This window comes from Geodermatophilus sp. SYSU D00079 (genome assembly GCF_054050635.1).
This window is the reverse complement of record NZ_JBJGZS010000008.1, coordinates 1-111,155: the sequence shown is the minus strand read 5'-3', so window position 1 is coordinate 111,155 and position 111,155 is coordinate 1. Positions and strand designations below refer to the sequence as shown.

116 protein-coding genes (1 of these 116 running past the window's edge) are annotated in these 111,155 nt (G+C 75.9%); 52 read left to right on the top strand and 64 right to left on the bottom strand.

Features of this window, described 5'->3' with window-relative positions; all coding sequences use genetic code 11:
- Window positions 1-374 carry the 5' portion of an FAD-binding oxidoreductase gene (locus ACI79E_RS09505; RefSeq protein ID WP_456932282.1) on the bottom strand. The gene continues 997 nt to the left of window position 1, outside the view, so only the first 374 of its 1,371 coding nucleotides appear in the window; it begins with the start codon at window positions 372-374; its stop codon lies off the left edge, out of view.
- Between the two features lie 153 nt (window positions 375-527).
- Here ACI79E_RS09505 and ACI79E_RS09500 point away from each other — a divergent pair, with 153 nt between their 5' ends.
- On the top strand, window positions 528-3,410 hold the full coding sequence (locus ACI79E_RS09500) for a helix-turn-helix transcriptional regulator (RefSeq protein WP_456932281.1): 2,883 nt from the start codon (window positions 528-530) through the stop codon (window positions 3,408-3,410).
- Here the strand turns inward: ACI79E_RS09500 and ACI79E_RS09495 are convergent.
- The 3 genes from ACI79E_RS09495 to hemQ all read right to left on the bottom strand — a co-directional run bounded on the left by ACI79E_RS09495 (window position 3,393) and on the right by hemQ (window position 6,301).
- Window positions 3,393-3,662, bottom strand: a complete 270-nt coding sequence (locus ACI79E_RS09495; protein WP_456932280.1) for a DUF4242 domain-containing protein — start codon at window positions 3,660-3,662, stop codon at window positions 3,393-3,395. The two genes, ACI79E_RS09500 and ACI79E_RS09495, sit on opposite strands and share 18 nt — an antisense overlap.
- Before the next feature lie 76 nt (window positions 3,663-3,738).
- The gene (locus ACI79E_RS09490; RefSeq protein ID WP_456932279.1) at window positions 3,739-5,235 is read right to left on the bottom strand and encodes a class I adenylate-forming enzyme family protein; all 1,497 of its coding nucleotides are present in this window, start codon (window positions 5,233-5,235) and stop codon (window positions 3,739-3,741) included.
- A 349-nt stretch (window positions 5,236-5,584) separates the two neighbouring features.
- The gene (gene hemQ, locus ACI79E_RS09485; RefSeq protein WP_456932278.1) at window positions 5,585-6,301 is read right to left on the bottom strand and encodes a hydrogen peroxide-dependent heme synthase; all 717 of its coding nucleotides are present in this window, start codon (window positions 6,299-6,301) and stop codon (window positions 5,585-5,587) included.
- Between the two features lie 57 nt (window positions 6,302-6,358).
- Between hemQ and ACI79E_RS09480 the strand changes: the two genes are divergently transcribed.
- Window positions 6,359-6,751 (top strand): hypothetical protein, encoded by a 393-nt coding sequence (locus ACI79E_RS09480; protein WP_456932277.1) that lies wholly within the window; start codon window positions 6,359-6,361, stop codon window positions 6,749-6,751.
- A gap of 252 nt (window positions 6,752-7,003) precedes the next feature.
- On the opposite strand, the gene hemG is transcribed toward ACI79E_RS09480, so the two are convergent.
- Window positions 7,004-8,398, bottom strand: coding sequence for a protoporphyrinogen oxidase (hemG, locus tag ACI79E_RS09475; RefSeq protein WP_456932276.1), 1,395 nt, complete (start codon window positions 8,396-8,398; stop codon window positions 7,004-7,006).
- Window positions 8,395-9,450, bottom strand: coding sequence for a uroporphyrinogen decarboxylase (gene hemE, locus ACI79E_RS09470; protein ID WP_456932275.1), 1,056 nt, complete (start codon window positions 9,448-9,450; stop codon window positions 8,395-8,397). The genes hemG and hemE overlap by 4 nt, the downstream gene beginning before the upstream one ends.
- A gap of 71 nt (window positions 9,451-9,521) precedes the next feature.
- Between hemE and ACI79E_RS09465 the strand changes: the two genes are divergently transcribed.
- The 4 genes from ACI79E_RS09465 (at window position 9,522) to ACI79E_RS09450 (ending at window position 15,113) form a co-directional block, all read left to right on the top strand.
- Window positions 9,522-10,151, top strand: a complete 630-nt coding sequence (locus tag ACI79E_RS09465) for a DUF3000 domain-containing protein (RefSeq protein WP_456932274.1) — start codon at window positions 9,522-9,524, stop codon at window positions 10,149-10,151.
- A gap of 135 nt (window positions 10,152-10,286) precedes the next feature.
- Window positions 10,287-11,528: an HRDC domain-containing protein gene (locus ACI79E_RS09460; RefSeq protein ID WP_456932313.1), complete on the top strand. Its 1,242-nt coding sequence runs from the start codon at window positions 10,287-10,289 to the stop codon at window positions 11,526-11,528.
- A gap of 280 nt (window positions 11,529-11,808) precedes the next feature.
- Complete coding sequence (locus ACI79E_RS09455) at window positions 11,809-13,032, top strand: thiolase family protein (protein WP_456932273.1); 1,224 nt, start codon at window positions 11,809-11,811, stop codon at window positions 13,030-13,032.
- Window positions 13,029-15,113, top strand: a complete 2,085-nt coding sequence (locus tag ACI79E_RS09450; RefSeq protein WP_456932272.1) for a 3-hydroxyacyl-CoA dehydrogenase NAD-binding domain-containing protein — start codon at window positions 13,029-13,031, stop codon at window positions 15,111-15,113. The genes ACI79E_RS09455 and ACI79E_RS09450 overlap by 4 nt, the downstream gene beginning before the upstream one ends.
- 55 nt (window positions 15,114-15,168) lie before the next feature.
- Here the strand turns inward: ACI79E_RS09450 and ACI79E_RS09445 are convergent, their stop codons facing one another.
- From ACI79E_RS09445 to ACI79E_RS09430, 4 genes are all read right to left on the bottom strand, one after another.
- Window positions 15,169-15,453, bottom strand: a complete 285-nt coding sequence (locus ACI79E_RS09445) for a thiamine-binding protein (protein ID WP_456932271.1) — start codon at window positions 15,451-15,453, stop codon at window positions 15,169-15,171.
- On the bottom strand, window positions 15,450-17,363 hold the full coding sequence (dxs, locus tag ACI79E_RS09440) for a 1-deoxy-D-xylulose-5-phosphate synthase (RefSeq protein ID WP_456932270.1): 1,914 nt from the start codon (window positions 17,361-17,363) through the stop codon (window positions 15,450-15,452). The genes ACI79E_RS09445 and dxs overlap by 4 nt, the downstream gene beginning before the upstream one ends.
- A 169-nt stretch (window positions 17,364-17,532) precedes the next feature.
- Window positions 17,533-17,901: a hypothetical protein gene (locus tag ACI79E_RS09435; RefSeq protein WP_456932269.1), complete on the bottom strand. Its 369-nt coding sequence runs from the start codon at window positions 17,899-17,901 to the stop codon at window positions 17,533-17,535.
- Between the two features lie 58 nt (window positions 17,902-17,959).
- Window positions 17,960-18,190, bottom strand: a complete 231-nt coding sequence (locus ACI79E_RS09430) for a DUF4177 domain-containing protein (RefSeq protein ID WP_456850979.1) — start codon at window positions 18,188-18,190, stop codon at window positions 17,960-17,962.
- A 207-nt stretch (window positions 18,191-18,397) separates the two neighbouring features.
- Between ACI79E_RS09430 and ACI79E_RS09425 the strand changes: the two genes are divergently transcribed.
- Window positions 18,398-19,363, top strand: a complete 966-nt coding sequence (locus tag ACI79E_RS09425; protein ID WP_456932268.1) for a hypothetical protein — start codon at window positions 18,398-18,400, stop codon at window positions 19,361-19,363.
- A gap of 389 nt (window positions 19,364-19,752) precedes the next feature.
- Here the strand turns inward: ACI79E_RS09425 and ACI79E_RS09420 are convergent, their stop codons facing one another.
- Window positions 19,753-21,051, bottom strand: a complete 1,299-nt coding sequence (locus tag ACI79E_RS09420; protein WP_456932267.1) for a class I SAM-dependent RNA methyltransferase — start codon at window positions 21,049-21,051, stop codon at window positions 19,753-19,755.
- Window positions 21,044-23,086, bottom strand: a complete 2,043-nt coding sequence (locus tag ACI79E_RS09415; protein WP_456932266.1) for an APC family permease — start codon at window positions 23,084-23,086, stop codon at window positions 21,044-21,046. The genes ACI79E_RS09420 and ACI79E_RS09415 overlap by 8 nt, the downstream gene beginning before the upstream one ends.
- Before the next feature lie 161 nt (window positions 23,087-23,247).
- Between ACI79E_RS09415 and ACI79E_RS09410 the strand changes: the two genes are divergently transcribed.
- Window positions 23,248-23,916, top strand: a complete 669-nt coding sequence (locus ACI79E_RS09410; protein ID WP_456932265.1) for a potassium channel family protein — start codon at window positions 23,248-23,250, stop codon at window positions 23,914-23,916.
- Window positions 23,916-24,584, top strand: coding sequence for a potassium channel family protein (locus tag ACI79E_RS09405; RefSeq protein WP_456932264.1), 669 nt, complete (start codon window positions 23,916-23,918; stop codon window positions 24,582-24,584). The genes ACI79E_RS09410 and ACI79E_RS09405 overlap by 1 nt, the downstream gene beginning before the upstream one ends.
- 9 nt (window positions 24,585-24,593) lie before the next feature.
- On the opposite strand, the gene ACI79E_RS09400 is transcribed toward ACI79E_RS09405, so the two are convergent.
- From ACI79E_RS09400 to ACI79E_RS09370, 7 genes are all read right to left on the bottom strand, one after another.
- Window positions 24,594-25,454 (bottom strand): DUF3159 domain-containing protein, encoded by an 861-nt coding sequence (locus tag ACI79E_RS09400; protein WP_456932263.1) that lies wholly within the window; start codon window positions 25,452-25,454, stop codon window positions 24,594-24,596.
- On the bottom strand, window positions 25,451-25,828 hold the full coding sequence (locus ACI79E_RS09395; RefSeq protein WP_456932262.1) for an OB-fold nucleic acid binding domain-containing protein: 378 nt from the start codon (window positions 25,826-25,828) through the stop codon (window positions 25,451-25,453). Before ACI79E_RS09395 ends, ACI79E_RS09400 begins: the two co-directional genes overlap by 4 nt.
- Entirely contained in the window at window positions 25,825-26,637 is an 813-nt protein-coding gene (locus tag ACI79E_RS09390) for an alpha/beta hydrolase family protein (RefSeq protein ID WP_456932261.1), read from the bottom strand. Before ACI79E_RS09390 ends, ACI79E_RS09395 begins: the two co-directional genes overlap by 4 nt.
- A complete protein-coding gene (locus ACI79E_RS09385) occupies window positions 26,634-27,296 on the bottom strand; it encodes a DUF3710 domain-containing protein (RefSeq protein ID WP_456932260.1) in 663 nt (220 codons plus the stop codon). The genes ACI79E_RS09390 and ACI79E_RS09385 overlap by 4 nt, the downstream gene beginning before the upstream one ends.
- A 55-nt stretch (window positions 27,297-27,351) precedes the next feature.
- Window positions 27,352-27,852 carry a dUTP diphosphatase gene (dut, locus tag ACI79E_RS09380; RefSeq protein ID WP_456932259.1) on the bottom strand — a complete coding sequence of 167 codons (501 nt, stop codon included), beginning with the start codon at window positions 27,850-27,852 and terminating at the stop codon, window positions 27,352-27,354.
- A 126-nt stretch (window positions 27,853-27,978) separates the two neighbouring features.
- Window positions 27,979-28,884 (bottom strand): hypothetical protein, encoded by a 906-nt coding sequence (locus tag ACI79E_RS09375; protein ID WP_456932258.1) that lies wholly within the window; start codon window positions 28,882-28,884, stop codon window positions 27,979-27,981.
- Window positions 28,885-28,963: 79 nt separating this feature from the next.
- Window positions 28,964-29,266: a DUF4193 domain-containing protein gene (locus tag ACI79E_RS09370; protein ID WP_097206154.1), complete on the bottom strand. Its 303-nt coding sequence runs from the start codon at window positions 29,264-29,266 to the stop codon at window positions 28,964-28,966.
- 304 nt (window positions 29,267-29,570) lie between these two features.
- Between ACI79E_RS09370 and ACI79E_RS09365 the strand changes: the two genes are divergently transcribed.
- On the top strand, window positions 29,571-30,617 hold the full coding sequence (locus ACI79E_RS09365) for a phosphotransferase family protein (protein WP_456932257.1): 1,047 nt from the start codon (window positions 29,571-29,573) through the stop codon (window positions 30,615-30,617).
- A gap of 61 nt (window positions 30,618-30,678) precedes the next feature.
- Window positions 30,679-31,227 carry a LytR C-terminal domain-containing protein gene (locus ACI79E_RS09360; protein WP_456932256.1) on the top strand — a complete coding sequence of 183 codons (549 nt, stop codon included), beginning with the start codon at window positions 30,679-30,681 and terminating at the stop codon, window positions 31,225-31,227.
- Between the two features lie 12 nt (window positions 31,228-31,239).
- On the opposite strand, the gene ACI79E_RS09355 is transcribed toward ACI79E_RS09360, so the two are convergent.
- A complete protein-coding gene (locus ACI79E_RS09355; protein ID WP_456932255.1) occupies window positions 31,240-32,052 on the bottom strand; it encodes an inositol monophosphatase family protein in 813 nt (270 codons plus the stop codon).
- A gap of 109 nt (window positions 32,053-32,161) precedes the next feature.
- Here ACI79E_RS09355 and ppgK point away from each other — a divergent pair, with 109 nt between their 5' ends.
- The 5 genes from ppgK (at window position 32,162) to ACI79E_RS09330 (ending at window position 38,836) form a co-directional block, all read left to right on the top strand.
- Window positions 32,162-32,905 (top strand): polyphosphate--glucose phosphotransferase, encoded by a 744-nt coding sequence (gene ppgK, locus ACI79E_RS09350; RefSeq protein ID WP_456932254.1) that lies wholly within the window; start codon window positions 32,162-32,164, stop codon window positions 32,903-32,905.
- 305 nt (window positions 32,906-33,210) lie between these two features.
- Window positions 33,211-34,575, top strand: a complete 1,365-nt coding sequence (locus ACI79E_RS09345) for an RNA polymerase sigma factor (RefSeq protein ID WP_456932253.1) — start codon at window positions 33,211-33,213, stop codon at window positions 34,573-34,575.
- 562 nt (window positions 34,576-35,137) lie between these two features.
- On the top strand, window positions 35,138-35,362 hold the full coding sequence (locus ACI79E_RS09340; RefSeq protein WP_097206314.1) for a DUF7455 domain-containing protein: 225 nt from the start codon (window positions 35,138-35,140) through the stop codon (window positions 35,360-35,362).
- A 143-nt stretch (window positions 35,363-35,505) separates the two neighbouring features.
- Window positions 35,506-37,686: a VanW family protein gene (locus ACI79E_RS09335; protein WP_456932252.1), complete on the top strand. Its 2,181-nt coding sequence runs from the start codon at window positions 35,506-35,508 to the stop codon at window positions 37,684-37,686.
- 82 nt (window positions 37,687-37,768) lie between these two features.
- Window positions 37,769-38,836, top strand: coding sequence for a YihY/virulence factor BrkB family protein (locus ACI79E_RS09330; RefSeq protein ID WP_456932251.1), 1,068 nt, complete (start codon window positions 37,769-37,771; stop codon window positions 38,834-38,836).
- Window position 38,837: 1 nt separating this feature from the next.
- Here the strand turns inward: ACI79E_RS09330 and ACI79E_RS09325 are convergent, their stop codons facing one another.
- Entirely contained in the window at window positions 38,838-39,068 is a 231-nt protein-coding gene (locus ACI79E_RS09325) for a DUF3039 domain-containing protein (protein WP_456932250.1), read from the bottom strand.
- A 96-nt stretch (window positions 39,069-39,164) separates the two neighbouring features.
- On the opposite strand from ACI79E_RS09325, the gene ACI79E_RS09320 reads away from it, so the two are divergent.
- Together ACI79E_RS09320 and ACI79E_RS09315 are read left to right on the top strand one after the other, a co-directional pair.
- Window positions 39,165-40,103 carry a pseudouridine-5'-phosphate glycosidase gene (locus tag ACI79E_RS09320; protein WP_456932249.1) on the top strand — a complete coding sequence of 313 codons (939 nt, stop codon included), beginning with the start codon at window positions 39,165-39,167 and terminating at the stop codon, window positions 40,101-40,103.
- Between the two features lie 8 nt (window positions 40,104-40,111).
- Entirely contained in the window at window positions 40,112-40,987 is an 876-nt protein-coding gene (locus ACI79E_RS09315; RefSeq protein WP_456932248.1) for a carbohydrate kinase family protein, read from the top strand.
- Between the two features lie 2 nt (window positions 40,988-40,989).
- Here ACI79E_RS09315 and ACI79E_RS09310 read toward each other — a convergent pair whose 3' ends face one another.
- From ACI79E_RS09310 to ACI79E_RS09300, 3 genes are all read right to left on the bottom strand, one after another.
- Window positions 40,990-41,331, bottom strand: a complete 342-nt coding sequence (locus tag ACI79E_RS09310; RefSeq protein WP_456932247.1) for a DUF3099 domain-containing protein — start codon at window positions 41,329-41,331, stop codon at window positions 40,990-40,992.
- A 165-nt stretch (window positions 41,332-41,496) separates the two neighbouring features.
- Complete coding sequence (locus ACI79E_RS09305; protein ID WP_456932246.1) at window positions 41,497-42,081, bottom strand: HhH-GPD-type base excision DNA repair protein; 585 nt, start codon at window positions 42,079-42,081, stop codon at window positions 41,497-41,499.
- Between the two features lie 137 nt (window positions 42,082-42,218).
- Window positions 42,219-42,827 (bottom strand): TetR/AcrR family transcriptional regulator, encoded by a 609-nt coding sequence (locus tag ACI79E_RS09300; protein ID WP_456932245.1) that lies wholly within the window; start codon window positions 42,825-42,827, stop codon window positions 42,219-42,221.
- Window positions 42,828-42,929: 102 nt separating this feature from the next.
- Between ACI79E_RS09300 and ACI79E_RS09295 the strand changes: the two genes are divergently transcribed.
- Window positions 42,930-43,436 (top strand): DUF4188 domain-containing protein, encoded by a 507-nt coding sequence (locus tag ACI79E_RS09295; protein ID WP_456932244.1) that lies wholly within the window; start codon window positions 42,930-42,932, stop codon window positions 43,434-43,436.
- On the opposite strand, the gene ACI79E_RS09290 is transcribed toward ACI79E_RS09295, so the two are convergent.
- The 3 genes from ACI79E_RS09290 to ACI79E_RS09280 all read right to left on the bottom strand — a co-directional run bounded on the left by ACI79E_RS09290 (window position 43,430) and on the right by ACI79E_RS09280 (window position 45,594).
- Entirely contained in the window at window positions 43,430-44,053 is a 624-nt protein-coding gene (locus ACI79E_RS09290) for an MFS transporter (RefSeq protein WP_456932243.1), read from the bottom strand. The two genes, ACI79E_RS09295 and ACI79E_RS09290, sit on opposite strands and share 7 nt — an antisense overlap.
- 72 nt (window positions 44,054-44,125) lie before the next feature.
- Complete coding sequence (locus ACI79E_RS09285) at window positions 44,126-44,536, bottom strand: (R)-mandelonitrile lyase (RefSeq protein ID WP_456932242.1); 411 nt, start codon at window positions 44,534-44,536, stop codon at window positions 44,126-44,128.
- A 35-nt stretch (window positions 44,537-44,571) separates the two neighbouring features.
- Window positions 44,572-45,594, bottom strand: coding sequence for a zinc-dependent alcohol dehydrogenase family protein (locus tag ACI79E_RS09280; RefSeq protein ID WP_456932241.1), 1,023 nt, complete (start codon window positions 45,592-45,594; stop codon window positions 44,572-44,574).
- Window positions 45,595-45,726: 132 nt separating this feature from the next.
- Here ACI79E_RS09280 and ACI79E_RS09275 point away from each other — a divergent pair, with 132 nt between their 5' ends.
- From ACI79E_RS09275 to ACI79E_RS09260, 4 genes are all read left to right on the top strand, one after another.
- Window positions 45,727-46,620, top strand: a complete 894-nt coding sequence (locus tag ACI79E_RS09275; RefSeq protein ID WP_456932240.1) for a helix-turn-helix transcriptional regulator — start codon at window positions 45,727-45,729, stop codon at window positions 46,618-46,620.
- 206 nt (window positions 46,621-46,826) lie between these two features.
- Window positions 46,827-47,258, top strand: coding sequence for a D-aminoacyl-tRNA deacylase (dtd, locus tag ACI79E_RS09270; RefSeq protein WP_456932239.1), 432 nt, complete (start codon window positions 46,827-46,829; stop codon window positions 47,256-47,258).
- A 253-nt stretch (window positions 47,259-47,511) separates the two neighbouring features.
- Complete coding sequence (sigB, locus tag ACI79E_RS09265; protein WP_456932238.1) at window positions 47,512-48,504, top strand: RNA polymerase sigma factor SigB; 993 nt, start codon at window positions 47,512-47,514, stop codon at window positions 48,502-48,504.
- A 174-nt stretch (window positions 48,505-48,678) separates the two neighbouring features.
- A complete protein-coding gene (locus tag ACI79E_RS09260) occupies window positions 48,679-49,497 on the top strand; it encodes a methyltransferase domain-containing protein (protein ID WP_456932237.1) in 819 nt (272 codons plus the stop codon).
- 4 nt (window positions 49,498-49,501) lie between these two features.
- Here ACI79E_RS09260 and ACI79E_RS09255 read toward each other — a convergent pair whose 3' ends face one another.
- Both ACI79E_RS09255 and ACI79E_RS09250 read right to left on the bottom strand, forming a co-directional pair.
- Window positions 49,502-52,222: a bifunctional acetate--CoA ligase family protein/GNAT family N-acetyltransferase gene (locus ACI79E_RS09255; RefSeq protein WP_456932236.1), complete on the bottom strand. Its 2,721-nt coding sequence runs from the start codon at window positions 52,220-52,222 to the stop codon at window positions 49,502-49,504.
- Window positions 52,215-53,396 carry an acetoin utilization protein AcuC gene (locus ACI79E_RS09250; protein ID WP_456932235.1) on the bottom strand — a complete coding sequence of 394 codons (1,182 nt, stop codon included), beginning with the start codon at window positions 53,394-53,396 and terminating at the stop codon, window positions 52,215-52,217. Before ACI79E_RS09250 ends, ACI79E_RS09255 begins: the two co-directional genes overlap by 8 nt.
- Window positions 53,397-53,557: 161 nt before the next feature.
- Between ACI79E_RS09250 and ACI79E_RS09245 the strand changes: the two genes are divergently transcribed.
- Together ACI79E_RS09245 and ACI79E_RS09240 are read left to right on the top strand one after the other, a co-directional pair.
- Window positions 53,558-54,265 (top strand): metal-dependent transcriptional regulator, encoded by a 708-nt coding sequence (locus ACI79E_RS09245; protein ID WP_456932234.1) that lies wholly within the window; start codon window positions 53,558-53,560, stop codon window positions 54,263-54,265.
- Window positions 54,266-54,364: 99 nt separating this feature from the next.
- The gene (locus tag ACI79E_RS09240; RefSeq protein WP_456932233.1) at window positions 54,365-56,464 is read left to right on the top strand and encodes a S9 family peptidase; all 2,100 of its coding nucleotides are present in this window, start codon (window positions 54,365-54,367) and stop codon (window positions 56,462-56,464) included.
- Window positions 56,465-56,497: 33 nt separating this feature from the next.
- Here ACI79E_RS09240 and ACI79E_RS09235 read toward each other — a convergent pair whose 3' ends face one another.
- From ACI79E_RS09235 to ACI79E_RS09225, 3 genes are all read right to left on the bottom strand, one after another.
- Complete coding sequence (locus tag ACI79E_RS09235; protein ID WP_456932232.1) at window positions 56,498-57,586, bottom strand: DUF4192 domain-containing protein; 1,089 nt, start codon at window positions 57,584-57,586, stop codon at window positions 56,498-56,500.
- A gap of 94 nt (window positions 57,587-57,680) precedes the next feature.
- Entirely contained in the window at window positions 57,681-58,433 is a 753-nt protein-coding gene (locus ACI79E_RS09230) for a hypothetical protein (protein ID WP_456932231.1), read from the bottom strand.
- A 39-nt stretch (window positions 58,434-58,472) separates the two neighbouring features.
- A complete protein-coding gene (locus ACI79E_RS09225) occupies window positions 58,473-58,766 on the bottom strand; it encodes a Dabb family protein (RefSeq protein WP_456932230.1) in 294 nt (97 codons plus the stop codon).
- An 87-nt stretch (window positions 58,767-58,853) separates the two neighbouring features.
- Here ACI79E_RS09225 and ACI79E_RS09220 point away from each other — a divergent pair, with 87 nt between their 5' ends.
- The 5 genes from ACI79E_RS09220 to ACI79E_RS09200 are packed head-to-tail and all read left to right on the top strand — an operon-like array spanning window position 58,854 to window position 63,777.
- Window positions 58,854-60,113 (top strand): glycosyltransferase family 4 protein, encoded by a 1,260-nt coding sequence (locus ACI79E_RS09220; protein ID WP_456932229.1) that lies wholly within the window; start codon window positions 58,854-58,856, stop codon window positions 60,111-60,113.
- Window positions 60,107-60,886 carry a class I SAM-dependent methyltransferase gene (locus ACI79E_RS09215; protein ID WP_456932228.1) on the top strand — a complete coding sequence of 260 codons (780 nt, stop codon included), beginning with the start codon at window positions 60,107-60,109 and terminating at the stop codon, window positions 60,884-60,886. Before ACI79E_RS09220 ends, ACI79E_RS09215 begins: the two co-directional genes overlap by 7 nt.
- Window positions 60,887-60,926: 40 nt before the next feature.
- On the top strand, window positions 60,927-61,973 hold the full coding sequence (locus tag ACI79E_RS09210; protein WP_456932227.1) for a prenyltransferase: 1,047 nt from the start codon (window positions 60,927-60,929) through the stop codon (window positions 61,971-61,973).
- On the top strand, window positions 61,970-62,842 hold the full coding sequence (locus ACI79E_RS09205) for a glycosyltransferase family 2 protein (protein ID WP_456932226.1): 873 nt from the start codon (window positions 61,970-61,972) through the stop codon (window positions 62,840-62,842). The genes ACI79E_RS09210 and ACI79E_RS09205 overlap by 4 nt, the downstream gene beginning before the upstream one ends.
- Window positions 62,839-63,777 carry a glycosyltransferase family 2 protein gene (locus tag ACI79E_RS09200; protein ID WP_456932225.1) on the top strand — a complete coding sequence of 313 codons (939 nt, stop codon included), beginning with the start codon at window positions 62,839-62,841 and terminating at the stop codon, window positions 63,775-63,777. Before ACI79E_RS09205 ends, ACI79E_RS09200 begins: the two co-directional genes overlap by 4 nt.
- A gap of 93 nt (window positions 63,778-63,870) precedes the next feature.
- Here the strand turns inward: ACI79E_RS09200 and ACI79E_RS09195 are convergent, their stop codons facing one another.
- Genes ACI79E_RS09195 through ACI79E_RS09180 form a run of 4 tightly spaced genes read right to left on the bottom strand, consistent with a single transcriptional unit; the run spans window position 63,871 to window position 66,519 of the window.
- A complete protein-coding gene (locus ACI79E_RS09195) occupies window positions 63,871-64,215 on the bottom strand; it encodes a TraR/DksA family transcriptional regulator (protein ID WP_456932224.1) in 345 nt (114 codons plus the stop codon).
- Complete coding sequence (locus ACI79E_RS09190; protein WP_456932223.1) at window positions 64,205-64,840, bottom strand: class I SAM-dependent methyltransferase; 636 nt, start codon at window positions 64,838-64,840, stop codon at window positions 64,205-64,207. The genes ACI79E_RS09195 and ACI79E_RS09190 overlap by 11 nt, the downstream gene beginning before the upstream one ends.
- The gene (locus tag ACI79E_RS09185; RefSeq protein WP_456932222.1) at window positions 64,837-66,123 is read right to left on the bottom strand and encodes a YibE/F family protein; all 1,287 of its coding nucleotides are present in this window, start codon (window positions 66,121-66,123) and stop codon (window positions 64,837-64,839) included. The genes ACI79E_RS09190 and ACI79E_RS09185 overlap by 4 nt, the downstream gene beginning before the upstream one ends.
- A gap of 30 nt (window positions 66,124-66,153) precedes the next feature.
- Entirely contained in the window at window positions 66,154-66,519 is a 366-nt protein-coding gene (locus tag ACI79E_RS09180; RefSeq protein ID WP_456932221.1) for an STAS domain-containing protein, read from the bottom strand.
- A gap of 197 nt (window positions 66,520-66,716) precedes the next feature.
- On the opposite strand from ACI79E_RS09180, the gene ACI79E_RS09175 reads away from it, so the two are divergent.
- From ACI79E_RS09175 to ACI79E_RS09150, 6 genes are all read left to right on the top strand, one after another.
- Window positions 66,717-67,214 (top strand): Hsp20/alpha crystallin family protein, encoded by a 498-nt coding sequence (locus tag ACI79E_RS09175; protein ID WP_456932220.1) that lies wholly within the window; start codon window positions 66,717-66,719, stop codon window positions 67,212-67,214.
- 91 nt (window positions 67,215-67,305) lie between these two features.
- Window positions 67,306-67,740: a MerR family transcriptional regulator gene (locus tag ACI79E_RS09170; RefSeq protein WP_456932219.1), complete on the top strand. Its 435-nt coding sequence runs from the start codon at window positions 67,306-67,308 to the stop codon at window positions 67,738-67,740.
- A gap of 76 nt (window positions 67,741-67,816) precedes the next feature.
- On the top strand, window positions 67,817-68,110 hold the full coding sequence (locus ACI79E_RS09165; RefSeq protein ID WP_456932218.1) for a metal-sensitive transcriptional regulator: 294 nt from the start codon (window positions 67,817-67,819) through the stop codon (window positions 68,108-68,110).
- A gap of 24 nt (window positions 68,111-68,134) precedes the next feature.
- On the top strand, window positions 68,135-68,344 hold the full coding sequence (locus tag ACI79E_RS09160) for a heavy-metal-associated domain-containing protein (protein WP_456932217.1): 210 nt from the start codon (window positions 68,135-68,137) through the stop codon (window positions 68,342-68,344).
- A 25-nt stretch (window positions 68,345-68,369) separates the two neighbouring features.
- Window positions 68,370-69,278 (top strand): hypothetical protein, encoded by a 909-nt coding sequence (locus ACI79E_RS09155; protein WP_456932216.1) that lies wholly within the window; start codon window positions 68,370-68,372, stop codon window positions 69,276-69,278.
- 11 nt (window positions 69,279-69,289) lie between these two features.
- A complete protein-coding gene (locus ACI79E_RS09150; RefSeq protein WP_456932215.1) occupies window positions 69,290-71,581 on the top strand; it encodes a heavy metal translocating P-type ATPase in 2,292 nt (763 codons plus the stop codon).
- Between the two features lie 50 nt (window positions 71,582-71,631).
- Here the strand turns inward: ACI79E_RS09150 and ACI79E_RS09145 are convergent, their stop codons facing one another.
- Both ACI79E_RS09145 and ACI79E_RS09140 read right to left on the bottom strand, forming a co-directional pair.
- Complete coding sequence (locus ACI79E_RS09145) at window positions 71,632-72,561, bottom strand: M48 family metalloprotease (RefSeq protein WP_456932214.1); 930 nt, start codon at window positions 72,559-72,561, stop codon at window positions 71,632-71,634.
- Window positions 72,562-72,572: 11 nt separating this feature from the next.
- Entirely contained in the window at window positions 72,573-72,935 is a 363-nt protein-coding gene (locus ACI79E_RS09140) for a BlaI/MecI/CopY family transcriptional regulator (RefSeq protein ID WP_456932213.1), read from the bottom strand.
- 106 nt (window positions 72,936-73,041) lie between these two features.
- Between ACI79E_RS09140 and ACI79E_RS09135 the strand changes: the two genes are divergently transcribed.
- The 3 genes from ACI79E_RS09135 to cydC are packed head-to-tail and all read left to right on the top strand — an operon-like array spanning window position 73,042 to window position 79,031.
- The gene (locus ACI79E_RS09135; protein ID WP_456932212.1) at window positions 73,042-74,598 is read left to right on the top strand and encodes a cytochrome ubiquinol oxidase subunit I; all 1,557 of its coding nucleotides are present in this window, start codon (window positions 73,042-73,044) and stop codon (window positions 74,596-74,598) included.
- Window positions 74,599-74,610: 12 nt separating this feature from the next.
- Window positions 74,611-75,624: a cytochrome d ubiquinol oxidase subunit II gene (gene cydB, locus ACI79E_RS09130; RefSeq protein WP_456932211.1), complete on the top strand. Its 1,014-nt coding sequence runs from the start codon at window positions 74,611-74,613 to the stop codon at window positions 75,622-75,624.
- Window positions 75,621-79,031: a thiol reductant ABC exporter subunit CydC gene (cydC, locus tag ACI79E_RS09125; RefSeq protein ID WP_456932210.1), complete on the top strand. Its 3,411-nt coding sequence runs from the start codon at window positions 75,621-75,623 to the stop codon at window positions 79,029-79,031. Before cydB ends, cydC begins: the two co-directional genes overlap by 4 nt.
- 16 nt (window positions 79,032-79,047) lie before the next feature.
- Here cydC and ACI79E_RS09120 read toward each other — a convergent pair whose 3' ends face one another.
- On the bottom strand, window positions 79,048-79,419 hold the full coding sequence (locus ACI79E_RS09120) for a hypothetical protein (RefSeq protein WP_456932209.1): 372 nt from the start codon (window positions 79,417-79,419) through the stop codon (window positions 79,048-79,050).
- A gap of 143 nt (window positions 79,420-79,562) precedes the next feature.
- Between ACI79E_RS09120 and ACI79E_RS09115 the strand changes: the two genes are divergently transcribed.
- Window positions 79,563-80,123, top strand: a complete 561-nt coding sequence (locus tag ACI79E_RS09115; RefSeq protein ID WP_456932208.1) for a dihydrofolate reductase family protein — start codon at window positions 79,563-79,565, stop codon at window positions 80,121-80,123.
- Between the two features lie 10 nt (window positions 80,124-80,133).
- On the opposite strand, the gene ACI79E_RS09110 is transcribed toward ACI79E_RS09115, so the two are convergent.
- Window positions 80,134-80,772, bottom strand: a complete 639-nt coding sequence (locus tag ACI79E_RS09110; protein ID WP_456932207.1) for a hypothetical protein — start codon at window positions 80,770-80,772, stop codon at window positions 80,134-80,136.
- Between the two features lie 19 nt (window positions 80,773-80,791).
- Between ACI79E_RS09110 and ACI79E_RS09105 the strand changes: the two genes are divergently transcribed.
- Window positions 80,792-81,016 (top strand): hypothetical protein, encoded by a 225-nt coding sequence (locus ACI79E_RS09105; RefSeq protein ID WP_456932206.1) that lies wholly within the window; start codon window positions 80,792-80,794, stop codon window positions 81,014-81,016.
- A 169-nt stretch (window positions 81,017-81,185) separates the two neighbouring features.
- Window positions 81,186-81,578, top strand: a complete 393-nt coding sequence (locus ACI79E_RS09100; protein WP_456932205.1) for a nuclear transport factor 2 family protein — start codon at window positions 81,186-81,188, stop codon at window positions 81,576-81,578.
- 18 nt (window positions 81,579-81,596) lie between these two features.
- On the opposite strand, the gene eutC is transcribed toward ACI79E_RS09100, so the two are convergent.
- From eutC to eat, 3 genes are read right to left on the bottom strand one after another with little or no spacing between them, the layout of a single operon-like run.
- Window positions 81,597-82,340 (bottom strand): ethanolamine ammonia-lyase subunit EutC, encoded by a 744-nt coding sequence (gene eutC, locus ACI79E_RS09095; RefSeq protein ID WP_456932204.1) that lies wholly within the window; start codon window positions 82,338-82,340, stop codon window positions 81,597-81,599.
- 26 nt (window positions 82,341-82,366) lie between these two features.
- Complete coding sequence (locus ACI79E_RS09090) at window positions 82,367-83,779, bottom strand: ethanolamine ammonia-lyase subunit EutB (protein WP_456932203.1); 1,413 nt, start codon at window positions 83,777-83,779, stop codon at window positions 82,367-82,369.
- Window positions 83,776-85,245: an ethanolamine permease gene (eat, locus tag ACI79E_RS09085; protein WP_456932202.1), complete on the bottom strand. Its 1,470-nt coding sequence runs from the start codon at window positions 85,243-85,245 to the stop codon at window positions 83,776-83,778. The genes ACI79E_RS09090 and eat overlap by 4 nt, the downstream gene beginning before the upstream one ends.
- 242 nt (window positions 85,246-85,487) lie before the next feature.
- Here eat and ACI79E_RS09080 point away from each other — a divergent pair, with 242 nt between their 5' ends.
- A complete protein-coding gene (locus ACI79E_RS09080; protein WP_456932201.1) occupies window positions 85,488-86,216 on the top strand; it encodes a GAF and ANTAR domain-containing protein in 729 nt (242 codons plus the stop codon).
- A gap of 7 nt (window positions 86,217-86,223) precedes the next feature.
- Here the strand turns inward: ACI79E_RS09080 and ACI79E_RS09075 are convergent, their stop codons facing one another.
- Both ACI79E_RS09075 and ACI79E_RS09070 read right to left on the bottom strand, forming a co-directional pair.
- Window positions 86,224-87,108 carry an SDR family NAD(P)-dependent oxidoreductase gene (locus ACI79E_RS09075; RefSeq protein ID WP_456932200.1) on the bottom strand — a complete coding sequence of 295 codons (885 nt, stop codon included), beginning with the start codon at window positions 87,106-87,108 and terminating at the stop codon, window positions 86,224-86,226.
- 89 nt (window positions 87,109-87,197) lie between these two features.
- Entirely contained in the window at window positions 87,198-87,599 is a 402-nt protein-coding gene (locus ACI79E_RS09070; RefSeq protein WP_456932199.1) for a hypothetical protein, read from the bottom strand.
- 155 nt (window positions 87,600-87,754) lie between these two features.
- On the opposite strand from ACI79E_RS09070, the gene ACI79E_RS09065 reads away from it, so the two are divergent.
- From ACI79E_RS09065 to ACI79E_RS09055, 3 genes are all read left to right on the top strand, one after another.
- Window positions 87,755-88,375 carry a hypothetical protein gene (locus ACI79E_RS09065; protein ID WP_456932198.1) on the top strand — a complete coding sequence of 207 codons (621 nt, stop codon included), beginning with the start codon at window positions 87,755-87,757 and terminating at the stop codon, window positions 88,373-88,375.
- A gap of 51 nt (window positions 88,376-88,426) precedes the next feature.
- Window positions 88,427-88,696, top strand: coding sequence for a DUF2277 domain-containing protein (locus ACI79E_RS09060; protein WP_456932197.1), 270 nt, complete (start codon window positions 88,427-88,429; stop codon window positions 88,694-88,696).
- 97 nt (window positions 88,697-88,793) lie between these two features.
- On the top strand, window positions 88,794-89,342 hold the full coding sequence (locus tag ACI79E_RS09055) for a hypothetical protein (RefSeq protein WP_456932196.1): 549 nt from the start codon (window positions 88,794-88,796) through the stop codon (window positions 89,340-89,342).
- A 156-nt stretch (window positions 89,343-89,498) separates the two neighbouring features.
- On the opposite strand, the gene ACI79E_RS09050 is transcribed toward ACI79E_RS09055, so the two are convergent.
- The gene (locus ACI79E_RS09050; protein ID WP_456932195.1) at window positions 89,499-89,735 is read right to left on the bottom strand and encodes a hypothetical protein; all 237 of its coding nucleotides are present in this window, start codon (window positions 89,733-89,735) and stop codon (window positions 89,499-89,501) included.
- 117 nt (window positions 89,736-89,852) lie between these two features.
- Here ACI79E_RS09050 and ACI79E_RS09045 point away from each other — a divergent pair, with 117 nt between their 5' ends.
- Window positions 89,853-90,374, top strand: a complete 522-nt coding sequence (locus tag ACI79E_RS09045) for a DUF6328 family protein (RefSeq protein ID WP_456932194.1) — start codon at window positions 89,853-89,855, stop codon at window positions 90,372-90,374.
- 11 nt (window positions 90,375-90,385) lie between these two features.
- On the opposite strand, the gene ACI79E_RS09040 is transcribed toward ACI79E_RS09045, so the two are convergent.
- Window positions 90,386-90,853: a very short patch repair endonuclease gene (locus tag ACI79E_RS09040; RefSeq protein WP_456932193.1), complete on the bottom strand. Its 468-nt coding sequence runs from the start codon at window positions 90,851-90,853 to the stop codon at window positions 90,386-90,388.
- A gap of 103 nt (window positions 90,854-90,956) precedes the next feature.
- Between ACI79E_RS09040 and ACI79E_RS09035 the strand changes: the two genes are divergently transcribed.
- Window positions 90,957-92,393 (top strand): hypothetical protein, encoded by a 1,437-nt coding sequence (locus ACI79E_RS09035; RefSeq protein WP_456932192.1) that lies wholly within the window; start codon window positions 90,957-90,959, stop codon window positions 92,391-92,393.
- Between the two features lie 144 nt (window positions 92,394-92,537).
- Here ACI79E_RS09035 and ACI79E_RS09030 read toward each other — a convergent pair whose 3' ends face one another.
- The 8 genes from ACI79E_RS09030 to ACI79E_RS08995 all read right to left on the bottom strand — a co-directional run bounded on the left by ACI79E_RS09030 (window position 92,538) and on the right by ACI79E_RS08995 (window position 99,841).
- A complete protein-coding gene (locus ACI79E_RS09030; RefSeq protein WP_456932191.1) occupies window positions 92,538-92,882 on the bottom strand; it encodes a TfoX/Sxy family protein in 345 nt (114 codons plus the stop codon).
- A gap of 107 nt (window positions 92,883-92,989) precedes the next feature.
- Complete coding sequence (locus tag ACI79E_RS09025; protein ID WP_456932190.1) at window positions 92,990-93,616, bottom strand: maleylpyruvate isomerase family mycothiol-dependent enzyme; 627 nt, start codon at window positions 93,614-93,616, stop codon at window positions 92,990-92,992.
- Between the two features lie 188 nt (window positions 93,617-93,804).
- Window positions 93,805-94,497: a glycosyltransferase gene (locus tag ACI79E_RS09020; protein WP_456932189.1), complete on the bottom strand. Its 693-nt coding sequence runs from the start codon at window positions 94,495-94,497 to the stop codon at window positions 93,805-93,807.
- Window positions 94,494-95,348: an NAD-dependent epimerase/dehydratase family protein gene (locus tag ACI79E_RS09015; RefSeq protein ID WP_456932188.1), complete on the bottom strand. Its 855-nt coding sequence runs from the start codon at window positions 95,346-95,348 to the stop codon at window positions 94,494-94,496. Before ACI79E_RS09015 ends, ACI79E_RS09020 begins: the two co-directional genes overlap by 4 nt.
- The gene (locus ACI79E_RS09010; RefSeq protein ID WP_456932187.1) at window positions 95,345-96,133 is read right to left on the bottom strand and encodes an aldolase/citrate lyase family protein; all 789 of its coding nucleotides are present in this window, start codon (window positions 96,131-96,133) and stop codon (window positions 95,345-95,347) included. Before ACI79E_RS09010 ends, ACI79E_RS09015 begins: the two co-directional genes overlap by 4 nt.
- Before the next feature lie 20 nt (window positions 96,134-96,153).
- The gene (locus ACI79E_RS09005) at window positions 96,154-97,233 is read right to left on the bottom strand and encodes an ABC transporter ATP-binding protein (protein WP_456932186.1); all 1,080 of its coding nucleotides are present in this window, start codon (window positions 97,231-97,233) and stop codon (window positions 96,154-96,156) included.
- Window positions 97,230-98,747, bottom strand: a complete 1,518-nt coding sequence (locus tag ACI79E_RS09000) for an ABC transporter permease (protein WP_456932185.1) — start codon at window positions 98,745-98,747, stop codon at window positions 97,230-97,232. Before ACI79E_RS09000 ends, ACI79E_RS09005 begins: the two co-directional genes overlap by 4 nt.
- An 80-nt stretch (window positions 98,748-98,827) precedes the next feature.
- On the bottom strand, window positions 98,828-99,841 hold the full coding sequence (locus tag ACI79E_RS08995; protein ID WP_456932184.1) for an iron ABC transporter substrate-binding protein: 1,014 nt from the start codon (window positions 99,839-99,841) through the stop codon (window positions 98,828-98,830).
- A gap of 86 nt (window positions 99,842-99,927) precedes the next feature.
- On the opposite strand from ACI79E_RS08995, the gene ACI79E_RS08990 reads away from it, so the two are divergent.
- The gene (locus tag ACI79E_RS08990) at window positions 99,928-100,377 is read left to right on the top strand and encodes a GNAT family N-acetyltransferase (RefSeq protein WP_456932183.1); all 450 of its coding nucleotides are present in this window, start codon (window positions 99,928-99,930) and stop codon (window positions 100,375-100,377) included.
- Here the strand turns inward: ACI79E_RS08990 and ACI79E_RS08985 are convergent.
- Together ACI79E_RS08985 and ACI79E_RS08980 are read right to left on the bottom strand one after the other, a co-directional pair.
- Entirely contained in the window at window positions 100,326-101,294 is a 969-nt protein-coding gene (locus ACI79E_RS08985; RefSeq protein WP_456932182.1) for a beta-carotene 15,15'-dioxygenase, Brp/Blh family, read from the bottom strand. The two genes, ACI79E_RS08990 and ACI79E_RS08985, sit on opposite strands and share 52 nt — an antisense overlap.
- 6 nt (window positions 101,295-101,300) lie before the next feature.
- Window positions 101,301-102,254 carry a bacteriorhodopsin gene (locus ACI79E_RS08980; protein WP_456932181.1) on the bottom strand — a complete coding sequence of 318 codons (954 nt, stop codon included), beginning with the start codon at window positions 102,252-102,254 and terminating at the stop codon, window positions 101,301-101,303.
- Window positions 102,255-102,342: 88 nt separating this feature from the next.
- Here ACI79E_RS08980 and ACI79E_RS08975 point away from each other — a divergent pair, with 88 nt between their 5' ends.
- Window positions 102,343-102,648, top strand: a complete 306-nt coding sequence (locus tag ACI79E_RS08975; protein WP_456932180.1) for a hypothetical protein — start codon at window positions 102,343-102,345, stop codon at window positions 102,646-102,648.
- A 163-nt stretch (window positions 102,649-102,811) separates the two neighbouring features.
- Here the strand turns inward: ACI79E_RS08975 and ACI79E_RS08970 are convergent, their stop codons facing one another.
- The 7 genes from ACI79E_RS08970 to ACI79E_RS08940 all read right to left on the bottom strand — a co-directional run bounded on the left by ACI79E_RS08970 (window position 102,812) and on the right by ACI79E_RS08940 (window position 109,888).
- Complete coding sequence (locus ACI79E_RS08970; RefSeq protein WP_456932179.1) at window positions 102,812-103,663, bottom strand: alpha/beta hydrolase; 852 nt, start codon at window positions 103,661-103,663, stop codon at window positions 102,812-102,814.
- An 80-nt stretch (window positions 103,664-103,743) separates the two neighbouring features.
- The gene (locus ACI79E_RS08965; RefSeq protein WP_456932178.1) at window positions 103,744-104,751 is read right to left on the bottom strand and encodes an ABC transporter substrate-binding protein; all 1,008 of its coding nucleotides are present in this window, start codon (window positions 104,749-104,751) and stop codon (window positions 103,744-103,746) included.
- A 118-nt stretch (window positions 104,752-104,869) separates the two neighbouring features.
- On the bottom strand, window positions 104,870-106,039 hold the full coding sequence (locus ACI79E_RS08960) for an acyl-CoA dehydrogenase family protein (RefSeq protein ID WP_456932177.1): 1,170 nt from the start codon (window positions 106,037-106,039) through the stop codon (window positions 104,870-104,872).
- A gap of 190 nt (window positions 106,040-106,229) precedes the next feature.
- Entirely contained in the window at window positions 106,230-107,132 is a 903-nt protein-coding gene (locus ACI79E_RS08955) for a LysR family transcriptional regulator (RefSeq protein WP_456932176.1), read from the bottom strand.
- 26 nt (window positions 107,133-107,158) lie between these two features.
- Window positions 107,159-107,848, bottom strand: coding sequence for a maleylpyruvate isomerase family mycothiol-dependent enzyme (locus tag ACI79E_RS08950; RefSeq protein ID WP_456932175.1), 690 nt, complete (start codon window positions 107,846-107,848; stop codon window positions 107,159-107,161).
- Window positions 107,849-107,891: 43 nt separating this feature from the next.
- On the bottom strand, window positions 107,892-108,764 hold the full coding sequence (locus tag ACI79E_RS08945; protein ID WP_456932174.1) for a fumarylacetoacetate hydrolase family protein: 873 nt from the start codon (window positions 108,762-108,764) through the stop codon (window positions 107,892-107,894).
- A 29-nt stretch (window positions 108,765-108,793) separates the two neighbouring features.
- Window positions 108,794-109,888 (bottom strand): cupin domain-containing protein, encoded by a 1,095-nt coding sequence (locus ACI79E_RS08940; protein WP_456932173.1) that lies wholly within the window; start codon window positions 109,886-109,888, stop codon window positions 108,794-108,796.
- A 79-nt stretch (window positions 109,889-109,967) separates the two neighbouring features.
- On the opposite strand from ACI79E_RS08940, the gene ACI79E_RS08935 reads away from it, so the two are divergent.
- Window positions 109,968-110,756, top strand: a complete 789-nt coding sequence (locus ACI79E_RS08935) for an IclR family transcriptional regulator (RefSeq protein ID WP_456932172.1) — start codon at window positions 109,968-109,970, stop codon at window positions 110,754-110,756.
- Window positions 110,757-110,788: 32 nt separating this feature from the next.
- The coding region (locus tag ACI79E_RS08930) for a PaaI family thioesterase (RefSeq protein ID WP_456932171.1) at window positions 110,789-111,155 on the top strand (367 nt) is incomplete at its 3' end.

The following is a 111,155-nucleotide window of genomic DNA, read 5'->3' as shown; positions in this document are numbered from 1 at the left end:
GCCAGCCCCGAGGCCGCGGTCGCGTCGTTGAACCGGCCCCACGTCGTCCCCCCGCCGGCCGACGCCGTCCGCGCGCCGGGGTCGACGTCCACCGCCTGCAGCAGCGACAGGTCGGCGACCACGGCGCCGTCGGCGGTGCCGAAGCCGGGCACGCTGTGCCCGCCGCCGCGCACGGCGAGGTCCCGGCCGTCCTCCGCCGCGTACCGCACCACGGCCGCGACGTCGTCGGTCCCGAGGCACCGGACGACGAGGTCGGGGTGCGCGTCGATCATGCCGTTGTAGACCCGGCGGGCCTCCTCGTAGCCGTCGTCCCCCGGACGGATCACCTGGCCCCGCACGCGGTCGGCGAGCGTCCCGGGCAGTTGTGTCGTCATGGCCCCTCCTCGGTGCCGCGGTCGATCGACGACGACGACGCTAGGGAGGGCACCGGGGTCGGCACATGACCAGATGTGCGCGAATCGCCGTCCCGGTCGCCGTGGTCACTTCTGACCATCGACAGCCCCGGGGGGCGGGGCTAGCGTCCGGGCGTGTCCGGCTGGACGCCGCCACCCCTCCCGTCGCGCTGGACCCGGGCCGCGGCCCCGCGGTTCGTCGGCCGCCGGAGCGAGCTCGCCTGCCTCGAGGCGCTCTGGACGGCGGCCAGCGGCGGTGCGCGCCAGGTGGTCTTCCTCGGCGGGGAGCCGGGTGCGGGGAAGTCCCGCCTGCTGGCCGAGTTCTCGGCGCACCTGCACGAGCGGGGTGCCACGGTGCTGCTGGGCACGTGCGCCGCCGAGCTCGGCCCGCCCTACCAGCCCTTCGTCGAGCCGATCGAGGCCCTGCTGCCGGCCACCGAGCCCGGCCCGGCACGGGAGGCGCTGGCCCGGCTCGTGGGCCGGGCCGCGGAGGACGACAGCCCCGAGCCCGACACCCGGCGGGAGCTCTACGACGCCGCCGTCGACGCCGTCCGCGCGCTGACCCGCGGCGGCCCGGCGGTCCTGGCGCTGGAGGACGTGCACTGGTCCGGACGCGCGGGGCTGCAGCTGCTCGGCCACCTCGTGGAGCGGACGGCGGAGCTGCCGCTGCTGGTGCTGGCCACCCACCGGACGACGGCCCCGGAGCGTTCCGCCGCGCTGACCGGCACCATCGCCTCGCTGTACCGGCTCGACGGCGTCCGGCGGATGGACCTCGCCGGGCTGGACACCGAGGAGGTCGCCGAGTACCTGGCGCACGAGGCCGAGCTGCCGGCGCACCGGGCCCGCGTCGCGGCCGTGCAGCTGCGCGACCGCACCGGCGGCAACCCGTTCCTCCTCCGCGAGCTGCTGCGCGACGCCCTCGGTGCGCGGCCGGACCCGGCCGGCTCCGCGCCGCTGTCGGTCCGCGACATGCTCGCCGCCCGGCTGGCGCGGCTCACCGTGCCCGAGCGCCAGACCCTCGAGCTGGCCGCGGTCGTCGGGGAGGAGCCGGACCTCGCCACGCTGCTGGCCGTCGCCGCGTGGAGCACCGACAGCACCCTCGCGGCGCTGGACACCGCGGTCGAGTTCGGCCTGCTGGAGCCGGCCGGTGCGGCCTTCCGGTTCCCGCACAGCCTCGCCCGGCAGGCGGTGCTCGACCTCATGCCGGCCACCCGCCGCGCCCGCGAGCACCTCCGCGTCGCCGCCGTGCTGGAGGCCTCCGGGACGCCGTCGGACAGGCGCACCCAGCGGCTGGCCCACCACTACGCCCAGGGCGCGGCCCTCGGCGCCGCCGACCGGGCCGTCCGCTACCTGACCGAGGCCGCGGAGGCCGCCACCCGCAGCCTGGCCCACGAGGACGCCGCCCGGTGGTTCGAGCAGGCGGCCGCGCTGTCGGAGGACCCGGCGCAGCGCCACCGGCTGCTGCTGGCCGCCGCGCGCGGGCACCTGCTCGGCGGGGACTTCGCCCGCGCCCGCGCCCGGTGCGAGGAGGTCGCCGCCACCGCCGCCCCTGCCGACCGGCTGGCGGCGGCGATCGGCTTCGAGGCGGCGTCCTGGCGTCCCGGGCTGCCCGGCCAGCGGGCGGTGGAGCTGCTCACCGACGCCCTGCGCGGAGTGCCGCACGACCCGGCCGACCCCCTCTACGTCCGCGGGCTGGCCGGCCTGGGCCGCGCGCTGGCGTTCACCGGGGCGGTCGAGCCGTCCGGTGAGCTCGGCCGCCGGTCGGTCGAGATGGCCCGCGCGCTGGGGGACGACGCGCTGCTCGCGGCGACGCTGGAGGCCAGCCTCTGGAACGGGCTGCGCCCCGCGGACGCCCCCGCCAAGCTGGCCCGCGCCACCGAGCTCACCGCCCTCGCGCAGCGGATGGGGGACCTCGGCCCGCTCGGCCCGGCCGGCTACTGGCGGGCAGCGATCTCCTACCAGCGGGGCGACCCGGAGGGCGTGGCCGAGGCCCACCGGGACGTGCTGCGCATGGTGCGGGCGACCGGCGAGCCGTACTTCGAGTACGTGGCCGGGTGCATCGACTACGCCCGGCAGTTCGTCGTGGGGGACTTCGCCGGCGCGGAGCGGACCTGCGCGCGGCTGCTCGAACTGGGGGAGTCCTTCGGCACCGACGACACCGAGGGCTCCTCGGCGGTGCAGACGTTCATGCTGCGGCGGGAGACCGGTGCCCTCGAGGCGGTGCGCCCGCTGATGACCGGCGACGAGGCCCCGGAGGAGCACTGGGCGCCGGGCCTGCTCGCCCTCTACACCGAGCTCGGCCTGGACGACGCCGCGCACCGGCTGGTGCGCTGGCTGCTCGACGGGCGGCTGGAGCGCTACGAGGACTCCGCGCAGTGCCCCTGCGTCCTGGCCTTCCTGGTCGAGGCGGCGCTGCGGCTGGACGATCCCGAGGCGCTGCGCACGCTGCGGCCGCGGGTGGCGGAGTACACCGGCACCAACCTGGTGGCCGGCCAGTTCGTCGCCGTCTTCGGCAGCGCCGACCGGTACCTCGGCACGATCGACTCCGCGCTGCGGGCGGGCTCGGCCGGACCGCTGCTGGAGGCGGCCCTGGAGATGGACACCCGCACGGGGGCGACGGTGCACCGGGCGCAGAGCCTGGTCGCGCTCGGCACGCACCTGCGCCGGTCCGGTCACCCCGGCCGGCGGGCCGACGAGCTGCTCGACGAGGGCCGCCGGCTGGCCACCGACCTGGGCCTGGGCCGGCTGCTGCGCACCTTCGGCCCCAGCCCCGCGCGCCGCGCGGCGTCCCGGCCGGCCCGTCCCGCAGGGCTGACCTCACGCGAGGCCGAGGTGCTCAAGCTGCTGGGGGAGGGCCTGCTCAACCGGGAGATCTCCGCGCGGCTGGTGATCAGCGAGAACACCGTCGCCAACCACGTCCGCAGCATCCTGGCCAAGACCGGCGCCGGGAACCGCACGCAGGCGGCGATGTACGCCGCCGCGCACGGTCTGCTGGAGGGCTCAGACGGGCTGCAGTGACCCGTCCGGGTGCACCGTGGCCCCCACCTCGACCACCACGTCGGCGGGCAGCCCGGCGCGCCGGGCCGCCCGGTGGATGGCGTCGACCGACGGCGCCTCGTACAGGCAGTAGGTCTTGCGCTTGTCCACCGAGAGGAAGGAGTACAGCCAGCGCACGCCCTCGTCGGCGTTGATCCGGTTGACCCCCTCGGCCTGGTCGGCGGTGAGCTCGAGGACGTCGGCGAACCGGCGCTCGATCATGAACACGGGCATCGCGGGTCCTCACCGAGGGGGCAGGGCGGCCGCGCCGACGATAACTCCGGGCCCGTGCGCCGACCAGGCCCGGAGGTCACACCGGCCGCCACTCCGACTGCTGGCGCAGCGGCGGCTTGAGCACCTTGCCCCCCGGGTTCCGCGGGAGCGGGTCGGCCCGCAGGCACAGGAACTGCGGGATCTTGAAGTCGGCCAGCCGCGTCCGCGCGAAGACCAGCAGGTCCGCGGCCGACAGCTCCGCGCCCGGCCGGGGGACGACGACCGCGCCGACCTTCTCGCCCATCACCGGGTCGGGCACGCCGACGACAGCCACCTCGCCGACGGCGGGGTGCGCGGCCAGGGCGTTCTCCACCTCGACGGAGTACACGTTCTCCCCGCCGCGGTTGATGACGTCCTTCGCGCGGTCCACGACGTAGGTGAGGCCGAGCTCGTCGATGCGGGCGAGGTCGCCGGTGTGCAGCCAGCCGTCGACGAACGTCGCGCCGGTCTGCTCCGGCTTGCGCCAGTAGCCGCTGACCACGTTGGGACCGCGGACGAGCAGCTCGCCGACGCCGGTGCGCGGATCGACGTCGGCCAGGTCGAGCTCCACCACCGGCGCGGGGAACCCGACGGAGTCGGCGTGCTCGGCGGCGTACTCGTGCGGCAGGAAGGTCGCCACCGACGAGGTCTCGGTGAGCCCGAAGCCGTTGCCCACGCGGGCGGTGGGGAAGGCCTGCTGGATGCGGTGCACGAGGTCCGGCGCGATGGGCGCACCGCCGTAGGTGACCGAGCGCACCGCGGACGTGTCGACGTCGGCGAAGCCGGGCTGCTGCAGCGCCAGCCAGTAGATCGCGGGCACGGCGACCACGTGCGTGACCCGCTCCTCCTCGATGGCCCGCAGGAACGCGGTCACCTCGAACGCGGGCATGACCACCGTCGTCCCGGCGACCGCGGCGGCCACCAGCAGCTGTGAGTTGCAGCCGGTGACGTGGAACAGCGGCACCGAGACCAGGGTCGTCAACGGCTCCTCGCGGTCGATCGCCATGCACCGCAGACAGGTCTCCACGTTGGACAGGAAGTTCCCGTGGGAGGTCATCGCGCCCTTGGGGAAGCCCGTCGTCCCGCTCGTGTAGAAGATCGCGGCGAGGGTGTCGTGGGACGCGGCCGGCACCGCGAGCGGGTCGCCGTCCGGCAGCGGGGTGCCCGGCTCGAGCACGTACCTCGCGCCGGAGTCCTCGACGACGTAGCGCACCTCGGGCTCGGCGAACCGGGTGTTCACCGGGACGGCGACGGCGCCGGCCAGGAGCGTCCCCCAGAACGCCAGCACCCAGTCCAGCCCGTTGGGCAGCCGGTTGGCCACCCGGTCACCGGGCGCGACCCCGGCGGCCCGCAGCCCGCCGGCCACGCGGCACGCTGCGTCCCACAGTTGCCGGTGGGTGAGCCGGTCGCCGCCGAGCTCGCCGACCGCGACGGTGTCGGGGCGGCGCTCGGCCGCGAGGCGCAGCAGGCTGGGGACGTCGGGCGGCAGGCCGGTGTAGCGACGGACGCCGTCGGGGCCGGTCTCGATGCCGCTGGTGTCGAACGGGTGGGTCACCGTGACCTCCGCTGTCGTCCGGAGGCCGCAGTGTCCCGGTCGCGCCGTGGCGGTGTCCACGGAGCGGGCGGCGCCGTCAGTGCTGGGGCAGCGCGACCGTCAGTGCTGGAGCAGCGCGAACGTCGCCACCGCGTGGGCCAGGGCCCGGCCCTCCTGCTCGACGTCGGCCTCGCAGACGGTCAGGTGCTCCCCGGGGGGGGGGGGGGGGGGGGGGGGGGGGGGGGGGGGGGGGGGGGGGGGGGGGGGGGGGGGGGGGGGGGGGGTGGGGGGGGGGGGGGGGGCGGGGGGGGGGGGCGGGGGGGGGGGGCGGGCCGACCCCGCCCCCCCCCCCCCCCCCCCCCCCCACCACTCAGGGCAGGTCGTTGACGAGCTCGGCCACGGCCTTGCGGACGCCGGTGTAGAACGGCACCTCCTCGCGGACGTGCCGCCGGGCCGCGGAGGCCCGCAGCTCGCGCATGAGGTCCACGATGCGGTGCAGCTCGTCGGCCTCGAAGGCGAGCATCCACTCGTAGTCGCCGAGGGCGAACGACGCCACGGTGTTGGCGCGGACGTCGGCGTACCCGCGGGCCATCTGCCCGTGCTCGGCGAGCATCGCGCGGCGCTCCTCGTCGGGCAGCAGGTACCACTCGTAGGACCGCACGAACGGGTAGACGCACACGTAGTGCCGCGGCTCCTCGTCGGCGAGGAACGCCGGGATGTGGCTGCGGTTGAACTCCGCCGGGCGGTGCAGGGCCATCTGCGACCACACCGGCTCCAGGTGCCGGCCGAGCGTCGTGCGGCGCAGCCGGGTGTAGGCCTCCTGCAGCGCCTCCGGCGTCGCGGCGTGCCACCACACCATGACGTCGGCGTCGGCGCGCAGGCCCGCGACGTCGTAGACGCCCCGGACGACGACGTCCTTGCCGGCCAGCTCGTCGAGCAGGGCCTGCACCTCGTCGGCGGCCGCGGAGCGCGCCTGGCCGCCCAGCGGCCGGGCCAGCCGGAACACCGACCACATCGTGTAGCGGATGGTCGCGTTGAGCTCGTTGGCCCGCTTGCCGATGCTGCGCTGGTCGCTCTGCTCGCTCATGGCCCCATTGTCGCGCGGCGCGGGACGCGCACGTCCGCGGGTCGCGACACTGACCGCATGCGACGACGCCGACCGGGCGCCGGGGGCGGACCGGCGCACCCCACCGTCGTGCTGGTCATGGCCGAGCACGGCGGCGCCGTCCTGTGGGACCGCTCCCCCGGCGGGCTCGGGGACCTGCGCCCGGAGGACCTCGGCGTCCCCGCGGAGCTGGCCGCCCGACTGGCCGACTGGAACCGTCGCTACGAGGAGCACGCCGCCCGGTGGGACTGGGGTCCTCCCCCGCCGGAGCACGCGACCGCCGACCGGGCGGAGTGGACGGCGTGGACGAGCGAGGGGCTGCACCTGGCGTCCGCCCTGCAGCACGAGTTCGACGCCCGGGAGCTGCGGATCGACGTCCGGTACGGCCACGACGGGGACGTCCGGCCGGTCGCCGAGCGGCGCGGTCCCTGACGTCCCGGTCGGGTGCGGCTCAGGCGGCCGCGTCGGTGGGTTCTCCCGGCTGCTCCCGTGTGCGCCTGACGGCGGTGGTGTGGGCGTCGCGGCAGTCGTCGCAGGCGGCCATCCATACGTGGTGGCGCAGGCAACGGGGGGTCCGGGGTCCGGGGCGGATGGGCTCGTTCGGGTGGTGCACTGTCCTCACCCCGTCCTCAACAACCGCGGTGCGCCGGCGATGCCCGGGGCCGCGGTGGTCCCCGCCACGGCTCAGGACAGCGCGTCCAGGGCGTGGTGGGCGTCGCGGATGCAGGCCGGGACGCCGACGCCGCGGAACGCCGCGCCCGCGATCGCCAGGCCCGGCACCGCGCTGACCGCCGTCCGGACCGCGTCGACCCGCTCCTGGTGGCCGACCAGGTACTGCGGCAGCCCACCACCCCAGCGCACCACCCGCGTGGCCACCGGCTCCGGGCGGGACAGCCCGAGCAGGTCGGCGACGTCGGCGACCACGGCGGCGGCGAAGTCCTCGTCGGGACGCTGCAGCTGGGACTCGTCGCGGAACCGGCCGACCGACGAGCGGACCAGCAGGTGCCCGCCGGCGAGGTGCGGCCACTTGGCCGACGACACGGTGACGCCCTTGACCAGCCGGCCGGTCACCGGGGGCACCAGCAGACCGGAGCCGGCCTCGACCTCCTGCGCGGGGAAGGCCATCGCGACGACGGCCATCGACGCGTACGGGATCCCCTGCAGCGGCTCGACCGCGCCCGGCGCCACCTCGGCCAGCAGCCGCGCCGCCTCGGGCGCCGGCGCGGTCACGAGGACGGCGTCGGCGGTCAGCGTCCCGGGGGCGGCGGCCGGGCCGATCGAGAGCTCGAAGCCGGCCGGCGTCCGGGTCAGCGCGTGCGCGGGCGTGCCCAGCCGGACGTCGGCGCGGGAGGCTGCCACCAGCGCGTCCGGCAGGCCGCCGATGCCGTCGGACACGGTCACGAACACCGGCGCGTCGGCGTCGAACCGGCTGCGGGCGCCGGCGTCCCGGGCGGCGGCCGCCGCGCCGAGCACCGACCCGGCGCGCGGCAGGTGGGCCGCGAGCGCGGGCATGGTCGCGGTCAGGGACAGCTCGTCGGCCCGCCCCGCGTACACGCCGCCGAGCAGCGGCTCGACCAGCCGGTCGACCACCTCGTCGCCGAGCCGCTCCCGCAGCAGGGTGCCGACGGCGACGTCGCCGTCCAGGGTGAGCGGCGGCAGCTGCGCCTCCGCGGCCACCCGGGCCACGCCGTCGGGGGTGAGGATGCCGTCGAGGCCGTCGGCCGAGGCGGGGACGCCGAGCATGGTGCCGGCCGGCAGCCGGTGCCGGCCGTCGGGGAGCACCACCGAGGCCTGCGTGGTGGCCGGACGGACCAGCCGGTCGGCCAGCCCCAGCCGCTCCACGAGCTGCACCGCCTCGGGCACCCGGGCGAGCATCGCCTCGGGCCCGGTGTCGTACCAGTGCCCGGCCAGCTGGACGCGGCCCAGCTTCCCGCCGACGCGGTCGCCGGCCTCCAGCACGACGATCTCGTCGTCCGGACGTCGCCGGCGCCACTCGAAGGCGGCGGCCAGACCGGTGATGCCGGCCCCGACGACGACCAGCCGACCGCTCGCCGGGGTGGTGGGGCGGGACGGGGTCACCGCCGGGTCAGCTCGTGGACCAGCTCGACGACGTGGGTGAGCACACCCGGGTCGGTGTCCGGGAGGACGCCGTGGCCGAGGTTGAACACGTGCCCACGGGCGGCCCGGCCCTGCTCGACCACCCGGCGGACCTCGCGGTCGACGGTCGCCCGGTCGGCGAGCAGGACGGCGGGGTCGAGGTTGCCCTGCAGGGAGCGCTGCGGGCCCACCCGGCGCGCCGCCTCGTCCAGCGGCACCCGCCAGTCGACGCCCACCACGTCGGCGCCGGCGTCCCCGATCAGCGCCAGCAGCTCGCCGGTGCCGACGCCGAAGTGGATGCGGGGCACGTCGCGGTCCCCCAGCCCGTCGAAGACCGCCCGCGAGTGCGGCAGCACCCGCTCGGCGTAGTCGGCCGCCGACAGCACACCGGCCCAGGAGTCGAACAGCTGGACCGCCGAGACACCGGCGTCGACCTGGGCCCGCAGGAAGGTGGCCGCGGAGACCGCCAGCCGGTCCAGCAGCCGGGTCCAGGCCTCCGGCTCGGCGTACATGAACGCCTTGGTGCGGGCGTGCTCCTTCGACGGCCCGCCCTCGATCAGGTAGGTGGCCAGCGTGAACGGCGCACCGGCGAACCCGATCAGCGGCGTCGGGCCGAGCTCGGCGACCAGCCGGCGCACCGCGGTCTCCAGGAAGGCCAGCCGCTCGGGCTCCAGCGGCGGCAGCGCGTCGACGTCGGCGACGGTGCGCACCGGTTGGGCCACGACCGGCCCGATGCCCGGCTTGATCTCGATGTCCACGCCGGCCACGACCAGCGGCAGCACGATGTCGGAGAAGAGGATCGCGGCGTCCACCCCGTGCCGGCGGACCGGCTGCAGGGTGATCTCGGTGACCAGGTCGGGGTCCTGGCAGGCCTCGAGCATCGCCGTGCCGGCCCGCAGCGCGCGGTACTCCGGCAGCGAGCGGCCGGCCTGGCGCATGAACCACACCGGGGTCCGGCTCACCGGCAGGCCGCGCGCGGCCTGCACGAGGTCGGAGTCGGCCGGGGAGGTGCGGGCGTCGCCAACGGGGGTCACGACCGTCGATCCTCCCAGAACCGTGCGGCGCGTCGGGCGCGCGGGGCCGGTGCTCGCCCTACCCTGCGAACGTGGAGCCTTCCAGCCTGGCCGGTGCCGGGCACGGCGCCGGTGACCGGAGCGGCGACGTCCCCCCGGAGTTCCGGGCTGCCCTGGAGGCGCTGGCCGGCGTGACCGCCCGGCCGGAGATCACCCTCGAGCCGATCCCCGCCCCGCAGCGGCTGGCCCCCTACGCCCACGCGGTGGGCGCGCTGGTCACCGAGCCCGACGGCGACGAGGAGGTCGAGGTGGCCAGCGGCCGGTTCATCGTGCTGCACGACCCGGCCGGCCACGAGTCCTGGGCCGGCACCACCCGCTGCGTCGGCTACCTCTCGGCGGCCACCGACGAGCACATGGTCGACGACGCGATGTTCTCCGAGGTGGCGTGGAGCTGGCTCACCGACGCCCTCGCCGAGGCCGGTGCCACGCACCACGCCGTCGGGGGCACAGTCACCCGCACCGCCTCCACCCGGTTCGGCGAGCTGGCCGGCCCCGAGCACTCCGTGGACGTCGAGATCCGCGCCTCCTGGACCGCCGAGGACAGCGCCCTGGACCGCCACCTGCTGGCCTGGCTGGAGGTGCTGGGCAACGCGGCGGGGCTGCCACCCCCCGGCGTCCGGCTGCTGGGTCCCTCCGGCCCCTCCGGCGGCGGCACTCTCTAACATCGGTGTACCGAGGGGGCACCAGGCGCCCCCGCGCCGGCTGTCCCTCCCCCGGCTCCTGCGGTCCCGTACCGCGGAGCTGCGCGCTGCCGGCGCCGCAGACGCTGACGACACGGGCGAGAAGGTGGACGAGCGCTGAGCACCGAGCCCATCCCGGCGCCGGACGAGGAGCAGTCCGCTCCCCCGGCGATCCCGCTGCTCGCTCCCCGCGAGGGCCTGCCCCCGGTCATCGAGACCTCCACCGCGCTGGTGGAGTACGCCGACGCGCTGCGCGCCGGCACCGGCCCCGTGGCCGTCGACGCCGAGCGCGCCTCCGGCTACCGCTACGGCCAGCGCGCCTACCTCGTCCAGCTGCGCCGCGCCGGCGCCGGCACCGGCCTGGTCGACCCCGTACCGCTGCCGGACCTCTCGGTGGTCCAGGAGGCGATCGCCGACGCGGAGTGGGTGCTGCACGCGGCCAACCAGGACCTCCCCTGCCTCGCCGAGATCGGCCTGGTGCCCACGCGGGTGTTCGACACCGAGCTGGCCGCCCGCCTGGCCGGGCTGCCGCGGGTGGGCCTGGGCGCGGTCGTGGAGTCGCTGCTGGGCTACTCGCTGCAGAAGGGGCACTCCGCCGCCGACTGGAGCACCCGGCCGCTGCCCGAGGAGTGGCTGGTGTACGCCGCCCTCGACGTCGAGGTGCTGGTCGACCTGCGGGACGCGCTGGCCGCGATCCTCGAGGAGCAGGGCAAGACCGAGTGGGCGCGCCAGGAGTTCGAGGCGATCCTCGCCGCGGGCCCCCCGGCGCCCAAGGCGGACCCGTGGCGGCGCACGTCCGGGGTGCACGGCCTGCGCAACCGGCGTCAGCTGGGCATGCTGCGCTCGCTGTGGCAGGCACGCGACGACCTGGCCCGCCGCCGCGACGTCGCCCCCGGCCGCGTGCTGCCCGACGCCGCGATGGTCTCCGCCGTCCAGGCCGACCCGCGGTCGGAGGCGGCGCTGCTGGAGCTCCCGGTCTTCCGCGGCCGCGCCAACCGCAAGCTGGTGGGCACCTGGTTCGGCGCGCTGGTCCGCGGCCGGGAGCTGCCCGACACCGAGCTGCCGCTGCACAGCAAGCCCGGTGACGGGCCGCCGCCGGTCAACCGCTGGGCCGACCGGGACCCCGCCGCCGCCACCCGCCTGCAGGTGGCCCGCGCCGGGCTGGCCGAGCTGTCGGAGAAGCACAGCGTGCCGGTGGAGAATCTGCTCTCCCCCGACCTGGTCCGGCGGCTCATGTGGGCACCGCCGGAGTCCCGCGACGCCGGGTCGGTCGCCGACGTGCTGCGGGCCGGCGGCGCCCGCGAGTGGCAGATCGAGCTCACCCGCGACCTGCTCACCGACGCCGTCAGCCGGGCCTGAGGCCGGCGCCTCCGCGCCCGTCGAGATCACGCGATCTCGTACGGATCCCCCCGCCCGGCGGGGCGAGATCACGCGATCTCGTACGGATTTCCCCGCCCTGCGGGGCGAGATCACGCGATCTCGCACGGAACTCCCCGCCCTGCGGGGCGAGATCGCGGGATCTCGCCGCACCGTGCGCCGGCGACACCCCCGAGAGGGGCAGGCGGCAGCTGTTACCGACGGGTAACTTGTCCGGTGCCGCGCCCCGACCGGGCCGGTCCCGAACTGCTGCGGAGGTCCTGTGTCATCTCGAGAGCGGCGGCCACGCTCGCTGCGTGAGGTCGTCTTCGTCGACGGCGTGCGCACCCCCTTCGGCAAGGCCGGCCCGAAGGGCATCTACGCCGAGACGCGCGCCGACGACCTGGTCGTGCGCTGCATCCGGGAACTGCTGCGGCGCAACCCGTCGCTGCCGGCCGACCGGGTCGACGAGGTCGCCATCGCCGCGACCACGCAGATCGGCGACCAGGGGCTGACCATCGGCCGCACCGCCGCGCTGCTGGCCGGGCTGCCGACGAGCGTCCCCGGCTACGCCGTCGACCGCATGTGCGCCGGCGCGATGACCGCCGTCACCACCACCGCGTCGGGCATCGCGTTCGGCGCCTACGACGTCGCCATCGCCGGCGGCGTGGAGCACATGGGCCGCCACCCGATGGGCGAGGGCGCCGACCCGAACCCGCGGTTCTTCAGCGAGGAGCTCGTCGACGGCTCCGCGCTGGTCATGGGCTCCACCGCGGAGAACCTGCACGACCGCTTCCCGCACCTGACCAGGGAGCGCGCCGACGCCTTCGCCGTGGCCAGCCAGCAGCGCTACGCCAAGGCCGTGGCCAACGGGCAGATCGGCCCCGAACTGGTGCCGGTCGCCACCCGCTCGGCCGAGCAGGGCTGGGGCCTGGCCACCGTCGACGAGCCGCCGCGGCCGACCACCACCCTCGACGGGCTGGCCGCCCTCACGACGCCCTTCCGCCCGCACGGGCACGTGACCGCCGGCAACGCGGCGGGCCTCAACGACGGCGCCACCGGCTGCCTGCTCGCCGCCGAGGACGTCGCCCGCGAGCTGGGCCTGCACGTCGGCATGCGACTGGTCGGCTACGGCTTCGCCGGCGTCGAGCCCGAGGTGATGGGCGTGGGCCCGGTGCCCTCCACGGAGAAGGCGCTGGCCCGCACCGGCCTGTCGATCGACGACATCGGCCTGTTCGAGCTCAACGAGGCCTTCGCCGTCCAGGTGCTGGCGTTCCTGGACCACTTCGGCATCGCCGACGACGACGAGCGGGTCAACCCGTGGGGCGGCGCCATCGCCGTCGGCCACCCGCTGGCCTCCTCCGGCGTGCGGCTGATGACCCAGCTGTCCCGCCAGTTCGCCGAGCGGCCCGACGTCCGCTACGGCCTCACCGCCATGTGCATCGGTCTGGGCATGGGCGGCACCGTGATCTGGGAGAACCCGAACTGGGAAGGGGCCGCGGCATGAGCGCCGTGTTCGAGGACGAGGTCGTCACCACCGCCAGGGTCCGGTACCTGGCGGTGCCGGGCGTGGCGGGCGAGGTCGCGCTCATCACCCTGGACAACGGTCACGACCACACCCGCCCCTCCACCTTCGGGCCCGCCGGCCTCGCCTCGCTCGACGCCGCGCTCGACGAGGTCGCGGCCCACTCGCCCGCCCCGGCCGCGATCGCCGTCACCGGCAAGCCGTTCGTCTTCGCCGTCGGCGCCGACCTCTCCGGCGTCCCGTCGATCACCTCGGCCGACGACGCCCGGGAGATCGCCGAGACCGGGCACCGGGTGTTCCGCCGGCTGAAGGACTCCACCGTCCCGACGTTCGCCTTCGTCAACGGCGCGGCACTGGGCGGTGGCCTGGAGCTGGCGCTGCACTGCCACTACCGCACGATCGCCACGACCGCGGCCGTCGCCTTCCCCGAGGTGTTCCTCGGCCTGGTGCCCGGCTGGGGCGGCACGCAGCTGCTGCCCAACCTGGTCGGCATCGACCCGGCGGTCACCGTCGTCGTCGAGAACGCGCTGGCCCAGAACCGGATGACGCCGGGGCCGAGGGCCGCCCGGCTCGGCATCGCCGACGTCGTCCTCGAGCCGGCCGACTTCCTGGAGCGCTCCCTGGAGTGGGCGGCCGGCGTGCTGTCCGGCGACGTCGCCGTCTCCCGTCCCGAGGTCGACCGCGCGGCCTGGGACGACGCGATCGCCCGGGCCCGCGGGATCGTCGCCGCCCGCACCCGCAACGCCTCCCCGGGCGCGCTGCGAGCCGTGGAGCTGCTCGACCGGGCCCGCGCCGGCGTCGACGACGAGGCGTTCGCCGCCGGCACCGCCGCCGAGGACGACGCCCTCACCGAGCTGCTCATGAGCGACGAGCTGCGGGCGAGCCTGTACTCCTTCGACCTGGTCGACAAGCGGGCCAGGCGGCCGGCCGGCGCCCCCGACCGGGGGCTGGCCCGCAGGGTCACCAAGGTCGGCGTCGTGGGTGCGGGGCTCATGGCCTCGCAGCTGGCGCTGCTGTTCGCGCGGCGGCTGGAGGTGCCGGTCGTCCTGACCGACGTCGACCAGGCGCGGCTGGACAAGGGCGTCGCCTCCGTGCACCGCGAGCTGGAGGAGCTGGCGGCCGCGGGCCGGCTGTCGGCCGACCGGCTCAACCGCCTCACCGCCCTGGTGACCGGCTCGCTGTCCAAGGACGCCTTCGCCGACGCCGACCTCGTGATCGAGGCCGTCTTCGAGGAGCGGTCGGTCAAGCAGCAGGTCCTCGCCGAGGTCGAGGCGGTGGTGTCCGAGACGTGCGTGCTGGCCACCAACACCTCGGCGCTGTCGGTGACGGAGATGGCCTCGAAGCTGGAGCACCCCGAGCGGGTCGTCGGCCTGCACTTCTTCAACCCCGTGGCCGTGCTGCCGCTGCTGGAGGTGGTGCGGGCCGAGCGCACCGACGACGCCACGCTGGCCACCGCGTTCGCCGTCGGCAAGGCGTTGGGGAAGAGCTGCGTGCTCGTCGCCGACGCCCCGGCGTTCGTGGTCAACCGGCTCCTCACCCGCTTCCTCGGGGAGGTCACCGCGGCCGTCGACGCCGGCACCCCGGTCGCCGTGGCCGAGCGGGCGCTGGAGCCGCTGGGCCTGCCCATGACGCCGTTCGAGCTGCTCACGCTCGTCGGCCCCCCGGTGGCCCTGCACGTGGCCGAGCGGATGCACGAGGCCTTCCCCGACCGCTTCGCCGTCGGCGAGGGGCTGCGGCGGATGGTCGAGCTGGGCCGGGCGTCGGTGTTCTCCGAGCCTGGCGTGGTCGACCCCGACCTGGCCGGCACCGAGGCCGGGAGCTCGCCGCTCACCGAGGAGCAGCTGCGGGAGAACGCCGAGCGGGCGCTGGCGCAGGAGATCGGGCTCATGCTCGACGAGGGCGTCGTCCAGGCGGTGCAGGACATCGACCTGTGCATGCTCCTGGGCGCCGGGTGGCCGTTCTGGCTGGGCGGCATCTCCGCGTACCTGGACCGCGCCGGCGTCTCCGAGGCGGTCACCGGGAAGCGCTTCCTGCCCCGCGGGGTGGCCTCCCTGCCCGCCTGACGAGGACGACGAGAGCGCCGCACCCCTCGACGCGGGGTGCGGCGCTCTCGTCGTCTCACCGGAACTTGTGGGTGAGGCTGTCCATCGTCCGGTGCACCGAGGCGACCTTGATGTGCGACAGCCCGCCGGTCGCGCCGGCTGCCAGCATCGCCTCGTGCGCGGCGCGCAGCGTGGCCCACACCTCGTCGGCCTCGCCCTCCAGCGTCGTCCCGAGGGCGCCGACCTCGTACCGCAGCCCCGAGGCCTGGATGACCGCGATCGCCGCCTCCACGTGGGCGTGGGGGTCCTCCGCCGTGCCTGGCGGTGAGGGCGCGACCTGGATCTCGGCGATCACGCTCACGGCGCCCCCTCGACGACCTCCGTCACCCGCCCCTCGACGCGCTCGGCCACCACCGCGGCCCACTCGGCGATCCGGCGGGCGACGTCCTGCTCGGTCAGCCCGGCATCGGCGAGCACCTGGCCGCGGCTGCCGTGCTCGAGGAACTCCTGCGGCAGGCCGAGGGAGCGCACCGGCACGTCGCAACCGCGGTCCTGCAGCGCCTGGGTCAGCGTGGTGCCGACCCCGCCGGCGCGGCCGCCGTCCTCGACGGTGACCACCAGCCGGTGCGCGGCGGCCAGCTCCACCAGCTCCGGCGCCACCGGCAGCACCCAGCGCGGGTCGACGACGGTGACCTCGATGCCGTGGTCGGCGGCGCGCTCGGCCGCGGCCAGGCACATCGGCACCATCGAGCCGACGGCGACCAGCAGCACCTCCTCCCGCGCCCCGCGGCGCAGGACGTCGACCGGCCCGCGTCGCTCCAGCGCCGGCAGGTCGACCGGCGGCGCGCCCTTCGGGAACCGGAGCACGGTGGGGCCGTCGGTGACGGCGACCGCCTCGCGCAGCGCCTCCCGCAGGGTGGGCTCGTCCCGCGGCGCGGCCAGCCGCAGGCCGGGGACGACGGAGAGGATCGACATGTCCCACATGCCGTTGTGGGAGGCGCCGTCGGTGCCGGTGACCCCGGCCCGGTCCAGGACGACGGTCACCGGCTGGCGGTGCAGCGCGACGTCCATGAGCAGCTGGTCGAAGGCGCGGTTGAGGAACGTGGAGTAGACGGCGACCACCGGGTGCAGGCCGCCCATCGCCAGGCCCGCCGCCGAGGTGAGCGCGTGCTGCTCGGCGATCCCGACGTCGAAGGTGCGGTCGGGGAACCGCTCGGCGAACGGGGCCAGCCCGGTCGGGTGCAGCATCGCCGCGGTGATCGCCACGACGTCGGAGCGCTCGACGCCGATGCGCACCAGCTCGTCGGAGAACGCCGCGGTCCAGTCGCGGGCCGCGGCGGCGCTGGCGCCGCTGTCGGGGTCGAAGACGCCGGTGGCGTGCCAGGCGTCGATCTGGTCGGTCTCGGCCGGCGGGTACCCGAAGCCCTTGGTGGTGACCGCGTGGACGATGACCGGCCCGCCGAAGGAGCGGGCCCGGCGCAGCGCGGACTCCATCACCTCGACGTCGTGGCCGTCGACGGGGCCGACGTACTTCAGGCCGAGGTCCTCGAACATGCCCTGCGGCGAGAGGACGTCCTTGAGCCCCTTCTTGATCGCGTGCAGCGCGTCGTAGAGGGCCGAGCCGAGCACCGGCGCCCGGTGCAGCGCCTGGCGGACCTGCAGCAGCGCCTGCTCGTAGCCGGGCCGCAGCCGCAGGGTGGCCAGTGCGTCGGCGACGCCGCCGATGGTCGGCGAGTACGACCGGCCGTTGTCGTTGACCACGATGACCACCGGCCGGTCGTGGGCGGCGGCGATGTTGTTCAGCGCCTCCCAGGCCATGCCGCCGGTCAGCGCACCGTCGCCGATGACGGCGACGACCGGCCGCTTCTGCCCGCGGACGGCGAAGGCCTTGGCCAGCCCGTCGGCGTAGGACAGCGACGTGGAGGCGTGGCTGTTCTCGACCCAGTCGTGCTCGCTCTCCGCGCGGCTCGGGTACCCGGACAGGCCGCCGCGCTGGCGCAGCCGCTCGAAGCCCTCCACCCGGCCGGTGAGCATCTTGTGCACGTAGCTCTGGTGACCGGTGTCGAAGACGATCGGCTCGTGCGGGGAGTCGAAGACCCGGTGCAGGGCGATGGTGAGCTCGACGGCCCCCAGGTTGGGGCCCAGGTGACCACCGGTGCGGGCCACGCTGGTGACGAGGGCGTCGCGGATCTCGGCAGCGAGCGCCGGGAGCTGATCGGCGGGCAGCGCCCTCAGGTCGGCGGGGCTGCGGAGCGATCGCAGGAGCGACACGGGTAGGAGGTGTCCTCTCTGACGGCGGCAGGTGCACGGCTCGGCAACGGCCGCCGATCAACTGTAGCCGCGTTCCCTGTGCTCTTCCGGTCGAGAGCGGGGGCTGGATGCAGGCTCACAACCCGGGGGGCGAACTGCTCCTCGCGACGGTGCCCGCGCCCCCGTCCGCTCACAACCGGGGCACCCAGCGCTCGCCGCGGAGGGCTCCGGCGACCACCTCGACCCCGCGCGCGGCCACCGCCAGGCGGGCACCCTCGCGCTCGTAGGCGGTGATCGCCGCCGTCATCGCGTCGGCGGGCAGCTCGTCGGCCAGGTCGACCCGCACCGTGCGCCAGCCCGCGCGCGCGGCCTCCAGGCCGGCGCGCACGTGGTCGGAGGCGAAGCGGGCGAGCAGCACCGGGTAGCGGCGCAGGACCTCGTGGGCGCGGTAGTCGGGCGGGACGAGGTCGAACAGCCACGCGACGGCGCTCTGCTCCCAGTCGGGCGCACCGGGCGGGCGCACGGCGTCCGGCCAGCCCGGCGGCAGCGACGCGTCCACCGCACCATTCTGCACCGTCGGTCGAACACGTGTGCGACCGGCGCGCGGGGACGTCCCGTCAGGCCGACGTCGGCCGCTTGAGCCAGAACTGCTCGAAACCCCAGGTCCCGGCGCCGCTGGAGTGGTAGCTGACCAGCTCCCACCCCTCGCTGCCGAGCCGGTTGAGCACCGAGCTCGTGTCCCCGCTCTGCCGCTCCAGCGAGCCGCCGGGGAGCTTGACGCTCACCCCTGCCCGCTGCGACTCCGCGTCGTTGGCCGTGATGACCGAGGCGTACTCCCAGGTGGTCACGGGGAGCAACGGTAACCGACCCCCGCTCCGCCACCCGCGGACCGGGCAGGACGTGATCTGGGTCCGGACCCTTCCGTCACCTCGACGTTCCCGCTAACGTGACTGACAGCGCTGGACCGACTCCACTCTGTGTTGGGAGTTCAGCGGCCGGGTCGGCTCGACCCGCACCCCGCCGTCCACCCACCCGCCGAGGGGACCTCTTCCCGCATGCCCGCCACCCGCCGGACGCCGTCCGACCTGTCCCGCCCCCGACGCTCACGCGCTGCCACGGCCATCGGAGGCCTGGCGATCGCGGGGATCGTCGCCGGCAGCGGCGCCCTCGTGCTCGACGACCCGGCGGACGCCGCGGCGCAGGAGGTCAGCGCCGTGGAGACCACGCACCCTCCCGTCGGCAGCGGCGTCGGCCAGGCCTCCCGCACGTCGGCGGCCCCCTCCTCCGTGCCGGCTCCGCCCACCCCCGCGCCGGAGACCACCCCGCCTCCGCCGTCGGAGACCCCCGCGCCCACCTCCGACGCGCCGACCAGCGCCGCCGCCCCGCCTCCGGCGTCCCGCGTCCCGTCGACCCCGGCGCCGGCACCGGCCCCCGCCCCTGCGGTGAGGGCGTCGGCCCCCGCGCCCGCCCCGAGCCGCTCGACCCCGGCACCGGCACCGGCACCGGCTCCGCGGCCCGCCCCCGCTCCGGCCCCCGCGGCGGCGGTGGGCGCCGGTGAGCGCGAGATCCAGGCCTACATGACCGGCTACTCGTTCTTCGACAACACCCCGGCGGGCAGCCCGAGCATCTCCCACCCGGTCGTCCACCGGCAGGCCGGTGGCACCGGCACCTACGAGGACCCGATCACCGTGGCGGTGGGGCACTCCAAGGCCGGTGGGCAGCACACCCTCGACTGGCCCGCGGGCACCCGCTTCTACGTGCCGGCGTTGAGCCGCTACCTCATCGTCGAGGACACCTGCGGCGACGGTGCCGCCCCGCAGAACGGCGCCTGCCACACCGGGTACCCGTCGTCGGCGTCGACCTGGCTGGACGTCTGGGTCGACGGCCGGGACGGCAGCTCGTCGTCCGCCGACTCCTGCATGGGCCGCCTCACCGGCGTGCACGCGGTGGTCGTCAACGCCGGCCCGGGGCGGCCGGTGACGGCCGGCCCGATCGCCTCCGGGGGCGGCTGCGCGCTCTGAGCCCGCGCGGTCCGGAGCGGAGGCTCAGGGGGACCGCCGAGGCCCGCCCCGGTCCTCCGGCCGGGGCGGCGCGGGCGCCGACGACCGCCCGGGGTGGAACTCGTCGGAGTCGGCCCTCCGGGTGGCCCAGTGCCAGCTCGCGGCCAGCACCGCGGACAGGGGCAGCCAGGCCAGGAGCGGCCACATCCACCAGTGCATCGACGTCCCCCTCGCGCCGGCCGGACGCGACGAGCCCCCCGCCCACGGGGGGAAGACGAGGGGCTCGTCGCAGCACCCACGGTGCCGCCGTCCGAGGCCGGTCAGCACCCCCAGATGCGGGGTCGTACGACTACGTGTGCTGGGGACTTGACGGACCGTCGCGGGTCCCCGCGCACCTGGCCGGGCGGGGTCTAGGCGTCCCTGACCAGCAGCGCCACGCACTCCACGTGCGCGGTCATGGGGAACGCGTCGAACCCGCGGACCGACGCCAGCCGGTACCCCGCCGTCCCGAGGACGGCGACGTCACGGGCGAGGGACGCCGGGTCGCAGGCCACGTAGACCACCGCCCGCGGACCGGCAGCGGCCAGCACCCGGCTCACCGCCGGCCCGGCACCGGCGCGCGGCGGGTCCAGGACGACGACGTCCGGCGGCGTCCCGAGCTCGGCCAGCAGCTCCTCCAGGCCCTCGGCGTCGACCTCGCCCTGCCACACCTCGGTCTGCGGCAGGTCGGCGAGGTTGGCCTCGGCCGCCGCGCACGCCGCCGGGTCGGCCTCGACGCACACCACCCGGCCACCGGGGCCGACGGCCGGCGCCAGCGCCCCGCCGAAGAGGCCTGCGCCGGCGTAGAGGTCGAGGACGGTCTCCCCCGGCTCGACGGCGGCGAACGCCTCGACGGCGGCCACGAGGGCGTCGGCGGCCGCGGGGTGCACCTGCCAGAAGCCGGTGCCCTCGACCTCCCAGTCCCGTCCCGCGGCGGTGCGCGCGGCGCGGCCGGCCGGCTCGGCCGGCGCCTCCTCTCCCGGGCGCAGCACCCGGGTCGTCTGCGGTCGGCCCTGCCGGTCCAGCCGGGTGGTGGTCACGGTGCCCGTGCCGTCGACGGCGACGTCCACCGCGCCGGCCCCCGGCCAGCGGCGGCCGAGGACCGCCCGGGCGGCCGGCTCGGCGGTGATCGGGCAGTCGGCGAGCGGCACCACGTCGTGCGACCGGTGCCGGCGCAGCCCCGGCAACCCGGAGCGGTCGACGGCGAAGCGCGCCCGCGACCGCCAGCGCAGCGGGCCGCCGGGGAGCTCCTCCACGACCACCTCGACGTCCAGGCCGGCCAGCCGGGCGAACTGCTCGCGGACCACCGCCGCCTTGAGCCGGTGCTGCTCGGCCGGGGTCACGTGCTGCCAGTCGCAGCCGCCGCACCGGCCGGGGCCGCTGTACGGGCACGGCCGCTCCACCCGCTCGGGCGAGGGCTCGAGGACCTCCACCGCGTCGGCGCGGCAGAAGCCGGGGTGGCGGTCCTCGGTGACCCGGACGACGACCCGCTCGCCGGGCAGCGTGTGCCGCACGAAGACGACCCGGCCCTCGTGCCGGGCCACGCAGTGCCCGCCGTGGGCGACCGGGCCGACGACGACCTCGAACTCCCGGCCGGTCCAGCCACCGCCGCGGTCGGCGCGCTCCGGCCGGGGCCCGCGCCGGCCGCTCCTCGGACGTCGCTCAGCCATACGGGGTGGCCTCCGGTTCCTCGGTGGCCAGCCCGCGGCGCAGGTCACCCGGCGCCGGGCCGCCGCCCCGGCCGTTGTCGTCGTCCCGGCCCACGGAGCTCTCCAGCTGCCACGGCACGGTGGTGATCATGACGCCGGGCTGGAACTGCAGCCGGGCGCGCAGCCGCAGCGCGCTCTGGTTGTGCAGCACGTTCTCCCACCACCGGCCGACCACGTACTGCGGCACGAAGACCACGACGAGCTCGCGCGGGCTGTCCCGCCGGATGCCCTTCACGAAGTCGAGGACGGGCCGGGTGATCTCCCGGTACGGCGACTCGAGCACCGTCAGCGGGACGGGGATGTCGTACTTCTCCCACTGCGCCTGCAACGCCCGGGTCTCGGCGTCGTCGACGTTGACGGTGAGTGCGGTCAGCGCGTCCGGGCGGGTGGCCCGGGCGAAGGCCAGGGCCCGCAGCGTCGGCTTGTGCACCTTCGACACCAGCACGATCGCGTGCACCTTGCTGGGCAGCATCCGGGAGTCGGTGTCGGGCGCCAGCTGCTCGGCGACGTGCGAGTAGTGCCGGTTGATGGCCTTCATCAGCAGGAAGAGCACCGGCATCACCAGCAGGACCAGCCACGCGCCCCGGGTGAACTTGGTGACGATGATGATCACCAGGACGACGCTGGTCAGCGTGCCGCCGACCGCGTTGATCGTCTGCGACCGGCGGATGCGGCGGCGGGCCAGGGGCTCGGTCTCGGTCCGCAGCTCCCGGTTCCAGTGCCGGACCATGCCCCACTGGCCGATCGAGAAGCTGGTGAAGACCCCGACGATGTACATCTGGATCAGCCGGTTGACGTCGGCACCGAAGCCCACGAGCAGCAGGGCGGCGAACCCGGCCAGCAGCAGGATGCCGTTGCTGTAGACCAGCTTGTCGCCGCGGGTGTGCAGCTGCCGCGGCATGAAGCGGTCCTGTGCCAGCACCGAGCCCAGCAGCGGGAAGCCGTTGAAGGCGGTGTTGGCCGCCAGGATCAGGACCAGCGCGGTCGCCGCCTGGATGTAGAAGAAGCCGACCGAGGTGTCCCCGCCGAAGGTCGCCGCCGCCACCTGCGCGATGACCGTGCGCTGCGGCGCGGTGTCGCAGTCCGCGAAGCCCTCCAGGTCGCAGGGGTTCTCGGCGTACTTGACCTCGGCGGCCAGCGCGAGGGCGGTCACGCCGGCGAACATCGTCGCGGCGATGCCGCCCATCAGCGCCAGCGTGGTGGCGGCGTTGCGGCTCTTCGGTGGCTTGAACGCCGGGACGCCGTTGGCGATGGCCTCCACGCCGGTCAGGGCGGTGCAGCCGGAGGCGAAGGCGCGCAGCGCGAAGAAGACCAGGGCCAGCCCGCCCAGCTGCTCGAAGCCGGGCTCGGGGGTGATCGAGAAGCCGGCGCTCTCGGCGACCACCGGGGAGTCGGTGAACAGGTCCCGCACCAGGCCGGTGGCGATCATCACCAGGATGCCGGTGATGAACAGGTACGTCGGGACGGCGAAGGTGCGGCCGGACTCCCGCAGGCCACGCAGGTTGGCCGCGGCCAGCACCGCGACCAGGCCCACGGCGATGGCCACCCGGTGCTCGTTGAGGTCGGGGAACGCCGAGATGATGTTGTCGGTGCCCGCCGCGACCGACACCGCGACGGTGAGCACGTAGTCCACCAGCAGCGCGCTGGCCACGGTGAGCCCGGCGAACTGCCCGTGGTTCTTGAACGCCACCTCGTAGTCGCCGCCGCCGGACGGGTAGGCCCGCACCACCTGGCGGTAGGACAGCACCACGGTGCCCAGCAGGAGCACGACGGCGATCGCCAGCCACGGCGCCAGGTACAGGAACGCGGTGCCGGCCAGCGTCAGCACGATGAGGATCTCCTGGGTGGCGTACGCCACGGAGGAGAGCGGGTCGCTGGCGAAGATCGGCAGCGCCAGGCGCTTGGGCAGCAGGGACTCGCCGGCGCGGTCACTGCGCACCGGCCGGCCCAGGACCAGCCGTTTCGGGAGTTGTCCGAGGTCGGACAGGGATGGCACGGCGGCGATGGTACGGACGCGGCGGCCCGCCGCGCCCCCGTCCCGAGGGTGAGTTGCAGCGCTCGGACGGCGTCGCCCGCCGTCCCCGGGTGTAGCTTCGCGCCCGGGCAGCGCGGGCGGTCGGCGCCGGCGCCCTGGACCGTCGAGCGGAGAGTTCAACAGTGCACGTGGTCGTGATGGGCTGCGGCCGCGTCGGGTCGGCCATCGCCCGCCGGCTCGAGGAGATCGGCCACAGCGTGGCGGTCATCGACCAGGACCCGGAGGCGTTCCGCCGGCTCGGGGCGGACTTCGCCGGCCGCCAGGTGACCGGCCTCGGATTCGACCGCCAGACCCTCCTCGACGCCGGCATCGACTCCGCCGGCGCCTTCGCCGCGGTGAGCAGCGGCGACAACTCCAACATCATCAGCGCCCGGGTGGCCCGCGAGACCTTCGGCGTCCAGCACGTCGTCGCGCGCATCTACGACTCCAAGCGCGCCGAGGTCTACGAGCGGATGGGCATCCCCAGCGTGGCCACCGTCCCGTGGACGGTGAACCGGCTGATGCGGGAACTGCTGTCGGTGAAGGTCAGCGAGCTGTGGCGGGAACCCACCGGCCAGGTGCTGCTGATCCGGGTCACCGTGACCGAGGGCTGGGTGGGGCGGAGGCTCGCCGAGCTCGAGGCCCAGTCCGGCGCGCGCGCCGCCTGGCTGGTCCGCTTCGGCGAGGCGCAGCTGCCGACGCCGGCGACCGTCCTGCAGGACGGCGACCAGCTCGTCGTGGCCGCCACCGACGCGATCACCCCACGGGTGCACGAGGTCGTGGAACGCGGTCCCCAGGGAGGGGAGTCCTGATGCGGGTCGCCATCGTGGGCGCCGGCGCCGTCGGCCGCTCCATCGCCGGGGAGCTGCTCAACAACGGCCACGCCGTGATGCTCATCGAGAAGGACGGCCGCAAGGTGCGCACCCGGTCGGTCCCGGGCGCCGAGTGGGTGCAGGCCGACGCGTGCGAGGTGTCCTCCCTGGAGGAGGCCCAGCTGGCCACCTGCGACGTGGTCGTGGCCGCCACCGGTGACGACAAGGCCAACCTCGTCGTGTCGCTGCTGGCCAAGACGGAGTTCGCGGTCAACCGGGTGGTGGCCCGCGTCAAGGACCCCCGCAACGAGTGGCTCTACACCGAGTCCTGGGGCGTCGACGTCGCCGTGTCCACCCCGCGGGTGCTGGCGGCGCTGGTCGAGGAGGCGGTGACCGTCGGCGACGTCGTCCGGCTGATGAGCTTCCGCAAGGGGGCGGCCAACCTGGTGGAGATCACCCTCGCCGAGGACACGCCGTGGGTCGGCCGCCCGCTGCGGGAGGTGCCGCTGCCGCGGGAGACCGTGCTCACCGCGGTGCTGCGCGGCGACCGGGTGATCACCCCCACCCCCGACGAGCCGCTGGAGGCCGGCGACGAGCTGCTGTTCGTCACCCACGCCGACGTCGAGGAGCAGCTGCAGCAGGTGCTCTCCCCCGCCCACGCGGGCTGAGGGGGACCCTCAGGCCGCGGGTCGCTGGTCCTCGGGCCCGTCGTCGGCCGGCTCGGCCCGGTGCCGGTGCAGCCGGGCCACGACCCACAGCGTCACGACGACCTCCACGGCGGTGACCGGCAGGCCCAGCACGAGCGAGGCGGTGCCGAGCAGCTCCACCTCGTCGGCCCGGTAGAGCACGTACTGCACGACGGCCCGCACCAGGAACGTCGCCCCCCACAGCAGCGTCAGCCAGGAGTAGGCGCGCACCATGCGCCGGTCCTCCCGCCAGTGCCGCTCCGGCTCGGGGTCGGCCGGCCGGACACCGGTCTGCGGGTCCGGCGGCGGGCGGTGGTGCAGGGAGGCGTTGACCCGGCCGAGGCGTTGTCGGAGCCCGGGCAGGGAGTGGGAGGCCATCGCCCCCAGGTGGCTGGGCGCCAGGAACTCCGCGAGGACGCCGACCAGCGGCCACCGCACGGCGATCGACCCGACCAGCACCACCCCCAGGGCGACGTTGCGCACCAGCCCGGGCACGAAGAAGTCCCGCGCCTGGCCCGAGGCGGCCGCGATGCCGACGGCGATGGCCACCCCGAACAGGCCGCTCACGGCCTGCTGGACGCTCTCCCGGCGCAGCAGGCGCAGCGCGAAGACGAGGACGGCGGCACCGACCGCGGCCCAGATGCCGGCGCGGAGCCCACCGAGGGAGTTGCCCACGATGAAGGCGATCGTGGGCAGCGAGGCGTCGAGCATGCCGCGCCAGCCACCGAGCTGCTCCAGCACCAGGTGCCGGTCGAACGCGACGGCGCCCGGCTCGGCCGGTGCGCTCGCCGCAGGCCGCCCACCCGGGTCACCGGCCCCGGGACGCCCCTCCCCCTCGGGCGCAGCCGTCACCCGGCGCTCAGCTCGTACCGCGGGTTGTAGATGACCTGGCGGCCGTCGAACGAGGCGAACCGGCCGTGGGCGCTCAGCGTGCGCCCGGGCTCGATGCCCGGGATCCGCCGCCGGCCCAGCCACACGAGCGTGACCGACCCGGAGCCGTCGAAGAGCTCGGCCTCGAGGGTGGGCACCGTCTCGCGCGGCGTGTAGACCACCGACTTCAGCCGGCCGGTGACGGTGACCACCTCACCCTTGCGACACGCGCTGACCGCCGCGCAGCCGGCGCTCACGGCACCCTCGCGCAACCGCTCCGCGTCGATGGTCTGGTCGTCGGCGGTGAGGCGCTGCAGCGTGCGCGCCAGCCATCCGCCCGAACGGGTCTCCGTCACGGTCCCAGGGTAGATCCGTCGCGCACGGCAGCGGCGCGCTCCCGCAGCCAGGTGCGGACCAGTGCCCACGGCGCGCCGTCGGGGTCGATGAGCCCCATGTGGTCGCCGTCGACCCAGCGCACCTCCACCGGCACGCCCACCGCCGCGGCCGCCGCCGCGTAGCGGGCGCTCTGCCCCGGCGGCACGTCGTCGTCGGCGGTGCCGTGCACGCACAGCAGGTCGACGCCGGCCGGCACCAGCCGCACCGGGTCGGCGACGGCGTACCGGTCGGGCGCCTCCTCGGGCTCCGCGCCCAGCAGCCCCTGCACCGCGCCGTCCCCCATCCGCTGCTCGGCGGCCAGGCCCAGGTCGAGGACCCCCGCCTGCAGCACCGCGGCGGTCACGCGCACCCGCGGCCGCGCGCCCGGCGCACCGTCGGGCAGCCGCTCGCGGCCGGCCACCCACGCGGCGAGCTGACCGCCGGCGGAGTGACCGACGACCGTGACGTCGGTCAGGTCGAGCCGGCCGGCGACACCGGGGCCGCCGTGGTCGGCGAGGTCGGCCAGCGCGTCGACGGCGGCGGCGACGTCCTCGAGCGTGACCGGCCACCCGCCACCGGCGCCGACCCGGCGGTACTCCACCGCGACCGCGGCGAAGCCGGCCGCGGCGAGGTCGGCGGCCAGCGGGCGGGCCAGCTCGACGCCGTAGGGAGCGCGCCAGAAGCCACCGTGCACCACGACGACGACCGGCGCGGGCCCGCGGCCGGGCGGCAGCGTCAGCTCGAGGAACTGGTCGGGGTGCGGGCCGTAGGCGACCTGCGTGACGCTCACGCGCCCGGCGCCGGCGGTGTCGGGGTGCCGCCCTGCCGCCGGGCCGCCTGCTGGGCGGCCACCTGCGCCGCCGCCTGCGGGGGCAGCGTCAGCGGCAGCTGCTCGCGCACCGGCATCGGCTCGTGCCCGCGGACGACGACGATCCGCCGGAAGGCCTCCTCCAGCTGCGCGGCCGCCTCGGGGCTCTCCGCGGCGGGGCCGCTGAGCATCCCGCGCAGGAACCAGCGCGGGCCGTCGACGCCGAGGAACCGGGCCGCCCGCCGCACCGGCTTCGGCGCCGGCTGCCCCTGCTGCGCGGGCTGGCCCACGAGCACGGTGCCGGCCAGCTCCGGGCCGAACGGTCCGTCGACCTCCCGGAGCGACCCGCCCTGGCCCGACGCGCTGCGGGCGAGGTCGGCGCGGACGTCGTCCCAGATGCCCCCCGCGCGCGGCGCGGCGAACGCCGACACCTGGAGCATCGACTCCCCCGCGCGCAGCGTCGCGCCGACCACCTTCTGCTGGGCGTTGACGTCGACCCGCAGCTCCGTGCCCGGCACCGCGGGCAGGCGCAGCGACCCGAGGTCGATGCGGGCCACGCCGTCCTGCGGCGCGTCGGCCTCGTCCCAGGGCCCGGAGGTCTCCTCGACCTCCCGGGGGCGGACCTGCGGCTCGGGGGGCACGCCCCGTTCCCGCAGGCTGCGGTCGATCCGGTTCCGTCGCCGTCCGAACGGCATGTCAGCTCAGTCCCTTCGACTGTGCGCTCCCGTGGCCCCCGGTGGAGCCGTGCCCGCCGGCTCCACGGGCGCTCTCCGGCAGCCGCTCCACCGGGACGAACCGGGCCCGCGCCACCGGCTGCACGACCAGCTGCGCGACGCGGTCGCCGCGGCGGAGGGTGAGCGCGGTGGTGGGGTCCAGGTTGACCAGGTTGACCTTGATCTCGCCGCGGTAGCCCGCGTCGATCGTCCCCGGCGCGTTGACCAGGCTCAGGCCCAGCCGGTGCGCCAGCCCCGACCGGGGGTGCACGAAGCCGGCGTAGCCCTCGGGGATCGCCACGGCCACGCCGGTGCCGACCAGGGCCCGCTGGAACGGGGCCAGCTCGAGGTCCTCGGCGATGGCGAGGTCGGCGCCGGCGTCCCCGGGCAGGGCGTAGGCCGGGACGGCGGCCTCCGGGGAGGTCAGCCGCACCGGCACCTCCACCTCGGGGACGACGGGGTGCGGCACGGCGGGGTCGGGCACGTCGGCGATCCTATGAGGACCCCCGGCGCCCCCACCGTGGAAGGACCCCGTCCTCCTCACCGCTCGCAGGCTCGCGGCGAGCCTCGGGACGGGGCCGTGGCGGGACCCTGCACGGGGCCGGGCCCGTCAGGTGGTGCGGGGACGCCGCAGGTCGGCGAGCACCCGGCGGGCCAGGGTCTCGGTGGCCCTGCGGTTGCCCCGGCCACCGAGCGCCGCGCCGACGAGGAACGGCGCGGCGGCGGGGACGCTGCGCGCCAGCCGGCGGGTCATCCGGTGGCGCAGCGCCCGCAGGCTCGCCCCACCGAGCAGGACGCCCAGCCCGGGGGTCACCGAGTCGTCGACCGCCCGCTGACCGGACCAGCTGGACAGGTAGGCCAGCGCCCGGGCCCGCGCGTCCCCGGGCGCCGGGCGGCCGTACAGCTCGTGCAGCTCACCGACGAGCACGACCTCCACCGCGGCGGTCAGCACCGTCTCGGCGCCCAGGCCCAGCGGCACGGCCAGCAGGGACGGCGGCGCGACCCACGTGGCGGCGGAGAGGCCGCCGGTGGCCGCCCCGATGCCGGCGGTGAGCCGGGCCGCCCGCGCGACGAGGGCGTCGGCGATCTCGTCGTCGGCCGCCCCCGGGTACGCCTCGCGCAGCCGCCGCGCGTCCCGGATGGGCAGCCGCGGCACGGCGGCGGTGAGCAGGTCGCCGAGGAGCGCGCCGGGTGCCTTCGCGGCCCCCGGCTCGGCGGTGGGCGCGCCGCCGGGTGCCGGAGCGCGGCCGCCCCGGTTGGCGGCGGCGGTCGCGACCGCGGAGACGACGTCGCGCAGGGTCGAGGACGCCGACCGCCGTCCGTCCCCGGCCGGGGCGGCGTCCCCGTCCCGGCCAGGGGCCCCGCCGAGCAGCCCGGAGACCGCGTCGGCCAGGACCCGGCCGGCGCGGCCGAGGGGGCTCTCCTCCGCCGGCGTCGCGGCGGTGCTGCCCCCCGCGACGGGCCGCGGCGGCGGGACGTCCCGCACCGCGCCGGTGCGCTGCTGGTCCTGGGTCATCGGCTCCTCCGGGAAGCTCGGTGGCCCCGTCCCGGCCCCGCCCCGAGCGTGCGCGGGGTGGGCAGGACGGGGTCCTTCGTCAGGCGGCGCAGTCGCGGCAGAACAGCTGGTCGCCGCGGGTGGCGGCCAGCCGGCTGCGGTGCTGCACGAGGAAGCAGCGGGAGCAGGTGAACTCGTCCTCCTGCTTGGGGAGGACGCGGACGGTGAGCTCCTCGTTGGACAGGTCCGCGCCGGGGAGCTCGAGGTTCTCGTTGAAGTCGGTCTCGTCGACGTCGACCGACGAGGACTGCGCCTCGGCGCGCCGCGCCTTGAGCTCCTCGAGCGAGTCCTCGCCGAGCTCGTCGGCCTCGTTGCGACGCGGGGCGTCGTAGTCGGTGGCCATGGGGTGTGCCCCTCCTCCGGGGTTCTCGCGGGCGTCGGCGCCCGCATCGTCTGACGGCGGCGCCGGGGCGCCGCCGTCCTGGCCGGTCGCCAGGGGCGACCGGTGGTCGGCAGGTCGGCGCCCGCTGCTCGGGCACCGGCCGGGTGCTGCGGTCCGCGCCGCCGTCCGCGGACGGGGCGGTGGTCCACCAGCGGACCCCCCAACGTCGCGCGGTCCCCGTTTGTGCCCGGCTCGCGACGGGACGACCACCTCGGCGCCGGATCGGTCGGGACGGCTGCGGAGCGCCAGAGGTTACCCTGCGCCCGTGTCGACTCCCGTGGGTGCTGACCCGGCCGTCGTCGGGCCCTACCTGGCCTCCGTCCTGGGCGACGAACGCTGGCGATCGGTGCGCATCGACCTCATCGCCGCCGGCATGTCCAACCTCACCTACGTGGTCACGCCGGACGGCGACGCCGGCGGGGAGCCGGTCATCCTGCGCCGCCCGCCGACCGGGGCCGTGCTCGCCACCGCCCACGACATGGCCCGCGAGCACCGCGTCATCACCGCGCTGGGCCCCACGCCCGTCCCGGTCCCCCGGACCCTGCACCTGTGCACCGACACCGAGGTGCTCGGCGCCCCCTTCTACGTCATGGAGCGCGTGGTCGGGCTGCACGTCGTCGACGAGATCCCGCCCGGTTACGCGGACGACCCCGGCCAGCGGCGGCAGGTCGGCGAGGGGCTGGTCGACGTGCTCGCCGACCTGCACTCGGTGGACCCGGGGGCGGTCGGCCTGGGCGACTTCGGCCGGCCCGAGGGGTTCATGGCCCGGCAGGTGCGCCGCTGGACCCAGCAGTGGGAGGCCACCCGCGACCAGGACCGCCCCGGCCTGGACGCCCTCGCCGCCCGGCTGGCGGAGACGGTGCCCGCGACGCAGCGGGACGGCGTCGTCCACGGGGACTTCCGGCTGGACAACTGCCTGCTCGACCCCGACCGCCCCGGCGGCATCCGCGCGGTGCTGGACTGGGAGATGTCCACCCTCGGCGACCCGCTGGCCGACCTCGGCATGCTGCACGTCTACTGGCCGCAGGCCGGTGAGGAGAGCGTCGCGGGCCAGAGCAGCGTGACGGCGCTGCCGGGCTTCCCCACCCGCGCGGAGATCGCCGAGCGCTACGCGTCGCGCACCGGCCTGGACCTGGGCGACCTCAACTGGTACGTCGGCTTCGCGTACTTCAAGTTCGCCGCGATCGTCGCCGGCATCGTCGCCCGGTCCAGGGCGGGGGCGATGGCCGGCAAGGACACCTCCGGCTACGCCGAGCGCATCGACCCGTGCGTGGAGCGCGGACGCGCCGCACTGGACGACGGTGCGATCTAGCACCGCGGCACGGCCCTAGACTCCCGCCGACCCGCCAGCCCTCCGAGGGGGAGAACAGCCCGTGAGCGCGCCGCCGACCGACCGTCCCGCGGTGCGCCCCCGCAGCGGCCGGCGCCCGATCCCGCCGTTGATCTTCCTGCTCGTGCTGGCGCTGGCCGCCCTCGCCGTGTGGTGGAACGTCCTCCAGGACCAGCAGGACCGCGACGCCGCGCAGGCGGCCGCGTGCACCACCGCGTCGGCCGCTCCCCCGTCGCTGGACCCGACCACCCTGTCGATCCGGGTGTTCAACGCCACCGACACCGCCGGGCTGGCGCAGTCGGTCGCCGCGGACCTGCAGGCGCGCGGCTTCGTGGTCGAGGAGGTCGCCAACGACCCCACCGACCGCGAGGTGACCGGCGTCGGCGAGATCCGCCACGGCCCGCGGGGCAACGACGCCGCGGCCTACGTCGGACTGTTCCTCCGGGGCGCCGGCGACCACCTCGACACCCGCGCCACCGCCCAGGTCGACCTCGTCATCGGCCCGGAGTTCGTCTTCCCCGACAGCCTCGCCACCCCCGAGCAGGTGGCCGCCGCGCTCAGCACCGCCTCCAGCGCCGCCGCCGCCTGCTGAGGGGCGCCCCGTTCAGTCGGCGTGGAGCCGCGCCAGCAGGGCGGTGAACTCGTCGGCGACCGAGGGTGCCACGGCGATGCCGAGGGGCTCGGCGAACGGGCGCCCGGGCAGGCCGGTGACCACGACCCCGGCCTCGGCGGCCACGAGGGCGCCCGCGGCGAAGTCCCACCGGTTGAGGTGCAGCTCGTAGTAGGCGTCGACGCGGCCGGCCGCCACGGTGCACAGGTCGAGCGCCGCCGACCCGTGCCGGCGGATGTCCCGGACGTGCGGCAGCAGCCCGGCCACCACCGCGCCCTGGGCCCGGCGCTGCTCGGCCCGGTAGCCGAACCCGGTGGCGACCAGGGCCTGCTCCAGGGACGCCGGCCGGCTGCCGCGCAGCACCACCGGGTCGGCGCCCGGCGCCGTCAGGTGTGCGCCCCCACCGGCCGTCGCGGAGTAGAGCTCGCCGGTGGCCACGTTGAGCACCACCCCGGCCTGCACCCGCCCGTCGACCTCGGCGGCGATGGACACCGCGTACGCCGGCAGCCCGTAGACGAAGTTCGTGGTGCCGTCGATGGGGTCGACGATCCACCGCACCCCGCTGCTACCGGTCCGCGTGGCGCCCTCCTCGCCCAGCAGCCCGTCGTCCGGCCGGGCGGCCAGCAGCCGGGTCACGACCAGCTCCTCGCAGGCCCTGTCCACGGCGGTGACCATGTCCACGGGGCTGGACTTCACGTCCACCTGGTCGGCGGCCGAGGCGCGGCCGCGGGCGACCAGGCCGGCGGCCTCCCGGGCGGTGGCGACGGCGAGGTCGAGCAGGGCGGTGGGCTCGGGCGCGGCGGTCACGACCCCGATCCTGCCCGAGGCGACCGTGCTGGGACGGCCCCGTGCAGGGGCCCACCCTGAGCCTGCGAAGGGTTGGGGGGCACGGGGGTCCTTCTTCTACCCTGACCGCGTGCTGGGCTTCGGGGTGGACATCGGTGGTAGCGGGATCAAGGGGTGCCTGGTCGACCTGGACACAGGAGAGCTCCAGGGTGAGCGGCTGCGCATCGAGACGCCGCAGCCCTCCCTGCCGGAGCCGGTCTACGACGTGGTGGCGCGGATCGTGGACTCCTTCGGGTGGGAGGGGCGCATCGGCGTCACCTTCCCCGGGGTGCTGAAGAGCGGGGTGGTGCACACCGCCGCCAACGTGGACAAGAGCTGGCTGGGCACGCACCTGGCCGAGGGGCTGGCCGACCGGATCCCCGGCACCGTGCAGACGCTCAACGACGCCGACGCCGCCGGCTTCGCCGAGATGCGCTACGGCGCCGGCCGGGACAAGCGTGGCGTCGTCCTCATGCTGACCTTCGGCACCGGCATCGGCAGCGCCCTGTTCACCGACGGGGTCCTCGTGCCCAACACCGAGTTCGGCCACATCCAGGTCGACGGCGAGGACGGCGAGAAGCGCGCCTCCGCGTCGGCCCGCGAGCGGGAGGACCTCAGCTACCCGCAGTGGGCCAAGCGGGTCGACCGCTACCTCGACGTCCTCGAGGCCAGCGTCTGGCCCGACCTGATCATCGTCGGCGGCGGGGTGAGCAAGAAGGCGCACAAGTGGGTGCCGCTGCTGTCCACCCGCACCCCCGTCGTCCCCGCCGAGCTGCTCAACGACGCCGGCATCGTCGGTGCCGCGCTCGCCGCCGAGGAGCGCATCGGGCAGTGACCCCCCGCCCCGGTCCGCCCACGCGGCCGGCGCACCACGGAGGGTGGGGACGCTCCCACCCTGGGAACCGCACCCGTGCGAGCGATCCCCGCAGGTCCGCAACGGTGGTTTCGCCGAGGAGCGTCGTTACAATGGACGAGCCCCGCGCCGTCGCTCCCCAGCCGAGAGGCATCCCCCACCCGTGCACCGGTCAAACCCGGGCCCGGTCTGCTGGGGCACCTCCCGCTCCGGACGCCGGCCGAGGCCGCTGCCCGGGGACCAGACGGCCCCCCGGGGAACGCACCCAGCACGGGAAGGAACCCTGAGTGCCCGCCGACAAGCCAGCACCGGAAGCCGCAGCGAGCACCCCGGGGCGCTCCAGGACGGTTGCCGCCGCCCCCCGGGCCACCCGGACCAGCGCACCGGTATCCGCGGGTCCCGCCTCGGCCGGCCCGGCCAAGGCCCCCGCTCGCAAGAAGGCAGCGGCGAAGACCACCGCCGCCAAGGGCAAGCCCAGCATCACGCCGTCGCCGGGCACCGGTGAGGGCGCCGTGCTGACCGCCGTGGCCACCGAGGACTCCGCCGTCGCCGTCGTCGACGGTGGCGAGGGCCTCAAGCTCGACGAGACCGTCGTCGCCGGGCCCGACGGTGTCGCCGTCGAGGCCGCCGCCGAGGAGGAGGCCGCCGCCGCCGAGGGCGGCGACTTCGAGTGGGACGACGAGGAGGAGTCCGAGGCGCTGCGGCAGGCCCGCAAGGACGCCGAGCTCACCGCGTCGGCCGACTCGGTCCGCGCCTACCTCAAGCAGATCGGCAAGGTGGCCCTGCTCAACGCCGAGGAGGAGGTCGACCTCGCCAAGCGGATCGAGGCCGGCCTCTACGGCGCCGAGCGGCTGCGCCAGGCCGAGGAGGAGGGCCAGAAGCTCTCCCCGCAGATGCGCCGCGACCTCAACTGGATCGTCCGCGACGGCGAGCGGGCCAAGAACCACCTGCTGGAGGCCAACCTCCGCCTCGTGGTCTCCCTCGCCAAGCGCTACACCGGCCGCGGCATGGCGTTCCTGGACCTCATCCAGGAGGGCAACCTCGGCCTGATCCGCGCGGTCGAGAAGTTCGACTACACCAAGGGCTACAAGTTCTCCACGTACGCCACCTGGTGGATCCGGCAGGCGATCACCCGCGCCATGGCCGACCAGGCCCGCACCATCCGCATCCCGGTGCACATGGTCGAGGTCATCAACAAGCTCGGCCGCATCCAGCGCGAGCTGCTCCAGGACCTCGGGCGCGAGCCCACCCCGGAGGAGCTGGCCAAGGAGATGGACATCACCCCGGACAAGGTGCTGGAGATCCAGCAGTACGCCCGGGAGCCCATCAGCCTGGACCAGACGATCGGCGACGAGGGCGACAGCCAGCTCGGTGACTTCATCGAGGACTCCGAGGCCGTGGTCGCCGTCGACGCGGTGAGCTTCACGCTCATGCAGGACCAGCTGACCAGCGTCCTGCAGACGCTGTCGGAGCGGGAGGCCGGCGTCGTCCGGCTGCGCTTCGGCCTCACCGACGGCCAGCCGCGGACGCTGGACGAGATCGGCCAGGTCTACGGCGTGACCCGTGAGCGGATCCGCCAGATCGAGTCGAAGACCATGTCGAAGCTGCGCCACCCGAGCCGCTCGCAGGTGCTGCGCGACTACCTCGACTGAGCGAGGACCCACCGACGGGAGGCCCTCCGAGCAGCGATGCTCGGGGGGCCTCCCGTCGTCCGGGCCGCGGCACGACCGGCCCCGGCCGGCCTGTGGCGTTCGCCACACCTGCGCGCCGGTGTCCACGGGCGGCCGGGCCCGCACCCCGACCCGGCGCCGGGGGCTCCCGCCGACGTCGTTCCAGGCGTGTTGCGCCGGACGGCCGCCCGTGACGGCCACATCTCGGGACGGTCACGATCTCACCCCGATGAGCCGGTGGGGCGGTGTGAGCCGTCGCCCACCGGGTAAGCGGCGTAGCGTGAGGGACGTCAAGACAGCAGCGGACCCACCAAGCCGGACGACGACCGGCGCACGGAACTGACGACTACGAGCACCACGACCACAGACCTGCACCACCCAGTGACGTCCCTGCTGACCCCGCTCCACCGCATCGACGACCCGGACACACCGCCCACGGCGCGTCCGACCGTTCGATCGGCAGGATCGGGAACAGAGGGGTCCATCCTGGCGCTGTGCAGGAGGCCGATCCGCAGCCGCGGGTCCGTGCGGTAGAGAGCGAGTGATGACCCAGATGACCCAGACGCTGACGACGACCCCGCCCGCCGACGACCTGGTCGTCCCCTTCCACTGTGACCGCTGCGGTGCGCTGGCCAAGGTGCGGGTGGTCCTCGCCAGCGGCAGCGACCTCGTGTTCTGCGGGCACCACGCCCGTGAGTACGAGGGCAAGCTCCGCGACATCGCCGTCGACATCATCGACACCGACGGCGAGCAGCGCATCACCTCCTGACCGAGGGGTTATCGTCGCTCACAGCGATGAAGCCCTCACCCGACGCCGCCGCCGGCGCCCCGGATCCGCCTGACGCGGACGGGACGCCGGCGGCTCCGTCGTTCCCGGGATCTCCCGGTCGACGGCGACCCGGAGATCCGCCGATGTCTCAGTCCCCCACCCCGTCCGACCAGACCGCCCGGATCGAACCCGAGGCATTCTCCGACGACACCCGTCCGGTGCCGCGCGACCGCGGCCCCATCGGCCCGGAGGCTCCCCGTCCCCCGGCCGCCGACACCACCCCGGCCCCCGAACCCCCCGCCGCCGCTCCGGCACCCGTCGAGGACGGCGAGACCCAGGACATCCAGGTCGCCCCCGGCGAGGTCCCCGGCCGCCTCCCCGCGGCCGACGACGCCGCGACGACCGGCGTCCTGCCGCCTGCCGCGGAGCCCCCCGCCGACCCCGTCGACGGCGACACCGCGCCCGGCGGGCCCACGCAGACCGGATCGGCGGACGGTCCGGGAGACGGTGGGCAGCCCCCGGCCGGGGACGCCGCACCGCGCCGACCCTGGTGGCGCCGCCCGGCCGTGGTCACCCCCGTCGCCGCCGTGGGGGTCCTCGCGGCCGCCTACGGCATCGACCTCGCCGTCTCCGGTGGCGACGTGCCCCGCAACACGGTGGTCGCCGGCGTGGACATCGGCGGGCTCTCCACCGCCGCCGCCGCCGAGCGGCTGGAGACCGAGCTCGCCCCGCGGGTGACCGCCGACCACGTGGTCGTGGCCGGTGACGTGGAGGCGACCCTCTCCCCCGCCACCGCGGGCATCACCCTGGACGTCGACGGCACGGTGGACGCCGCGGGCGAGCAGCCGGTGAACCCCTGGACGCGGCTGGTGTCGCTGTTCAGCGAGCGCGAGGTGGCCCCGGTCATGACCGGCGAGGAGACCGCGCTGGCCGCGCAGATCGACGCGATCGCCGAGCAGGTCGACCGCGCACCGGTCGACGCCACCATCGCGATCGAGGAGGCCACCGCCCGCGTCGTCGCTCCCGAGGACGGCCGCACCCTCGACCGCGAGGGCGCCGCCGCCGCGGTCACGGACTTCCTGGCCACCGGCGGCGACCCCAGCACGCCGATCGAGCTGCCGGTCGAGGTCACCGAGGTGACGGTCGACGCCGAGGCGGCCCAGCGGGTGCTGGACGAGACGGTCACCCCCGGCCTGGCCGCGCCGGTCACGGTGCGCAGCGAGGACGGCGCGACGTCGGTCGAGGTGCCGGCGACCGCGATCGCCGCCTCGCTCACCTTCACGCCCCAGGACAGTGGCGAGCTCGCCGTCGCCGTCGACCCCGCCCGGCTCCAGGAGGCGATGGGGGGCGACTTCGCGGAGTTCGGCACACCCGCGCAGGACGCCCGGTTCGAGCTGTCCGGAGGCGCGGTGACCGTCGTCCCGTCGGTGGACGGCACGGGCGTCGACCCCGCCGCGCTCGCCGGTCAGCTGCTCGAGGTGCTCCCCCAGCCGGCCCCGCGCACCGTCACCGCCCAGCTCGGCCCCGTCGAGGCCGAGTTCAGCACCGCCGACGCCGAGGCGCTGGGCATCCGCGAGGAGATCAGCACCTTCACCACGAACTTCACCAGCGCGGCCAGCGGCACCAACATCCGGGTGGGCGCCGCGGAGATCGACGGCGCGATCGTCCGGCCGGGCGAGACCTTCAGCCTCAACGGCCACACCGGCCCGCGCGGCACGGCGCAGGGCTACGTCGAGGCCGGGGTGATCAACAACGGCCAGTTCACGACCGCCGTCGGCGGCGGCATGAGCCAGGTCGCCACCACGCTGTTCAACGCCGTCTTCTTCGCCGGGCTCGAGGACGTCTACCACAAGCCGCACAGCTACTACATCAGCCGCTACCCGGCCGGCCGCGAGGCGACGGTCTACTACGACTCGATCGACCTGAAGTTCCGCAACGACAGCGACACCGGCGTCTACATCGACACCCAGTGGACGCCGGGTTCCCTGACCGTCACCTTCTACGGGACCAAGCGCTACGACATCGAGTCGATCAGCAGCAACCGGTTCAACCTGCGCCAGCCGGTGGTCCAGGAGAAGCCCGACGACGGCAGCTGCAGCCCGCAGGGCGGGTCGACCGGGTTCGACATCACCGTCACGCGCGTGTTCAAGGACCCGCAGAGCGGCGCCGAGATCCGCCGGGAGGACTTCCGGACCCGGTACGCCGCCGAGCCGGTGATCCGCTGCGTCCCCGTGGCCCCGGCGCCGACCGCCCCCGAGGGCACCGCGCCGGCGTCCGCACCGGCCCCGGGCGGCCGCCGCCCGCCCCGCCGGACGGCGGCCTGACCGCTCGCCCGATCGGGGGGAGGTCCGGGCGGACCGCCACCGCCCGGACCCCTGCCGTGGCTCTGACGTGCACACTGGGCCGGTGAGCACCGTCCTGCCCGGGGGGTCACCGGCCCCCGCGGGGAGCCCGGACGGTGCCGACGCCGGTCCTCCCGGCGCCGCGGCGTCCTCGGGGACGCCGGCGGAGCTCCCCCGGCGGGAACGGCTGGCCCGCTGGCCGGCAGCGGTCCGCGTGCCGCTGCAGGTGCTCGGCCGGACCGTCGGCAAGGCCTGGCAGGACCGGATCCTCGGCCTGTCGGCGGAGGCCGCGTTCTGGCAGATCCTCTCGGTCCCGCCGCTGCTGATCGGGCTGCTGGGCTCCCTGGGCTACCTGGGCAGCTTCATCGGGCAGCAGTCCGTGGCGCAGATCGAGGACCAGCTGCTCACCGCCTCCGCGCAGGCCCTGACCCCGGACGTGGTCGACTCGCTGGTGCGGCCCACCCTGGCCGACATCCTCGGTTCCGGCCGGCTGGAGCTCGTGAGCGTCGGCTTCCTGGTGTCGCTGTGGGCCGGCTCCTCGGCGACCGCGACGTTCATGAACACGATCGTGATCGCCTACGACCAGCGCGACGTGCGCGGCCCGATCCGCACCCGGCTCAAGGCGCTGTGGCTGTTCGTCGTCGGCATGGTGATGGCGGTGCTCACCCTGCCCCTGCTGGTGCTGGGCCGCGAGGTGCTGGTGTCCCTGCTGCCCGCGGACTGGCGCGGAACGGCGACCGTGCTGGTCAACGCCGTCTACTGGCCGGTGGTGCTGATCGGCCTGGTGCTGGCGCTGACCAGCTTCTACCACGTCGTGCTGCCCCGCCGGCTGCCCTGGCACCGGCACCTGCCGGGGACGCTGCTGGCGGTGGCGTTCTTCCTCGTCGCCGCGCTGCTGCTGCGCGCCTACGTGGCCGACATCCTCACCGCGACGCTGCCCTACGGGGCCCTGGCCACCCCGATCGCGGCGCTGCTGTTCTGCTTCTTCTTCGGCATGGCGGTGCTGCTGGGCGCCGAGCTCAACGCGACCGTGCAGGCCCGCTGGCCGGCGCCCCTGCGCCGGCACCAGAAGCGCCGTCAGGAGCGCCGGGCCGCCAAGCTCGAGCGCGCCCGCCGCCTCGACCTGCTGTGAGTCAGTCCTTCTTGAGCTGCTCGTAGATCTCCTTGCAGGCCGGGCACACCGGGCTGCCGGGCTTCGGGCTCTTGGTCACGGGGAAGACCTCGCCGCACAGCGCCTCGACCATGGTGCCCATGACCGCACTCTCGGCGATCTTGTTCTTGCGGACGTAGTGGAAGACCTCGTTGGCGTTGCCGGTGTCGCCCTCGCGGACGTCGGGCTTCTCGAGGAGGTCGGTGCTGCTCACGCGGGTGCTCCCTCAGGTCACGGGACGGCTGCCGGGGCGTTCCCGGCAGCCGGGTGGCGGGCCGGGTCCGACCACCCCGCCCACCATGATGTCAGGGTGTCCCCTGCAGCCCCGCCGTCCGCCGTCCGCCCGTCGACCGTCTCCCCCGAGGTGGCCGACGCGCTCGCCTCCGGCCGCCCCGTCGTCGCCCTGGAGAGCACCCTGCTGGCCCACGGGCTGCCCCGGCCGGACAACCGGGCCGCCGCCGACCAGGTCGAGGCCGCCGTGCGGGCCGGTGGGGCGGTGCCCGCGACGATCGCCGTGCTCGACGGCGTGCCGCACGTGGGGCTGACCGCCGACCAGGTGGACCGCGTCTGCGCGGACCCCGACCTCGCCAAGCTGGGCGTCCGCGACCTGCCGGTCGCCGCGGCGCTGGGCCGCAGCGGCGCGACCACCGTGTCCAGCACCGCCCTGCTGGCCGCCCGGGCCGGGATCGGCGTGTTCGCCACCGGTGGCCTCGGCGGGGTGCACCGGCAGTCCGCCGACACCTTCGACGAGTCCGCCGACCTGGTGGCCCTCGCCCGCACCTCCCTGGTCGTGGTCTGCGCCGGTGTGAAGTCGATCCTCGACGTCCCGGCCACGCTGGAGCGCCTGGAGTCCCTGTCGGTCACCGTCGTCGGCTACCGGACGACGGCCTTCCCCGGCTTCTACGTCGCCGACTCCGGCGCGACGGTGGACTGGTCGGTGGACGACGCCGAGCAGGCCGCGGCGGTGTTCGCCGCCCGCCGGGAGCTCGCCCCGGGCGCGGTGGTCGTCGCCAACCCCCTGCCGGCCGACGAGCAGCTGGACCCCGCCCTGCACGACCGCGTCCTCGCCGGCGCCCTCGCCGCGGCGGAGGACGCCGGCGTGCGCGGCAAGGCGGTCACCCCGTTCGTCCTCGACCACCTGCACCGGGCCAGCGAGGGCGCCACCCTCGCGGTCAACGTGCGCCTGGTCCTGCGCAACGCGGAGCTGGCCGGCCGGATCGCGGCCGCCCTCGCCGCGCTCCCCCGCTGAGTCCCGCGGTGCTCCCGGTCGTCGTCGTCGGGGACCTCGCCACCGACGTCGTCGTGGTGCTCGACGGCGAGCCGGCGCCCGGCTCGGACCGCCCGGCGCGGATCGCCACCCGCGGCGGCGGCGCCGGGGCCAACGTCGCCGTCCACCTGGCGGCACTCGGCGTCCCGGTGGTCTTCGCCGGCTGCACCGGCGACGACGCGGCCGGCGCGGGGCTGGTCGCGGACCTCGTCGCCGCGGGGGTGGACCCGGCGGTGCGGTCGGTGCCGGACGCCGCGACCGGCACGATCGTCAGCCTGGTCGAGCCCGACGGGCAGCGCAGCATGCTGGCCGACCGCGGCGCGAACCTGGCCCTGCAGCCCGGCGACGTCCCGCCGCTGCGGGCCGGCGGGCACCTGCACCTGTCCGGCTACACGCTGCTCGACCCCCGCCCCCGGACCGCCGGGCTCGCCGCCCTGGCCGCGGCGGCCGCCGCCGGCTGCACGGTGTCGGTCGACCCGGCCTCGACCGGCCCGCTGGCCCGCTACGGCGTGGACCGGTGGCTGGCCGACACGGCGGCGGCGACGCTGGTGCTGCCGAACGCGGAGGAGGCGCGGCTGCTCACCGGGTGTCCGGACGCCGCCACCGCGGCCCGCGCCCTCGCCGGCCGGCACCGGGTCGCGGTGGTGACGCTGGGCGCCGACGGCGCGCTGTGGGCCTCCGGGGACACGCTCGTGCACCGCCCGGCCCACCCCGGGCCGGTCGTGGACACCACCGGCGCGGGCGACGCGTTCGCGGCGGGGCTGCTGTCGGTCTGGCTGGCCGACCCGGCCGGGGACCCCGCGCGGGCGCTGGATGCCGGCCTGTCACGGGCGGCGGCGGTCGTCGCCCGGCCGGGAGCCCGCTGAGGTCAGTGCTCGATGACCCGGCCGGGTCGCGCGGGGTTCTCGAGGACCCGGTCGGGCCGGGGTGGCGCGTAGCGGTTGACGTCGAGCTTCTTCTTGGGCGGCTCGTCGTTGGCCATCATCACCGCGACCCACGGGAGGACGGTGCCGAGGAGGGCGAAGACCAGCGCCAGCCACAGGGTCTGGTAGAAGACCGCGGCCAGGACCAGGGCGACCGCGCGGACGGCCATGGTCAGCACGTAGCGCCTCTTCCGCGCGGCGTGCAGCTCGGCACGGCTGGGCGCGGCCTCGGTGATGAGGACCGGCTGGGGTCGGTGGGAACGCGCAGGCTGCTGGCTCGAGGCCACGGATGTCCTTCCCTCTGCCGACCGCGGGCAGCGGCGCTCGGCAGATCCCTTCCCGGGTCACGGCGCCCGGCGTCCCGACGGCGACGGGTCCCCTGCACAGCCGGGGTGCGCCGCCCATCGTGCCACCGGATCGGGGCCGGTGCAGACGCCGCTGCGCGGTGGTCCTCAGCCGTTCGCGGAGGCCTTCGCGGCCTGCTTCTGCGCCTGCTTGAACGCCCGGACCTCGGCCAGCGACTCGGGGCCGGTGATGTCGGCGACCGAGCGGCGGGCGTCGTCCTCGCCGTACTCGCCGGCGGCCTCCCGCCAGCCCGGCGGGGTGACGCCGTACCGCTTGCCCAGCAGCGCGACGAAGATCTTCGCCTTCTGCGCGCCGAACCCGGGCAGCTGGCCGATCCGCTGCAGCAGGCTGGCCCCGTCGGGGACGTCGGCCCACAGGGCCTCGGCGCGGCCGTCGTAGCGCTCGACGAGCAGCCGGCAGACCGCCTGCGCACGTGCGGCCATCGACCCGGGGTACCGGTGGATCGCCGGCGGGCCCTGGAACCAGGCGGTCAGCTGCTCGGGGTCGGCGTCGGCGACGTCCGCCGCGGAGAGGGTCTCGACGCCCATGCGCTCGGCCAGCAGCCGCGGGCCGGAGAAGGCGCGCTCCATCGGGAACTGCTGGTCGAAGAGCATGCCGAGCAGGAGCGCGAGCGGGTCGCGGCCCAGCAGCTCGTCGGCAGCGGGGTCCTGGGTGATGCGGAGGGTCGGCACGCCGGAGATGGTGCCGTACGCCGGTCCGGGTGCGACGCGGTCCGTCGATGGACGGCGCGCTCGACAGACCCCGACGGGACGTGACGACGGTCGGCACCGGTGGCACCCGGCTCGCACCGGGAGGCGTTCCCGGCCGCCTAGAGCCCCCGCGACAACCGCTCGAGCAGCCCGTCCAGCTGCGCCTCCCGGTCCCGCTCCGACAGCTCCCGCAGGGGGCCCTGCAGGCAGAGCACGGCGAACCCGTGCACCGCCGCCCAGCAGGTGACGTCGGCGCCGGGACGCCGCTCGGCGGGGAGCACACCGGTCGTGACCAGTTCGTCGAGCACGGTGGAGAGCACCCCGTAGGGGCCCTGCCCCGGTGCGCCGTCCTTCGGCCGGGCGCAGGCGAAGGCCGTGGCGAACAGCCCCGGCTCGGCGAGCGCGAAGTACACGTACTCCCGGCCCACCGCCCGCAGCCGCGCGGCAGCCGGCTCACCGCGGTCGTCATCGGGGAGGTCGGCCAGCCGGTCGCGCATCCGCTGCTCCAGTTCGGCCATCCCCCGCTCGGAGACCTCCGCGAGCAGGTCGTCGCGGTCGGCGAAGTGGCGGTACGCCGCGTTGTGCGAGACCCCGGTGCGGCGGGCGGCGTCGCGCAGCACGACGGCGTCGGCGCCTCCGGCACGGGCCTGGTCGACGGCGGTGTCGATCAGCGCGGCCCGCAGGTTGCCGTGGTGGTAGCGACGGGCGGCACCGGGACCCTCAAGCATGTTGACAGTGTCCACCTCTCCTGCCGTGGTGTACATGTTGCCGGTGTCCACATTGCGTGGCACCCCCCGGACCCGTCCGAGGCGCACCTACGGAGGACCACGATGAGCAGGACAGCACTCGCCGGCCGGATGACCGCCGACGCACCGCCCGGGACGGTCGCCTTCCTCATCGGCATGCGGATCAACCGGCTGTGGAAGATCCGGCAGTGGCTGCCGGTCGCCACGGCGATGCCCCGGATGCTCCGGGAACTGGCCGCGCACCCCGACCTCGGCCTGCTCTCCCACCGCACCTACGTCAGCGGGCGCACGGTGCTCACCGTCCAGTACTGGCGCAGCGCCGACGACCTCGACCGCTACGCCCGCGCCCGGGACCACGCCCACCTGCCGGCCTGGCGGGAGTTCAACCGGCGGGTCCGGGACAACGGCGACGTCGGCGTCTTCCACGAGACGTACGCCCTGGACCGCCACGAGACCGTCTACGTCAACATGCCCGCCGACTTCGGTCTCGGCGGCGCCACCAGCCTGGTGTCACTGGCCGACCGCGGACAGCGCGCGGCCCACCGGCTGGACCCGTCGGTGCCCGACGTCCCCGCGGTCGCCCCCTACTGACCGGCGAGCCGCTCAGGACCGCGAGCGGGCCCGCGCAGCGCGGCCAGCTCCGAGCGCAGGGACACCGCCGGCTCACCGGCACGGTCCTCGCGCGGGACGTGCCGGGCGATGAGCGGCACGGCGACCACGGCGAGAGCGGCCAGCGCCCAGAGCGGCCCCCGCCACCCGGACAGCTGCCCGGCGAACGCCCCCAGCGGCACCCCGACGACGTTGGCGAGCATGCCCCCGGCGCCGACCAGCCCGAGGGCCCGGGCGGAGGCGGCCGGACCGGCGGCGCGGGTCGCGACGACCGATGCCACCGACCAGAACGCCCCGGTCGCCCACGCGGTGACGAACCGGGCCCCCAGCAGCAGCGGGAGGCTGGAGCCGAGGGCGACGACGACGTGCCCGGCCGCGAACACCGCCAGGGCGAGCACCAGCGTCGTCCGTCGGGGCATCCCGCGGGTGAGCAGCGCCATCGTCGGTGCGCCGACGATCATCCCGACCGCGAACACCGTGATGAGCAGCCCGGCCTGGGCCACGCCGATCCGCAGGTCGCCGGCGATCTCGGGCAGCAGGCCCGCGACGACGAACTCGGTGGTGAGCATGAGGAACGTGCCGACCGCCAGCACGTACACGACGAACGGGAGCCGCGCCGGCGCCCCGCCGTCCCCGGCCGGGCAGGCGGACGCTGCCGCCGACCCGGCCGGTCAGTCGACGGGTGGGGCGGCGGCGTACTCCTCGTCGGTGACGGGGGTCAGCCAGTGCACGACGGCGTGCTCGGCGTCGGCCTCGTTGATGGCCAGGTGGACCATGAGCCGGTTGGCCGCGGCGCCGTGCCAGTGCTCCTCGTCGGCCTCGAACAGGACGCGGTCGCCGGGTCGGATGACCTCGACCGGCCCGCCCCGGCGCTGGCACAGGCCGACGCCCTCGGTGACGAAGACCGTCTGGCTCAGTGGATGGCGGTGCCAGTGGGTGCGCGCGCCGGGCGTGAAGTGCACCAGGTTGGCACTGACCCGGGACGGCGCCGGTGCGGCGGCGACGGCGTCGATGTACACGTCGCCGGTGAACCAGTCCGCGGGGCCCTTGACGGTGGCGGTCGAGCTCCGGGTGATCTGCACGGGAGTCCTCCTCGAGGGGAAGGCGGAGCGGTGGGTCAGGGGCGCAGCAGCGCCTTGATGGCGCGGCGCTCGTCCATGGCCCGGTAGGCCTCGGGGGCCTCCTCCAGCGGGAGCTCGAGGTCGAAGACCCTCCCGGGGTCGATCTCGCGCCGCCAGATTCGGTCGACCAGGTCGGGCAGGAAACGGCGCACCGGCGCCGGGCCGCCGTGCAGGTGCACGCCGGAGAAGAACAGCTCCTCACCCGGCAGGGCCACGTCGTGGGAGACGCCGACGTAGCCGACGTGCCCGCCGGGGCGGGTGGCCCGGATGGCCTGCATCATCGACTCCTGGGTGCCGACCGCCTCGATCACCGAGTGCGCGCCCAGCCCGTCGGTCAGCTCCTTGATGCGGGCGACCCCCTCGTCGCCGCGCTCGGTGACGACGTCGGTGGCGCCGAACTGGCGGGCCAGTTCCTGCCGGGGCTCGTGGCGGCTCATCGCGATGACCCGCTCCGCGCCGAGCTGCCGGGCGGCCAGGACGCCGAGCAGGCCGACCGCGCCGTCGCCGACGACGGCGACGGTCCTGCCCGGGCCGGCCTCGGCGGCGACGGCGGCGAACCAGCCGGTGCCCAGCACGTCGGAGGCGGCCAGCAGGCTCGGGACCAGGTCGTCGTCCGGCGTACCCGGGGTGGCGACCAGGGTGCCGTCGGCCAGCGGGACCCGGGTGTACTCGGCCTGCGCGCCGGTGGCCGCGCCGGGCTGCCGGTTGACGCAGTGGGTCTGGTAGCCGGCCCGGCAGATCTCGCAGGTGTTGTCGGAGGCGAAGAACGAGCCGACGACGAACTGGCCCGGTCGCAGGGTGGTGACCTCGCTGCCGACCTCCTCGACGACGCCGACGTACTCGTGGCCCATCGGGGACGGTCCCTGCACCTCCTCGATGCCGCGGTAGGGCCACAGGTCCGAGCCGCACACGCAGGTCGCGGCCAGCCGGATGACCGCGTCGGTCGGCTGCTCGATCGCCGGGTGCGGACGGTCCTCGACGCGGACGTCGCCGGGGGCGTGGAGGACGGCTCCTCGCATGACGGTGCTCCTTCGGGAGTGGTCGGGCTGGCCACTCCACGAAACCGCGCCGGACGCCCGCGCGGGGGGTCGGGTCCATGGGGGGAGAAGCACGACCTCCCTCCACCAGGCGGTCGCCGTACCGTCGATCCGGTGGACAACCGCTCCGACATCCGCGACTTCCTCGCCAGCCGGCGTGCCCGGATCACCCCCGAGCGGGCCGGACTGCTCCCGGGTGGCGGCCGGCGGCGGGTCCCCGGGCTGCGGCGGGAGGAGGTCGCCGTCCTGGCCGGCGTGAGCACCGACTGGTACACCCGCCTGGAGAAGGGCCACATCGCCGGCGTCTCCGAGGACGTCCTGGAGGCCGTGGCCCGGGCGCTCCAGCTGGACGAGGCCGAGCGGCTCCACCTGTCCAACCTGGCCCGCGCCGCCAAGCCGACCCGGACGCCACAGCGACGCGGCAGGGCCCGGATCGCGCCGCGCGTGCAGTGGATGCTGGACTCGATGACCGGGTCGGCCGCGTTCATCGCCAACGGCCGCCTGGACGTCCTCGCGACCAACACGCTGGGGTGGGCGCTGCACGCACCGCTGTTCGGGGACCCACGCCGGCCGGCGAACTTCGCGCGCTTCCAGTTCCTCGACCCGCGGGCGCGCGACTACTACCAGGACTGGGAGAAGGCGGCCAGCACCACCGTGGCCCTGCTGCGCACCGAGGCCGGGCGCGCCCCCGACGACAAGGACCTGCGCGAGCTGGTCGGGGAGCTGTCCACGGTCAGCGAGGAGTTCCGCACCCGCTGGGCCGCGCACGACGTGCGCATCCACCACGCCGGGGCCAAGCAGTTCCGCCACCCCGCGGTCGGCGACCTCGAGCTGGTCTACCACACCCTCGACCTGCCCACCCCCGACCACGGGACGCTCGCCCTGACCGTCTACACCGCCGAACCCGGCACCCCGTCTGAGGACGGCCTCAAGCTCCTGGCCAGCTGGGCGGCCACCCACGCGGCCCCGCTCCCCGGCCCGGTCACGCCCGCGGCCGACCCCGCCTGACCCGATCCCTGCTCGACCCGCTCGCCGGTCGGGGACTCCGCGCGGCTCGTCCATGTAGATCTCGGGCTGGCCGACCACCACGCCCTCGTGCACCGCGGCGTGCGGTGAGCGCCTGCCCGGCAGCGTCCTGTCCGCCGGTACGTGGTCCGCGCCGGCCTGATCGAGCCCTGACCACGCCGGCGGGCGCCGACGGGGAGACTCGACCGGTGCGCGCGGTGGTGAGCAGGGTCGGGACGGCGGCGGTTTCGGTGGACGACGTCGTCGTCGGGGAGATCGGGCACGGGCTGCTGGCGCTGGTCGGCGTCGGCCGGGACGACGACGCCGAGCGCGCCCGGGTGCTGGCCCGGAAGATCCACGAGCTGCGCATCTTCCCCACCGACGACGGCGCGCGGTCGGTGTCCGACCTGGGCCTGCCGGTGCTGGTGGTCAGCCAGTTCACGCTCTACGCCGACACCCGCAAGGGCCGCCGTCCCTCCTGGGACGCCGCCGCCCCCGGGGAGGTCGCCGAGCCGCTGGTGGACGAGGTCGTCGCCGAGCTGCGGCGGCGCGGCAGCGAGGTGGCCACCGGCGTGTTCGGCGCCCGGATGCTCGTCTCGTCGGTCAACGAGGGGCCGATGACCTTGCTCCTGGAGGTCTGATCCGCCGATCGCGGGGTATCGCAGGGTGACACAACACACGCCCTGTGCGTTTGCTGGGAACCCGGCATCCGTGGAACACGCAGGCCCCGTGCGGCCGTTGTGCAGGGCGTACCACAACGGACACCTGAGCGAGGGCTGCGGCCGGTTGACGACCGGACGACCGGGCCCCCACCCACGACGCCCGGACGCGCGCCGCCGCCACCGACGAACCGGCGGCACGCATCCGAACCGAAGGCAAGGACGAAGACAGATCGTGACGCTGCTGCAGTCTTCCCCCACCGACACCCTCGAGGTGCGCTCGCGCTCGACGCGCCGCGAGCCCGACACCACCGGCCTGGTCTCCACCGACCTCGTGCGGGTGTACCTCAACACCATCGGCAAGACGGCGCTGCTGACCGCCGAGCAGGAGGTCGAGCTCGCCAAGCGGATCGAGGCCGGCCTCTACGCCGAGCGGCTGCTCGCCGAGAAGCAGGGCCTCTCCCCCAGCTACCAGCGGGACTACAAGGCGCTGGCCATCGACGGCAAGGCCGCCAAGCGGCACCTGCTGGAGGCCAACCTGCGCCTGGTCGTGTCGGTCGCCAAGCGCTACACCGGCCACGGCATGACGTTCCTGGACCTCATCCAGGAAGGCAACGTCGGCCTGATCCGCGCGGTGGAGAAGTTCGACTACACCAAGGGCTTCAAGTTCTCGACGTACGCGACGTGGTGGATCCGCCAGGCCATCACCCGCGCCATGGCCGACTCCGGCCGCACCATCCGGCTGCCCGTGCACCTCGCCGAGCAGGTCAACAAGGTGGTGCGCACCCGGCGCCGGATCCACCAGGAGCTGGAGCGCGAGCCCACCCCGGAGGAGCTGGGCCTCGAGCTCGACATGACCCCGGAGCGGATCACCGAGCTGCTCGAGTACTCCCGCGACCTGGTCAGCCTCGACCAGACCGTCGGCGCCGACGAGGAGTCCCGCCTCGGTGACTTCATCGAGGACGCCGACGCCGCGGTCGCCGAGGACGCCGTCGCCTTCCAGATGATGAAGGGCGACGTGCGCAACGTGCTGTCCACGCTGGAGGACCGCGAGCGCGACGTCGTCGTCCTCCGCTTCGGCCTGGACGGCGGCCAGCCGCGGACCCTCGAGCAGATCGGCAAGCAGTTCGGCCTCTCCCGCGAGCGGGTGCGCCAGATCGAGCGCGAGACGATGGCCAAGCTCCGCGACCCGGAGCGGGCCGACGCCCTGCGGGACTACCTCGCCTGAGCGGACCCCGTTCCCCCCGCCCGCTCGGGCGAGCCTCTGGACGCAGCCGTCCGCACCACCGGGAGCCGGCCACCACGCGGTGGCCGGCTCTCGGCGTCCCCGGGTGCGGTGACCCGGTGACGGGGCGCCCCGGCGGGTGGATCCTCGGGGGTGCACCGCACCGGGGAGCGCGCCATGACGACACCGCGAGCCGCGACCGAGACCTTCCAGATCAGCGCCGAGGCGGCCGAGTTCTACGAGGCGCGCTTCGTGCCGGCGATCTTCGCGCAGTGGGCGCCGCTGCTCGCCGACCTCGCCGGCGTGCACCCCGGGCAGGACGTCCTCGACGTCGCCTGCGGCACCGGCATCGTGGCCCGCACCGTCGCCGACCGGCTCGGCGGCACCGGCCGGGTCGTCGGGGTGGACCTCAACGAGGCCATGCTGGCCGTGGCGCGCCGGGTCCGGCCCGACCTGGAGTGGCGGCGGGGGGACGCCGCCGACCTGCCGTTCCCCGACCACACCGTCGACGTGGTGCTGTGCCAGATGGCGCTGATGTTCTTCCCCGACCGGACGGCGGCGCTGCGCGAGGCGGCGCGGGTGACCCGCCCGGGCGGCGTGGTCGCCGTCTGCGTCCCTGCCGCCCTCGCCGACCAGCCCGCCTACGGGCCCTTCGTCGAGATGGCCGTGCGGCACGCCGGTCCGGAGGCCGCGGCGCTGCTCGGTGCGTACTGGGCCTGCGGTGACCTGGACCAGCTGCAGGCCACGTTCACCGGCGCCGGCCTGACGGTCACCGCCACCCGCACGCACCTGGGCACGGCGGCCTTCGACTCCGCCGACGCGCTGACCACCACCGAGGTCGAGGGGTCACCGCTGGCCCAGCGGATCACCCCCGAGGTCCACGACCGCATCCGGACCGGCGCGCGGGAGGTGCTGGCCCCCTTCACCGCACCGGACGGCACGCTGGCCGCTCCCCTGCGCTGCCACCTGGTCGCCGCCTGCACCCCGAGCGGCTGAGCGGTCACACGCCGGGGCTGCGCATGCGCCGCGGGCCGGGCTCGACGCGGGCGGTCGGCGGGCCGACCCGGACCACGGCACCGGCGACCACCAGCGAGCGCCCGCCGTGCCAGGGGTGGGGCGGGCCGACGATCACCGGTTCGAGGCGCAGCTGCAGAACTTCCGGCAGGTCGTCGGCCAGCCGCGCGACCCGCAGCAGGAGGTCCTCGAGGGCCGCGACGTCGACCGGCTCGGAGCCGCGGTAGCCGTTGAGCAGCGGCCACGCCCGCGGCGCGCGGACCAGCTCGGCGGCGTCCAGGTCGGTGAGCGGGAGGGTCCGGTACGCGCGGTCGCCGAGCAGGTCGGTGGCCACGCCGCCCAGGCCGAAGCTGACCAGCGCGCCGAAGGACGGGTCGTCGACCACCTCCACGACGGTGGCCACGCCCGGGGCGGCCATCTCCTGCACGATCACCGGGTCACCGGAGGGGATCGCGGCGAAGGCCGTGCGGACGGCGTCGGCGTCCCCCAGGTCCAGCCGCACGCCGCCGAGGTCGGAGCGGTGCCGCAGCCACGGCGCGGTCGACTTGAGCACCACCGGGTACCCGATCGCCTCCGCGGCGGTCACGGCCGCCTCCGCGTCGGTCACCGTCCGGGTGCCCAGCAGCGGCACGCCGTAGGCGGCCAGCAGCGCGATCGTCTCCTCGTCGGTGAGCGACCGGCCGCCGGGCTCGTCGGCCAGCGCCGACAGGACGACGTCGCGCCCGGCCCGCTCGTCGATCCCGTCGAGCTCGGGCACCTCACCGACCGGGCGCCGCCGCCAGCGGGCGTACTGCGCCACCTTCGCCAGCGCGATGACGGCGCGCTCCGGGGTCGAGTAGGAGGGCACCGAGCCGCGGTCCGGCGTCCCGTCGGCACCGGGGACGGCGAGCTCCGGCGGGATGCCCTCGGTGGACAGGAACGTCGCGACGACCGGCTTGCCGGCGTCCCGGGCCACCTCGCGCAGCACCCGGCCGAACTCGGTGGACCCGCGGCTCACCGGCGGCAGGAACACCGCGACCACGGCGTCCACCCCGGCGTCGTCGACGGCGTCCTGCAGGGCGGCGCGGAACTCCTCGGCCGTGCCACCGGCGCCGATGTCCGTGGGTGCCTCGCGGGCCAACGCCAGCCCCTCCTCCAGGACGGCGTCGGCGACCAGGACGCCCATCGCGGTGGAGTTGCCGACCACGGCGACCCGGTCGCCCTCCGGCAGCGGCTGGTGGGCCAGCAGGGTGCCGACGTCGAACAGCTGCGCGAGGGTGTCGACCCGGATGACGCCGGCCGAGGCGAACAGCGCTGCCACGGACTCCTCGGGCACGGCCACCGACGTCCCGGCCAGGCCCTCGGTCATGCGGACGTGGCGGCCGCTCTTCACCGCGACCACCGGCTTGCTGCGGCCCACCCGGCGGGCCAGGCGGGCGAACTTGCGCGGGTTGCCGAAGCTCTCCAGGTGCAGCATCACGACCTCGGTGCCGGGGTCGGTGGCCCAGTACTGCAGCAGGTCGTTGCCGCTGACGTCGGCGCGGTTGCCGGCCGAGACGAAGCTGGACAGGCCGATGTTGCGGGTGCGCGCCTGCTCCAACAGGGCCGACCCCAGCGCGCCGGACTGGGCGAAGAAGCCGACCCGGCCACGCCCGGGGATCCGCGGCGCCAGGCTGGCGTTGAGCCGCACGGACGTGTCGGTGTTCACGATGCCCAGGCAGTTGGGGCCGACCACCCGCATCCCGGACGCGCGCGCGGAGGCGACCAGCCGCCGCTCGGCGGTCCGCCCCTCGGGCCCGGACTCACCGAACCCCCCGGAGATCACCACCAGCCCGCGGACCCGCTTGCGCCGGCAGGCCTCCACGACCGCCGCGACCTCGTCGGCCGGCACCGCGAGCACGGCGAGGTCCACGTCGTCGGGGATCGCCTCGATGGAGGCGTACGCCGGGACCCCGCGGACGTGCCGGGCGCCGGGGTTGACCGGGTAGACCGGACCGCGGAAGCCGTAGTCGAGCAGGTGCCGCAGGACGGCGTGGCCGATCTTCTCCTCGTCGTTGCTGGCCCCCACCACGGCGACCGAGGACGGCGTGAGCAGCCGGGCGATCGACCGGGACTCGCTGCGCTGCTCCCGTTCGTAGAGCACGGCCAGCGCGGTCTCGGTCGGCGCGATCGGGAAGGTCAGGTGGACCACGCCCTCCTCGTACGTGCGCTCGGGGGTGTAGCCGGCGTCGAGGAAGACCCGCACCATCCGGTTGTTCTGCGCCAGCACCTCGGCGACGAAGCGGTCGATGCCCCGCTCGCGCGCCGCGGCGGCCAGGTGCTCGAGCAGCACCGACCCCAGGCCACGGCCCTGGTGGGCGTCCTCGATGAGGAAGGCGACCTCGGCGTCGTTGGTGCCGGGGTACCGGTCGTAGCGGCCGACGCCGATGACCTGGTCGCCGAGCACCAGTACGAAGGCCACGCGCGAGTCGTGGTCGACGTGGGTGAACCGGTGCAGGTCGCGGTCCGAGAGCCGCTTCATGGGGCCGAAGAACCGGTAGTAGCGGGTCTGGTCGGAGCTGCGGTCCATGAGCCCGACCAGGCCGTCGGCGTCCTCGGGGCAGATCGGGCGCAGGTGCAGCGTGCCGCCGTCGGCGGCGATGATGTCGGCCTCCCAGTGCGCGGGGGGCACGTGCTCGGCCTCCGCGGTCCCCACCGCGGGGGCGGTGCCGGTCTGCGGCTCAGTCACGGGGGTCGTCCGGGTCGAGGCCGAAGTAGGGGAAGGACGCCTTGCGGGTGCGGGAGACGGCGCGGTCGACGCGGGACTCGGTGAACGGGTCCCAGCGCGAGAAGCCGGTGTAGCCGCCCTCGGTCATGTGCGTGGGTGGCCGGGCCCGCAGCCCCCGGCGGACGACGTCCTCCCGCCACGACTCCGGGATCTCCGTGGCCGGGTCCAGCCGGTCGCCGCCGGCCTCGGCGATGAGGTGGGTCCAGGCGCGGGGCACGCAGCGGACCAGGCCGTACCCTCCGCCGCCGAGGGCCAGCCAGCGGCCGTCGCAGATCTCGTGGGCGAGGTCGTGCAGCGCCCGGTAGCTGGCCCGCTGCCCGTCGACGGTGAGCGACAGGTCGGCGAGGGGGTCCTCGTGGTGGGCGTCGCAGCCGCACTGGGTCACGAGGATCTCCGGCTGGAAGGCCCGGAGCACGCTGGGCACGACGGCGTGGAAGGCGCGCAGCCAGCCGGAGTCGTCGGTGCCGTTGGGCAGGGCGAGGTTGACCGCGCTGCCCAGGGCGGTGGTGGGGTCACCGGTCTCCTCGGGGTAACCGGTGCCCGGGAAGAGGGTCAGCGGCGTCTGGTGGACGCTGACGGTCAGCACCCGGGGGTCGTCGTAGAAGGCGGCCTGCACGCCGTCCCCGTGGTGGACGTCGACGTCGACGTAGGCGATCCGCTGGTGACCCTGGGCGAGCAGCCAGGCGATGGCGACCGCGGCGTCGTTGAAGACGCAGAAGCCCGAGGCGCGGTCGCGCATGGCGTGGTGCAGGCCGCCGGAGATGTTGACCGCGTGCTGGGCGGTACCGGCGTGCACCTGCTGGGCGGCGAGCACGCTCCCGCCGGTGATCAGCGCGGCGGCCTCGTACATGCCGTCGAAGATCGGGTTGTCCGGCGTGCCCAGCCCGAACCCGACGTCGGGCTCGGCCGGGGCGCGCCGCACCGCCTCGAGGTAGGCGGGGTCGTGGACGAGGGTGAGCAGGTCGACGTCGGCGGTGGCCGGCTGCAGGACCGTCAGCCGGTCGGAGGCCAGGACGCCGAGGGAGTCGGCCAGCCGCATGGTGAGGTCCAGCCGGACGGGGTGCAGGGGGTGGTCCCCGCCCATCGTGTAGCCGAGCAGCGCGTCGTCCCAGACGACCGCAACGGAGTCACTCACCGGCTCTCCTCGCTGGCGCGGGACGAGAGGGGCCGTCGACGCCCCCGCTTGCGGTGCGACGCTACCGCCGGGACCCCGCTCCCGGCCCTCCGGCGAGCCGCCGCGTGACCCGGCCCACGGGCGTTCCCCCCGTACCATCGGGGTCGACACGGAGGAGACCTGTGAACGACCTCATCGACACCACCGAGATGTACCTCCGGACGATCTTCGAGCTGGAGGAGGAGGGGATCGTCCCCCTCCGCGCCCGTATCGCGGAGCGGCTGCACCAGAGCGGCCCCACGGTCAGCCAGACGGTCGCCCGGATGGAGCGCGACGGTCTGCTGACCGTCGAGGGCGACCGGCACCTGCAGCTGTCCGACCAGGGCCGGCAGCTGGCCACCGCCGTCATGCGCAAGCACCGCCTCGCCGAGTGCCTGCTCGTCGACGTGATCGGCCTGGACTACGCCGACGTCCACGAGGAGGCGTGCCGCTGGGAGCACGTCATGAGCGAGGCCGTCGAGCGCAAGCTGCTGACGCTGCTGGGCAACCCGACGGTCTCGCCGTTCGGCAACCCCATCCCCGGGCTGGACGCACTGGGGGGTGAGACTTCCGCGGTGCTCGACTCGCTGACCCTGCTGTCCACCACGGCCACCCCCGAGGGGCGCCGCGTGGAGATCAAGCGGATCAGCGAGCAGCTGCAGGAGGACAACGAGCTCATGCGCTCGCTCGCCGACCAGGGCCTGCGGCCCGGCGCGACCGTGGTGGCCCAGCTGGTGGCCGGCACGGTGAGCGTGGACGGCGAGGTGCTGCCCGCCGGCGTTGCCCAGCACGTGTTCGTCAGCGCCCTGGACGAGGAGCTCACCCCGGTCGAGGCCGCCCCCCGGCTCTGAGCCGGGCGCGGGCCCGGCCCGCGACGCGGGGACGGCGCAGCGGTCGGGCTCACTACGGTGGGCCCGACCGCTCCGACCGGACACGAGAGAAGGCCCCGCGTGAGCCAGCCTCCCGCCGCGACCGACCCGTCCACCCCCGCCGGGGACGCCGCCACCCGGGGCACCTCGCCGTTCGCCGACCTCGCCGCCTTCGTCGCGCTGCCGCGGCTGACCGGGCTGGCGCTCTCGCCCGACGGCCGGCGGCTGGCCGTCTCGGTGCAGACCCTCGCCCCCGAGCGCACGACGTGGCACTCGGCGCTGTGGGAGGTCGACCCGGAGGGACGGCGCCCGGCCCGCCGGCTCACCCGCAGCGCCCCCGGGGAGTCCTCCCCGGTCTTCGCACCCGACGGGTCGCTGCTGTTCACCTCCGCCCGCCCCGATCCCGACGCCAAGCCGAACGGCGAGGACCCCAGGCCCGCGCTCTGGAGCCTGCCCGCCGACGGCGGCGAGGCCCGGCCGGTGGTGGTCCACCCCGGGGGCATCGGCGGCGTCGCGGTGGCCGCGGACTCCGGTGACGTGGTGGTCGTGGCCTCGGCGATGCCCGGCGCCGCGGATGCCGAGGCCGACGCCGAGCGCCGCAAGCAGCGCAAGGAGGCCGGGGTCAGCGCGATCCTGCACGAGGCCTACCCCGTCCGGCACTGGGACGCCGACCTCGGGCCGGCCGCTCCGCACCTGTTCTGGGCCGGCCGTCCGGCCGGGGAGCCGCCCGCCGGCGTCGCCGCTGAGCCGCTCTCCCTGCGTGACCTGACCCCCGACGTCGTCCCGCCCGACGAGGCCGGGGACTCCCCCGCGCTCTCCCCCGACGGCACGCTGGTGGTCCGCGTCGAGCCGGTGCCCAACGGTCCGGCCGGCCGCCGCGACCGGCTGGTGGTGGTGGAGACCGCCAGCGGCGCGGCGCGCGTGCTGGTCGACGACCCGCTGGCCGACGTCCACTCCGCCCGCTTCTCCCCCGACGGCACCGCGGTGGTGTGCGTGCGGGAGACGCTGCCGACGTACGAGGAGGCGCCGGACTACACGCTCCTGCACGTCGACGTCGCGACCGGTGCGGTCCGCGACCTCACCCCCGACCTCGACCGCTGGCCCAGCGCCCCGCAGTTCGCCGCGGACGGCGCGGCGGTGTACTTCCTCGCCGACGACGACGGCCGGCACGCGGTGTTCCGCGTACCGCTGGACGGCGGGACGCCCGTGCGGCTCACCACGGACGGCGCCTACAGCGACCTGCAGGTCGCGCGGGACGGGAGCGCCCTGTACGCCCTGCGCTCGGCGTACGACGAGCCACCGGCACCCGTCCGGCTGGACCCGGAGGCCCCCGGCCAGCACCCGGCGCCGCTGCCCAACCCCGGGACCCTCGACGCCCTGCCCGGCACCCTGCACGAGGTGACGGCGACCGCCGCCGACGGCACCCGGGTGCAGTCGTGGCTGGTGCTGCCCGAGGGCGCGTCGGCCGACCGCCCGGCGCCCCTGCTGCTGTGGATCCACGGCGGCCCGCTGATGAGCTGGAACTCGTGGTCGTGGCGCTGGTGCCCCTGGGTGATGGCTGCCCGGGGCTACGCCGTCCTGCTGCCGAACCCGGCCCTGTCCCAGGGCTTCGGCCAGGAGTTCGTGCGCCGCGGCTGGGGCGCCTGGGGGGAGGCGCCCTACACCGACCTCATGGCGGCCGTCGAAGCGGCCGAGCAGCGACCGGAGGTCGACGCCACCCGCACCGCGGCGATGGGCGGCTCCTTCGGCGGCTACATGGCCAACTGGGTGGCGACCCAGACCGACCGGTTCCGGGCGATCGTCACCCACGCCAGCCTGTGGCACATGGACTCCTTCGTCGGCACCACCGACGCGGCGTACTTCTGGGAGCAGGAGTGGGGCGACCCGCTGCAGCGACCCAAGCGCTACGAGCAGAACTCGCCGCACCGGTTCGCCGACGCCATCCGGACGCCGATGCTGGTCATCCACGGCGACCGCGACTACCGGGTGCCGATCGGGGAGGCCCTGCGCCTCTGGTACGACCTGCAGAAGCGGGGCGTGCCGTCGAAGTTCCTGTACTTCCCCGACGAGAACCACTGGGTGCTGACGCCGGGCAACTCGCGGATCTGGTACGAGGCGGTGCTGGCCTTCCTCGCCGAGCACGTGCTCGGCGAGGAGTGGCAGCGACCGGAGCTGCTCTGAGGGAGGACGACGTCCGGAACGGCCGGCACCCGGTCACCCGGCGGCCCAGACCTCGCCGGGCTCCTCGGCGGTCGCGGTGATCATCTCCCGGAGCTGGGCCGGGGGCAGGCAGGCGGCCAGCCCCTCGGCCAGCAGCCGGGCGAAGGTGTAGGTCGGCCGGCTCGCCAGTGCCCGCTCCAGTGCCACGTTGGCCATGGCGTCGTCCCCGCGCAGCCACGCGCTCACCGCGAGGAGGGTGGCCGGTGGGGCGTCGAGCGGGACCGGTGCCCGGCGGGTGCACTCGGTCCACAGCGCCTCGGCCGCGGCGGCGTCGTCCCCCAGTGCCAGGGTGAGCGCGCGGTCGCGCACCCGGACGTCGGTCAGCGCCCACAGCACCCGTGCGACGTCCCGGTCCGAGGGCCGGCCGCCGCCGTCGGCGCCCGGCCGGCAGCGGCCCAGCACGCCGACGACGGTCTCCCACGAGCGGCGGGCCGCGGCGTCGCGGTCGGCCGACGCCGACCGAGCGGCGCGCTCCCCCAGCTGCCAGGTGAGGGCCTCCACCGCTGCGGCGGCCGCGTCGTCGACCCGGGCGATCCGGGCCTCCAGCGCCGCGCGGTCCCGCTCGACCACCACGCCGCCGGCCACGGAGGCGACCGCCAGCTCCGAGACCCCGGCCGGCAGCGGCGTCCCGGCGCCGGGGGCGCAGCAGGGGTCCGGGCAGTCGTAGGACCACCACCGGCCGCGGCGGACCAGCACCGTGTCGACCACGGGGACGCCGAGCTCGGTCAGCGCCACCACCGCGTCGTGCACGACGTCGCGGTGCGGCAACCCGGCCACGACCTCACCGGAGGGCTGCCCGGGGAGTGGTTCGAGGTCGTCCGGGGACTCGGAGACCACCGCGACGACCACCCCCGAGGGGTCGTCGGTGGCGACGCTGCGGGCGAGCAGCCGGGCCGCCGGGGCCGATGCCGCCCGCGACGGGAGGTCGGCGCGCACGGTGAGCCCCACCCTGCGGCCGCTGGGCCCGCCGAGGCCGACCAGCAGCACCGACTCGTGCGGGTGGAAACCGATCAGGTGGGGCAGCGCCGCGGCGATCCCGCCGATGTCGGAGATGCGCACCTCGGGGCGTGGGGTGTCGTCCATGCCCCGACCCTCGTGGCGGGACGGGCCTGGCTGGGCGTCGGCGCGGGACCTGTGGACCGCGGCCGGGCCTGTGGAGGGCGCCGGCCGGGATGTCTCAGCCCAGTGCCTCGGCCTGCACCCGGTGGGCCTCCGCCAGCCGGTCGGCGAACGCCTGCGCGTCGAGCGCGCCGCCCTCCCGCGTGGTCGTCGCCAGGGCCATCACCCGGTCGCCGTCCTGCACCAGGGCGACGAGGGCGGGCGCGGTCACCCGGCGGCCGTCGGGTGCGGTGGCGTCGACGGTGAGGGCGACCTCCACGGCGGCGTCCCCGAGCTGCGGCTCGCGGACCTCGCCGACGGTGACGGTCCCCGCCCCGCGCCCCGGGACGCTGCCCGACGCCGTCCGGCAGTCGTCGAGCGCCCCGGTGACCGTGGCGACGACGTCCTGGGCGGCCGGGCCGGAGACCAGCCCCTGCACCGTGGCCTGCGCGCCCTCCAGGACCGCCTGGCCGGCGACGTCGTCGACGCCCGCAGCGACGGCGGCCCGCACCTGGGCCAGCAGGTCGGCACAGCCGCCCAGGTCGAGCTCGGTGCCGGGCGGCACGCCCCCTGCGTCGGGGCCGCCGGCCGAGTGCAGCAGCTCCTCGGTCAGCGGCAGCACCGTGGCGCCGGGCGCGAACGCCGACGCCGGCAGCAGCCCCGCGGACAGGTCGACCGCCGGGTCCGCCGTCGCCGCGGCCGGCGCGGCGGCGGCGCCCGTCGCCGCGGCCTCCTCGACCACCGCACCCTGCCCGCAGCCGGCCAGGACACCCCCGGCGACGAGCCCCGTGGCGAGGACGGCGATCCGGTGGGAACGGCGGGCACCCCTCATGCCCCGACGGTAACCCCTGCAGGGGCGGCCGCAGCGGGTTCAGACCTCGTACTGGGCCACGGTCCGCGAGGCGAGGAACGGGGTCACGTGCTCGGCGACGACCTGCAGGTGCACCGGGTGCTCGGCGTAGCGCCGCCAGGCCTCGACGTCGGGGAAGTCGGCGACCAGCGCGGTGTGCGCGTTGCCCTCCCGCAGCCCGGCGTCGGGCCCGACGTCGAAGGCGGTCATCCCGCCCACCTCCTCGGGCAGCCGCCGCAGCGCGGCCAGGGTGGTGGCCCGGCGCTCGGGGTCGGTGTCGTCGGACCAGGTGAAGAGCACGACGTGGCGCAGCATGGCCCCACCCTGTCAGCAACGGACCGCCGTCCGCAGCCGGGGCTACCGGAACCGGCGCGTCACACGTGGAAGTTAGAGTCGCCGACCATGGGACGGTCGTTGCGCGTCGCACTGCTGTCCTACCGGAGCAAGCCGCACAGCGGCGGCCAGGGCGTCTACGTCCGCGCGCTCTCCCGCGAGCTCACCGCCCTCGGCCACGCCGTCACGGTGTTCAGCGGCCCGCCCTACCCGGAGCTGGACGACGGCGTACCGCTGGAGCAGGTGCCCAGCCTCGACCTCTACCGCGAGCCCGACCCGTTCCGCACCCCGCGGCCCAGCGAGTTCCGCGACTGGGTGGACCTCACCGAGTGGGCCCTGATGTGCACCGCCGGGTTCCCCGAGCCGCTGACCTTCAGCCTGCGCGCGGCGCGGGAGCTGCTGCCCCGGGCCACGGAGTTCGACGTCGTCCACGACAACCAGAGCCTGGGTCTGGGTCTGCTGCGGCTGGTCCGCGCGGGCGTGCCGACGGTGGCCACCGTGCACCACCCGGTCGCCATCGACCGCGCGCTGGAGCTGGCCGCCGCCCCCTCCCTCCGCCGCCGGCTGACGCTGCGCCGCTGGTACGCGTTCACCGGCATGCAGGCGCGCGTGGCGCCGCGGCTGGACGGTGTCACCACCGTCTCGGAGAACTCGCGCCGCGACATCGAGACCCACCTGGGTGTGCCCGCTGCCGGCGTCGAGGTGATCCCGGTGGGCATCGACCCCGACGTCTTCACCCCGCCGCCACCCGGACGCGCACGCGACCGCCGGTCGATCGTGGTCACCACCAGCGCCGACGTGCCGCTCAAGGGCCTGGTGCACCTGCTGGAGGCGGTGGCGAAGCTGCGCACCGAGCGGCCGGTGCGGCTGACCGTCGTCGGCACCGCGCGGCCGGGCGGGCCGGCCGACGCGGCGCTGGACCGGCTGGGCCTGCGCGACGCCGTCCGCTTCACCGGCCCCCTGCCGGAGGCCGACCTGGTGGCGCTGCTGCAGGGTGCCGCCGTCGTGGCCATCCCCTCGCTGTACGAGGGCTTCTCCCTCCCCGCGATCGAGGCGATGGCCTGCGGCACGCCACTGGTCACCACCGACGCCGGGGCGCTGCCCGAGGTCGTCGGCAGCAAGGCCGGTCTGCGGGTGCCCGCCGGCGACGTCGGGGAGCTCACCGCGGCGCTGCAGCTGGTCCTCGACTCGCCGTCCCTCGGCGAGCAGCTGGGCCGGGCCGGCCGGCGCCGGGTGCTGGCGTCCTACACCTGGCGGGCCACCGCCGAGCGGACGGCGGAGTGGTACGCGCAGGTGCTGGAGCGAAAGGGACGGGGGACCCCGTGCTGACCGTCGACTACGACCGGCTCGACCTGCGGCCGGGCATGACCGTGCTCGACCTGGGGTGCGGCGAGGGCCGGCACGCGTTCGAGGCCTACCGCCGGGGCGGGCGGGTGGTCGCGGTCGACTGGGGCGTCCCCGAGGTGGAGACGACGAAGCGCTGGCTGGGCGCCATCGCCGAGGGCGGTGAGGCCCCGGACGGCGCTCGGTACGAGGTGGTCCGTGGCGACCTCCGCGCCCTCCCCGTGCCCGACGCCAGCGTGGACCGGGTGATCGCCTCCGAGGTGCTCGAGCACATCCCCGACGACGTCACGGCGATGGCGGAGATCGCCCGCGTGCTCAAGCCCGGCGGGCGGGTCGCGGTCACCGTTCCCCGCTACCTCCCGGAGCGGGTCTGCTGGGCGCTGTCGGACGCCTACCACGCCAACGAGGGCGGACACGTCCGCATCTACCGCGGCGACGTGCTGCGCACCCGGCTCGCCGCCGCGGGCCTGGTGCCCGGCGGTCAGCACCACGCGCACGCGCTGCACGCACCGTTCTGGTGGCTCAGGTGCGCGGTCGGGGTCGACCGCGACACCGCCGCCGTCCGTGCCTACCACCGGCTGCTGGTGTGGGACCTGACGCAGCGGCCGTGGGTGACCCGCACGGCGGAGCGGCTGCTGGACCCGCTGCTCGGCAAGAGCCTGGTCGTCTACGCGGACAAGCCCGTCACCGGTGCGGACGAGCCGTCGGCCGCCCCCGCCGCGCGGACGGGGACCGAGCGGGAGCGGACCGCTGTCTGAGCTGCTGCCGGAGCTCCCGGGGGTGCTGAGCGGGGAGCAGGTGCGCGCGACGGTGGCGGCGATCGCCGCGGAGCAGGACGCCGACGGCGCGCTCCCGTGGTTCCGCGGCGGCCAGCTGGACCCGTGGGACTCCGTGGAGGCCGCGATGGCCCTCGACGTCGGCGGCGAGCACGACCGGGCCCGGGCCGCCTACCGGTGGCTGGCCGGCCGGCAGAGGCCCGACGGGTCGTGGGCCGCCGAGTACCGGGCCGGCGCGGAGACCGCTCCGTTCGCCGAGAGCAACCACGCCGGCTACCTCGCCGTCGGCGTGTGGCACAGCTGGCTGTGCACCGGGGACGAGGAGCTGGTCACGGAGCTGTGGCCGGTGGTCCGCCGCGGGCTGGACCTGGTCACGCGCATGCAGCTGCCGGGCGGGGCGGTCGGTTGGGCGGTGCGCCCGGACGGCACGCCGGACGACACCGCACTGCTGACCGGGAACGCCAGCCTCTTCCAGGCGCTGCGCTGCGGGGTGGCGCTGGCCGCCCTCGCCGGGGAGCCGCAGCCGGACTGGGAGCTGGCCGCCGACGACCTCGGCACGGCCCTGCGCACCCGCCCGGAGGCGTTCGCCGACCGCTCCCGCTACTCGATGGACTGGTACTACCCCGTCCTCGGCGGCGCCGTGACCGGGCCCGCGGCCACCGCGCGGCTGGCCGCCGACTGGGACCGCTTCGTCGTCCCCGGCCTCGGCGTCCGGTGCGTCACCGACCGCCCGTGGGTGACCGGCGCGGAGACCTGCGAGCTGGCGCTGGCACTGGCCGCCGCCGGGCAGCGGGACGCCGCGGTCGAGCAGGTGGCCGCCATGCAGCACCTGCGCCACGACGACGGCTCCTACTGGACCGGCTTCGTCTACCCCGACGACGCCCGCTGGCCGGTCGAGCGGACCACCTGGACGGCGGCGGCGGTGGTCCTCGCCGCGGACGCGCTGGCCGGCGCCACGCCGGCGTGCGGGCTGTTCCCCGACCCGGGCGCGCTGCCGGCGGTCGGCACGGACGTGTCACAGGGCGCGGTGGATTGGCTGGCGGGGGGCGCGGGCACGGTGCTGTCGTGACCCCGCCCGACACCTCCGCCCACCCCGGACCGCCCGTCACGGTCGTGGTGGCCAGCCGCAACCGCCGTGAGGACCTCCTCGCCTCGCTCCCCCGCCACGAGGCGCCGGTGGTGCTGGTCGACAACGGCTCCACCGACGGCACCGTGGACGCCGTCCGGGCGGCGCACCCCGAGGTGACGGTGCTGCCCCTGGAGCGCAACCTCGGCGCCCGGGCCCGCACTCTGGGCGCCCAGCAGGCCGGCACCCCCTTCGTCGCGTTCGCCGACGACGACTCGTGGTGGGCGCCCGGCGACCTGGCGCGGGCGGTGGAGATCATGCGCGCGCACCCGAGGCTGGCGCTGCTCAACGCCCGCATCCTGGTCGGCCCGGAGGAGCGGCTGGACCCCGTCTGCGCCGAGATGGCCGACAGCCCGCTGGGCACCGCCCCCGACCTGCCCGGCCCCTCGCTGCTGGGCTTCGTCGCCTGCGCGGCACTGGTGCGCACGGAGGCGTTCGCCGCCGTCGGCGGGTTCGACGCGGTGGTCCGCTTCCCCGGCGAGGAGGAGCGGGTGGCCCTCGACCTCGCCGCCGCCGGCTGGGGGCTCGCCTACGTCGACGAGGTCACCATCCACCACCACCCGTCCCCGCGACGGGACGCCCCGGCCCGCCGGCAGGCCGCGATCTGGCGCAGCCGGGTGCTCACCGCCGTCATGCGCCACCCCCTCCCGGCACTGCCGCCGCTGCTCGTCTCCGCCGTCCGGGCCGGACGCCCGGGGCTGCGGGGGCTGCTGCGCGCCGTCCCCGACGTGCCGGCTGCCGTGCGAGGGCGCCGCCGGGTGCCCGACGAGGTCTGGTCCGACGTCCGGCTGCTCGCCGGCGACGCGGCGTGACGGCCACCGAGGCCGCGCCCGGGCCGCTGCAGGAGGGCCGGCCCGATCCGCGGGTCGCCGTCGTCGTCATCACCCACCAGCGCCGCGGCGAGGTGCTGCAGGCGCTGGCGCGGCTGCGCGCGCTGCCCGAGCAGCCGCACGTGGTCGTGGTGGACAACGGCTCGACCGACGGGACGGCGGCGGCGGTCGCCGAGCGGTTCCCCGAGGTGGAGCTGGTCGCCAGCCCGGAGAACCTGGGTGCGGTGGGCCGCAACGTCGGCGTCGCCCGGGTGAGCACCCCCTACGTGGCCTTCTGCGACGACGACACCTGGTGGGACCCCGGCTCGCTGCGCGCCGCGGCCGACGCCCTGGACGCCCACCCGCGACTGGCCGTCGTCACCGCGCGGATCCTCGTCGAGCCGGGCGGCCGCGAGGACCCGATCGTCCCGGAGCTGCGCGACTCCCCCGTCCGGGGCGCGGACTGGCTGCCCGGTCCGGCGCTGGGTTCCTTCCTCGCGGGCGCGTCGGTCCTCCGCCGGGAGGCCTTCGACGAGGTCGGCGGCTTCTGCGAGCGGCTGTGGCTCGGTGGGGAGGAGGAGCTCATGGCCGGTGACCTAGCCGCCCGCGGCTGGGAGCTGTGCTACCTGCCGGAGCTGACCGTGCACCACCAGGCGAGCACCGCCCGGGACCCGCACAAGCGCCGCCGCGACGGCATCCGCAACACCCTCTGGACGACGTGGCTGCGCCGCCCGCTGCGCCCGGCCCTGCGCCGCACCGGCCACCTGCTGCGCACGATCCCGCGGGACCGGCTGAGCCTGCTCGGTGTGCTGGACGCGCTGCGCGGCCTGCCCTGGGTGCTGCGGGAGCGCCGGGTGCTGCCGGCGCACGCCGAGGCCCGCTTCGCCGCGCTCGAGGAGGCGCAGCGCACCTCGACCGCCCGCCGCTACGTGAGCTGAGAAGGCCCCGTCGCCCGGACGACGACGTGTGCACGCGGCGTCGTGCCCCGGGCCGTCGAGACGACGCGTGCACACGGCGCCGCGACCCGGGGCTCAGCGGGCGCAGTCGATGCAGGTCCGCGCCGCGGGGCGGGCCGCCAGCCGCTCGGGCGCGATCGGCCGCCCGCAGCTCTCGCAGGTGCCGTAGTCGCCCGCCGCCCGCCGGGCCAGGGCGGCGTCGACGTCGGCCAGCCGGCGCCGGGCGGCGTCGAGGAGGGCGGCGACCTGCTGCCGCTCGAAGGCGATGGTCGCACCCTCGGGGTCGTGCTCGTCGTCGGCGTTGGACGCCTTCGAGGCCTCGACGACGGCGTCGAACTCCCCGGTGAGCGCCGCGATCTGGGCGAGGACGGCGGCCCGCTCGGTGGCCAGCGCACCGCCCCCGCCCGCCTCAGCGCTCACGGCGCAGCAGCCGCAGGGAACCGGTGCCCGGCAGCTCGGTGAACTCCCCCGACGCCAGCACCCGCCGGTACACCCCGTAGGGCGCCTGCCCCCCGTCGGCCGGGTCGGGGAAGACGTCGTGGATGGCGAGGGTGCCCCCGACGGCGAGCTTGGCCACCCACGCGTCCTGGTCGCGGCGCGCGGACTCCTCGGTGTGGCTGCCGTCGAGGAACAGCAGCGCCAGCGGGGTGCTCCACAGCGGTGCGAGGACCTCCGACCGGGCGACGACGGCGATGACGACGTCCTCGGCTCCGGCGTCGGCGATGGTCCGGCGGAACCGCGGCAGGGTGTCGATCAGCCCGACGGCGGGGTCGACCAGCGACGGGTCGTGGTACTCCCAGCCCGGCTGGTGCTCCTCGGAGCCGCGGTGGTGGTCGACGGTGACCACCTTCCGGCCGGTCTCCCGCGCGGCGGCGGCCAGGTAGAGCGCCGACCTCCCCATCCAGCTGCCGACCTCCAGCAGCGGGCCGGGCACGGCGACGGAACGGGCGGCCTCGTACAGCGCCGTCCCCTCCTCGTCGGGCATGAAACCGGGCGCGGCGCGGGCGGCGGTGAGCAGGTCGGGCACGGGCACAGCCTCGCTCACCGGGCGAACCGGGCGCGCAGCGCGGTCATCCGCCGGTCGGTCGCGGCCCCGGCCTCGGTGCCGGCGGCCTTGGCGAAGAAGGCGCCGGCCGCCGTCGTCACCGGGACGGCGAGGACGAGGGCGATCGCCCCGACGAGGGTGCGGATGACCTCCTCGGCCATGGCCGAGCTGGTGAGGACGACGTCCCACGGCTGGGCGTACAGCTCGAACAGCAGCAGCAGCGGCAGCGCGGCCCCGGCGTAGGCGAAGACGATCGTGTAGACCGTCGAGGCGATGTGGTCCCGGCCCACCGCCATCCCGCGCGAGTACAGCTCCCGCCAGCTCATGTCGGGGTCCACCTCGTGCAGCTGCCACACCGCCGAGGCCTGGGTGATCGTGACGTCGTTGAGCACCCCCAGCCCGGCGACGACGACCCCGGCGAGGACCAGGCCGGAGAAGTCCAGGGTCGGGTCGTAGCCGAGCAGCGTGGTGGTCTCCTCGCTGGTCAGCCCGGTCAGCCGGGCCGTCGCCACGGCGAGGGCGCCCATGACGGCGACCAGCGTCAGCCCGAACAGGGTGCCCACCAGCGCCGTCGTCGTCCGGGCGGAGAAGCCGTGGGCGAGGTAGAGGACGACGAACATGATCGCGGCCGACCCGACCAGGCTGGTCAGCACCGGTGACTGCTCGGTGAGCAGACCGGGGAGCACGAACTGCAGGAGGACGGCGAAGGCGAAGGCCAGGCCCAGCAGCGAGGCGAGTCCGCGCAGGCGGGCCACCAGGCCGACGACGACGGCGAAGGCGATCGTCAGCACGACGATCGGCACGTCGCGGTCGTAGTCGAAGAACGCGTACGCCGCCGGGCCCTCCGCGCCGGCGTCCCGGGTGAGGACGAGGACGTCGCCCTCGGCGACCCCGGCCGAGAACACCTCCGCCGGGAGGTCGACCTGCACGAACTCGCCGGCACCCGGGCCGTCGAGCACCTCGGTGACCACCGTGGCGCAGGTCAGCTGCTGCGCCGGCTGCCCCTCCCCGCCGGGCAGTGAGCAGTCGAACGGCTCCACCGACGCCACGCGGGCGTCGTGGTAGGTGGTCCCGGGCGGGACGTACAGCTCGGCCGCCTGCTGAGCCCGGGACGGTTCGTCCCCGGGCCACAGCACGACCAGCCCCACGACGGTGGCCAGCCCGACCGGCACGAGCAGCAGCAGCATCAGCCGGACGGCGCGGCGCCGGCGGAGGAGCACCTCCGGACTCGGCGGGGGCGCGTCGGGGTCGGGACCGTGGCTGTGGGGGTGGCTCGGCGGCACCCGGTCAGGCTAGGAGGTGTCGCCCGGCGCTCACTCCTCGACGGGGAACCGCAGCCACAGGCCGGACAGCTGCAGCGGCCGGGCCACCGCCGAGGGCGGGGCGACGAGCACCAGCTCGACCCCGCGCGGCTGCCCCAGCTTCTGCAGCTGCACCAGCACCGCCATCCCGGCGGAGTTCACGTAGCGGACCGCGCGGGTGTCCAGGCGCACCCGGTGCAGCCCCGGCTCGGCGAGCAGGAGGTCGGTCATCGTCCGGACCAGTGGCCGCCGCGCCTCCTCGGTCAGCTCGCCGCTGACGGTGAGCGTCGCGACGTCGCCCGTGAGGCTGGTGGTCACCTCCGTCGTCCCGTTGCCGGCCTGTTCCTGCCCCGTCTCCCCCTGCGCTGAGGGGACCATGCGCTCGTCCACGGGGGACCACTGCCCCGTGCGCCCGGTGATCACGCGCGCGCGGGGAAACCGGGCACGGACAGCGGGAACAAAGTTCGCCGATGGACGTTTACACAGGTGCGCGTCAGAGGTAATCTCCAGTCGCCACTAGAGGTTCACCTCGGGCAGCGAACTCGACAGGACCACACACAGGAGGTTGCACAGCCATGGCGATGCTGACCGCCTACGACCCGTTCGCCGCCACGTCCGCCGCCTTCCGGGCACTGGACCAGCTGACCGGCCGCGCCGGTTCGATGACCGCCCGCCCGCTGTCGGGCATGCCGATGGACGCCTACCGGGTCGGCGACAACTTCGTCGCCCACTTCGACCTGCCCGGCGTCGACCCCGGCTCGATCGACCTGTCGGTCGAGGGCACGACGCTGACCGTGACGGCCGAGCGCACGGTGCCCCAGCTCGAGAACGCCGAGTGGAGCATCGCCGAGCGGCCCTACGGCAGCTACACGCGCCAGCTCGTCCTCGGCCGGAGCCTGGACACCGACCGGCTCGAGGCCAGCTACCACGACGGCGTGCTCACCGTGAGCATCCCCGTCGCCGAGAAGGCCCGGGCCCGCAAGATCCAGGTCACCCGCGCCGACACGCCGGTCGCGGTGGAGGGGCGCACCATCGAGGGCGAGGCGTCCCAGTCCAAGGCCGTCGAGAGCTGATCGGCCACCCGGCGGCCCTCGGCCGCCGCGCGACAGGGGCCGGGCCCGCGCGGGCCCGGCCCCTGCGCACTCCGGGAACGGGAGGAGCGTCATGAGCGAGCAGCACCGCGGGGACCCCGGCGCGGGCGGCGACGCGCTCCGACGCCTCGACGACCCCGACTTCCCGGCGCTCACGATGAGCCAGGCGGCGGAGCTGCTCGGCGTCCAGGCGGCCTTCCTGCGCAGCCTGGACACCGCGGGGGTGCTCCAGCCGCACCGCTCCCCCGGCGGGCACCGCCGCTACTCCCGCCACCAGCTCACCCTGGCCGCGCGACTGCGCGGTCTGCTCGACGACGGGCACACCCTCGCCTCCGCCGAGGTGATCCTCGGCCTGCAGGACGAGCTCGCCGACGCCCGGGCCGACAGCGAGCGGCTGCAGGCCACCGTCGACCGGCTGCGCGCCGGCAACCGCGGTCGGGACCGGCACGACGCGCCCCCCGGCGGGGACGACGCGGCCGGGCGCCCGGCGCCCCGCGCACGAGGGTGACCGACGCCACCGCCACGCATGAACCCTAGGGGGGTATGGTTCAGGCTCAGGAGCACGAGCCGCCAGGAGGACCCCCGTGGAGACCGCACCGCACGGCTACATCCACCGCAAGGACGACTACCTCAAGCGCCTGCGCCGCATCGAGGGCCAGGCCCGCGGCCTGCAGCGGATGGTCGAGGACGAGAAGTACTGCATCGACATCCTCACCCAGGTGTCGGCGATGACGAAGGCACTGCAGTCGGTCGCCCTGGGCCTGCTCGAGGAGCACATGTCGCACTGCGTCGTCCAGGCGGCCCAGGCCGGCGGCCGCGAGGCCGACGAGAAGGTCCGGGAGGCCTCCGAGGCGATCGCCCGGCTCGTCCGCTCCTGACCCACCCCGCTGAGAGGAACCCCCGTGAGCACCGCCACCTACACCGTCGTCGGCATGACCTGCGGCCACTGCGTGTCCGCCGTCACCGAGGAGGTCTCCGCCGTCCCGGGCGTCACCGCGGTCGACGTCGACCTGGCCACCGGCGGCCTGACCGTCAGCAGCACCGACCCGGTCGACGACGGCGCCGTGCGCGCCGCGGTCGAGGAGGCCGGCTACGAGGTCGCCGGCAGCTGACCGGCACACCGGCGAGGAGATCCCCATGGACACCCCGGCGCGACTGGCCGTCGTCGCCCTCGGCCTGACCGCCGTCTTCGGCGCCGCCGTCGGCGTCGGTGCCGCGGTGGGCCCGATCGACGCACCGCAGCCACACGCCACGGGAACGGACACCCCGGCCCCCGCCCCCGCCGGGGACGCCTACGGCGGTCTCGCCGTCGCCGAGTCCGGGTACCGCCTGGAGCTGGCGGAGCGGCAGCTGCCCGCCGGGGCGGCGACCCTCGCCTTCCGCGTGCTCGGCCCCGACGGCGACCCGGTCCGGGCCTTCGACGTGGAGCACGACGAGGACCTGCACCTGGTCGCCGTCCGCCGCGACCTCACCGGCTACCAGCACCTGCACCCGGAGCTCGGCGCCGATGGCACGTGGCGGACGCCGGTCACGCTGACGCCGGGCAGCTGGCGGGTCGTCGTCGACGCGACCCCGACCGCGCTCGGCGAGGACCTCGTGCTCGGCACCGACGTCGAGGTCGCCGGTGCCTACGACCCGCAGCCACTGCCGGCACCCGATCCGGTGGCCGGGACCGACGGCTACACCGTCGTCCTGACCGGCGACCTCGTCGCCGGCCGCGAGTCGGAGCTGACCCTCAGCGTCAGCCGCGACGGCCGGCCGGTCACCGACCTGCAGCCCCACCTCGGCGCCTACGGACACCTGGTGGCCCTGCGCGAGGGCGACCTCGCCTACCTGCACGTGCACCCGGTCGAGCCGGCCGACGGGACCACCCCCGCCCCCGGTCCGCACGTGGCGTTCGCCGCCACCGCGCCGTCCCCCGGGTCGTACCGACTGTTCCTCGACTTCCGGCACGGCGACACCGTCCACACCGCCGCCTCCACCCTCCGGGTCGACCCCGGCGGCGAGGCCCCCGCCGAGCCCGGCCCGCACGGGCACGGTGGCTGAGGAGACCCCCGATGAGCACCACGCACGCCCCGGTCGGCGAGATCGAGCTCGCCATCGGCGGCATGACCTGCGCCTCGTGCGCCGCCCGGATCGAGAAGAAGCTCAACCGGCTCGACGGCGTCACCGCCACGGTGAACTACGCGACCGAGAAGGCGAGGGTCAGCTACGGCGGCGCGGTCACGCCCGCCGAGCTGATCGCCACGGTGGAGAAGACCGGCTACACCGCGACCCTGCCCCAGCCGCCGCGGGCGGAGGCGGAGCCGGCCGAGGACGACCCCGTCGGCCCGCTGCGGCGCCGGCTGGTGGTCTCCACCCTGCTGACGGTGCCGGTCGTCGCCATGGCGATGGTCCCGGCGCTGCAGGTCACGTACTGGCAGTGGCTCTCGCTGACCCTGGCCGCGCCGGTGGTCGTGTGGGGCGGACTGCCCTTCCACCGCGCCGCCTGGACCAACCTGCGCCACGGCGCGGCGACCATGGACACGCTGGTCTCCCTCGGCACCGGCGCGGCGTTCCTGTGGTCGCTCTACGCGCTGTTCCTCGGCACCGCCGGCGAGCCCGGGATGACGCACCCGTTCGAGTTCACCGTCGCCCGGGGCGACGGCAGCGCGAACGTCTACCTCGAGGCCGCCGCCGGCGTGACCACGTTCCTGCTGGCCGGGCGGTTCGCCGAGGCCCGCTCCAAGCGGCGCGCCGGTGCCGCCCTGCGCGCCCTCCTGGAGCTGGGCGCCAAGGAGGCCTCCGTGCTGCGCGGCGGCACGGAGCGGCGGGTGCCGGTCGACCAGCTCGTCGTCGGTGACCTGTTCGTCGTGCGCCCCGGCGAGAAGATCGCCGCGGACGGCGAGGTCACCGAGGGCGCCTCCGCTGTCGACGCCTCGATGCTCACCGGCGAGTCGGTGCCGGTCGAGGTGGGCCCGGGCGACGCCGTCGTCGGGGCGACGGTCAACGCCGGCGGCCGGCTGGTCGTGCGGGCCACCCGGATCGGCGCGGAGACGCAGCTGGCGCAGATGGCCCGGCTGGTCGAGGACGCCCAGAACGGCAAGGCCGAGGTGCAGCGGCTGGCCGATCGGGTCTCCGGCGTCTTCGTGCCGGTCGTGCTGGCCCTCGCCGTCGCCACGCTCGGCTTCTGGATCGGCGCCGGCGCCGGGCTGCCGGCCGCGTTCACCGCGGCGGTCGCCGTGCTGATCATCGCCTGCCCCTGCGCCCTCGGGCTGGCCACGCCGACCGCACTCATGGTCGGCACCGGCCGCGGAGCCCAGCTCGGCATCCTCATCAAGGGCCCGGAGGTGCTGGAGTCCACCCGCACCGTCGACACCGTGGTGCTCGACAAGACCGGCACGGTGACCACCGGCCGGATGACCCTCGTCGACGTCGTCGCGGCGGCCGGCGCGGACGCCGACCGGGTGCTGCGGCTGGCCGGCGCGCTGGAGCACGGCTCGGAGCACCCGATCGCCCGCGCGGTCGCCGCCGCGGCCGCCGACCGGGTCGGCCCGCTGGCACCGGTCGAGGGCTTCACGAACCTGGCGGGGCTCGGGGTGCAGGGCCTCGTCGAGGGCGCCGCGGTGCTCGTCGGGCGGCCCCGGCTCCTCGCCGAGCGGGAGGTGCCCGTGCCGGCGTCGCTCGTCGCGGCGCAGGCCGACGCCGAGTCGCGGGGGGCCACGGCGGTCCTCGTCGCGGTGGACGGTGCGGCCGTCGGCCTCCTGGTCGTCGCCGACGCGGTCAGGCCCACCTCGGCTCGCGCGGTCGCCGACCTCCGCGGCCTGGGCCTGCACCCGGTCCTGCTCACCGGTGACAACGCGGCGGTCGCGCGGACCGTCGCCGCCGAGGTCGGCATCGACGAGGTGGTCGCCGAGGTGCTGCCGCAGGACAAGGTGGACGTCGTCCGGCGGCTGCAGGCCGAGGGACGGGTCGTGGCGATGGTGGGGGACGGCGTGAACGACGCCGCCGCCCTCGCCCAGGCCGACCTGGGGCTGGCGATGGGCACCGGCACCGACGTCGCGATCCAGGCCTCCGACCTCACGCTCGTGCGCGGCGACCTGCGCGCGGCCGCGGACGCGATCCGGCTGTCCCGCCGCACGCTGGCGGTCATCAAGGGCAACCTGTTCTGGGCGTTCGCCTACAACGTCGCGGCGATCCCGCTGGCCGTGGCCGGGCTGCTCAACCCGATGATCGCCGGCGCCGCGATGGCGCTGAGCTCGGTCTTCGTGGTCACCAACAGCCTGCGGCTGCGCCGGTTCGCCCCGCTGGCGCGCCCCGGGGACGAGGCCGCCGTCCCCGCCGGACGCCGGGCCGCCGTTCCCGCCTGACCGGGACACCTCCCCGGAGCACACCTCCGCCGCGCGGCGGCGCGCCCCGCTCAGAGCGCGGGCAGGAGCAGCAGCGCCGTCGGCAGCAGCAGGAGCAGCCCCGCCGACAGCAGCGCGGCGCCCCGGGCCCAGCCCGGCAGCGGGGACGGCGGCTCCAACAGCCGCGCCACGCGCGCCCCGAGCGCGCTGCCGGTGACCGCGAGCGCGCCGTCGGGCACCCCCGCTCCCCCGGCGCCGCCCGCGGCGACCACGATCGCCTGGGCCAGCGTGCGCCGCGGCGCCGACCCGGTCAGCGAGCCCAGCGCCACGTCGTCGGCCCGCATCTCGACCAGCGCCCGCACGGCCTGGTGCGCGCGGCCGGCCGCGGGCAGCACCGGCAACGCCGCCTCCCAGGCGACGAACGGCAGCAGCAGCAGGTGGTGGTGCTCCCGCAGGTGGGCCCGCTCGTGCGCGACGACGGCGGCCAGCTGGCCGTCGTCGAGTTCGGCGACCATCCCGGAGGACAGCACGAGGAGCGGCTTGGCGCCGGGGATGCAGAAGGCGACCGGTGCGGGGTGGTCCAGCAGCCGGGCGTCGGGCACGGCGGCCGGCTGGACGACCAGCTCCAGCAGCTCCCGGTGCCGTCGGCGGGTGCGCGCGGTGCGCAGCCACGACAGCAGGAGGACGCCGAGCAGCTCGGCCGCGAGCACGGCCGCGAGGGTCTGGGTGACCCAGTGGTCGCCGCGGACCGGCGCCTCGGCGGGGTGGCGGGTGACCCAGTGCCACCAGGCCTCGGGCAGCGAGTGGCCCCACGGCGCCAGGCCGTGCACGAGCAGCGCCCCGATGATCGACAGCCCGCCGGCGAGGCCGATCGCCTGCCAGCAGACCAGGGCGACGAGCGGGTCCCGCCGCGGCCACCGGGCCCGGGCCAGCAGCGCCGGCACCGGCCACGCCAAGAGCGCGGCCAGCACGGCGAGGGCGGCCGCGGTGGCGGGGAGCACGGCTCAGGCGGTCAGCGGTCGGCGTCCGGCCCCGCCGCGGCCAGCAGCTCCCGCAGCAGCCGGGCCTCGTCGGCGTCGACGCTGCCGACGAAGCGGGCCAGCACCGCCTGCCGATCGCCGGCGGAGCCGAGCACCTCGTGCATCAGCTCGGCGGCGTGCTCCTCACGGGTGGCCCGCGGCCGGAACCGCCGCGGCCGCGCGTCGTCGTGGACGACGAAGCCCTTCTGCTCCAGGCGGGTCAGCACCGTGTGCACGGTGGTCAGCGCCAGCCCCCGGTCGGCCAGCCCGTCCCGCAGCTCGGCGGCCGAGACGGCACCGTCGGCCGACCACAGCCGGTCCATGACGGCCCGTTCCAGCTCACCCAACGACGCCACGTCCACTCCCTGTCCTGCGACTCACACCCGCTTCTTCTACGTCGTGTAGAAGTAAGTGTTCTACTTGTCGTAGAACATCGTACGTCGCCCAGTGAGGGGAGCGGCCGTGGACGTCCTGGACGTGGCGCGCTGGCAGTTCGGGATCACGACCGTCTACCACTTCCTGATGGTCCCGCTGACCATCGGGCTGGGGATCCTGGTCGCGGTCATGCACACGATGTGGGTGCGCACCGACAAGCCCGAGTGGCTGCGGATGACCCGCTTCTGGGGTCGCATCTACCTGATCAACTTCGTGCTCGGCGTCGCCACCGGCCTGGTGCAGGAGTTCCAGTTCGGCCTGGCCTGGAGCGAGTACAGCCGGTTCGTCGGCGACGTGTTCGGCTCGCTGCTGGCCCTGGAGGCGCTGCTGGCCTTCTTCCTCGAGTCGACGTTCCTCGGCCTGTGGATCTTCGGCTGGGGGCGGATCCCGAAGCGGCTGCACCTGGCGGCGCTGTGGGCGGCGGTGATCGGCTCGATCGTCAGCGCGTACTTCATCATCGCGGCCAACTCGTGGATGCAGCACCCGGTCGGCGTCGTCGCCGACGACGCCACGGGCCGGCCGGTGCAGGTCGACTTCCTGGCCGTCCTGACCAACAACACCGCGCTGGCCGCGTTCAGCCACGCCATCGTCGCCGCGCTCATGGTCGCCGGGGCGCTGCTGGTCGGCGTCGGCCTGTGGCACCTGCGCCGGCGCGCGCTCGCGGAGCAGCCGACCACCGACGTCTCGGGCGGGCGGGTCGACGACTCGGTGTGGCGCCGCTCGGTGCGGCTGGGCGGGTGGGTGTCGCTGGCCGCCTTCGTCCTCGTCGCCCTCACCGGCGACTGGCAGGGCAAGCTCATGTACCAGCAGCAGCCGCTGAAGATGAGCTCGGCCGAGGCGCTGTGCGAGACCGAGGCGCCGGCGTCCTTCTCGATCTTCGCCTGGGGCAAGCTCGGCAACAACGAGTGCGACGACGTCCACTCGATCACCGTCCCGTACCTGCTCTCCTACCTCGCCCACGGCGACTTCTCCACCGCCGTGCCGGGCGTCAACGAGCTGCAGGAGGAGTACGGCGCCGTCTACGGCGAGACCTACCCCGACGACCCGTCGCGCTTCGGCGCCCTGGCCGGCGAGGAGATCGACTACACCCCGCTGCTCGCGGTCACCTACTGGAGCTTCCGGCTGATGATCGGCATGGGCGCGGTGTCGGCGGCGGTCGCCGCGTACGCGCTGTGGGCGACGCGGAGGGGCCGGGTGCCGACCTCCCGGATCGGCGTCCACGGCGCGCTGCTCGCCGTCGCCGCGCCGTTCGTCGCCAACGCGACCGGCTGGATCTTCACCGAGATGGGCCGCCAGCCCTTCGTCGTCCACCCGAACCCGGACGTCCCGGTCGACGAGCAGGTGTGGTTCTTCACCGCGCAGGCCGTCTCCCCCGGCGTCAGCGCCGCCGAGGTCTGGACGTCGCTGTCGGTGCTCACCCTCGTCTACGGCGCGCTGGCCGTCGTCGAGCTGTGGCTGATCACCCGCTTCGTCCGCCGCGGCGTGACCACCGGGGACGGCGCCCCGACCCCCGGCACGCCGCCGGAGGGGGCGCCTGGGTCCCGCCGTGACGCCGACGACGACGTCCTCTCCTTCGCCCACTGAGCTGGAGCCGACATGGACCTGCAGACCCTCTGGTTCGCCGCCGTCGCGGTGCTGTGGACCGGTTTCCTCCTGCTCGAGGGCTTCGACTTCGGCGTCGCCGCGCTGCTGCCGGTGCTCGGCCGCCGCAGCGCCGACCGGCACCTCATGCTGCGCACCATCGGCCCGCTCTGGGACGGCAACGAGGTCTGGCTGATCACCGCCGTCGGCGCGGTGTTCGCCGCCTTCCCCGGCTGGTACGCCACCTGGCTGCCGGCGCTGTACCTGCCGTTCGTGCTGGTGCTGTTCGGGCTGATCATCCGCGCGGTCGCGTTCGAGTGGCGGCACTCCCACTCCACCGAGGCCTGGGACGCGACGTGGACGCGGGTCATCACCGCGGGCTCGCTGATCGCCGCCGCCGGGATCGGTGCCGCCCTGGGCGCCACCACCCTCGGCCTGCCCATCGGGGCCGACGGCATCCGTGTGGGCGGCGCCCTCTCCGGGTTGAGCTGGCCGGCGCTGCTGGGCGCCGTCGCGGTGCTCGGCTTCTCCCTCGTGCACGGCGCGCTGTTCCTGGCGCTGAAGACCGACGGCCCGGTGCGGGTCGCCGCCCGCCGGTTCGCCGGGCGGTGGGCGCCCGTGGCCGCGCTGCCGCTGCTGGCGTGGGCCGGCGTGGTGCACCTGCGGTACGGGACGCCGGTCACCGCGGTGCTGTGGCTGGTCGCGGCGCTGGCCGTGGTGGTCGCCTGGGCGCGGCTCCGGGTGGACCGCGAGGGCCAGGCGTTCACCGCCTGGGCTGTGCTGCTGGTGGCCGCGGCCGCGACGGTGTTCGGCGCGGTCCACCCGGTCGTCGTCCCCTCGACGATCGACCCGGCCTTCGACGTCACCGTGGCCGACGCCTCGGTCAGCGACTACACGCTCACCGTGATGACCTGGGCGGCCGGCATCGGCCTCCCGGTGGTGCTGGGCTACCAGGCCTGGACCTACTGGGTCTTCCGCAAGCGGCTGACCGCCGAGCCGGTGCACGCCGACGTCCCTTCGCACGCATGACCGGCCACAGTGGCCACGAAGGCCGCTCCCCGCACGGCCGGAGTGGCCACGACGGCCCTCGGGGGCCGCTCGCGGCGCTGGCCGGGGTGCCGGGGCTGACCGGGGCGCTGGTGCGGCAGGCGGTGGCCGCGCTGGGCCAGGCGGCCGGGCTGGTGCTGCTGGCCGCCGGGCTCGCGCACGCGGTGGCCCGCGCGGCGGGGCACGCCGACGGCACCCTCGCCGGACCGCTGCTGGTGGCTGCCGCCGGCGTCGGGCTGCGCGCGCTCGCCGGGTGGGCCGGCGAGCTCCTGGCTGCCCGGGACGCCCGCCGCGCCGAGCAGGACCTGCGCGCCCGGCTGCTCACCCGGCTGGCCGTCTCTCCCGCGGCGGTCGAGGCCGCGGGCGGCCCCGGCCCCGCGGCGGTGCTGGCCACCACCCGGCTGGCCTACCTCGGCCCGGGGCTGGCCACCCGCCTGCCGGCGCTGGCCTCGACGCTCGTGGTGCCGCCGGTGCTGCTGGCCGTCCTGGCCTGGACCGACCTGCTCTCGGCCGTGCTGGTCGCGGTCACCCTGCCGCTGGTGCCGCTGTTCATGGTGCTGGTCGGCCTGACCACCCGGGACGGCACGACCGCCGCCGCCCGCGCCCTGGACCGGATCGCCGCGCACGTCGCCGAGCTGGTCAGGGGACTGCCCGTGCTGGTGGGCCTCGGCCGCGCCGCCGAGCAGGCCGCCGCCCTCGCCGAGCTCGGGGAGGCCTCGCGCCGGCGCACCCTGGCCACGCTGCGGCTGGCGTTCCTCTCCTCGCTGGTGCTGGAGCTGCTCGCCACGCTGTCGGTCGCGCTGGTCGCGGTGACCGTCGGCCTGCGGCTCGTGCACGGCGACGTGGCGCTGGCCGTCGGCCTGACCGCGCTGCTGCTGGCACCCGAGGCGTTCGCCCCGCTGCGCGCGCTGGGCGCGGCCCACCACGCCGGCGAGGACGCCGCGCTGGCCGCCGCCGAGGCCCGCGCCGTGCTGGCCGCCCCCCTCGCACCCGCACCGGGGGCCGGGCCCGACGACGACCCGCGCGGCGCCGACGTCGCCGTCCACGGGCTGACCGTCCGCTTCGCCGGCCGGACCGCACCCGCGCTGCCCCCCGTGGACCTGGCCGTGCGCCCGGGTGAGCTCGTCGCCGTCCGGGGCGCCAGCGGATCGGGCAAGTCGACGCTGCTCGCCGCCCTGGCCGGACTGGTGCCGCCGGCCGCGACGGTCGAGGGCAGCGTCACCGGCGTCCCGGCAGGCGCCGTCGCGTACGCGCCGCAGCACCCGCGGACCACGGCGGTGACCGTCGCCGACGAGCTGCGGCGGCACGCCGCACCGGGCCCTGGCGTGGACGAGGTCGTCGGCGAGGCCCTCGTCGTCGAGGCGCTGGCCCGGGTGGGCGCCCCCGCGCTGGCCGGCCGGCGCTGCACCACCCTCTCCCCCGGCGAGCTGCAGCTGGTGGCACTGGCCCGCGCGCTGGTGCGCATCCGCCGCGGGGCGCGGCTGCTGCTGCTGGACGAGCCGACCGCGCACCTGGACGCCGACGCCGCCGCCCGCGTGGCCGCGGTGCTCGCCGGTCTGCGCGGCACGGTGACCGTGCTGCTGGTGACCCACGACCCCGCGCTGGCCGCCCTCGCCGACCGGACCGTCCACCTCGCCGCGGCCCCGGCTCCCCCGCTTGCACCGGGGCCTGCGCACGCGGGGCCATCAGCACCCGATCGCCCCGGGTCCGCAGGTCGCGGGAACACGCTCCCCGCCCCGGACACCCCGACCGGTGCCGCGCTGCGCTGGCCGCGGCGGGCGCTGGCCCGGGCGGTGGCCGCCGGCACCGCGTCGGCCGGTGCCGGGGTCGCGCTGACGGCGGTCTCCGGGTGGCTCATCGTGCGGGCCGCGGAGATGCCGCCGGTGCTGACACTCCTCGTCGCGATCGTGGGGGTGCGGGCCTCCGGGCTGGGCCGGGCCGGCCTGCGCTGGACCGAGCGGATGGCCGCGCACGATGCCGCGCTGCGCCTGGCCGCCGACCTGCGGGTGCGCCTGTGGGCCGCCCTGGCGCGGCAGGGCCTCGCCGCCGACCGCACCCCCGGTTCCGCACTGGCCCGGGTCATCGGCGACGTGGCGCTCGTGCAGGACCTGTCGGTGCGCGTCGTCCCGCCCGCACTGGTCGCCGGGGTGGTCACCGCCGGCACCGTGGGCGCCCTCGCCCTGGTCTCCCCCTCCGCCGCGGGGGCGACCGGCCTGGTCCTCCTGGGCACCGCCGCGCTGGTCGCCGCGGCGCACCGGCGGGTGGACGTCGGCGCGGCGCGGGCCGAGGCGGCACTGCGGGTGGCCGCGCTGGACGAGACCACGACCGCACTGGAGGGCGCGGCCGACCTGCGGGCGCACGGCCTGGCCGCGCACACCGCCGCCGACCTGACCGCGCTCGCCGCCCGTCGCGGCGCCGCCGACCGCGCCACCAGCGCGGCGGCGGCGCTGGGCGGCGGCCTGGTCGCCCTGGGCACGGGCCTGGCCGCGGTGGCCGGTGCCGCAGTGGGAGCGGCGTCGGGGGTCACCGGCCCCGCCATCGCGGTGCTCGCGCTGGCCCCGCTGGCGCTGGCCGAGCCGCTGACCGGGCTGGTCGGCGCCCTGCAGCGGCGGGGCGCGCTCGCCGACGCGCGGGCCCGCCTCGACGCCGTCCTCACCGCGCCGGTGCCGCATGACCCGGCCGCGGCACTGCCCGCTCCTGCACCGGTCCGGACGCTGGCCACCGACGGCGTCACCGCCGGCTGGCCCGGCGGTCCCGACGTGCTGCACGGGCTCACCACGCGGGCGGCCGCCGACGGCGGCTGGCTGGTCGTGCGCGGCCCGTCGGGATCGGGCAAGTCGACGTTCCTGGCCGTGCTCATGGCGGCGCTGCGGCCCCGCGGCGGCGACTACACGCTCGCCGGCGTGCCGGCCGGCCGGCTGGGCGGGGACGACGTGCGGGCCCGGATGGCCTGGCTGCCGCAGGAGGCGCACGTGTTCGCCTCGACGATCCGCGCCAACCTCGCCCTCGCCGGCCCCCGTGGCGAGCTCGCCGGGCCGGCGGGCGAGGAGCGGATGCGGGCGGCGCTCACCTCCGCGGGGCTGGGCGGCCTGCTGGCCGGCCTGCCCGACGGCCTGGACACCCCGGTCGGCACCGGGGGCACGGCCCTGTCCGGCGGCGAACGGCGCCGGCTGGCCGCGGCGCGCGCGCTGCTGGCCGACCGGGACGTCGTGCTGCTCGACGAGCCGACCGCCCACCTGGACCCGCCCACCGCCGCCGCGCTGGTCCGCGACCTGCGGACGGCGCTGGCCGGCCGGGTGGTCGTCTGCGTGACCCACGACGACGACGTCGCGCAGGCCGGTGACACCGTCGTCCGGCTCGGGGAGCCCGTGGCCGCGCCGGCCCGCTGACCCGGGTAGGGGGCGCTCAGGCCGCGGCGGCGTGCGGCGGGACGACGCCGGCGGGCCGGGCGCGGACGACCTCGAAGCCCGGGCACGCCGGCAGCTCCGGGTCGACGACGAGCGGCACCCCGGGCGGCGGCCCGAGGGTGGTCGGGGCGCCCCCGGTCGGGCCCAGCTCCGCCACGACCCGCTCGTGGAGCTCGGGTCGCACGCGGATCTCCCGCGGCGCAGCGGCGCCGGGGGTCAAGGCGGCGGCGACGAGGTCGCCGGCGACGTCGGGCCGGGCCCAGTGCCGGGAGTGGGCGGAGCCGGGCGGCGGCCCGCTCGCGCCTGGGTGGTCGGGTGCCTCCGGCACGACGTCGGAGGCCGGTCCCCTGCGGACGATGACCTCGAACATGGCAGCCCTCCTGGGCACGTCCCCCGCGCACCTGTCCAACGCTGGGGGAACCACGGCCATGCCTACCCCGGAGCACCGACAGTTCCCGCGGGATACGCGATCGGGGAGCTCTCTTCGTCGGTCCCCTCGGGCACGCTGCGGGCATGGACGCACCCTTCACCGGTTCGGTCTTCCTCGGCATGAGCGTCGACGGGTTCATCGCCCGCCCCGACGGCGACCTCTCCTGGCTCACCGGCGACACCGAGGTCGGGGGTGCACCCGACGACGGCGCCGGGGGCGACTTCGGCTTCACCCACTTCGTCGCCGGCATCGACGCGCTCGTCATGGGTCGCGGCACCTACGAGGTGATCGCACCGATGGACCAGTGGCCGTACCAGGGCAAGCCGGTGCACGTGGTCAGCACGACGCTGGACCCCGGCGCCGACGCCCGCATCACCGTGCACGGCTCGTTCGACGACGCGGTCGCCGCGCTGACCGCGGCCGGGTACCGCCGGGTGTACGTCGACGGCGGCCGGCTGGTGCACACGTTCCTCACCGCGGGGCTGATCGGCGACCTCACGCTGTCGCGGGTGCCGGTCCTCATCGGCGCGGGGCACACGCCGTTCGGCGCGCTGCCGGGTGACGTCCCGCTGGAGCACGTCGGCACCCGCACCTTCCCCGGCGGCATGGTGCAGACGACCTACCGGGTGCGCCGGCCGGGCTGAGCCGCGGCGCTCAGGCCGTGGGGACGTCGACCGGGACCTCCGGGCCGAGCCGGGCGCCCTGCAGCAGCCGCAGGTCGTCGCCGGACCAGAAGCTGCCCGGGTCGTAGGCGTTGCGCGGCCGGCCGCCGTCCAGCAGGCCCATCGCGGTGTAGGTCGCGGCGACCAGTTCGGCGCAGAACACCGTCTCCGCCGACGTCCGGCGCCGCAGCCGGCCGTTCACCCAGCCCACGGCCAGCCCGCGGGTGGTGGGGAACGGCTTGCCGTCCAGGCGGGCGACGGTGCGCAGGACGGCGTCCTCCATCTCCGGGGTCACGCCGCCGTCGTCGGCCGGGCCGACCAGCTGGCGCAGCCAGGCGCGCTGCCCGTAGCGCTGCCGCCAGGTGCGGACGGCGTCGGCGAGGTCGTGCAGCTGGACGCCGCGCTGGTGCTGGCCGGTCCAGACGTCGGGCAGGGACCGGCCGAGCTCAGCGTGCCAGAGCAGCGGGGGCAGGTCGTCGAGCACCACCGCCATGCCGACGTGGTTGACCGGCGCGTTTGTCAGCGCCTGGATGGCGCGGTCGGCGACCGAGGCGCCGCGGAACACCCAGACGTCTCCGGTGCGGGTCAGCTCGACCGCGTCGTCCAGCGGCAGCGCACGGGGCTGGGGCACGCGGCTACGTTAGGCGACCGTGCGGCTCTGGAAGCTCCTCGGACTGGCCGGCCTCGCGGGCGTCGCGGCGAGCGGGGCGGTGCTCGCCCGCAACGAGCGCCAGCGCCGCGCGCACACCCCGGAGGAGATCCGTGCGCGCCTGCGGCAGCGCCACGCCGCCCTCGCGGAGGCACCGGATGCGGCGCCCGCCCAGCAGCCCGCCGTCCGCCGTGGCCGCCTGGCCCGCCTGCTGCGCCGACGCTGACACGGACGGCGACCGCCACACCGGGCTCCGACCGATCGCCTTCCGGCACGGGGCCGCCGGGTCGACACTGCTCGCGCCCGCCGGTGTCGCCGGGCGTCTGTCTGGGTCATCCGTCCGGCGACGCCGACGCGGTCTCCACCCGTCACGGGGGGACTGCGAGGAGGCAGCCATGTCCGAGCACCCCAACGTGCAGCGACTCGAGGACGGCTACGCGGCCTTCGCCAAGGGCGACATCGCCGCCCTGGACGACCTGTTCGCCGAGGACATCCGCTGGCAGGAGCCAGGACGCAACCAGCTGTCGGGCACCTACGAGGGCCGGGCAGCGGTGTACCAGCTCTTCGGCCGCGTCATGGAGGTCACCGAGGGCAGCTTCCGCCTCGACGTCCGCACGGTCCTCGCCGACGGGGACGACGCCGTGGTCGTCTGCGGGGTCACCGCGCAGCGGGGCGGGCAGAGCCTCGACACGGTGAACGCGCACATCTGGCGGTTCGCCGGGGACCGCGCCGTCGAGTTCCGGGAGGCCTCCGGCGACCAGCACGCCACCGACGCGGTCTTCGGCTGACCGGTCCCCGCTCGCCGGTCAGCCCGCGCCGGCGGGCAGCGCGGGGCCCTCGTCCTTGAGCGCCACCCCGGAGGCCCCGAGCTCCCGGGCGGCCGACAGCAGCGCGGCCACCGTGTCGGCGGCCTGCGCGTAGGACAGCCCGTGCGGCGGCCGGACGTTGGACACGCAGTTGCGCTCGGAGTCCGCCCGCCCCGGGCGCGGGTCCCAGGTCAGGTAGACGCCGAGGGAGTCCGCCGAGGACAGCCCGGGGCGCTCCCCGATGAGGACGACGACCGCCCGCACCCCGAGCGCCGCACCGACCGCGTCGCCGAGCGCCACCCGCGCCTGGGAGGCCAGCACCAGCGGGGCGAGCGTCCAGCCGGGCAGCCGGTCGAGCAACGCCGTCGTCAGGCCCGCGGCGTGCTCGTGCACCGCCCGCGGGGAGAGCCCGTCGGCGATGACGACGGCGAGGTCGGCGTCGGTGCGCGGCAGCGTCGTGCCCTCGGCGAGCTGCCGGCCGAGGTCGGGCCGCTGCAGGTAGGTGGCCCGGTCCCCGGCGGCGGAGTGCACCTCCAGCAGGTCGTGCCCGGGCAGGCCGGCCCGCACCAGCCCCGGGTCCAGCGGCTGGTGCACCGCGTCCCGGGCCGCGGCGTGCGCGGCGCGGAACTCCAGCTCCCGGGCGGTGGGCAGCGCGTCGCCGGCCCGGCCGAGGGCGACCCGTGCCCGGGTGGCCGCCCGCAGCACCGCCCAGGGATCACTCTCCGGAGCGGCAGAGATGGCCATCTCTGCCGCTCCGGGGTCGCGGACGCTCATGCCTTCGCCGCCGCCAGGAGGGCCCGCGCCGCGGGGGCGTCGGGGGCGAGCTCGCGGACGCGGCCGGCGTCGTCGAGCAGCTCCATCCGGGCCAGCCACTCCTCGAACTCCGGTGCCGGCCGCAGCCCGAGCACCGAGCGGGTGGTGAGCACGTCGGAGAAGGCCAGGGACTGGTAGTGCAGCATCACGTCGTCGGCGCCCGGGACGGCGATGAGGAAGGTGCAGCCGGCCGCGCCCAGCAGCAGCATCAGGGCGTCGGTGTCGTCGCCGTCGACCTCGGCGTGGTTGGTGTAGCAGACGTCGACGCCCATCGGCAGGCCGAGCAGCTTGCCGCAGAAGTGGTCCTCCAGCCCGGCCCGCAGCACCTGCTTGCCGTCGTACAGGTACTCCGGGCCGATGAACCCGACGACGGTGTTGACCAGCAGCGGCTCGAAGTGCCGGGCGACGGCGTAGGCGCGGGCCTCCAGCGTCTGCTGGTCGACCGGCCGCCCGCCGATCCCCCGGTGCGCGTCGGCCGACAGCGCCGAGCCCTGGCCGGTCTCGAAGTAGGTCACGTTGGCGCCGACGGTCCCGCGGCCGAGCGCCAGCGCACCGGCCCGCGCCTCGGCCAGCAGGTCGAGGGTGACCCCGAAGCCGCGGTTGGCCGGCTGGGTGCCGGCGACCGACTGGAACACCAGGTCGACCGGCGCGCCCTGTTCCAGCGCCCGCAGCGTGGTCGTGACGTGTGCCAGCACGCACGACTGCGTGGGGATCCCGTACCGGCTGATCACCGCGTCGACCAGTTCCAGCAGTGCGACGGTGCGGGCCGGGGAGTCGGTGGCCGGGTTGATGCCGATGACGGCGTCCCCGCAGCCCTGCAGCAGCCCGTCCACGATGGAGGCGGTCACCCCGAGCGGGTCGTCGGTCGGGTGGTTGGGCTGCAGCCGGGAGGCCAGCCGGCCCGGCAGGCCGAGCGTGCTGCGCAGGCCGGTGACCACCCGCGTCCGGCGGCCCACGGCGACCAGGTCGGCGTTGCGCATCAGCTTGGACACCGCCGCCACCATCTCCGGGGTCAGCCCGGGGGCCAGCCCGCTGATGGCCGCCTCGTCCCCCGCGGCCGCCCAGGCCAGCAACCGGTCGCGGAACTCCCCCACCGTGAGGGAGGCGACCGGCGCGAACGCGGCCCGGTCGTGGGTGTCCACGACGAGCCGCGTGACGTCGTCCTCCTCGTAGCCCACCACCTGCTCCTCGAGGAAGGTGGCCAGCGGGAGGTCGGCGAGCACGGTCTGCGCGGCGACCCGCTCGGCGGCGGACTCCGCGGCGCAGCCGGCCAGGACGTCCCCCGACCGCGCCGGGGTCGCCTTGGCCAGCAGCTCGACCAGGGTGGGGAACTCGTAGGTGTGCCCGGCGACGGTGCCCCGCCGTCTCATCGGACGTCCTCCTCCGCCTCGGCCAGCAGCTCGAACTCCTCCTCCGGCGCGGAGGCGACCAGGTGGTGGCGGCTGTACAGCGCGAAGTAGGCGAGGAAGACCGCGTAGGCGCCGAGGGTCCACAGCGCCGCGGTGACGTCGACGAGGAAGGTGGCCACGACCGCGGCGGCGGCCAGCACCAGCGCGACCCCGGTGGTGGCCACGCCGCCGGGCGTCCGGTACGGCCGCTCCAGGTCCGGCTCCCGGCGGCGCAGCACGATGTGGCTCACCATCATCAGCACGTAGGACACCGTCGCCCCGAAGACGGCCATGTTCAGCAGCATCGCGCCCTGCCCGGTCAGCGACAGCACGAAGCCGATCGCCCCCGGGACCAGCAGCGCCAGCATCGGCGCCTTGCGGGAGTTGGTCACCGACAGCGCTCGCGGCAGGTACCCGGCGCGGGAGAGGGCGAAGGTCTGCCGCGAGTACGCGTAGATGATCGAGAAGAAGCTGGCCACCAGCCCGAACAGGCCGGCGTAGTTGACCACCCGGGTGATGCCGTCGGGGGCGGCGGAGCCGGCGAGCGCGTCGACCGGCGGGTTGCCCGAGGCGGCGATCGCCGAGGAGCCGGCCGCACCCGGGGTGAAGACCAGCATGAGGACGGCGAGGACGACGAGCACGCCCATCGCCGCGACGATCCCCCGCGGCATCGAGCGGGCCGGGTCGCGGGCCTCCTCGGCGGCCAGCGGCACGCTCTCCACGGCGAGGAAGAACCAGATCGCGAACGGGAACGCCGCCCAGATGCCGATCAGCCCGTACGGCAGGAACGACGAGGCGCCGGCCGCGTCGGTGGGTGCGATGTCGAGCAGGTTGCCGGCGTCGAACTGCGGGATCGCGCCGACGAGGAAGACCACCAGGCCCAGCAGGGCGACCACCGTGACGGCGAACATGGCCTTGAGCGCCTCGCCGACGCCCATGAGGTGGATGCCGATGAACAGCGCGTAGACCGTCAGGTACACCCACCAGCCGTCGGTGATGCCGAACAGCCCGAGGGACTCCACGTAGGCGCCGATGAAGGTGGCGATCGCGGCGGGGGCGATGGCGTACTCGATGAGCACCGCGATGCCGGTGGCGTAGCCGCCCCACGGCCCCAACGCCCGGCGGGCGAAGGTGTAGCCGCCGCCGGCGGTCGGCAGCGCCGAGCCGAGCTCGGCCAGGCCGAACACCATCGCCGTGTACATGACGGCCATGAGGACGACGGCGACGAGCAGCCCGCCGAACCCGCCCTCGGCCAGCCCGAAGTTCCAGCCGGCGTAGTCCCCGGAGATGACGGCGGAGACCCCGAGCCCGGCCAGCAGCAGCCAGCCCGCCGTCCCGGTGCGCAGTTGCCGCTTGTGGAGGTAGCCCTCGTCGACCCGCTCGGCCTCCACCCCCGCGTGGTGGCCCGGGCGGCCGGGGGTCGGACGGGTACCGGGTCCAGCGGTCATGGCAGACCTCCCGCGTCGGCCCCCGGGGACGGGTGGGGTCAGCGTTCTCGCAGCGCCGGGCGCGGTCAACCCGCAGCGTGCGACCGGAACACGGTGTTCACCGGCCCGACGCGGGCGGCGCCGCGGGTGGGACGGGCGGGCGGGGGTGACGGTGGACACGCCGCGGGGCGACCGCGTGGCACGCGCCATGTCGGTTGGGCACAATCTTCCTCGACGCGGTGGCCGATGGAGGAGTACGACCGGTGGGGACGCCCGACACGACGCCCGTGGGCGACGACACCGATCTGCTGGCCCTGCTGGCCTCCGGCGGTGACCTCGACTCCTTCCTCGCGGACCTCGTGCACCTGGCCGTGGGGCACACGCCGGCCGCCGAGGCGTGCGGGCTGACGCTGGCCCGCGCCGGCGGCGGGGTGACGGTGCACGCCACCGGGCCGCTCGCCGCGGAGGCCGACGAGCGGCAGTACGAGGTGGACGACGGTCCGTGTCTGCAGGCGATGCGTGAGGGGGTCGTCGTCCGGGTCGAGGACATGCCGACCGAGCGCCGCTGGGGTCCCTATCCGGAGCTGGCCGCGCGGGCCGGGGTCCGCTCGTCGCTGTCCCTGCCGCTGGAGGTCGAGGGCCGCAGCCGCGGCGCGCTCAACCTCTACGCCACCCGGCCCGCCGCCTTCGGCGCCGAGGACGAGGCGGCGGCCGGCCGGTGGGCCGCCCAGGCCGTCGGAGCGCTGGCGGTGGCGCTGCGCATCGCCGACGGCGACGACCGGGCCGACCAGCTGCTCGGCGGCCTGGACACCCGGACGACGATCGGCCAGGCCATCGGGCTGGTCATGGCGCGGGAGCGGTGCACCGCCGAGCAGGCGTTCGCCCTGCTGCGGGTGTCCTCGCAGCGCCGCAACGTCAAGCTGCGCGACGTCGCCGCCGCCCTCGTCGCCGCGTTCGAGGCCGACCTGCCGGAGCGCCTGGACCGCTGGTGAGCGACGCTCAGACCGCCCGCCAGGGGCCCTTCACCGCGTTGCCCTCGGGGCGGGAGGCGAAGACGTTGCCCTCGGTGGGCGCGGCGTCGTCCCCGGCGAGGGCGAAGGTCTTGAACAGCGGGCCGACGAGCGCATCGTAGAGCCCGGGCAGGAGCCGGAAGCCGGCCACGATCACGTTGTTGGCGATGCCGGCCTGCACCAGCCGCCGCGGGCGGTCCAGCCGCGCCACCACCGCGCGGGCCACGCGCTCGGCGGTGTAGACCGGCGGGGGCGGCCGTCCGGTGCTGCCCGCCCACGTCGCGCCCTGGTAGTAGATCGGGGTGTTCACCCCGCCGGGGGCGACCGCGGAGACGTGCACGCCGGGGACGTCGCGCACCTCCTGCTGCAGGGTGCGCACGATGCCCAGCTGCCCCCACTTCGCGGCCGCGTAGGTGCCCATCAGCGGTGCGGTGACGGACCCGAGCAGCGAGTTGACCACCACCAGGTGGCCGGCGCCCTGACGGCGGAGGACCGGCAGCACCGACCGGGCCACGTTGGCGGTGCCGTGCACGCCGGTGTCGACGACGGCCTCGAAGACCTCCCGGGGCACGTCCTCGATGCGCCCGTAGGCCATGGTCTGCGCCGCGTGGACGACGACGTCCAGCCGGCCGAACCGGTCGAGCGCGGTGTCCACCACCCGCTGCAGCGCGTCGGCGTCGGTGACGTCCGCGGCGCAGACGAGCACCTCGGCGGCGCCCCGTTCCCGGGCCTCCGCCGCGGTCTCCTCCAGCGGTCCGCGGCCGCGGGCGACGAGCACGAGGCGGGCGCCGCGACCGGCGAGGTCGTGCACGGTCGCCCGGCCGATGCCGCTGGACGCGCCGGTGACGAGGACGGTCAGGGCGTCAGGCGGCATGGGGCTCCTCGGGCTGGGGCCGAGGGTGCTCTGCAGTGCTGGACCGCCCCGGCTCGACGTCCTCCGCCCCTACCCGCGCCGCGGTCCGCTCATGCGGGGCCGTCGGGCAGCACGCCGTACAGCCAGCCCGGGCCGGTGACGGCGGCGTCCTCCGGCAGGCGGGCGCGCAGGCCGCGGTCGGCGGTGACCACCAGCAGCGGGACGCCGTCGGCGGCGAGCCGGGCGGCCCGGTCGGCGAGGGCGTCGTCGCCGCTGCCGGGCGCGCGGACCACGGTGACGCCCTCGGGCACCCGGACGTCGCGCGCCGCCCCCTCGACGACCACCACCAGCTCCCGGCACAGCAGCGTCCCGCCACCGGGCGCGGCCAGCAGGCGGCCGGCGAGGGGTGCCAGGCGCCGCACCAGGCGGGTGGTGGCGCCGGCGCGGTCGCGCCACCACCCGTCGGGCCGGGCCCCGAGCACGTTGGCCACGTCGACCAGCACGACCGTCATCGCACCTCCCGCGGACGTGTCCGATCCTGCCCTCCCCCGGCGGGCCGGAGGCGGCCGTCCGCGCCGGTGGGGGCGGCGGTTTGCGCGGTCCGGCGGCGGGAACCGACCGGGGCGTCCCGCGCCGGTCGGCGCGGGCCTGCCCGGAGGAGGGGCCCATGGCCAGCAGCGACCGGACCGCCCACGACCACGACGCCACCCGCGACGGCGCCTCGGCGACCCGGGGCGTGGCCCGCGACGCGGTGGCCGCCCAGCGCTCCCGGTTCGGTGGCATCAAGTGGGGTGCGGCGTTCTTCGGCTGGCTGTCGGCCAACGGGCTGGCGGTACTGCTCATCGCGCTGCTGTCGGCGGCCGGCGTCGCGCTGGGGCTCACCCAGGGGCTGGACTCCCCGGACGACGCCACGGCGCAGGCCGACACGATCGGGCTGGCCGGCGCGATCGCGCTGCTCGCGGTGCTCTTCCTGGCCTACCTCGCCGGCGGCTACGTGGCCGGCCGCATGGCCCGGTTCGACGGGCTGCGGCAGGGCGTCGCCGTGTGGCTGATCGGGCTGCTCGTGGTGGTGGTGCTGTCCATCGCGGGCTATCTGCTCGGCCGCGAGTACAACGTGCTCGAGGCGCTCAACCTCCCGCGGATCCCGATCGACGAGGGCACCGCCACCACCGGCGGGATCCTGACCCTGGTCGCGATGGCGGTGGTCACGCTGGTCGGCGCCGTCCTCGGCGGGAAGCTCGGCACCCGGTACCACCGCAGGATCGACCGCGCGGGCTTCACCGCCTGAGCCGGTCCGCGGGGGCTGCCCTCCCCAGCGTGGCGCTCCTACGCTGCGGCCATGTGCCGGAACATCCGACCGCTGGCCAACTTCGAGCCCCCGGTGACCGACGAGGAGGTCCAGGCCGCCGCGCTGCAGTACGTGCGCAAGATCAGCGGCACGACCCGGCCGTCCCGGGCCAACGAGGCGGCGTTCGAGCGCGCCGTCGCGGAGATCGCCGAGGCGTCGGCCCGGCTGCTCGCCACGCTGGTGACGACGGCGCCGCCCAAGGACCGCGAGGTGGAGGCGGCCAAGGCGCGGCAGCGGGCGGCGCTGCGGTACGGGAGCTGAGCTGACCGCCGGGCACATCCGGTGGGACGCAACCGGAATGGGGACGGGTCCGGCGGGTACCTGACCCGCACCTCTCCCCCCTTCCCTGGAGCGCCCCATGGCCCGCAACACCCTGTCCCGCGCCATGCACGACCTCGGTCTGTCCGCCTGGTTCGGCGGCACCCTCGCCAACGCCGTCGCCCTCAACGCCGCCGCCGCGGAGGCCGGCGGGGACCGGAGCACCGGACGGGTCGCCAACGTGGGCTGGGACCGCTGGACCCCGGTCAACGCGGTCGCGATCGGCGCCCACCTGGCCGGCAGCGTCGGCCAGCTGCTCGGCAACCGCGGCCGCGTGGCCGGTCAGCAGGGTGTCGCCGGCATGAGCGCGGTCAAGACGGCGCTCACCCTGGCCGCGCTCGGCGTGACCGCCTACAGCCGGGTGCTGGGCCAGACGGTGTCCAACGCCGGCGCGGTGCCCTCGCGGTCCGGTACCAAGCCGGCCCGGCGGACCAAGGTGGCCCGGGCCGAGGTCGCCGCCGCCCAGGAGCAGCTGGACCGGCTGCAGTGGGTGGTCCCCGCCCTGACCGGTGCCCTCGTGGTCGTGAGCTCCTACGCCGGGGAGCAGCAGCGTCCCGGCGAGGTCGCCCGGGGCCTCGCCCAGAGCTGACGCCGGCCGCTCCGCTCCCGGCCCGGCGTCACGACCGCCTCCCGGGTCGCGGTGGGTCGGGGCCGGGCTGCCGTCCGTGGTGCTCGGGCCGGCCCTCCCGGTCCTGCCGGGCCGGCACGACACGGTGGCGGGCCCTCGCGGGGCCCGCCACCGTCGTCATCCGCGGCCGACGTCGCCGGGGTCCGGCGTCCGGAACGGCGGGTCGCCGCGCCGGCCGTCCTCCTCCGCCGGCGACCCGTCGGCCGGCGGCGCCTCCTGCTCCGGCCGGTCGGGTTCCTCCCCGCCGACCCCGAACCCCTCGGCCGGCGCGGGCGCGCCCGCTCCGGGGTCGGCGGCGGGGATGCCGTCGTCCTCCCGGCCTGAGCCGGCCTCCATCGGTGACCACGTCGACACGTCGCACTCCTCCCCCGCCCGGGTGTACGGGCGGCTCCTCCGGCATACCCGCACGTCGGAGCGGGCAGCATCACCGCCCAGGTGAACGCCGGGTGAACACGTCGGGCGGGAGACGGCATGGCGGAGACACGGGCGGCGCACGACGAGGGGGGTGCGCCGGGCGAGAGCCGCAAGGAGCGGATCGACCGGGAGCTGCTGGAACTGCTCAACGAGCTGCGCGTGGCGCTGCCCGGGGTGCAGTTCCTCTTCGCCTTCCTGCTGGTCGTCCCGTTCCAGGACCGCGGCGAGGACCTCACCGAGTTCCAGCGGGACGTCTACTTCGTGACGCTGCTGGCCGCCGCGATCGCGACCGGCCTGCTCATCGCGCCCGCCGCGCAGCACCGCGTGCTGTTCCGGCAGCACGACAAGGAGAACCTGCTGCGGCGCAGCCACCGGTCGGCGTTCGTCGGGCTCATCGTGCTGGCGATCGCCATCTGCTCGGCCGTGCTGCTCGTGACCGACGTGCTGTTCGACCTGGCGCAGGCGTGGGTGACCGCCGGCGCCGTCGCGGCCCTGCTCGCGTGGTGGTGGATCGCCGTCCCGTTCTGGCAGCGGGCGCACAAGGCGCAGGACACCCCGCCCGGCACCAGGGAGCCCTGACCCCTGCCTGCTCAGTCGGGCAACGCCTCGACGACGAGCGCCTGGCAGATGGCCTCGACGACGACGTCCGGGTCCTCGTGTTCCCAGAACCGGAGGACCCGCCAGCCGGCCGACCGCAGCCGCGCGTCGGTGCGGCGGTCGCGGGCGACGTTGCCGGCCAGCTTGGCCACCCACCAGTCCCGGTTCGCCCGGGGCACGTGGCCGCACGTCGGGCAGGCGTGCCAGAAGCAGCCGTCGAGGAACACGACCAGGCGCCGGCCCTTCCAGACGATGTCCCCGCGCGCCCGGGTCTCCGGCCCGGGCCGGACGTCGACACGGAAGCGCACACCGCGGGCGTGCAGCCGCCGGCGGACGGCGAGCTCGTGGGCGGTGTCGCGACGCGGCTGTCGCCGGAACCGGGCGGCCACCACGTCGGACGACGGCGGCGGCGCGGGCCCCGGTCCCCCGCTTCCGGCGACGGCGTCGTTCCTCCCGGACACCCGCGGCTCCTCAGCCGGCCCCGGTGCCGGATGGCGGGCGGGTCGGGGACGTGCGACGGGCGGGCCGGGGACGGGCGAGGGCCGGTCGCCTAGCCTGCGCCTCGTGGACTCGCCGGCGACCCTGGACGCGCCGCCGCGGAACGTCATCCGGTCCCGCAGCCGGTGGACGCCGGCCGAGCTGCTGCCGCCGCTGGTCGTCGGCGTCCTCGGCACGGTGCTCCTGCTGCCGGGGCACGGGCTGTGGTTCGACGAGCTGTTCACGGCGGAGGTCGGGCGCCTGCCGTTGCGGGACATCGTGGCCGCGGTCGTCGAGGGCAGGGGGACGACGAGCTACCTGGTCGACGTGCCGCCGTCGTACAACGCCCCCTACTACCTGGTCGTGCACGCCTGGACGTCGCTGCCGGGGCTGGGTGGGGACACCTCGCTGCGGGTCCTGTCGCTGCTGGCCACCGCGGGCGGTCTGGCGCTGGTGACGCGGGCAGTCACCCGGCTGGCCTCCCGGTCGGTCGGCGTGCTGGCCGGCGTGGTGCTGGCGGCCGGGCCGCTGGTGCTGGAGCAGGCGGTGGAGGCCCGCAGCTACGGGTTGGCCGTCCTGGCCACCGGCGGCGCGGTGCTGGGGTTGGCGCGGTGGCTGCACGGGGCGCCGCGGGGGCTGCTCCTGTTCGGGGTCGCCGGCGCCGGCATGGGGCTCATGCACTGGTACGCGGTCACGGTGCTGGCCGCCTTCGTCCTGGCCGCGGTGCTGCTGCGCGGCCGGCGCGCGCTGCCGGTCGTGCTCACCGGTGCGGCCGCCGTCGTCCCGACCGCCGGGCTGGTGGCGGTCAACCTCCTCAACGGGACCGGGGCCCGCAACGCCGAGCACCTGCGGGACACCGGAGGCACGCTCGCCGACCTCGCCGTCGAGGCGTGGGCCGGTGGCCGCACCCCCCTGCTGTACCTGGGTGTGGGTCTGGCCGTGCTCGGGGCGGTGCGCGGAGCAGGGGTGCGTGTCCTCGGGACCTGCTGGGCGCTGGCCCCGCTCCTGCTGCTGCTCGGCGCCGAACTGGTGCGGCCGGTCTACCTGCCGCGCTACCTGCTCGCCGGCCTGCTCGGGCTCGGCGTGCTCGCCGCGGCCGGCGCCATGGCGCTGCCGCGGGGTGGGCGGGCGCCGGTGGCCGGTCTGCTGGTGGCCTGCGCGCTGCTGGCCAGCTCGCCGCTGGCCGTCCGTGAGCCGCGGGAGCGCGCCGACGACGTGGTGGCCTTCCTCGCCGCGCACCACCGTCCCGGGGAGCCGGTGGTGGCGGCCGACCAGCGGTCGGCGACCGGACTGGACCACTACGTGCGGACGGCGGCGCCGCAGCTGCGGAACGACGTGGTCCTGCCCCCGGATGATGCGCCGGGCTCGGCCGACCGGGTGTGGCTGGTCCGCCGGATCATCGACGGCGCCCCGGTGCCCACCGACGACGACGAGATCCTCGAGGCCGCCGGACTCCGGATGACCGTCGAACGGGCCTTCTCCGGCAGCAAGACCGACCTCGTCGTCCAGCTCTGGGAGCGCTGAGGCCGATCTCCCAGGGGAGTGGCGGACGCTGCGGCGCACCGGGATCACCGACAGGTGGGGTGGGCATCCTGCGGCGTCGTCAGCGCGGGCTCGCGCGGCGTCATCTGCAGGGACGGCCGAGGTGTGGCCGCTCGGTCCGCGTGGTCACCGCCGCGCCGTCTGCTCGACGTTGTACTCCAGGACGGCGTCGATCCAGAACTGCAGATCGCGGTCGTCGGTGAGCGCCTCCTGATCGACGGCGATCCACCCCTCCCCCATCGACCGGCCCGCGCCCATCTCCGCGCGACGGGCCCCGAGCACCTCCAGGTACTCGGCATCGCGGCTGCGGCACACGCGCACCAGCAGGGCACCCCCGCCGGCCGAGACGCAAGCAACCATCTTCTCGTTCACCATGAACGCGAGGCCACCGAACATCCTCACCTCACGCACGTCCTCCTCGTGAGAAACGGCAGCGCGGACGCGGGCTGCGAGGTCGGCGTCGACAGCCACTCTGTCTCCTTCCTGGCGAGTGGAGGAGCTGGATCCTCCGGTCGCTGATCGGCCGATCCCGGGTCCTCCGGGCTCGAGGGTGCTGTCCGTTCTCGGTGTGGACCAGGTCAGGTCAGTCGGCCGCGCAACGTCGGAACGCCGTCCCCGCCGAGGTGGGTGAGTGCGGCCGTGCGGCCGGTGATCGCCAACAGCAGCGCCTCGGCGTCGCCGCTCACGATCGGACCGCTGCCGTGCGCCCAGTCGATGTCGGTCGCCTCGAACCGCAACCCGTCCACGGTGCCCCGGGCGACGACGCCACCGACGGGAGCGGCGGTCAGGTGGGTCAGCGACGTGTGCAGGCGCTCCTCGGGGATGTCGTGCGGCAGCCCCAGGGGCCAGCGGATGTCCAGGCCGTGCACGAGGAGATCGGTGAGCGGCGCCTCGGGACCTGCACCGGGAGGGGTGAACCGCGAGTCGGCCTTCTGACGCAACACCTCGATGATCTCGCCGAAGGGCCGACGCGCCTGCTCGCGGGCCAGCCGGACGTTGGCCCGGTCGAAGTTCCCGCGGCAGGCCAGCATGGCCAGCACGAACTTCGGGATGCCCACCTCCAGGGGCACGACGAGGTGCGCGAGCACGTCGCGCACGCTCCAGCCACTGCACAGGCTCTGCGTCGCCTGCTGCTCACTCGTGAGCCCCGCCATCTGGGCAGCCAGACTGCGACGTTCGTCGGCGATCTGCCCGAATGTGTCCACGACGCATCGTGGCATGCGCACCGGGGCGTGTGGCCCACGTACGGGACCAGGTGAGAACTGCGACCGGCGACAGCCGCCCGTGCGCCCGCAGCCAGGACTGCATGCTCGTGAGCCCGTCGACCTCTGCCGCGATCCTGTTCTGCGCGGCCAGGAGCCTGCGCCAGCGGTCCAGCGGTCCGGCGCCTGGGTCAGCGGCGCTGCCGCAGGGCCCACACCAGGGAGCGCGCCGACTGCACGAGCCGGTCCCGGTGGCTCCACGCCGACCGGCCCTCCGGCCGCCGGTCCCGCGCCACAGGGACGCTGGTCACCCGCCGCCGGGTCGCGCCGACGGCCAGCACCACGCTCGGCGCCCCCCCGCCGAGCACCGCCGCGACGACCGCATCCCGCACCGCCGGCCCCATCGCGAGGAAGGCACCGGCGTCCGGCGGCAGCCCGGTGAGCCGCGCGGCCAGCCGGCGGTGCGCCGTCCCGCTGAGCCGCCGGACCGCCGACTCGTAGGCGCCCCGGCGGCCGGCGAAGACGGCGTCGACGTCGCCGAGGGCCAGGCGGTCCAGGAGCACCGGTACCGCCTCCGGGGGGTCCTGCAGGTCGGCGTCCAGGCACACCCAGACGTCGGCGTCGGGCTCGGCCGCCAGGCCGTGGGCCAGGGCGGCGTGCTGCCCGGAGTTGACGGTGAGCCCGGAGACGGCGATGCGGGGGTCGGCGGCGCTGAGCGCGGAGGCGACCGCCGCGCTGTCGTCGGGCGAGGCGTCGACGACCAGCCGCAGCCGCCAGTCCCGGCCGGCCAGCGCCGCGGCCAGCCGCTGCGCCAGCGGCGCCAGCGTCGCCTCGTTGCGGTACACCGGCACGACGACCGCGATCCGCGGTCCCGGCGGGCTCATGCCCCTGCGGCCCAGGTGCGCGCCAGCCCCTCGGCGAGGTCCACGGTCGGCGTCCAGCCCAGCAGGGCCGACGCCCGCGACGGGTCGCTGACCCAGCAGTCGGTGTCCCACTCCCGTCCCGGGTGGGCACCCGGCGCGGTGGCGATGGGCCGGCCGGTGACCCGCTCGGCGGTGGCGACCAGCTCCTCGGTGGCGGTCTGCACGCCGGTGCCGATGTTGAGCACCTGACCCGGTGGCAGGTCGTCGGCGAGCGCGGCGCGCAGGCAGGCGTCGACGACGTCGCCGACCCACACCCAGTCCCGCCGGCTGACCCGCGCCGGCAGCGGGACGACGGCGCCGCTGCGGGCCGCTTCGAGCACCACGGGGACCAGCCGCGTGGGGTGGTCCCCGGGCCCGTACACCTGGAAGGCCCGCAACACCGCCGTCCGCACGCCGCGCTCGGCGCCGGCGGCCTGCAGCAGCAGCGAGCCGGCGGCCTTGGTGGCGCCGAAGAAGCCCCGCGGCCGCAGCGGGGCGGCCTCGGTCAGCGGTGCCGGGCCGGCGCCGTACTCGGTGGAGGAGCCCAGGCGGACCACGGCGCGGCAGCGGTCGGGCAGGGCGTCGACCAGCCACGGGCTGGTGTTGACCGCGACGGTGGCGGCCCGCTCGGCCGGCGTCGCCTTCGCCCGGCCGGCGGCGAGGGAGAAGACGACGTCGGGGTCGGCGTCCCGCACCGCCGCCGCGCCGGCCACGGGGTCGGCGAGGTCGACCTCGGCCCGGGTCAGCGGGACGACGTCCCAGCCGTCGGAGCGCAGCCGGACGACGAGGTGGCGGCCGACGAACCCACCGGCGCCGGTGACCAGCGCCCTCACACCGGCTGCGCCTCCGGGACGCCGGTCACCGCGGCCACGAACGCGGCCCGCCGGTCGGCCGCCTCCGCGGGGCTCGCGGCGCGCAGGCGGTCCAGCGCGGCGTGCAGGCGGGGCACCTCGACGAACGGGTCCCGGCCGGCCATGTCGGCGGTGAACGAGCGGCGCAGGAAGGTGAACGCGGTGCCGAGGCGGAGCAGCTCGGCGGCGAGCAGCTCCCCGGGTACGGGGAAGCCGCCCCCGGGCAGCGTCAGCCCGCCCACGCCGAAGGGCCGGTCGGTGACCGCGGCGCGGACGGCGTCCACGGTGCCGTCGACCAGCGGCGCGAACAGCTGGGTCGCGCCGCGGTCGATGCGCAGGTCGTTGAGGCCCACGTACACCCGTGACAGCGGCCGCGCGGCGAAGTCGGCGGCGCGGGCGACGGCGTCCTGCGTCTCGATCAGGATGCCGAGGCCGCAGCGGCCCGCGACCAGGTCGAGGGTGCGGTCGACCTCCTCGGTCGTGCGGACCATGGGCAGCATCAGCTCGTCGACGCCGCGGGCCACCGCGTCGTCCACCTCGGCCGCGGTCCAGGGGCCGTACCCGTTGAGCCGGCACAGCAGCCGCCCGTCGGTGGCGGCGCGCATGCGGCTGAGGTCCTCGGGGGTGTCGGCGTTGATCTGGGTGCCTTCGCCCGCCTGCCGCCGGTGCTTGCCGCGGCGCTCCCAGTCGACGACGATCCCGGCCGCGCCGGCGGCCACCACGTCGGCGCCCCAGGTCGGGTCGACGGAGAAGAGGAAGAGGTCCACGCGGGGAAGCGTAGGCATACCTAAGCCGTTTGCGCGCCCGTTTCCGCACGGTGCCCGACCGGCACGGTCCCACCGGCGGGGAACGGCAGCGCCGCGCCGACGACGTGCACCGACACGTCGTCCCCCGCCGAGGGCAGGTCCCGCCCCTCCAGCCGGGCGCTGAACGCGGGACCGGAGTGCAGCTGCAGCCGGACCCGGGCGTCGTGACCGAAGAAGTCCACGCCGCGCACCCGCGCCGTCGGACCGGCACCGGGGGCGCCCAGCCGCAGCTGCTCGGGCCGCAGCAGCACCCGCGCGGGCCCGTCGGGGCACGGCCGGTCCAGCGGCAGGACGCCGAGCGCGGAGTGCGCCTGACCGTCGAGGACCTCGGCGTCCAGGACGACGGACTCCCCCACGAACGTCGCGACGTCGAGGTCGCGTGGGCTGCGGTAGAGGGTGCGCGGATCGGCCAGCTGCACCAGCCGGCCGCCCCGCAGGACGGCCACCTCGTCGGCCATCGACAGCGCCTCGGCCTGGTCGTGGGTGACCAGCACCGCGGTCGCCCCCGACGCGCTCAGCGCCTCGGCCACCGCCTGCCGTGTCTCCTCGCGCAGCGACGCGTCGAGGGAGGAGAACGGCTCGTCGAGCAGCACCAGCGAGGGGCGGGGCGCCAGCGCGCGGGCCAGCGCGACCCGCTGCTGCTGGCCTCCGGACAGCTGGTGCGGGGCGCGCTCGGCCAGCGCCGGGTCCAGGCCCACGAGGGCGAGCAGCTCCGCCACCCGGGCGGTGTCGCGGCGCTGCCGCCGCGGCAGGCCGAAGGCCACGTTGCCGGCCACGCTCAGGTGCGGGAACAGCCCGCCCTCCTGGGGCACGAACCCGATGTGCCGGCGGCGCGCGGCGAGGCTGTGCCCCGGCCCGGCCACCAGCCGTCCACCGAGCTCGATGGTGCCGGTGTCGGGGTCGTCGAAGCCGGCGATCAGCCGCAGCAGCGTGGTCTTCCCGCAGCCCGAGGGGCCCAGCAGCGCGGTGAGGCCGCCCTCGGGGACGTACAGGTCGACCCCGGTGAGCACCGGGGTCGGGCCGTAGGACTTCGTCACCCCGGTGACGGTCAGCGAGCTCATGTGGTCAGACCTCTGCGGGCGTCACGGGACAGCAGGACGGTGGCCGGCGCCGACAGCAGCACCATCACGACGGCGTAGGGCGCGGCCGCCCCGTACTCCAGGGCGCTGCTGGCCGACCAGAACGCCGTCGCCAGCGTCGTCGTCCCGGTGGGGGCGAGCAGCAGGGTGGCGGTCAGCTCGGTGACCACGGCCAGGAAGACGAGGGCGGCTCCGGCACCGATGCCGGGGGCGAGCAGCGGGAGGGTCACCCGGCGCAGCCGGTCCGGGGCGGAGGAGCCGAGGGACGCCGCGACGTCGTCGTGGAGCCGCGGCGACTGCTCGACCGCAGCGCGCACGGGGACGATCGCCCGGGGCAGGAACAGGATCGCGTAGGCGGCCAGCAGCACCGGCACGGTCTGGTAGATCCACGGCGTGACGTCGATGGCGATGGTGACCAGCGCGAGCGCGATGACGATCGCCGGCACCGAGCTGCCCAGGTAGGTGCTGCGCTCCAGCAGGGTCGCCACCCGGCCGCGGGCGCGCACCGCCAGCCAGCCGGTGGGCAGCGCCATCGCGGTGGTGACCGCGGCGGCCGCGGCCGCCAGCCCCAGCGTCGTGCCGGTCGTGGTGACCAGGGCACCCACCTCGAGGTCGGTGGACGAGCCCCGGACCAGCCACGTGGCCAGGCTGGCCAGCGGCACCGCGAGCGAGAGCCCGACCAGCGCGGCCAGGCCCAGCAGCGCGGGGGCCTGCAGTGCCCCCAGCCGCACCGGCCGGCCGGGCCGGGCCACGCCCGCGCCGGTGCGGGCGTACCCGTGGCGGCCGCGCAGCCGGACCTCGGCCAGCAGCAGCACGAGGCACAGCAGCACGAGGACGCCGGCCAGCATGGTGGCGCCGGGCCCGTTGAAGGTGGCCCGGTACTGGTCGTAGATCGCGGTGGTGAAGGTCGGGTAGCGCAGCATCTGCAGGGCGCCGAACTCCGCCAGCACGTGCAGCGCGACCAGCAGGCTGCCGCCGAGCAGGGCCACCCGCAGCTGCGGCAGCTGCACCCGCCGGAACACCGCCCAGCCCGACAGCCCGAGGCCGCGGGCGGTCTCCTCCAGGGCCGGGTCCAGCCCGCGGAAGGCGGCGACGACGGGGAGGTAGACGAACGGGGAGTACGACAGGGTCACGACCAGCAGCGCCCCGGCGTAGGTGTCCAGCCCGGGCAGCAGCGAGATCCACGCGTAGCTGTTGACGAACGCCGGGACGGCCAGCGGCGCCACGAGCAGCACGTGCCAGACCCGCCGTCCGGGCAGGGCGGTCCGCTCCACCAGCCAGGCCGCGCCCACCCCGAGGACGGCGCAGAGCAGCACCGTCCCGCCGACCAGGCGGGCGGTGTTCCACAGCAGCTCGCCCACCCGCGGCCGGAACACCAGCTCCCGGATGCCGCTCCAGCCGACGTCGACGGTCGAGGCGACGATGTAGACCAGCGGCAGCAGCGTGAGGGCGGCGACGGCCGCGGCGAGCACCAGCGTGACGGGGGTGCGGTGCACCGCGGAGCGCGGGCGGGCGCGGCCGCGGGGTGCCGGGCGGTCCGGCGTCCCGGGCCGGGCGACCGGCGGGGCGGGAGCGCTCAGAGCAGCCCCACCTCCTGCATGAGCTCGGTGACCCGCCGCTGGTCGAGCGACCCCGGGTCGACGTCCGGCGCCTGCAGCTCCTCCAGCGGGGGCAGCACGTCGGCGGAGGCGACGCCGGTGCCGACGGCGTACTCCAGCGCGGTGCTCTCGGCCAGCTTCTGCTGGGCCTCCGGGCTGGTGAGGTAGGCGACCAGCTGCTGCGCCTGCTCCGGCTGGTCGGTCGAGGCCAGCACGCCCGCGCCGGAGACGCTCACGAAGGCGCCGGGGTCCTGGTTGCGGAAGTAGTGCAGCCGCGCGTCGTCGCCCTGCAGCGCGTTCTCCGCCTGGTCGCGGTACCAGTAGTAGTGGTACATGACGCCGGCGTCGATCTCGCCCTCGTCGGCGGCGCGCATCACCGCGGTGTTGCTCTGGTAGACGTCGGCGTTGCGCTCCAGACCGGCCAGCCAGGCGCGGGCGGCGTCCTCCCCGCGCAGCGCGAGGACGGCGCTGACGATCGCCTGGAAGTCCGGCCCGCCGGCGGCGATGCCGATGCGGCCCTCCCACGCCGGGTCCGCCAGGTCGAGGATCGACGCGGGCAGCTCGGCCTCGGGCAGCTGCGCCGGGTTGTAGACCAGCACGGTGGAGCGGGCGGCGAAGCCGACCCAGGTGCCCGAGGCCGGGCGGTACGGCTCCCCGACCTGGTCGAGGGTCGCCTGGTCCAGCGGGGCGAGCAGCCCCTCGTCGTCGAGGATGTCGATCGACGGGCTGTTCTCGGTGAGGAAGACGTCGGCCGGCGACGCCTCCCCCTCCTGCACGATCTGGTTGGCCAGCTCCGCGTCGTTGGCGTCGCGGAACTCCAGCTCGATGCCGGTCTCGGCGGTGAAGTCCTCGAGCATGGTGCGGACCAGGCTCTCGTGCTGGGCGCTGTAGACCGTCAGCGTCTCCGTGTCACCGGCGGCGTCGGACCCGCACCCGGTGAGCACGCCTGCGACGGTCAGTGCGGTGGCGGTCGCCCGCCCGAACCTCTTCACCCACGCGCTCCCGGAGATAGGTGAGCCATACCTGACCTGAAGGTGTACCACGGACGGCCGTCGCGGCGTGGGCTACAACTGACGCCGTGCCCCCCGCTCCGCCGCTGCCCATGCGCACCGCCCGCTTCGCCGAGCTCACCCCGTACGAGGTCTACGCGCTGTGCCGGTTGCGGGTCGACGTCTTCGTGGTGGAGCAGCAGTGCCCCTACCCGGAGCTCGACGGCCGGGACGCCGAGCCGACGACGGTGCACCTGTGGTTCGACGACGACGGTGCGGTCGCGGCCACCATCCGGGTGCTGGACGACGGCGACACCCGCGCGATCGGCCGGGTCGCCACCGCGGCGACGCACCGCGGGCGCGGGCTGGCCGCCGACCTCATCCGTGCCGGCATCGAGCTGTGCGAGGGGCACCCGATCACGCTCGGCGCGCAGGCCCACCTGGAGGGCTGGTACGAGCGGTTCGGGTTCCGGCGCAGCGGCCCGGGCTACGTCGAGGACGGCATCCCGCACGTGCCGATGCGCCGCGAGCCCGCCTGACCCCGCGCCCGGTCCAGCCACGTCACGGTCAGCGTGTGCGGGACGGTCAGCGCGGCGAGCACCGGCAGGAGGACGGCGACGAGACCGTGCCCGCCGCCGGTCGTCCGCCAGAGCACGAGCAGGACGACGAGGGCGGCTGCCGTCGGCAGCGCGGCCGCCCGCAGGAAGCGGCGCAGCGCAGCGCGCGGGTCGGCGGCCGGGTCCTGCACCGCGAGCCGCGCCACGTGCCGCAGCGAGTGCCAGGTGCCGAACCAGAGCCCCAGCGCGACCGGCGGGGGGAGCACGAGCACCACCGCCAGCAGCACGGCCACCTCCAGCGCCTCCAGCCGGCGCCGGGCCACCAGCAGCACGGCGCCGAGCACCACGGCGGCCACGACGACCCCTGGGACGACGGCCGACGGCAGCAGCGCCGGTGCCGCGGCGGACCCCGGCAGGACGGCCGCGAGGACGCGCTCGGCCTCCGGCGACGGGCGGGCCAGCGGGACGAGCAGGACCACCGACCCGAGGACCAGCGCCGCCGCCACCCGGCGCCGCACCGGCCCGCCACGGCGCAGATCCGCCACGGCGGTCTCCCCGCTGCCGAAGTGCCACACCGAGAGGGCCACGAACAGCGCCAGGCCGGGGCCGGGGAACGCCCGGAAGAGCAGCCAGGTCACGACGGCGAGCGCGGCGTACCCGCCCACGACGAGCCCCCACCCGCGGGGCGGGCCGGCCGGCCGGGCGCCGAGGAGCACGTGGTCGGCCGCCCCGTGCGGCAGGCCGAGGAGCAGGCCGCAGACCAGCACCACCGGCCCGGCCGCCCCCCACCCGCCGGGCACGACGAACTCGACGGCCAGCCCGGCGAGCGCGGCCGCCAGCGAGACGACGGTCGCCGTCCTCAGGGGCGCCGAGGCGCGGACCGCCGTCGGGGCCGGCACGACCGGTCAGGCCCCGGGTGCCCGGGCGCCGGCGTCCGGGGCGCCGGCGCCACGGGCCGCGCCTAGCCGGTCGGCCACCGCCGGGGAGACCCGGCCCAGCTCGGGGAGCACGCCGTCGCTCTTGTGCACGTTGCTCGACCACACCGGCTCGGGGTGGGTGTCGACGCCCGCGGCGACGTCCTCAGCGGTGCGCAGCTTGGCCACCTTGTGCACGAGCACGCCGAAGCCGATCTTGGCCACGACGTCGGCCACCGAGTAGCCGACCTGCATGGCGGTGAACCAGGCCGGCGTGACGTCGGCGAACACCGGTACCGCGTAGACCAGCGGGTAGATGCCGAAGCTGCTGAGCAGCACGATCGTCGCGTTGCGCAGGCTGGCCGCGGCCTCGGCGCCCATGGTGGGCAGCGACCGGCGCACCGCGCCGATGAGCGCCACGTACAGGTAGGCGAAGAACAGCGTGCTGATCAGGCCCCACACGACCAGGGCCAGCGTGTCGCGGCCCTGGTCGACGACCTGGGCGCCGATGTACCCGGTGACGATCATCAGGAAGGCCGCCGCCATCGTGGTGAACCGCAGCCGGCGGGCGGCCGCGCCGGCGATCGAGCAGACGGCGAGCAGCTCGACGGTCAGCAGCGGCACCGTGACCGACCAGTCGATGAAGCGGGTGCCCTCGGTGGTCCGCGCCTCCTCGTTGGGCACGAAGACGCCATCCTCGAGCCGGAACCCGCTGTCCCAGTCGAGGTACAGGAGCAGGTAGGCGACCGTCGCCACGGCGGCCAGGCAGATGGCGGCGTAGGACGAGGGCCGGTAGCGCGCCGAGACCTCGTCCCGGCTGACCCAGGAGTAGAGCAGGTAGGCGAACAGCGCGAACCCGGCGCCCAGGATGGCCAGCTGCACCACGTCGTAGAGGCCCAGCGGCATGGTCTGCAGCTCGGGGACGGACGAGTCGGACGGGTCCACGGGCGGCTCCCGGGGCGCAGGGACGGGACCCGTGCGCGCTACCCGTCCGCACGCCCGGCCCAACCCCGGCGTGGGGCAGCATGCCCCCGTGGACCCCGACGAGCTGCTGCGGACGGCGGCGCGCGGCCTGGAGCGGCTGGCCGCCCGCACCACGCCCGGCGACTGGCGGGCCGGTGGGCTGCTGGCCAGCCGGCCCGAGGTGGTCGCCCACCTGCCCGGCGGCGGGACCGAGCACGTGGCCGAGGCGCGGGCCGGGACGGGCGCGTGGATCACGGCGCTGTCGCCGGCGCTGGCGGCTCCGCTGGCCGCGTGGCTGCGGGCGGCCGCGGACACCGCGCCGGTGGACCCCGTCGCCGAGGCGTTCGCGCGGGCCCTGCTGGAACGCGTGCCGTGAGCGGCCGCGGGGAGGCCCGGCCCCCCCGTGACACCGGATCTCCCCGCGGTGACCGGCCAGTGTACGGAACGGGCCGGTTCTGTTACCACGCGGAACGGCGGACGGGTCGGACGGGGCGGGCCCGTCCGCGGTGGGGCCGGGACGGGGTCGGCGGCGCCCGGGGTCAGACGCGGGCGTCGACGAAGCGGGTGATCTCCGCGGCGAGCGCGGCCTCGGCGCCGCCGTACTCGTGCCCGGCCCCCGGCAGCTCGAGCCACGCCCGGTCGGGCACCTGCAGGCGGTCGTAGAGCGCGCGCCACGCGGCGGCCCGGGTCTCCGCACCGCCCCAGGCCAGCAGCAGAGGAGACGACGACGCGTTGCAGCCGTCCAGCCAGCGGTCCGGGCGCTCGGCGAGGCGTTCCAGGAAGGAGGCGGCCGAGATGGCGAAGTACCAGGCGGGAACGGGGATCAGCAGGTGGCCCCGGCCGCGGTCGACGAGGTCCTGCGCGTGCACCCGGGCCTCCTCCAGGGCGGCGTCGTCGGCGAACCACGCCGACAGCGGGAACCGCACCGAGGTCAGCGGGGAGAGGAACACCCGCCCGGCCACCTCGGGGCCGGGCGCCCAGTCACCGAGGAAGTAACCGCCGGCGGAGTGCCCGACGACGACCACCGGCAGACCGGTCCGCTCCCGCAGCCAGCTCACGCCGGCGCGGAGGTCCAGCGGCCCGTCGTCGAGCCGCTCCCACATGCCGCCGTACGCGGCCTCGGCGCCGGTGGCGATGCCGGCGTCGTCCCCGAGCCGGCTGTAGCCGAGGTCGTGGCAGCGCAGGTTGAGCGCGAGGTGCACGAACCGGTCCGGCGCGACCAGCGGTGGCAGGGTGCGCGGGGGGCCCGAGTAGAAGTTGCCGCCCTTGCCGTGCACGTGCAGCAGCGCGGCCGTCGGACGCGCCGGCGGCGGGTACAGCAGGCCCTCCAGCCGGGTGCCGTCCTCGGCGGGGACGTCCACCAGCTGCGGGCCGCCGGTCGGGAGGTTCACGGAGCTCCTCGGGTCGCGAGGAGGCCCCGGTGCGGCGCCGTTGCCGCACCGGGGCCTCCGGTCAGTCGTCGCTGGTCCGGTCAGTCGTCGATGATCGCGGCGTCGTAGTCGATCTCCTCGTCGACCAGCCCGTACTTGACCATCAGCTCGCCGAAGGTCCGGATCGACTCGGGGTCGTTCTTGCCGCGCCACTGGATGAGGTTGATCTGCTCGGCGAGGGCCGGGTCGATCTCGATCAGCTCCGGCATGGCCTGGCGGAAGGACTCGGGGTCCTCGCGGATGTCGTCGGCGGTGGCCTGCACGGCCCGCCCGAAGGCGGCCACGACGTCGTCGCCGACACGGGCGATGGTCTCGTCGGTCATCACCATGGTGCCGATCTGCAGGCCCGGCTCGATCCCCACCCACGGGCGGTGGACGACCCGCAGGCCCTGGTTCTGCCCGATGGTGGCGAAGGGCTCGATCACGATGCCCGCGTCGACGTCGCCGCGGGTGATGGCGGCGAGGATCTCCGGGAAGGGCAGCTCGACCGGGCTGATCGCGTCCTCGGCGAAGCCCTGCTCGTCGCGGATCCGGCCGATCGCCAGGTCGTTGACGTTGCGCAGCGCGTTGACGCCCATCCGGACGCCGTCGAGGTCCTCCGGGCCCTGGATCGGGCTGTCGGGCTTCACCAGGACCGCGGCGAAGTCGCCGTCGGGCTCCTCGGAGGTGGCGCTGCCGGCGGCGACCATCTTGATCGGCAGGTCCGCGTTGATGCTGGTGATCGCCGAGACCAGGTCCAGGCCCAGGACGTCCATGTCGCCCTGCACCAGCGCGGGGACGGTGGCGGTGCCGCCACCGGGGTTGACCCGCGCCTGCAGGTCGATCCCCTCGTCCTCGAAGTGTCCGCGCTGGACGCCGTAGGCCACGAAGGAGTACGGGCCACCGGGGGTCTCGGCCATGGTCAGCGTGGTCAGACCGCCGCCGTCCCCGCCGCCCGTGGCCCCGGACGCGTCGCTGGAGCCCGCGTCGTCGGACCCGCCACCGCACGCGGCACTGGCCATGAGGACGGTGGCGGTCACCAGCGCCCAGGCGGCTCTCGAGGACTTCATCCGGTCTCCTTGGAGGTCGTTCGTCACGCCGACCCGGCGGACGGCGCGCTGTAACGTACGTCACGGTTCCACGCTGGGCAATCGGCGTGGAGGAAGTTCCGCCAGGTCGAACAGCGGGTCACTTCAGCGAGAAGTGCACCCAGCGTTTGCCCTCCTCCAGCCCGGCCAGCTCCCGGCCGGCGGACTGCATGACGAGCGGCGAGGACGACACGTGCTGCGTGCCGCCGTGCACGTCGCGGAACAGCCGCTGCAGGGTGCCCCGGCGCAGCGCGTCGGTGCCGGCGGAGGTGTAGGCGAACTGGGCGATCCCGGCGACGGAGAACGTGGCGTTGTGCAGGGCCACCCGGTTGAGGGTGTGCAGCCGCAGCGGGATGTCCTCCCCGCGTCCCTGCGTCTCCTCGATCTCCTCCCACACCTCGTAGAGGAGGGCCTTGGCGGCGCGCAGCTGCACCTCGGCCTTCGCGAAGTGCTCGGCGAAGGCGGCGGTGTCGGTCTGCGCCCCGGGCCGGCCGGCCTTGGCCCGGACGACGGCGGCCAGCTCGTCGAGCACCCGGCGACCCACCCCCAGCACCCAGCCGCCGTGGTTGATGCTGGCGAAGTTGCCGATGCCGATGCGGTAGAGGTCGCCACCGGTGACCGGCTCGGTGCTCAGCGAGGGGTAGCTGTACTCGATCGGGACGAAGCAGTCCTCGAGCGTGTAGTCGATGCTGCCGGTGCCGCGCAGGCCGAGGACGTCCCAGTTCTCGATGAAGGTCACCTGCTCGACCGGCACGATGAAGAACCGCGTCTGGCCGGACTCGGCGTCCAGGGCGGCGGTGTGCAGGTGCGTGCAGTGCTTGATGCCGGAGGCGAAGGACCACTCGCCGCTGATCCGGTGCCCGCCGGGGACGGGGACGGCGCGGCCGGGTTTGGTCCCCTGGCCGGCGATGCCCAGCCGCCGCGTGGCGAACAGCTCGCGGGCGGCGTCGGGCTGGAAGAACGCCCCGGCCAGGCCGGTCGCCAGGCCCATGGCCATCGTGACCCAGCCGGTGGAGGGGTCGGCGTGGGAGAGGGTCCGGAACAGGTCCATCGCCTGCCGGGGGGTCATCTCCGCGCCGCCGAGGGCGCGCGGGGTGAAGACCCCGATCGCGCCGATGTCGTACAGCGCCTCGATGACCGGCTCGGCGATGCGGCCGGTGCGGTCGTTCTCCTCGCCGTGCGCGTCGACGAGGTCGTGCAGCCCCTCCGCCGCGCGGAGGACCTCCGCCGGCGTCCGCCCGGGTGCCACCGCCTGCTCCTGCACCGTCATGCCCGCTCCTCCGTCGCCGGTTCCGTCCGCCCAGGAATGTAGGGACGCGGAGGGGCCCGGGACGACGGTCCGGTGATACGGACTCGGGCCGGGCTGATCCCCGTTGGGAATCAGCCCGGTGAGCAGCGCATCCGGCGAGATCGCAGGACACGGGCGAGGGCCCTGCTGGCGCGGTGATGACCGGCAGGAGTCAGTCCGCCGGTGGGAGCTCGCCGTCCTCCCAGGGGCGCAGCGCCAGGAAGTTGTCGAGCACCGCCGGCCGCGGCCCGGCCCGCCAGAGGGCACCCATGGTCAGCGCGAGGTCGCCGTCCTCCAGCGGCACGTGCGCGACGCCCGCCGAGGCGGCCAGCCGCGCCGACGCCGGGGCGAAGGCGACGCCGAGGCCACCGGCCACCAGGCCGAGCGCGATCGAGGTGCTGCTCACCTCGTGGGCCACCCGGGGGCTGAAGCCGGCGCGGTTGCAGGCGGTGACGTAGTAGTCGTGCAGGCCCGGCTCCACCGTGCGGTCGATGAGGATGACCTCGTCGCGGGCGATCTCCTCCAGGCGGGCCGACGACCGCTCGGCCAGCCGGTGCCCGCGCGGCACGACCAGCAGCACCGGCTCCTCGCTCACCACCGCCGTCCGCAGCTCGGGCCGCGGCGGGATCGGCAGCCGGGTGAAGGCGAGGTGCATGGTGCCGTCGGTGACCCGCTCGAGCGCGGTCCGGCTGGTGGCCTCGCTCAGCGTGAGGACGACGCCGGGGTGGTGCCGGCGGAACGCGCGCAGCGACCGGGGCAGCAGGTCGGCCAGCGCGGGCTGGATGAAGCCGATGCTCAGCCGGCCGACCTCGCCGCGGACGACCGCGCGGGCCCGGTCGACCGCGCCGTCCGCGCGGGCGAGCACCTCGACGGCCTCGGCGAGGAAGACCCGGCCGGCCTCGGTGAGCAGCACGCCGCGACGGTCGCGGTCGAGCAGCCGCACGCCCAGCTCGTGCTCCAGGGCGCTGATCTGCTTGCTGAGCGCCGGCTGGGCGACGTGCAGCTTCTGCGCGGCCCGCCGGAAGTGCAGCTCCTCCGCGACGGAGACGAAGGAGCGCAGGTGGCGCAGCTCCACCGGCTACCGCGCCGGGGCGGGCGCCGTCACAGCCACGCGGGGACCTCCGGGATCCCGCCGTCCGCGGCCAGCCCCTCACCCCGGGAGCGCCCGGTGAGCCACGCCGTCACCGACGGCAGCGACCCGGAGACGGCCACCGCGCCGGTCCCCCACTCGCGGTCGCCGGCGAACACCACGACGTCGGGCACCTGGTCGCGGCGGTCCCACATGCGGAACACGTCGTCGACCATCGCCGCCTGGACCTCCTCGTCGATGTCGCCGAAGCCGACCCCGGCGTCGAGGTCCACGGCGTGCACGTACACCTCCCGGCAGCGCATCCAGGGCACCTCCGACGCCGCCACCTCGCGCCCCTGCGCCGTGCGGACCGGAGCCGTCCAGGCCTCCTCCGGCAACCCGTGCACCGCCTCGGCCAGCCGCGCGGTGGCGGCCAGCACCTCACCCCGCAGCGCCGCCGGGGACAGCGCCGCCGCTGCGGCGATACCCGCCTCCCGGGCCTCGGCCGAGGCGTACATCGGGGTCTCGACACCGGTCCTCGCCCAGTGCAGCAGGTTGCACAGGGCGTCGGCGTTGCGGGCCACGTGCGCCAGGAGGTACTGGCGGTTCCAGCCGGGGAGCAGCGACGGGCCCTCGAACTCCTCGTCGGTGAGCCGGCCGAGGGCGGTGCCGAACAGCCGCTCCCCCTCGGCCCACCAGTCGAGCGTCTCCGGCTTGGTCATGCGCTCCTCCTCGGGGCAGGCGCCTCCGCCGTGCCGGAGCGGCTCAGCGGACGGTCACGGCCATCGAGCCGATGCGGCTGACGGTCATCTCCAGCTTCTCACCCGGGGTGATGGGGCCCACGCCGGGCGGCGCGCCGGTGAACAGCACGTCGCCGGGCAGCAGGGTCATGACCGAGGAGGCGTAGGCGACGATCTGCGGCACCGGCGTGAGCAGGTCGCGGGTGTTGACCGCCTGGCGCACCTGCCCCTCGCAGGTGAGCAGGATGTCGAGGTCCGAGCCGTCCCCGACCTCGTCGGTGGTGACCAGCCACGGCCCGAGCGGGCTGAAGGTGTCGTAGCTCTTCCGGCGCGACCGGTCCGCGGCGCTGCGCACGGTGATGTCGAGCCCGGCGGTGAAGCCGAGGACGGCGTCCATGGCCGACTCGACCGGGATGTCCTTGCCGCCGGCGCCGATGACGACGACGAGCTCCGACTCGTGGTGCACCTCGTGCCCGGCGGCGACGACGTCCGGGGGCAGGACGACGTCGGCGCCCGGGCCGACGATCGAGGACGGCGCCTTGAGGAAGACGTCGAACTCCATCATCCAGGACTCGACCCGGCCGAGCGTCCGCTCCTGGACCCCGTGCATCTCCGCCACGTGCTCGCCGTAGTTGCTGGCCGCGGCGAGCACCTTGGACGGGCCGAGGACCGGCGCCCGCAGCGCGACCTCGGCGACCGGCCGCGGCGTCCCCGCGGCGGCGGCCTCGCGCAGCGCCGGGAGGACGGTGGCGGAGTCGCGGCACAGCGCGCGCCACCACCCGGCGGTGAGCGGGTCGGGGTCGTGCGGCCAGGGCAGCGCGCCGGTCACGTCGACCAGCGTCGCGTCGTCGGCGGAGACGACCCCGAGCCGGTGGTCGTCGAAGAGTGCGAGCTTCACGGGTCTCCAGTGTCAGCGGGGGTGGGTGCTCAGCGGGGGGTGAAGGTGCCGGTCACCGTCTGCGGCTCCGGCAGGACCTGCTCGCGGTAGATGCCCAGCGCGCGCAGCACGGGGGCGTCGGTGAGCTGGAAGAGGACGCTCTCCTCGCCGGCGGTGTGCTCGACCGCCGACCAGGACGGCGCGACGAACATGTCGCCCGGGCCCCAGTCGAAGCGCTGCCCGTCGATGACCGTCGAGCCCGCGCCCTGGAACGCCACGAAGACGGCGTTGCCGCTGCGGCGCACCGGGGCGCTGCGCCGGCCGGCGCGCACCCGCAGCACCGAGCAGCCGAGGGTCGGCAGCACGCTGGCGCCCGTGGTCGGGTTGACGTACTCCAGCGCGAGCACCGGCTCGTCGGACTCCGCGGCCAGCCGGTCCAGCTCGGCGGCGGTGTCGGCCCAGCGGTAGACCAGCAGCGGCGAGGGCGCGGGGGTCAGCGGCCCGTCGACCCAGCCCTGCACGTACCGGGTGCCCGGCGGGTGGACCCGCTCGGACAGGTTGTGCTCGGCCGGCTGCGGCTGGCTCTCCCCGGGCCCGGGGTAGGGCTCGAAGAACACCGCGTCCAGCGCCTCGACCATCGGGAGGTCCAGCCCGTCGAACCAGAACATCTCCGAGTCGCCGCCGTTGACGTGGTCGTGCCAGTTCCACGACGGCGTGAGCACCAGGTCGCCGGGGTGCATGTCGCACGCGTCGCCGTCGACCGTCGTCCAGACGCCCTCGCCCTCGAGGACCCAGCGCACCGCGCCGGGGGTGTGCCGGTGCGCCGGCGCGGTCTCCCGCGGGCCGAGGCACTGGATGGCACCCCAGAGCGTGCCGGCGGCGTAGGGCCGGCCGGCCAGGCCGGGGTTGGCCAGGCTGAGCACCCGCCGCTCCCCGCCGCGCTCGACCGGGACCAGCTGGATGGCCCGGCGGGCCAGGGGCTTCATCGTCGCCGCCGACCACAGCCACGGGATGGCCCGCGGCTGCGGTGTCGGGGTGAGCAGCTGCTCGGTGATGGTCCACAGCGGCCGGAGGTCGACCGCGGCGAGGTCGCGGTAGAGCGCCTCCAACTCGAGATCGGTGCGCGTCTCAGGGGTGGCAGTCATCGGCGGACCTCCTCGGTCATGCGGGTCAGGCTAGACAGCAGTTCCACCCTCCACCTAGGAGGCGCTCTACAGTTCCGGCATGTCGAATTCCGCGTCGGCGCCCGAGGGGCCGACCACCACGTCGGTCGACAACGCCCTCGTGCTGCTGCAGCTCGTCGGCGAGAGCCAGGCCCTGCGCGTGGCCGAGGCCGCCGACCAGCTCGGCGTCGCCCGGTCCACGGCGCACCGGCTGCTGACCGCGCTGCGCCGCCGCGGGTTCGTCACGCAGGACCGGCCCAACGGCGCCTACCGCCCGGGGCCCGCGCTCTACGAGATCGGCCTGGCCGCGGTCAACCGCATCGACATCCGGCGCGTGGCCCGCCCGGTGCTCGAGCAGCTGCGCGAGGAGACCCAGGAGACGGTCAGCCTGGCCCTGCTCGAGGGGACGACGGTGCGCTTCCTCGACTGCGCCGAGAGCCCGCGGTCGGTGCGCGTGGGCAACCGCACCGGCGTCGTCCGGCCGGCGCACGCCTCGGCGGTGGGCAAGGCGGTCCTCGCTGGGCTGTCCGACGCCGAGCTGGACCGGCGCTACCCCGGCGGGACCCTCCCGGGGGGCACGACGGCCGCCGCGCTCACCGACCTCGGACAGCTGCGCGCGGAGCTGGCCACGATCCGGGCGCAGGGGTACGCGCTCAACTGGGAGGAGAGCGCCGACGGGGTGTGCGCGGTCGCCGTGGCGCTGCGCGACACGGTCGGCCAGCCGCTCGCCGGCCTGGGCGTGGCCGCGCCCAGCAGCCGGATGCGGGACGTCGAGGCGATCCGCGCGCTGGCCCCGGCCGTCGTCCGCGGTGCCGAGCTGGTGCAGGAGCGGCTCCGGACGCCGTCCTGACTGGACCGCGCGCGGCCGGGTAGCGAGGCGCCATGGCAGAGCAGACGGGGCCCGGGGGTTACGCCGAGCGGCTCGGGGCGGAGGTGACCACCGCCGACGACGGCAGCGCCCGCATCGGGTTCGAGGCGCGCGAGGAGCACCTGAACCCGGCCGGCACCCTCCACGGCGGCGTGCTGGCCACCCTCGTCGACACCGCGATGGGCCAGGCGGTGCGCACCACCACCGGGGAGGGCGAGGTCCCTGCGACCAGCCAGCTGACCGTCACCTACCTGCGGCCGGGCCGGCCGGGGCCGCTGACCGTCACCGCGCGGGGGGGGGCCCCCGGGGCGGACCTGACCCACAGCGAGGGCGCCCACGACAACGACGGGCGGGCCCGGGCCCCCCCGGGGGCCTCCGTGC

What these genes read in the sequence shown, in the direction of transcription:
- ACI79E_RS09405 (WP_456932264.1), top strand. Translation starts at nt 23,916, where the DNA reads ATGCGGGTCGCCATCGTGGGCGCCGGCGCCGTCGGCCGCTCCATCGCC.
- ACI79E_RS09150 (WP_456932215.1), top strand. Translation starts at nt 69,290, where the DNA reads ATGAGCACCACGCACGCCCCGGTCGGCGAGATCGAGCTCGCCATCGGC.
- ACI79E_RS09235 (WP_456932232.1), bottom strand. Translation starts at nt 57,586, where the DNA reads ATGGACGACACCCCACGCCCCGAGGTGCGCATCTCCGACATCGGCGGG.
- ACI79E_RS09005 (WP_456932186.1), bottom strand. Translation starts at nt 97,233, where the DNA reads ATGAGCTCGCTGACCGTCACCGGGGTGACGAAGTCCTACGGCCCGACC.
- ACI79E_RS09220 (WP_456932229.1), top strand. Translation starts at nt 58,854, where the DNA reads ATGGGACGGTCGTTGCGCGTCGCACTGCTGTCCTACCGGAGCAAGCCG.
- ACI79E_RS09115 (WP_456932208.1), top strand. Translation starts at nt 79,563, where the DNA reads ATGGACGCACCCTTCACCGGTTCGGTCTTCCTCGGCATGAGCGTCGAC.
- ACI79E_RS09370 (WP_097206154.1), bottom strand. Translation starts at nt 29,266, where the DNA reads ATGGCCACCGACTACGACGCCCCGCGTCGCAACGAGGCCGACGAGCTC.
- ACI79E_RS09175 (WP_456932220.1), top strand. Translation starts at nt 66,717, where the DNA reads ATGGCGATGCTGACCGCCTACGACCCGTTCGCCGCCACGTCCGCCGCC.
- ACI79E_RS09065 (WP_456932198.1), top strand. Translation starts at nt 87,755, where the DNA reads ATGGCCAGCAGCGACCGGACCGCCCACGACCACGACGCCACCCGCGAC.
- ACI79E_RS09070 (WP_456932199.1), bottom strand. Translation starts at nt 87,599, where the DNA reads ATGACGGTCGTGCTGGTCGACGTGGCCAACGTGCTCGGGGCCCGGCCC.
- ACI79E_RS09100 (WP_456932205.1), top strand. Translation starts at nt 81,186, where the DNA reads ATGTCCGAGCACCCCAACGTGCAGCGACTCGAGGACGGCTACGCGGCC.
- ACI79E_RS09420 (WP_456932267.1), bottom strand. Translation starts at nt 21,051, where the DNA reads ATGGCTGAGCGACGTCCGAGGAGCGGCCGGCGCGGGCCCCGGCCGGAG.
- ACI79E_RS09225 (WP_456932230.1), bottom strand. Translation starts at nt 58,766, where the DNA reads ATGCTGCGCCACGTCGTGCTCTTCACCTGGTCCGACGACACCGACCCC.
- ACI79E_RS09230 (WP_456932231.1), bottom strand. Translation starts at nt 58,433, where the DNA reads ATGAGGGGTGCCCGCCGTTCCCACCGGATCGCCGTCCTCGCCACGGGG.
- ACI79E_RS09170 (WP_456932219.1), top strand. Translation starts at nt 67,306, where the DNA reads ATGAGCGAGCAGCACCGCGGGGACCCCGGCGCGGGCGGCGACGCGCTC.
- ACI79E_RS09495 (WP_456932280.1), bottom strand. Translation starts at nt 3,662, where the DNA reads ATGCCCGTGTTCATGATCGAGCGCCGGTTCGCCGACGTCCTCGAGCTC.
- cydB (WP_456932211.1), top strand. Translation starts at nt 74,611, where the DNA reads ATGGACCTGCAGACCCTCTGGTTCGCCGCCGTCGCGGTGCTGTGGACC.
- ACI79E_RS09450 (WP_456932272.1), top strand. Translation starts at nt 13,029, where the DNA reads ATGAGCGCCGTGTTCGAGGACGAGGTCGTCACCACCGCCAGGGTCCGG.
- eat (WP_456932202.1), bottom strand. Translation starts at nt 85,245, where the DNA reads ATGACCGCTGGACCCGGTACCCGTCCGACCCCCGGCCGCCCGGGCCAC.
- ACI79E_RS09060 (WP_456932197.1), top strand. Translation starts at nt 88,427, where the DNA reads ATGTGCCGGAACATCCGACCGCTGGCCAACTTCGAGCCCCCGGTGACC.
- ACI79E_RS09375 (WP_456932258.1), bottom strand. Translation starts at nt 28,884, where the DNA reads ATGACCCAGGACCAGCAGCGCACCGGCGCGGTGCGGGACGTCCCGCCG.
- ACI79E_RS08965 (WP_456932178.1), bottom strand. Translation starts at nt 104,751, where the DNA reads ATGAAGTCCTCGAGAGCCGCCTGGGCGCTGGTGACCGCCACCGTCCTC.
- ACI79E_RS09300 (WP_456932245.1), bottom strand. Translation starts at nt 42,827, where the DNA reads ATGCTTGAGGGTCCCGGTGCCGCCCGTCGCTACCACCACGGCAACCTG.
- ACI79E_RS09425 (WP_456932268.1), top strand. Translation starts at nt 18,398, where the DNA reads ATGCCCGCCACCCGCCGGACGCCGTCCGACCTGTCCCGCCCCCGACGC.
- hemQ (WP_456932278.1), bottom strand. Translation starts at nt 6,301, where the DNA reads ATGAGCGAGCAGAGCGACCAGCGCAGCATCGGCAAGCGGGCCAACGAG.
- ACI79E_RS09090 (WP_456932203.1), bottom strand. Translation starts at nt 83,779, where the DNA reads ATGAGACGGCGGGGCACCGTCGCCGGGCACACCTACGAGTTCCCCACC.
- ACI79E_RS09075 (WP_456932200.1), bottom strand. Translation starts at nt 87,108, where the DNA reads ATGCCGCCTGACGCCCTGACCGTCCTCGTCACCGGCGCGTCCAGCGGC.
- ACI79E_RS09120 (WP_456932209.1), bottom strand. Translation starts at nt 79,419, where the DNA reads ATGTTCGAGGTCATCGTCCGCAGGGGACCGGCCTCCGACGTCGTGCCG.
- ACI79E_RS09155 (WP_456932216.1), top strand. Translation starts at nt 68,370, where the DNA reads ATGGACACCCCGGCGCGACTGGCCGTCGTCGCCCTCGGCCTGACCGCC.
- ACI79E_RS09260 (WP_456932237.1), top strand. Translation starts at nt 48,679, where the DNA reads ATGACGACACCGCGAGCCGCGACCGAGACCTTCCAGATCAGCGCCGAG.
- ACI79E_RS08950 (WP_456932175.1), bottom strand. Translation starts at nt 107,848, where the DNA reads ATGACCAAGCCGGAGACGCTCGACTGGTGGGCCGAGGGGGAGCGGCTG.
- ACI79E_RS09335 (WP_456932252.1), top strand. Translation starts at nt 35,506, where the DNA reads ATGTCTCAGTCCCCCACCCCGTCCGACCAGACCGCCCGGATCGAACCC.
- ACI79E_RS09340 (WP_097206314.1), top strand. Translation starts at nt 35,138, where the DNA reads ATGACCCAGATGACCCAGACGCTGACGACGACCCCGCCCGCCGACGAC.
- ACI79E_RS09180 (WP_456932221.1), bottom strand. Translation starts at nt 66,519, where the DNA reads ATGGTCCCCTCAGCGCAGGGGGAGACGGGGCAGGAACAGGCCGGCAAC.
- ACI79E_RS08935 (WP_456932172.1), top strand. Translation starts at nt 109,968, where the DNA reads ATGTCGAATTCCGCGTCGGCGCCCGAGGGGCCGACCACCACGTCGGTC.
- ACI79E_RS09480 (WP_456932277.1), top strand. Translation starts at nt 6,359, where the DNA reads ATGCGACGACGCCGACCGGGCGCCGGGGGCGGACCGGCGCACCCCACC.
- ACI79E_RS09280 (WP_456932241.1), bottom strand. Translation starts at nt 45,594, where the DNA reads ATGCGAGGAGCCGTCCTCCACGCCCCCGGCGACGTCCGCGTCGAGGAC.
- ACI79E_RS09020 (WP_456932189.1), bottom strand. Translation starts at nt 94,497, where the DNA reads ATGAGCCCGCCGGGACCGCGGATCGCGGTCGTCGTGCCGGTGTACCGC.
- ACI79E_RS09045 (WP_456932194.1), top strand. Translation starts at nt 89,853, where the DNA reads ATGGCGGAGACACGGGCGGCGCACGACGAGGGGGGTGCGCCGGGCGAG.
- eutC (WP_456932204.1), bottom strand. Translation starts at nt 82,340, where the DNA reads ATGGCCATCTCTGCCGCTCCGGAGAGTGATCCCTGGGCGGTGCTGCGG.
- cydC (WP_456932210.1), top strand. Translation starts at nt 75,621, where the DNA reads ATGACCGGCCACAGTGGCCACGAAGGCCGCTCCCCGCACGGCCGGAGT.
- ACI79E_RS09295 (WP_456932244.1), top strand. Translation starts at nt 42,930, where the DNA reads ATGAGCAGGACAGCACTCGCCGGCCGGATGACCGCCGACGCACCGCCC.
- ACI79E_RS08940 (WP_456932173.1), bottom strand. Translation starts at nt 109,888, where the DNA reads ATGACTGCCACCCCTGAGACGCGCACCGATCTCGAGTTGGAGGCGCTC.
- ACI79E_RS09055 (WP_456932196.1), top strand. Translation starts at nt 88,794, where the DNA reads ATGGCCCGCAACACCCTGTCCCGCGCCATGCACGACCTCGGTCTGTCC.
- ACI79E_RS08960 (WP_456932177.1), bottom strand. Translation starts at nt 106,039, where the DNA reads ATGACGGTGCAGGAGCAGGCGGTGGCACCCGGGCGGACGCCGGCGGAG.